The organism is Brachybacterium zhongshanense (genome assembly GCF_055385755.1).
In genome coordinates, this window is sequence record NZ_AP043790.1 from 620,589 (window position 1) to 735,931 (window position 115,343).

Annotated in this window: 92 protein-coding genes, 3 tRNA genes and 3 rRNA genes (2 of these 98 cut by a window edge); 76 read left to right on the forward strand and 22 right to left on the reverse strand. The window is 69.3% G+C overall.

Annotated elements, in window-relative coordinates; translation table 11 throughout:
• The 3 genes from ACZ5AJ_RS02835 to ACZ5AJ_RS02845 all read right to left on the reverse strand — a co-directional run.
• On the reverse strand, positions 1 to 66 hold the 5' end (the start) of the coding sequence (locus tag ACZ5AJ_RS02835) for a DUF808 domain-containing protein (RefSeq protein ID WP_464136898.1). 942 nt of this gene lie to the left of the window's left edge; only the first 66 of its 1,008 coding nucleotides appear in the window; it begins with the start codon at positions 64 to 66; its stop codon lies off the left edge, out of view.
• Between the two features lie 195 nt (positions 67 to 261).
• The gene (locus tag ACZ5AJ_RS02840) at positions 262 to 546 is read right to left on the reverse strand and encodes an acylphosphatase (RefSeq protein ID WP_464136900.1); all 285 of its coding nucleotides are present in this window, start codon (positions 544 to 546) and stop codon (positions 262 to 264) included.
• A gap of 33 nt (positions 547 to 579) precedes the next feature.
• Positions 580 to 3,060, reverse strand: coding sequence for a phosphoketolase family protein (locus ACZ5AJ_RS02845; RefSeq protein ID WP_464136901.1), 2,481 nt, complete (start codon positions 3,058 to 3,060; stop codon positions 580 to 582).
• 198 nt (positions 3,061 to 3,258) lie between these two features.
• On the opposite strand from ACZ5AJ_RS02845, the gene tpx reads away from it, so the two are divergent.
• The 4 genes from tpx to ACZ5AJ_RS02865 all read left to right on the forward strand — a co-directional run bounded on the left by tpx (position 3,259) and on the right by ACZ5AJ_RS02865 (position 6,768).
• Entirely contained in the window at positions 3,259 to 3,756 is a 498-nt protein-coding gene (gene tpx, locus ACZ5AJ_RS02850; RefSeq protein ID WP_464136903.1) for a thiol peroxidase, read from the forward strand.
• A gap of 125 nt (positions 3,757 to 3,881) precedes the next feature.
• Entirely contained in the window at positions 3,882 to 4,277 is a 396-nt protein-coding gene (locus tag ACZ5AJ_RS02855) for a DUF488 domain-containing protein (protein ID WP_464136905.1), read from the forward strand.
• Between the two features lie 175 nt (positions 4,278 to 4,452).
• Positions 4,453 to 5,751, forward strand: a complete 1,299-nt coding sequence (locus ACZ5AJ_RS02860; protein WP_464136906.1) for a globin domain-containing protein — start codon at positions 4,453 to 4,455, stop codon at positions 5,749 to 5,751.
• Between the two features lie 180 nt (positions 5,752 to 5,931).
• Positions 5,932 to 6,768 (forward strand): sulfite exporter TauE/SafE family protein, encoded by an 837-nt coding sequence (locus tag ACZ5AJ_RS02865; RefSeq protein WP_464136909.1) that lies wholly within the window; start codon positions 5,932 to 5,934, stop codon positions 6,766 to 6,768.
• A 65-nt stretch (positions 6,769 to 6,833) separates the two neighbouring features.
• Here the strand turns inward: ACZ5AJ_RS02865 and ACZ5AJ_RS02870 are convergent, their stop codons facing one another.
• Both ACZ5AJ_RS02870 and ACZ5AJ_RS02875 read right to left on the reverse strand, forming a co-directional pair.
• Positions 6,834 to 7,622: an alpha/beta fold hydrolase gene (locus ACZ5AJ_RS02870; RefSeq protein ID WP_464136911.1), complete on the reverse strand. Its 789-nt coding sequence runs from the start codon at positions 7,620 to 7,622 to the stop codon at positions 6,834 to 6,836.
• 125 nt (positions 7,623 to 7,747) lie between these two features.
• A complete protein-coding gene (locus ACZ5AJ_RS02875) occupies positions 7,748 to 9,976 on the reverse strand; it encodes an NADP-dependent isocitrate dehydrogenase (protein ID WP_464136912.1) in 2,229 nt (742 codons plus the stop codon).
• A gap of 129 nt (positions 9,977 to 10,105) precedes the next feature.
• Here ACZ5AJ_RS02875 and hisD point away from each other — a divergent pair, with 129 nt between their 5' ends.
• Complete coding sequence (hisD, locus tag ACZ5AJ_RS02880) at positions 10,106 to 11,443, forward strand: histidinol dehydrogenase (protein WP_464136914.1); 1,338 nt, start codon at positions 10,106 to 10,108, stop codon at positions 11,441 to 11,443.
• 43 nt (positions 11,444 to 11,486) lie between these two features.
• Here the strand turns inward: hisD and ACZ5AJ_RS02885 are convergent, their stop codons facing one another.
• On the reverse strand, positions 11,487 to 11,999 hold the full coding sequence (locus tag ACZ5AJ_RS02885) for a DUF3054 domain-containing protein (RefSeq protein ID WP_464136916.1): 513 nt from the start codon (positions 11,997 to 11,999) through the stop codon (positions 11,487 to 11,489).
• A gap of 153 nt (positions 12,000 to 12,152) precedes the next feature.
• Between ACZ5AJ_RS02885 and ACZ5AJ_RS02890 the strand changes: the two genes are divergently transcribed.
• The 7 genes from ACZ5AJ_RS02890 to ACZ5AJ_RS02920 all read left to right on the forward strand — a co-directional run bounded on the left by ACZ5AJ_RS02890 (position 12,153) and on the right by ACZ5AJ_RS02920 (position 17,041).
• Entirely contained in the window at positions 12,153 to 13,301 is a 1,149-nt protein-coding gene (locus tag ACZ5AJ_RS02890; protein WP_464136919.1) for a histidinol-phosphate transaminase, read from the forward strand.
• Positions 13,298 to 13,966, forward strand: a complete 669-nt coding sequence (gene hisB, locus ACZ5AJ_RS02895) for an imidazoleglycerol-phosphate dehydratase HisB (protein WP_464136921.1) — start codon at positions 13,298 to 13,300, stop codon at positions 13,964 to 13,966. Before ACZ5AJ_RS02890 ends, hisB begins: the two co-directional genes overlap by 4 nt.
• Positions 13,963 to 14,568: a hypothetical protein gene (locus ACZ5AJ_RS02900; RefSeq protein ID WP_464136923.1), complete on the forward strand. Its 606-nt coding sequence runs from the start codon at positions 13,963 to 13,965 to the stop codon at positions 14,566 to 14,568. Before hisB ends, ACZ5AJ_RS02900 begins: the two co-directional genes overlap by 4 nt.
• Complete coding sequence (gene hisH, locus ACZ5AJ_RS02905) at positions 14,565 to 15,242, forward strand: imidazole glycerol phosphate synthase subunit HisH (RefSeq protein ID WP_464136925.1); 678 nt, start codon at positions 14,565 to 14,567, stop codon at positions 15,240 to 15,242. Before ACZ5AJ_RS02900 ends, hisH begins: the two co-directional genes overlap by 4 nt.
• Positions 15,239 to 15,397, forward strand: a complete 159-nt coding sequence (locus ACZ5AJ_RS02910; RefSeq protein WP_464136926.1) for a hypothetical protein — start codon at positions 15,239 to 15,241, stop codon at positions 15,395 to 15,397. The genes hisH and ACZ5AJ_RS02910 overlap by 4 nt, the downstream gene beginning before the upstream one ends.
• A gap of 77 nt (positions 15,398 to 15,474) precedes the next feature.
• The gene (priA, locus tag ACZ5AJ_RS02915; protein ID WP_464136928.1) at positions 15,475 to 16,209 is read left to right on the forward strand and encodes a bifunctional 1-(5-phosphoribosyl)-5-((5-phosphoribosylamino)methylideneamino)imidazole-4-carboxamide isomerase/phosphoribosylanthranilate isomerase PriA; all 735 of its coding nucleotides are present in this window, start codon (positions 15,475 to 15,477) and stop codon (positions 16,207 to 16,209) included.
• 4 nt (positions 16,210 to 16,213) lie between these two features.
• Positions 16,214 to 17,041, forward strand: a complete 828-nt coding sequence (locus tag ACZ5AJ_RS02920; protein ID WP_464136929.1) for an SseB family protein — start codon at positions 16,214 to 16,216, stop codon at positions 17,039 to 17,041.
• 101 nt (positions 17,042 to 17,142) lie between these two features.
• On the opposite strand, the gene ACZ5AJ_RS02925 is transcribed toward ACZ5AJ_RS02920, so the two are convergent.
• On the reverse strand, positions 17,143 to 17,538 hold the full coding sequence (locus ACZ5AJ_RS02925; protein ID WP_464136931.1) for a DUF1844 domain-containing protein: 396 nt from the start codon (positions 17,536 to 17,538) through the stop codon (positions 17,143 to 17,145).
• 467 nt (positions 17,539 to 18,005) lie between these two features.
• Here ACZ5AJ_RS02925 and infC point away from each other — a divergent pair, with 467 nt between their 5' ends.
• From infC to ACZ5AJ_RS02955, 6 genes are all read left to right on the forward strand, one after another.
• Positions 18,006 to 18,611: a translation initiation factor IF-3 gene (infC, locus tag ACZ5AJ_RS02930; RefSeq protein WP_464138677.1), complete on the forward strand. Its 606-nt coding sequence runs from the start codon at positions 18,006 to 18,008 to the stop codon at positions 18,609 to 18,611.
• A 58-nt stretch (positions 18,612 to 18,669) separates the two neighbouring features.
• Positions 18,670 to 18,864 carry a 50S ribosomal protein L35 gene (gene rpmI / locus ACZ5AJ_RS02935; protein ID WP_464136933.1) on the forward strand — a complete coding sequence of 65 codons (195 nt, stop codon included), beginning with the start codon at positions 18,670 to 18,672 and terminating at the stop codon, positions 18,862 to 18,864.
• 61 nt (positions 18,865 to 18,925) lie between these two features.
• On the forward strand, positions 18,926 to 19,306 hold the full coding sequence (gene rplT, locus ACZ5AJ_RS02940; protein ID WP_464136935.1) for a 50S ribosomal protein L20: 381 nt from the start codon (positions 18,926 to 18,928) through the stop codon (positions 19,304 to 19,306).
• A gap of 16 nt (positions 19,307 to 19,322) precedes the next feature.
• Entirely contained in the window at positions 19,323 to 20,201 is an 879-nt protein-coding gene (locus ACZ5AJ_RS02945) for a TrmH family RNA methyltransferase (protein ID WP_464136936.1), read from the forward strand.
• Positions 20,198 to 22,252: a bifunctional copper resistance protein CopD/cytochrome c oxidase assembly protein gene (locus ACZ5AJ_RS02950; RefSeq protein ID WP_464136938.1), complete on the forward strand. Its 2,055-nt coding sequence runs from the start codon at positions 20,198 to 20,200 to the stop codon at positions 22,250 to 22,252. The genes ACZ5AJ_RS02945 and ACZ5AJ_RS02950 overlap by 4 nt, the downstream gene beginning before the upstream one ends.
• A gap of 26 nt (positions 22,253 to 22,278) precedes the next feature.
• Positions 22,279 to 22,782, forward strand: coding sequence for an N-acetyltransferase family protein (locus ACZ5AJ_RS02955; RefSeq protein ID WP_464136939.1), 504 nt, complete (start codon positions 22,279 to 22,281; stop codon positions 22,780 to 22,782).
• Positions 22,783 to 22,867: 85 nt separating this feature from the next.
• Here ACZ5AJ_RS02955 and ACZ5AJ_RS02960 read toward each other — a convergent pair whose 3' ends face one another.
• Both ACZ5AJ_RS02960 and ACZ5AJ_RS02965 read right to left on the reverse strand, forming a co-directional pair.
• Positions 22,868 to 23,488, reverse strand: a complete 621-nt coding sequence (locus tag ACZ5AJ_RS02960; RefSeq protein ID WP_464136940.1) for an MBL fold metallo-hydrolase — start codon at positions 23,486 to 23,488, stop codon at positions 22,868 to 22,870.
• The gene (locus tag ACZ5AJ_RS02965; RefSeq protein WP_464136942.1) at positions 23,485 to 24,585 is read right to left on the reverse strand and encodes an S-(hydroxymethyl)mycothiol dehydrogenase; all 1,101 of its coding nucleotides are present in this window, start codon (positions 24,583 to 24,585) and stop codon (positions 23,485 to 23,487) included. The genes ACZ5AJ_RS02960 and ACZ5AJ_RS02965 overlap by 4 nt, the downstream gene beginning before the upstream one ends.
• Before the next feature lie 173 nt (positions 24,586 to 24,758).
• Here ACZ5AJ_RS02965 and pheS point away from each other — a divergent pair, with 173 nt between their 5' ends.
• The 13 genes from pheS to ACZ5AJ_RS03030 all read left to right on the forward strand — a co-directional run bounded on the left by pheS (position 24,759) and on the right by ACZ5AJ_RS03030 (position 40,751).
• The gene (gene pheS, locus ACZ5AJ_RS02970; RefSeq protein ID WP_464136944.1) at positions 24,759 to 25,880 is read left to right on the forward strand and encodes a phenylalanine--tRNA ligase subunit alpha; all 1,122 of its coding nucleotides are present in this window, start codon (positions 24,759 to 24,761) and stop codon (positions 25,878 to 25,880) included.
• 1 nt (position 25,881) lies between these two features.
• The gene (gene pheT / locus ACZ5AJ_RS02975) at positions 25,882 to 28,473 is read left to right on the forward strand and encodes a phenylalanine--tRNA ligase subunit beta (protein ID WP_464136946.1); all 2,592 of its coding nucleotides are present in this window, start codon (positions 25,882 to 25,884) and stop codon (positions 28,471 to 28,473) included.
• Between the two features lie 418 nt (positions 28,474 to 28,891).
• The gene (locus ACZ5AJ_RS02980) at positions 28,892 to 29,062 is read left to right on the forward strand and encodes a hypothetical protein (protein ID WP_464136949.1); all 171 of its coding nucleotides are present in this window, start codon (positions 28,892 to 28,894) and stop codon (positions 29,060 to 29,062) included.
• Positions 29,063 to 29,345: 283 nt separating this feature from the next.
• Positions 29,346 to 30,508 (forward strand): IS3 family transposase gene (locus ACZ5AJ_RS02985; RefSeq protein WP_464136951.1). Its coding sequence is split into 2 segments (ribosomal slippage): positions 29,346 to 29,618 and positions 29,621 to 30,508, totalling 1,161 coding nucleotides; the frame shifts between segments, so codons are not numbered across the junction.
• Positions 30,509 to 30,753: 245 nt separating this feature from the next.
• Positions 30,754 to 30,897, forward strand: a complete 144-nt coding sequence (locus ACZ5AJ_RS02990) for a hypothetical protein (RefSeq protein WP_464136953.1) — start codon at positions 30,754 to 30,756, stop codon at positions 30,895 to 30,897.
• 1,305 nt (positions 30,898 to 32,202) lie between these two features.
• A complete protein-coding gene (locus ACZ5AJ_RS02995) occupies positions 32,203 to 32,997 on the forward strand; it encodes a hypothetical protein (protein ID WP_464136955.1) in 795 nt (264 codons plus the stop codon).
• An 8-nt stretch (positions 32,998 to 33,005) separates the two neighbouring features.
• The gene (locus ACZ5AJ_RS03000) at positions 33,006 to 33,815 is read left to right on the forward strand and encodes a lantibiotic dehydratase C-terminal domain-containing protein (RefSeq protein ID WP_464136957.1); all 810 of its coding nucleotides are present in this window, start codon (positions 33,006 to 33,008) and stop codon (positions 33,813 to 33,815) included.
• A gap of 3 nt (positions 33,816 to 33,818) precedes the next feature.
• Positions 33,819 to 34,607 carry a SagB family peptide dehydrogenase gene (locus ACZ5AJ_RS03005; protein ID WP_464136959.1) on the forward strand — a complete coding sequence of 263 codons (789 nt, stop codon included), beginning with the start codon at positions 33,819 to 33,821 and terminating at the stop codon, positions 34,605 to 34,607.
• Between the two features lie 500 nt (positions 34,608 to 35,107).
• Entirely contained in the window at positions 35,108 to 36,385 is a 1,278-nt protein-coding gene (locus ACZ5AJ_RS03010) for a YcaO-like family protein (protein ID WP_464138678.1), read from the forward strand.
• A 206-nt stretch (positions 36,386 to 36,591) separates the two neighbouring features.
• Positions 36,592 to 37,269 carry a 2OG-Fe(II) oxygenase family protein gene (locus tag ACZ5AJ_RS03015; protein WP_464136960.1) on the forward strand — a complete coding sequence of 226 codons (678 nt, stop codon included), beginning with the start codon at positions 36,592 to 36,594 and terminating at the stop codon, positions 37,267 to 37,269.
• 398 nt (positions 37,270 to 37,667) lie between these two features.
• On the forward strand, positions 37,668 to 38,711 hold the full coding sequence (locus ACZ5AJ_RS03020; RefSeq protein ID WP_464138679.1) for a phenylalanine--tRNA ligase subunit beta-related protein: 1,044 nt from the start codon (positions 37,668 to 37,670) through the stop codon (positions 38,709 to 38,711).
• 18 nt (positions 38,712 to 38,729) lie between these two features.
• Positions 38,730 to 39,812 (forward strand): family 20 glycosylhydrolase, encoded by a 1,083-nt coding sequence (locus ACZ5AJ_RS03025; protein ID WP_464136962.1) that lies wholly within the window; start codon positions 38,730 to 38,732, stop codon positions 39,810 to 39,812.
• Positions 39,813 to 39,899: 87 nt separating this feature from the next.
• The gene (locus ACZ5AJ_RS03030; RefSeq protein ID WP_464136964.1) at positions 39,900 to 40,751 is read left to right on the forward strand and encodes an EndoS/ChiA family endoglycosidase; all 852 of its coding nucleotides are present in this window, start codon (positions 39,900 to 39,902) and stop codon (positions 40,749 to 40,751) included.
• Positions 40,752 to 40,820: 69 nt separating this feature from the next.
• Here ACZ5AJ_RS03030 and ACZ5AJ_RS03035 read toward each other — a convergent pair whose 3' ends face one another.
• Genes ACZ5AJ_RS03035 through ACZ5AJ_RS03055 form a run of 5 tightly spaced genes read right to left on the reverse strand, consistent with a single transcriptional unit; the run spans position 40,821 to position 46,818 of the window.
• Entirely contained in the window at positions 40,821 to 42,542 is a 1,722-nt protein-coding gene (locus tag ACZ5AJ_RS03035; protein WP_464136965.1) for an ABC transporter substrate-binding protein, read from the reverse strand.
• The gene (locus tag ACZ5AJ_RS03040; RefSeq protein WP_464136967.1) at positions 42,539 to 43,627 is read right to left on the reverse strand and encodes an ABC transporter ATP-binding protein; all 1,089 of its coding nucleotides are present in this window, start codon (positions 43,625 to 43,627) and stop codon (positions 42,539 to 42,541) included. The genes ACZ5AJ_RS03035 and ACZ5AJ_RS03040 overlap by 4 nt, the downstream gene beginning before the upstream one ends.
• Entirely contained in the window at positions 43,624 to 44,781 is a 1,158-nt protein-coding gene (locus tag ACZ5AJ_RS03045; protein ID WP_464136968.1) for an ABC transporter ATP-binding protein, read from the reverse strand. Before ACZ5AJ_RS03045 ends, ACZ5AJ_RS03040 begins: the two co-directional genes overlap by 4 nt.
• A complete protein-coding gene (locus ACZ5AJ_RS03050; protein ID WP_464136970.1) occupies positions 44,778 to 45,710 on the reverse strand; it encodes an ABC transporter permease in 933 nt (310 codons plus the stop codon). The genes ACZ5AJ_RS03045 and ACZ5AJ_RS03050 overlap by 4 nt, the downstream gene beginning before the upstream one ends.
• Position 45,711: 1 nt before the next feature.
• Positions 45,712 to 46,818, reverse strand: coding sequence for an ABC transporter permease (locus ACZ5AJ_RS03055; RefSeq protein WP_464136971.1), 1,107 nt, complete (start codon positions 46,816 to 46,818; stop codon positions 45,712 to 45,714).
• A 249-nt stretch (positions 46,819 to 47,067) separates the two neighbouring features.
• Here ACZ5AJ_RS03055 and argC point away from each other — a divergent pair, with 249 nt between their 5' ends.
• The 27 genes from argC (at position 47,068) to ACZ5AJ_RS03190 (ending at position 90,647) form a co-directional block, all read left to right on the forward strand.
• Positions 47,068 to 48,180 carry an N-acetyl-gamma-glutamyl-phosphate reductase gene (gene argC, locus ACZ5AJ_RS03060; protein ID WP_464138681.1) on the forward strand — a complete coding sequence of 371 codons (1,113 nt, stop codon included), beginning with the start codon at positions 47,068 to 47,070 and terminating at the stop codon, positions 48,178 to 48,180.
• A 53-nt stretch (positions 48,181 to 48,233) separates the two neighbouring features.
• Positions 48,234 to 49,403, forward strand: a complete 1,170-nt coding sequence (gene argJ / locus ACZ5AJ_RS03065; RefSeq protein ID WP_464136973.1) for a bifunctional glutamate N-acetyltransferase/amino-acid acetyltransferase ArgJ — start codon at positions 48,234 to 48,236, stop codon at positions 49,401 to 49,403.
• The gene (argB, locus tag ACZ5AJ_RS03070) at positions 49,400 to 50,341 is read left to right on the forward strand and encodes an acetylglutamate kinase (RefSeq protein ID WP_464136975.1); all 942 of its coding nucleotides are present in this window, start codon (positions 49,400 to 49,402) and stop codon (positions 50,339 to 50,341) included. Before argJ ends, argB begins: the two co-directional genes overlap by 4 nt.
• Positions 50,334 to 51,764 carry an acetylornithine transaminase gene (locus ACZ5AJ_RS03075; protein ID WP_464136977.1) on the forward strand — a complete coding sequence of 477 codons (1,431 nt, stop codon included), beginning with the start codon at positions 50,334 to 50,336 and terminating at the stop codon, positions 51,762 to 51,764. The genes argB and ACZ5AJ_RS03075 overlap by 8 nt, the downstream gene beginning before the upstream one ends.
• A 1-nt stretch (position 51,765) precedes the next feature.
• Positions 51,766 to 52,770 carry an ornithine carbamoyltransferase gene (argF, locus tag ACZ5AJ_RS03080; RefSeq protein WP_464136979.1) on the forward strand — a complete coding sequence of 335 codons (1,005 nt, stop codon included), beginning with the start codon at positions 51,766 to 51,768 and terminating at the stop codon, positions 52,768 to 52,770.
• A complete protein-coding gene (locus ACZ5AJ_RS03085; protein WP_464136981.1) occupies positions 52,767 to 53,285 on the forward strand; it encodes an arginine repressor in 519 nt (172 codons plus the stop codon). Before argF ends, ACZ5AJ_RS03085 begins: the two co-directional genes overlap by 4 nt.
• Positions 53,286 to 53,403: 118 nt before the next feature.
• Positions 53,404 to 54,636, forward strand: a complete 1,233-nt coding sequence (locus ACZ5AJ_RS03090) for an argininosuccinate synthase (protein WP_464136983.1) — start codon at positions 53,404 to 53,406, stop codon at positions 54,634 to 54,636.
• Positions 54,633 to 56,072 (forward strand): argininosuccinate lyase, encoded by a 1,440-nt coding sequence (gene argH / locus ACZ5AJ_RS03095; RefSeq protein WP_464136985.1) that lies wholly within the window; start codon positions 54,633 to 54,635, stop codon positions 56,070 to 56,072. Before ACZ5AJ_RS03090 ends, argH begins: the two co-directional genes overlap by 4 nt.
• Before the next feature lie 264 nt (positions 56,073 to 56,336).
• The gene (tyrS, locus tag ACZ5AJ_RS03100) at positions 56,337 to 57,605 is read left to right on the forward strand and encodes a tyrosine--tRNA ligase (protein ID WP_464136987.1); all 1,269 of its coding nucleotides are present in this window, start codon (positions 56,337 to 56,339) and stop codon (positions 57,603 to 57,605) included.
• Positions 57,606 to 58,322: 717 nt separating this feature from the next.
• A 16S ribosomal RNA gene (locus ACZ5AJ_RS03105) occupies positions 58,323 to 59,841 on the forward strand.
• Between the two features lie 368 nt (positions 59,842 to 60,209).
• Positions 60,210 to 63,274 (forward strand): 23S ribosomal RNA (locus ACZ5AJ_RS03110).
• A 118-nt stretch (positions 63,275 to 63,392) separates the two neighbouring features.
• Positions 63,393 to 63,509: ribosomal RNA gene (rrf, locus tag ACZ5AJ_RS03115) — 5S ribosomal RNA — on the forward strand.
• The 16S, 23S and 5S rRNA genes sit together here, the layout of an rRNA operon.
• Positions 63,510 to 64,140: 631 nt before the next feature.
• Positions 64,141 to 65,148, forward strand: a complete 1,008-nt coding sequence (locus tag ACZ5AJ_RS03120; protein WP_464136989.1) for a polyprenyl synthetase family protein — start codon at positions 64,141 to 64,143, stop codon at positions 65,146 to 65,148.
• Between the two features lie 424 nt (positions 65,149 to 65,572).
• Positions 65,573 to 71,677, forward strand: a complete 6,105-nt coding sequence (locus ACZ5AJ_RS03125) for an Ig-like domain-containing protein (protein WP_464136991.1) — start codon at positions 65,573 to 65,575, stop codon at positions 71,675 to 71,677.
• A gap of 79 nt (positions 71,678 to 71,756) precedes the next feature.
• Positions 71,757 to 72,731, forward strand: a complete 975-nt coding sequence (locus ACZ5AJ_RS03130) for an AAA family ATPase (protein ID WP_464136993.1) — start codon at positions 71,757 to 71,759, stop codon at positions 72,729 to 72,731.
• Positions 72,728 to 74,116 carry a DUF58 domain-containing protein gene (locus tag ACZ5AJ_RS03135; protein WP_464136995.1) on the forward strand — a complete coding sequence of 463 codons (1,389 nt, stop codon included), beginning with the start codon at positions 72,728 to 72,730 and terminating at the stop codon, positions 74,114 to 74,116. The genes ACZ5AJ_RS03130 and ACZ5AJ_RS03135 overlap by 4 nt, the downstream gene beginning before the upstream one ends.
• On the forward strand, positions 74,113 to 76,632 hold the full coding sequence (locus tag ACZ5AJ_RS03140) for a transglutaminase-like domain-containing protein (protein ID WP_464136997.1): 2,520 nt from the start codon (positions 74,113 to 74,115) through the stop codon (positions 76,630 to 76,632). The genes ACZ5AJ_RS03135 and ACZ5AJ_RS03140 overlap by 4 nt, the downstream gene beginning before the upstream one ends.
• A gap of 3 nt (positions 76,633 to 76,635) precedes the next feature.
• Positions 76,636 to 78,462, forward strand: a complete 1,827-nt coding sequence (locus tag ACZ5AJ_RS03145) for an RDD family protein (protein WP_464136999.1) — start codon at positions 76,636 to 76,638, stop codon at positions 78,460 to 78,462.
• Positions 78,459 to 79,337 carry a PP2C family protein-serine/threonine phosphatase gene (locus ACZ5AJ_RS03150; protein ID WP_464137001.1) on the forward strand — a complete coding sequence of 293 codons (879 nt, stop codon included), beginning with the start codon at positions 78,459 to 78,461 and terminating at the stop codon, positions 79,335 to 79,337. The genes ACZ5AJ_RS03145 and ACZ5AJ_RS03150 overlap by 4 nt, the downstream gene beginning before the upstream one ends.
• A complete protein-coding gene (locus ACZ5AJ_RS03155) occupies positions 79,334 to 81,592 on the forward strand; it encodes an FHA domain-containing protein (protein ID WP_464137003.1) in 2,259 nt (752 codons plus the stop codon). The genes ACZ5AJ_RS03150 and ACZ5AJ_RS03155 overlap by 4 nt, the downstream gene beginning before the upstream one ends.
• Entirely contained in the window at positions 81,589 to 83,415 is a 1,827-nt protein-coding gene (locus ACZ5AJ_RS03160; RefSeq protein ID WP_464137004.1) for a serine/threonine-protein kinase, read from the forward strand. The genes ACZ5AJ_RS03155 and ACZ5AJ_RS03160 overlap by 4 nt, the downstream gene beginning before the upstream one ends.
• A gap of 2 nt (positions 83,416 to 83,417) precedes the next feature.
• Entirely contained in the window at positions 83,418 to 84,128 is a 711-nt protein-coding gene (locus ACZ5AJ_RS03165; protein ID WP_464137006.1) for an FHA domain-containing protein, read from the forward strand.
• 129 nt (positions 84,129 to 84,257) lie between these two features.
• Complete coding sequence (locus ACZ5AJ_RS03170; protein ID WP_464137008.1) at positions 84,258 to 88,724, forward strand: FtsK/SpoIIIE domain-containing protein; 4,467 nt, start codon at positions 84,258 to 84,260, stop codon at positions 88,722 to 88,724.
• 160 nt (positions 88,725 to 88,884) lie between these two features.
• Entirely contained in the window at positions 88,885 to 89,154 is a 270-nt protein-coding gene (locus ACZ5AJ_RS03175) for a WXG100 family type VII secretion target (RefSeq protein ID WP_464137009.1), read from the forward strand.
• Positions 89,155 to 89,235: 81 nt separating this feature from the next.
• Positions 89,236 to 89,718 (forward strand): hypothetical protein, encoded by a 483-nt coding sequence (locus tag ACZ5AJ_RS03180; RefSeq protein WP_464137011.1) that lies wholly within the window; start codon positions 89,236 to 89,238, stop codon positions 89,716 to 89,718.
• Positions 89,719 to 90,059: 341 nt separating this feature from the next.
• Entirely contained in the window at positions 90,060 to 90,320 is a 261-nt protein-coding gene (locus ACZ5AJ_RS03185; protein WP_464137013.1) for a WXG100 family type VII secretion target, read from the forward strand.
• A gap of 57 nt (positions 90,321 to 90,377) precedes the next feature.
• A complete protein-coding gene (locus ACZ5AJ_RS03190; protein WP_464137014.1) occupies positions 90,378 to 90,647 on the forward strand; it encodes a WXG100 family type VII secretion target in 270 nt (89 codons plus the stop codon).
• 105 nt (positions 90,648 to 90,752) lie between these two features.
• Here the strand turns inward: ACZ5AJ_RS03190 and ACZ5AJ_RS03195 are convergent, their stop codons facing one another.
• Positions 90,753 to 91,241, reverse strand: a complete 489-nt coding sequence (locus tag ACZ5AJ_RS03195) for a YajQ family cyclic di-GMP-binding protein (protein WP_464137016.1) — start codon at positions 91,239 to 91,241, stop codon at positions 90,753 to 90,755.
• A gap of 216 nt (positions 91,242 to 91,457) precedes the next feature.
• Between ACZ5AJ_RS03195 and ACZ5AJ_RS03200 the strand changes: the two genes are divergently transcribed.
• The 10 genes from ACZ5AJ_RS03200 to ACZ5AJ_RS03245 all read left to right on the forward strand — a co-directional run bounded on the left by ACZ5AJ_RS03200 (position 91,458) and on the right by ACZ5AJ_RS03245 (position 97,716).
• Positions 91,458 to 91,539 (forward strand) — tRNA-Tyr (locus ACZ5AJ_RS03200).
• Between the two features lie 83 nt (positions 91,540 to 91,622).
• Positions 91,623 to 91,695: transfer RNA gene (locus ACZ5AJ_RS03205), tRNA-Thr, on the forward strand.
• Positions 91,696 to 91,747: 52 nt separating this feature from the next.
• Positions 91,748 to 91,824, forward strand: a tRNA-Met gene (locus tag ACZ5AJ_RS03210).
• 95 nt (positions 91,825 to 91,919) lie between these two features.
• A complete protein-coding gene (gene rpmG, locus ACZ5AJ_RS03215) occupies positions 91,920 to 92,090 on the forward strand; it encodes a 50S ribosomal protein L33 (protein WP_017823818.1) in 171 nt (56 codons plus the stop codon).
• Between the two features lie 174 nt (positions 92,091 to 92,264).
• The gene (locus ACZ5AJ_RS03220; RefSeq protein WP_464137018.1) at positions 92,265 to 92,714 is read left to right on the forward strand and encodes an FAS1-like dehydratase domain-containing protein; all 450 of its coding nucleotides are present in this window, start codon (positions 92,265 to 92,267) and stop codon (positions 92,712 to 92,714) included.
• A gap of 141 nt (positions 92,715 to 92,855) precedes the next feature.
• Positions 92,856 to 93,317, forward strand: a complete 462-nt coding sequence (locus tag ACZ5AJ_RS03225) for a MaoC/PaaZ C-terminal domain-containing protein (protein ID WP_464137019.1) — start codon at positions 92,856 to 92,858, stop codon at positions 93,315 to 93,317.
• Positions 93,314 to 94,492 (forward strand): UDP-N-acetylmuramate dehydrogenase, encoded by a 1,179-nt coding sequence (locus tag ACZ5AJ_RS03230; protein ID WP_464137021.1) that lies wholly within the window; start codon positions 93,314 to 93,316, stop codon positions 94,490 to 94,492. Before ACZ5AJ_RS03225 ends, ACZ5AJ_RS03230 begins: the two co-directional genes overlap by 4 nt.
• Before the next feature lie 62 nt (positions 94,493 to 94,554).
• A complete protein-coding gene (gene glyA, locus ACZ5AJ_RS03235) occupies positions 94,555 to 95,823 on the forward strand; it encodes a serine hydroxymethyltransferase (protein WP_464137023.1) in 1,269 nt (422 codons plus the stop codon).
• Positions 95,824 to 95,896: 73 nt separating this feature from the next.
• Positions 95,897 to 96,796: a bifunctional methylenetetrahydrofolate dehydrogenase/methenyltetrahydrofolate cyclohydrolase gene (locus tag ACZ5AJ_RS03240; RefSeq protein ID WP_464137024.1), complete on the forward strand. Its 900-nt coding sequence runs from the start codon at positions 95,897 to 95,899 to the stop codon at positions 96,794 to 96,796.
• Positions 96,797 to 96,894: 98 nt separating this feature from the next.
• On the forward strand, positions 96,895 to 97,716 hold the full coding sequence (locus ACZ5AJ_RS03245; RefSeq protein WP_464137026.1) for an exodeoxyribonuclease III: 822 nt from the start codon (positions 96,895 to 96,897) through the stop codon (positions 97,714 to 97,716).
• Positions 97,717 to 97,828: 112 nt separating this feature from the next.
• On the opposite strand, the gene ACZ5AJ_RS03250 is transcribed toward ACZ5AJ_RS03245, so the two are convergent.
• The 4 genes from ACZ5AJ_RS03250 to sdhC form a co-directional block, all read right to left on the reverse strand.
• A complete protein-coding gene (locus ACZ5AJ_RS03250; RefSeq protein WP_464137028.1) occupies positions 97,829 to 98,593 on the reverse strand; it encodes a succinate dehydrogenase iron-sulfur subunit in 765 nt (254 codons plus the stop codon).
• Positions 98,593 to 100,368, reverse strand: coding sequence for a succinate dehydrogenase flavoprotein subunit (gene sdhA, locus ACZ5AJ_RS03255; RefSeq protein WP_464137029.1), 1,776 nt, complete (start codon positions 100,366 to 100,368; stop codon positions 98,593 to 98,595). The genes ACZ5AJ_RS03250 and sdhA overlap by 1 nt, the downstream gene beginning before the upstream one ends.
• A gap of 76 nt (positions 100,369 to 100,444) precedes the next feature.
• A complete protein-coding gene (locus ACZ5AJ_RS03260; RefSeq protein ID WP_464137031.1) occupies positions 100,445 to 100,909 on the reverse strand; it encodes a succinate dehydrogenase hydrophobic membrane anchor subunit in 465 nt (154 codons plus the stop codon).
• 2 nt (positions 100,910 to 100,911) lie between these two features.
• Positions 100,912 to 101,289 (reverse strand): succinate dehydrogenase, cytochrome b556 subunit, encoded by a 378-nt coding sequence (sdhC, locus tag ACZ5AJ_RS03265; protein WP_464137033.1) that lies wholly within the window; start codon positions 101,287 to 101,289, stop codon positions 100,912 to 100,914.
• A 338-nt stretch (positions 101,290 to 101,627) separates the two neighbouring features.
• Here sdhC and ACZ5AJ_RS03270 point away from each other — a divergent pair, with 338 nt between their 5' ends.
• The 8 genes from ACZ5AJ_RS03270 (at position 101,628) to ACZ5AJ_RS03305 (ending at position 111,819) form a co-directional block, all read left to right on the forward strand.
• On the forward strand, positions 101,628 to 102,782 hold the full coding sequence (locus ACZ5AJ_RS03270) for a mannose-1-phosphate guanylyltransferase (RefSeq protein ID WP_464137034.1): 1,155 nt from the start codon (positions 101,628 to 101,630) through the stop codon (positions 102,780 to 102,782).
• Positions 102,783 to 102,904: 122 nt separating this feature from the next.
• On the forward strand, positions 102,905 to 104,182 hold the full coding sequence (locus tag ACZ5AJ_RS03275) for a M20 family metallopeptidase (RefSeq protein WP_464137036.1): 1,278 nt from the start codon (positions 102,905 to 102,907) through the stop codon (positions 104,180 to 104,182).
• Between the two features lie 199 nt (positions 104,183 to 104,381).
• Positions 104,382 to 105,488, forward strand: coding sequence for a BMP family lipoprotein (locus ACZ5AJ_RS03280; protein ID WP_464137038.1), 1,107 nt, complete (start codon positions 104,382 to 104,384; stop codon positions 105,486 to 105,488).
• A gap of 98 nt (positions 105,489 to 105,586) precedes the next feature.
• Positions 105,587 to 107,158, forward strand: a complete 1,572-nt coding sequence (locus tag ACZ5AJ_RS03285) for an ABC transporter ATP-binding protein (protein WP_464137040.1) — start codon at positions 105,587 to 105,589, stop codon at positions 107,156 to 107,158.
• Positions 107,155 to 108,573, forward strand: coding sequence for an ABC transporter permease (locus ACZ5AJ_RS03290; protein ID WP_464137043.1), 1,419 nt, complete (start codon positions 107,155 to 107,157; stop codon positions 108,571 to 108,573). The genes ACZ5AJ_RS03285 and ACZ5AJ_RS03290 overlap by 4 nt, the downstream gene beginning before the upstream one ends.
• Entirely contained in the window at positions 108,570 to 109,922 is a 1,353-nt protein-coding gene (locus ACZ5AJ_RS03295; RefSeq protein WP_464137044.1) for an ABC transporter permease, read from the forward strand. Before ACZ5AJ_RS03290 ends, ACZ5AJ_RS03295 begins: the two co-directional genes overlap by 4 nt.
• Before the next feature lie 32 nt (positions 109,923 to 109,954).
• Positions 109,955 to 110,368, forward strand: coding sequence for a cytidine deaminase (locus ACZ5AJ_RS03300; RefSeq protein ID WP_464138682.1), 414 nt, complete (start codon positions 109,955 to 109,957; stop codon positions 110,366 to 110,368).
• A 119-nt stretch (positions 110,369 to 110,487) separates the two neighbouring features.
• Positions 110,488 to 111,819 (forward strand): thymidine phosphorylase, encoded by a 1,332-nt coding sequence (locus ACZ5AJ_RS03305; protein WP_464137046.1) that lies wholly within the window; start codon positions 110,488 to 110,490, stop codon positions 111,817 to 111,819.
• 208 nt (positions 111,820 to 112,027) lie between these two features.
• Here ACZ5AJ_RS03305 and ACZ5AJ_RS03310 read toward each other — a convergent pair whose 3' ends face one another.
• The 3 genes from ACZ5AJ_RS03310 to ACZ5AJ_RS03320 all read right to left on the reverse strand — a co-directional run.
• Positions 112,028 to 113,092 (reverse strand): NUDIX domain-containing protein, encoded by a 1,065-nt coding sequence (locus ACZ5AJ_RS03310; protein ID WP_464137047.1) that lies wholly within the window; start codon positions 113,090 to 113,092, stop codon positions 112,028 to 112,030.
• Between the two features lie 55 nt (positions 113,093 to 113,147).
• Complete coding sequence (locus ACZ5AJ_RS03315; protein ID WP_464137049.1) at positions 113,148 to 114,725, reverse strand: HNH endonuclease signature motif containing protein; 1,578 nt, start codon at positions 114,723 to 114,725, stop codon at positions 113,148 to 113,150.
• 277 nt (positions 114,726 to 115,002) lie between these two features.
• Positions 115,003 to 115,343 carry the 3' portion of an L-idonate 5-dehydrogenase gene (locus ACZ5AJ_RS03320; protein ID WP_464137052.1) on the reverse strand. The gene runs 691 nt beyond the window's last position, so 341 of the gene's 1,032 nt are visible here — the last part of the coding sequence; its start codon lies beyond the right edge, outside the window; its stop codon occupies positions 115,003 to 115,005.

Genomic DNA, 115,343 nt, shown 5'->3' on the forward strand with positions numbered 1-115,343 from the left:
GCTCGCGGCGGCCATGCGCGCTATCGCGGCCACATCATCGAGCAGTGCGGCAAGGCCTCCGGCCATGGGTCCCCCTCCGGGCGATGGAATCGTCGATCACCGAGCACGCTGAGTGCTGAGCACCACGCTGAGTGCCGAGCACACAGAGTACTGGTACGACAGGTCGTCGCCCGCACCTCGCCCGCACCGTGCTCGCACCGTGCCGGGAGAGGGGCAGCGGACACGGCTTCGCCTGTTCGCTCCGGGCCGGCCCGCCCTGGTTCAGAGGATGCGGAAGCCGCTGCGGCCGCGGGGGTCGGCCTCACGGACCTCGAGGTGATCGACGCGGGCGGTGCGCGGCCCCTCGCGGAGCCACGAGACCATCTCCTCGACCGCCGGGGCCGGACCCTCGACATCGGCTTCGACGGTCCCGTCCAGGAGGTTCCGCACGGTGCCCGAGAGTCCCAGCTCCAGAGCCCGTCGCTGCGCGGAGTAGCGGAAGCCGACGCCCTGCACCCGGCCGTGCACGCGCACGGTCCGTCGCAGGACGTCGGCTCCCGGGGTCATCGCGGTGATCTCACGCTCCTCGTCGGATGCTGCTCACACGTTGTCGCCGCCGGTGTCGGCGATCGCGGCGGCAGCCGCCGGATCGGGCTCGTCGCCGCCGTCGCCCCACTGCCAGCCGGCCACCTCGGGGATGTCCTCACCGTGCTGGTAGGCGTAGGCGCGGGCGCGGATCCGCTCGTCGGCCATGCGCTGCCGCAGGCCCGCATAGCGGGTGCCGAGCCCGCCGACCCGGTCGATCACGTCCATCACCAGGTGGAAGCGGTCGGTGTCGTTGCGCATCAGCATGTCGAAGGGCGTCGTGGTGGTGCCCTCCTCCTTGTAGCCGCGCACGTGGATCCGGGAGTTGCGGTCGTGGCGGTAGGCCAGGCGATGGATCAGCCAGGGGTAGCCGTGGTAGGCGAAAACCACCGGGATGTCCTCCCCGAAGATGCCGTCGAAGTCCTTCTCGGACAGGCCGTGGGGATGCTCGGTGTCGTCCTGCAGACGCATCAGGTCCACCACGTTGACCACTCGCACGCGCACGTCCGGGGCCTCGCTGCGCAGGATCTGCGCGGCCGCGAGCACCTCGATGGTGGGGATGTCGCCCGCGCAGGCGAGGACCACATCGGGCTCCTCGCCCTCGACCTCGGTGCCGGCCCAGTCCCAGATGCCGAGGCCGCGCGTGCAGTGGACGATCGCCTCGTCCATCGTCAGCCAGTTCGGGTTGGGCTGCTTGCCGGCGACCACCACATTGACGTACTGCCGCGAGCGCAGGCAGTGGTCGTACACCGACAGCAGGGTGTTGGCGTCCGGCGGCAGGTACACCCTGACGATCTGGGCCTTCTTGTTGACCATGTGGTCGATGAAGCCGGGGTCCTGGTGGCTGAAGCCGTTGTGGTCCTGGCGCCACACGTGCGAGCTGAGCAGGTAGTTCAGTGAGGCGATCGGTCGCCGCCATTCGATCTCGTTGGTGACCTTCAGCCACTTGGCGTGCTGGTTGACCATCGAGTCGACGATGTGGATGAACGCCTCGTAGGAGGAGAACATGCCATGTCGGCCGGTGAGCAGGTAGCCCTCGAGCCAGCCCTCGCACTGATGCTCGGAGAGCATCTCCATCACGCGCCCGGACCGTGCCAGGTGCTCGGTGCGATCGTGGTCCTCGAAGTCGGCGTTCCACTGCTTCGCGGTGACGTCGTACACGGCCTGCAGGCGGTTCGACGCCGTCTCGTCGGGGCCGAAGATCCGGAAGTTCTCGGGATTGTCGTCCACCACGTCCTTCAGCCATGTGCCCAGCACGCGGGTGGCCTCGGAGGCCGAGCCGCCGGGGAAGGGGACGTCGACCGCATAGTCGCGGAAGTCGGGCAGCTTCAGAGCCTTCAGCACCGCACCGCCGTTCGTCGACGGGTTCGCCGACATCCGCAGCTCGCCCTGCGGGGCGGCCGCGGCGATCTCCGGGCGGAGAGCGCCGTGCTCGTCGAACAGCTCCTCGGGACGGTAGGAGCGCAGCCAGGCATCGAGATCGGCGAGGTGCTCATCGGTGTCGCGGGCGCTCGCGAGGGGCACCTGATGCGAGCGCCAGGAGCCCTCGGTGACGTTGCCGTCGATGGTCTTCGGGCCGGTCCAGCCCTTCGGGGTGCGGAAGACGATCATCGGCCAGGCCGGACGCTCGGTCTCGCGGCCCGCCTCGGCGTCCTCGCGAGCCTGCGCCTTGATGTCCGCGATCATGTCGAGCGCCTCGTCGAGGACGCCCGCGAAGCGGCGGTGCGCCTCCATCGGGTCCTCGCCGTCGAAGCCGCCCGTGAAGAACAGCGGCGTGTGGCCGTAGCCGCGCATCAGCGCCGCCAGCTCCTCGTCGCCGATGCGGGCGAGGACGGTCGGGTTGGCGATCTTGTACCCGTTCAGGTGCAGGATCGGCAGCACGACGCCGTCGGTCAGCGGGTTGATGAACTTGTTGGAGTGCCACGAGGTCGCGAGCGGACCGGTCTCCGCCTCGCCGTCGCCCACGACGGTGAAGGCGATCTCGTCGGGCCGATCGAGCATCGCGCCATAGGCGTGCGAGAGCGCATAGCCCAGCTCGCCGCCCTCGTGGATCGACCCTGGGGTCTCCGGCGCGACGTGCGAGGGGATCCCGCCGGGGAACGAGAACTGGGTGAAGAGCTTCTTCAGACCGTCGTCGTCCTGGGTGATCGTCGGATACGTCTCCGTGTACGTGCCCTCGAGATAGCTCGCGGCGACCAGGCCGGGACCGCCGTGACCGGGACCGGTCACGTACATCGCCTTCAGTCCGCGCTGGGAGATCGCCCGGTTGGCGTGCGCATACAGGAACGTCAGACCCGGTGTGGTGCCCCAGTGCCCCAGCAGGCGCGGCTTGACATGGTCGCGCTGCAGGGGCTCGCGCAGCAGCGGGTTCGCCATGAGGTAGATCTGCCCGACGGAGAGGTAGTTCGCGGCGCGCCACCAGGCGTGGATCGCGGAGAGCTCGTCGTCCGTGAGCGAGTGGGAGGGACCGTGGGGCCAGACAGGTACAGAGGTCATGACGCCTTCCTGAAGGTCGACGACACCGGGTGTCGGTGTCACAGGCCACACCGTACGATGGTCCGTCCCTGTTCGGAAGGTCTTTCGGCCCTTCTGCCGTGATCGATCCGTGATCTGGAGGCGGCGGACGCACAGATGCTGGAATCGCGCCCGGCCTGCCGCCTTGTCCTCCGCGCTGGTGGGGGCCAGGATGGGGGCATGGCTTCGATCACCTTCCAGAGCAATCCCGTCACCACCGTCGGCGAGCTGCCCGCGACCGGCTCCTCGCTCCCCGCCTTCGACCTCGTGGGCGCGGACCTGGACCCCGTCACGAGCGGCGCCTTCGCCGGCAGGCGCGTGGTGCTGAACATCTTCCCCTCGCTCGACACGGGCACCTGCGCGATGAGCGTGCGGAAGTTCAACGAGCTGGCCGCCGGGCTCGAGAACACCGTCGTGGTCTGCGTCTCCAAGGACCTGCCCTTCGCCCAGGCCCGGTTCTGCGGTGCCGAGGGCATCGAGAACGTCGTCACCGGCTCCGCCTTCCGCTCCTCCTTCGGTGAGGACTTCGGCGTGACCATGGTCGACGGCCCGCTCCAGGGTCTGCTCTCGCGCGCCGTCGTGATCGCCGACGCCGACGGCACGATCATCCACACCCAGCAGGTCGGCGAGATCGCCGACGAGCCCGACTACGACGCCGCGCAGGCCGCCCTGGCCTGACCCGGCACAGGAGCGTCGGCCCGGGATCCGGCGTCCACCGCTCGCGGCCGGGACAGGCCTCGGCCGCGAGCGGACCGGGAGGATCCGAGCAGAGCCGATCCAGCAGAGCGGACGGGGGCAGAGGGATGAGCGACATCGAGATCACGCTCGAGCGCGTGCACGACGTGCTCGATGACGGCGGCTCGGACAGCACGGAGATGCGAGTGCTCGTGGATCGGCTGTGGCCGCGCGGAGTCAGGAAGGACCGCCTCGCGTACGACGAATGGGACAAGGAGGCGACGCCGTCCCCGGAGCTCCGCCGCGCCTACCACTCCGGCGAGCTGGACTTCGAGGAGTTCGCCGGTCGCTACCGTCGCGAGCTCGACGCCAGCGGCGCCGCCGGGGCGCTGCTCGAGCGGGCGCGGGACGCCGGTGTCTCGCGGATCACCCTCCTGTTCGCGACGAAGGACCTCCAGCAGAACCACGCGCAGGTGCTCCAGAAGGCACTGCAGGACGCCCAGGAGGGCACCGATCATCGCTGAAGGGCACTGACCAGCGTCGATGATGCGGTCCGTCGGGCGGCTCCCGAGCACTCCCGAGCAGCGATCCCTGGACGGGACCAAGGTCCACCGCCCGGGAGCTCGTCCTTCCTACCGTGGATATGTCACGGCGTCACCACGCCGCGGCCCCCCGGAAGAGATCAGGAAGGACCCACCCATGACCGTGGACGTCTCCGCAGCTCGGCCCACCCAGCTCCGACTCGACCCCGACAGCCGTCTGAGCCCCGAGCACGAGGAGATCGTCCGCGCGACGCTCCCCGCCGTGGGCGCGAACATCGGCGAGATCGCCGCGACCTTCTACCGCCGCATGTTCACCGCCCGACCCGAGCTCCTCGCTAACACCTTCAACCGCGGGAACCAGGCGCAGGGCGCGCAGCAGAAGGCGCTCGCGGCCTCGGTCGCGACCTATGCGACGATCCTCGTCGACCCCGACGGGCCGAGCCCGAAGGAGATGCTCGGCCGCATCGGGCACAAGCACGCCTCGCTGGGCATCGTCGAGGACCAGTACGGGATCGTCCATGAGCATCTGATGGCTGCGATCGGGGAGGTCCTCGGCGAAGCCGTCACCGAGCAGGTCGCCGAGGCCTGGTCGGCCGTCTACTGGCACATGGCCTCCACCCTCATCGCCTTCGAGAAGGAGCTGTACGCCGATGCCGGGGTCGAGCCCGGCGACGTCTTCCGCGAGGCCGTCGTCGCCCGACGGGTCGAGGAGAGCAGCGACGTCGTGAGCTTCGAGCTGATCGCGCCGTCGGGCGACGAGCAGCTGCCCGGCTTCGTGCCCGGGCAGTACATCACCGTCGGCGTGCGGCTCCCCGACGGTGCGCGCCAGCTGCGCCAGTACTCCCTCTCCGACGTCTCCGGCGGCGGCCGCTGGCGGATCTCGGTGCGCCGCGTCGACGCCGACGACGAGGACCCGCAGGGAGAGGTCTCCACCTGGCTGCACGAGAACGTCGGGGTCGGGGACCATATCCAGGTGACCCTTCCCTACGGCGACCTCGCCCTGGACACCGCCTCGGAGGCGCCCGTGGTCCTGGTCTCGGCCGGCATCGGCGCCACGCCGATGCTCGGCATGCTGCGCCACATCGCCGTCCACCAGAGCGGACGCCGCGCGGTCGTCCTTCATGCCGACGCCGACGCCCGCGATGCCGCTCTGGTCGATGAGCTCGCTGCGACCGTCGCCGGACTGCCCGCGCACACGAACTCGCAGCTCGACCTGTGGTTCCGCACGACCGATGATGAGCACCTGCCCGGCGGAGCCATCGACCCCCGCATCAGCGTCCACGAAGGGCGGATGGCCCTCGCGGGGATCCCGCTGCCCGATGACGCCGAGATCTACCTCTGCGGCGGCAACGGCTTCCTGCAGGACCTGCGCGACCAGCTTCGGGCGGCAGGAGCCGACGACGAGCACGTGCACTACGAGCTGTTCTCCCCGAACGACTGGCTCCTGCCCGCCTGAGCGCAGCCGTCCCCCAGGGTCACCGCTCGCGGCGCCCGTCCCGGCCCTCGGGGCGGGCGCCGCGACGCGACCGGCCCCCGTTAGTCTGGGCGGTCGGTCCGGGAGGGCCAGGAGCCGGAAGAGCCGGGAGATCCGGGAGATCCGGAAGAGCCGGGAGAGCAGAACGAGGAGGACGCGCGCGTGGAGCTGCATTCGCTGGTGGTGCTGCTGGTGATGGGCATCCTCGCAGGGGCCATCAATGCCGCTGTCGGCTCCGGATCCCTGCTGACCCTGCCCGTGCTGCTCGCGCTCGGAGTGCCTCCGGGCACGGCCGTGCGCACCAACACGATCGGGATCCTCTTCTCGACCATCGGCTCGGTGGTCGGGTACCGCCGCGAGATCGCGGCCGAGGGACGGGACCTGCGTCCGCTGGTGGTCACCACGGTGCTGTTCGCCATGCTCGGCTCGATCCTGCTGCTGCTCTCGCCCTCCGATGCGCTGGACGTCGTCGTCCCCGTGCTGATCGTGTTCGCGCTGGTCATGGTGATCTCGCAGAAGAAGGTCGTCGCGCTCCTTCGCGCTCGCCAGGAGCGCCGCGCCGCGCAGCGCGACGCCGGGCGCATCGAGCCTGACGCCGAGGAGCCCCGTGGTGCTTCGGAGGAGCGCAGCCCGTACCGCTCGCCCGCGCTCATCGGCGCGATGGGCGCGGCGTCTGTCTACGGGGGCTACTTCACCGCTGCCCAGGGGATCCTCTACCTCGGCGTGCTCGGCACCCTCACGGGGAAGCCGATGGGCAAGGTCAACCACGTCAAGAACCTCGCGAGCCTCGTCGTGAACGCGTCCGCGGCGCTCGTCTACCTGGTCGCGCACGTGGTCGTCGGGGCGCAGATCATCTGGGTCGCCACGGCCGCCATCGCCGTGGGCGCTCTCGTGGGCGGCTACTTCGGGGCGCATCTCGCCAAGCGGATGCCCGAATGGCTGCTGCGCGGCGTGATCGTGATCGTGGCGCTCTTCGCACTCGCCCGGCAGATCCTCTGACGAGGAGATCGAGCAGGGCGAGCGGGCCTCGAGGGCCGACCCCGGAGCGCTCCGACGACGGGGATCTACCGGAGGAACGGGAGGACGTGCCGGAGGACCTCGTCGGCCGGCCAGAGGGACCCGCCATGATCACGGCCCGGGAGCGGGACGAAGTCCGCATCGGGCATGAGGGAGGCGGCGCGGCGGGATTCTTCGAAGCGCGAGCCGTCCCGATCGCCGGCCATCCACAGGGAGGGCACCGTGCAGTCCGCGAGTGCGTCGTCATCGATGCCCGACGTGCGATCGGTCGCCTCCAGCAGAGCTGCGACAGCGAGCGGATCCGCGGCGAGGAACGCGGCGCGGGTGGCGCGGTCCCGCTGTGCGACCGCATCCGGTCCGAGGCCCTGGCCGGAGCAGAAGGCCTCCATCCCGCTCTTCCGCACGGTGCCGATCACCCCGGGGAAGAACACCTCGTCCACCGCCCCCTGCTGCGGGGAGGCGGAGCCGCCGATGCTCACCAGACGGCTCACCCGGCCCGGCTGATCGAGTGCGGCGCTCAGGGCGATCCGCGCGCCGAGCGAGTAGCCCATCAGGGCCGCGCGCCCGATCCCCAGCTCGTCGAGCACCGCGAAGAGATCCCTGACGAAGACCTCCTGGGTGTACGCCGCGGCGTCATGGGGCTTCCCGGAGCCGCCATGGCCGCGCAGATCGATGCGGATCACTGTGTGCTCAGCGGTGAGCGGGCCGAGGTATCCCAGGCCGCGCCAGATCGCGCGGGAGAGCACCGAGCCGTGCAGCAGGACGAGAGCGGACCCGCTGCCGGAGAGGTCGGCGCGCAGGGGGACGCCGTCGACGGGGGAGACGATGACAGGCATCGCGGGCATCTCCGAATCTCGCCGGGAGGAGCAGGGCGTCAGGACGATCGGACGGGAGCGAGGACGCCGGTCCGGTCCGTACGCGGACCGGACCGGCGTCCGGAGGAGAGAGGACGTCCTTGCGCTCAGAGCGCGGCGGAGATCTCCTCCAGGATGCGGTTGAAGGTCGCCGACGGGCGCATCACCGCGGCCGCCTTGGCCGGGTCGGGGCGGTAGTAGCCGCCGATGTCGGCAGGGGAGCCCTGCACCGCGAGCAGCTCGCCGGCGATCGTCTCCTCGCCCTCGGTGAGCTCCTTCGCGATCGGGCCGAATGCGGCCTGCAGCTCCGCGTCCTCGCTCTGCGCGGCGAGCTCCTGCGCCCAGTACAGGGCGAGGTAGAAGTGGCTTCCGCGGTTGTCGATGCTGCCGAGACGGCGCTGCGGGGACTTCCCGTTGCTCAGGAGCGTCTCCGTGGCGCGGTCCAGCGCGGCAGCGAGGACCGCGGCGCGCGCGTTGTCCGCCGTGCGGGCGAGGTGGCGCAGCGACTCGGCGAGCGCGAGGAACTCCCCGAGGCTGTCCCAGCGCAGGTAGTCCTCCTCGATGAGCTGCTGGACGTGCTTGGGGGCGGAGCCGCCGGCGCCCGTCTCGAACAGGCCGCCTCCGGCCATCAGCGGGACCACCGAGAGCATCTTGGCGCTCGTGCCCAGCTCCATGATCGGGAACAGGTCCGTCAGGTAGTCGCGCAGCACGTTGCCGGTCACCGAGATGGTGTCCTCGCCGCGGCGCACGCGCTCGAGGGTGTGCTTGGTCGCCTCGACCGGCGAGAGGATGCGCAGGTCGAGCCCCTCGGTGTCCTCCTCGGCGAGATAGGCGTTCACCTTCGCGATGAGGTTGCGGTCATGGGCCCGGGTCTCGTCGAGCCAGAACACGGCCGGCATGCCGGACTCGCGCGAGCGGCGCACGGCCAGCTGCACCCAGTCGCGGATCGGGGCGTCCTTCGCCTGGCAGGCGCGGAAGATGTCGCCGAGGGAGACGTCGTGGGACATGAGCACGGCGCCGGAGCTGTCACGGACCTCCACCCGACCGTCGGCCGGGATCTCGAAGGTCTTGTCGTGGGAGCCGTACTCCTCGGCCTTCTGCGCCATCAGGCCGACGTTCGGGACGGTGCCCATCGTCGTCGGATCGAAGGCGCCGTGGGCCTGGCAGTCCTCGATCGTGGCCTGGTAGACGCCCGCGTAGGACGAGTCCGGGATGACCGCGAGGGTGTCGCGCTCCTCACCGTCGGCGTCCCACATGTGGCCCGAGGTGCGGATCATCGCGGGCATGGAGGCGTCGACGATGACGTCGGAGGGCACGTGCAGGTTCGTGATCCCCTTGTCGGAGTTGACCATGGCGATCGCCGGGCCGTCGGCGAGGTCCTGCTCGACTGCCGCGCGGACGCCCTCGCGGACCGAGTCCTCGAGGTCCTCGACACCGGCGAGGATGCCGCCGAGACCGTTGTTCGGGGACAGGCCCGCTGCGGCCAGGACGTCGCCGAACTGCGTGAACAGGGTGGGGAAGAAGGCGCGCACCGCGTGGCCGAAGATGATCGGGTCGGAGACCTTCATCATGGTGGCCTTCAGATGCAGGGAGAACAGCACTCCCTGCTCCTTCGCCGCGGCGACCTGCGCGCGCAGGAACTCGTCCAGCGCGGCGGCGCGCATGACGGTGGAGTCCACGACCTCGCCCGCGAGCACCGGGATCGAGGCCTTCAGCACCGTCTCGGTGCCGTCGGTCCCCACATGCACGATCGAGAGGTCGTCGTCGGCTGCGAGGACGACGGACTGCTCGCTGGAGCGGAAGTCGTCGGCGCCCATGGTCGCCACGGAGGTCTTCGAGTCGGCGCTCCACTCGCCCATGCGGTGGGGGTGCGCCTTGGCGAAGTTCTTCACCGCGATCGGTGCGCGGCGGTCGGAGTTGCCCTCGCGCAGGACCGGGTTCACGGCGGAGCCCTTGACGGCGTCGTAGCGGGCGCGGACGTCCCGCTCCTCGTCGGTCTCCGGGTTCTCCGGGTAGTCCGGCAGAGCGATTCCGCTGTCCTGCAGCTCCTTGACCGCGGCCTTGAGCTGGGGGACGGAGGCGGAGATGTTGGGAAGCTTGATGATGTTCGCCTCGGGCGTCTTCGCGAGCTCGCCGAGCTCGGCGAGGGCGTCGGCCTCGCGCTGGTCCTCCGGGAGCAGATCGGAGAAGGCCGCGACGATGCGGCCGGCCAGCGAGATGTCGCGCGAGACGACCTCGATCCCGGCGGTGTTCGAGAACGCCTCCAGGATCGGCAGGAACGAGGCGGTGGCCAGCATCGGCGCCTCGTCGGTGTGGGTGTAGATGATGCGCGCCATGTTTCGCGGGGCTCCCTCGGGTCGGTGCGGCATTTGTCTTGACGTCAAGACTATCGGAGGTCGTCGACGACCCCCGGTCAGGTTCCGGACGTCACCACGGTACGGGACGGGCGCTCCTAGACTGGGGGCATGCCGGACACTGATCCCCACCTCGCCGTCATCGACCTGCGCGAGCGCACCCTCGGCCCCGCCGAGCTCGCCGCCGCCCTCCCTCGGGCGGAGATCGACGTGGAGGCCGCCGTCCATGCCGTGCGGCCCGTGGTCGAGGACGTCGCCGCCCGCGGGGCCGACGCCGTGCGCGACGCCTCCGAGCGCTTCGACGGGATCCGGCCCGAGCAGCTGCGCGTGCCCCGCGAGGCCCTGTCCCGCGCGCTCGCCGAGCTCGACCCGGCGATCCGCGGGGCCCTCGAGCAGGCGATCGCGCGCGTGCGCACCGTCGACACCGCCCAGCGCCGCGGCGACGACGCCGTGCAGGTCGTCCCCGGTGGCACCGTCACCCAGCGCTGGGTGCCCGTGCGCAGAGTGGGGCTGTACGTGCCCGGCGGTCGGGCCGTGCTGCCGAGCTCCGTGATCATGAACGTCGTGCCCGCGCAGGTCGCCGGCGTCGGCGAGATCGTCCTGGCGTCCCCGCCGCAGAAGGAGTTCGGCGGTCTGCCGCACCCGACCATCCTGGCCGCCTGCGAGCTGCTGGGGGTGACCGAGGTGGTGGCAGCAGGGGGAGCTCAGGCCATCGCCCTGCTCGCCCATGGTGCCGACGATCTCGGCGACGGGACGGGGCTGGAGCCCGTCGACCTGGTCACCGGGCCCGGCAACGTGTATGTCGTCGCCGCCAAGCGGCTCGTGCGCGGGAGGGTCGGCATCGATGCGGAGGCCGGTCCGACGGAGATCGCGGTGCTCGCCGACGCCACCGCGAACCCGGCCTACGTCGCCGCGGACCTCATCTCGCAGGCCGAGCACGACCCGATGGCCGCGAGCGTCCTGGTCACCGACTCGCCTGCGCTCCTGGACGCCGTCGAGGAGGAGCTGGCCCTCCAGGTGCCCGCCGCCCGCCATGCCGAGCGCATCGCCACCGCGCTGCGCGGCCCGCAGAGCGGCGTCGTGCTCGTGCGGGACCTCGAGCAGGGGCTCTCAGCGGTCGACGCCTACGGGGCCGAGCACCTCGAGATCCAGACGGTCGACGCCGCCGCCGTCGCCGCGCGGGTCACCAACGCGGGCGCCGTCTTCGTCGGCTCGTACGCGCCCGTCAGCCTCGGCGACTACGCAGCGGGCTCGAACCACGTGCTGCCCACGGGAGGGAACTCCCGATTCGACGGAGGTCTCGGCGTGCAGACCTTCCTGCGCGGGATCCACGTCATCGACTACGACCGGGATGCGCTGGAGACCGCCCGCGGCGCCGCGACCGTCCTCGCGGCCGCAGAGGACCTCCCCTCGCACGGTGCCGCGATCGATATCCGCTTCGAGCGCTGAGCTCACTCCGCTCGGTTCGCTCCGCTCGGCTCGGCCGCTCGGTTCACTCCGCGGTCGGGCCGCCGCCGTCGGCAGAGGATCCCGTCCCGACGCTCGACGCGACCCGGCCGGCGGCGGCGTTGCGGCGAGCCTCCTTGGCAGCAGCCCGCTCGGTGCGCTTGCGCGAGCGCGCCTCCCGCCGGGCGGCGACCTCCTCGCGCCGCTCGCCCCTCGTCACCCACAGCGCGACCGCGCGCCAGCCGATCATCAGCACCAGGGTCACCGATGCGGCGACGATCACGAAGGAGGCCTCCGTGCCGGCGCTGAACAGGGTGCGGATCGCCATCGAGGCGCACAGGGTGATGGCCCAGACGAACAGGCCGTGCGGCCAGATGCGGAAGGGGAAGCGCCAGGCTCGGATCGCCAGGTGCCCCAGCAGGACGCCGACGGCGAAGGGCCAGCCCACCAGCACGATGTTCTCGACGGTCAGCTCATAGCCGTGCTGGATGAGGCCGATCGCGACGAACAGCAGCACGGCGAGCAGATCGGCGACGAGTGCGCCCAGGTAGCGGAACATGCTCTCCAGGCTAGCCGGGGACGGCTGGGAGCAGCCGGCGTCGACGACGTGCTGTCCGACGTCACACGGGCCGACGCGCGGCTGCGGGCGAGGACGCTGTCCCGGGGGGCGGGCGCGCAGGCCGCCCCCAGTGCGGACCTCTACGATGGGGGCATGCCCGACCCCAGCATCCTCGCGACCGGAGCGGCACGCCGCGTCGGCCTGCCCGCGCGCCGTCCCGACCTGGTCGGCGTCGAGCCCTATGGCGCCCCGCAGATCGAGGTCCCGCATCTGCTGAACGTCAACGAGAACCCCTTCGGCCCGTCCGCGGCCCTCGCCGAGGACATCGGCCGAGCTGTCGCCGAGGCCGCATCCTCGCTGAACCGCTACCCGGACCGCGAGTTCACCGCCCTGCGCGCCGATCTCGCCGCATTCCTGGCGGAGGAGTCCGGTGTGGAGGCGCCGGCGGTGGAAGCCGTCTGGGCCGCCAACGGATCGAACGAGATCATGCACCAGCTGATGCTGGCGTACGGCGGCCTGGGGCGCACGGCACTCGGGTTCTCGCCGCACTACTCGATGTATCCCGAGTACGCGCGCGACACCTTCACGACCTGGGCCTCGGCCGACCGCGGACCCGCCCCCGAGTTCGCCCTCTCGAAGGACGACCTGCTCGCCGCCATCGCCGAGCACGCCCCCGACATCGTCGTGCTCACGAGCCCGAACAACCCCACCGGCACCGCCCTCGACCCGGCGCTCGTGCGCACCGCCGCCGAGGCGCTCGCGCCGACCGGCGGCATGCTCGTGGTCGACGAGGCCTACGGCGAGTTCCGTCGCGAGGGCGTGCCCAGCGCGCTCGAGCTGCTGGGGGAGTTCCCGAACCTCGTGGTCACCCGCACCATGTCCAAGGCGTTCGCCCTCGCCGGGGGGCGCATCGGGTACCTCGTGGCGGATCCCGAGATCGTCGATGGTCTGCGGGTGGTGCGTCTGCCCTATCATCTGTCGGCCGTCACCCAGGCTGTCGCGCGCACGGCCCTCGCCCATCGGGAGGAGCTGCTCGCGCAGGTCGCCGCGCTCCGCGACGAGCGCGACGCCCTCGTGGCCCATCTGTCCGCGCGCGGACACGTGGTCGCACCGTCGGACGCGAACTTCGTCTACTTCCAGCCGCTGGACACGACCGACCGCCATCGGATCTGGCAGGGGCTGCTCGACCGCGGGGTGCTCATCCGCGAGGTGGGCCCCGCACCGTGGCTGCGGGTGTCCATCGGCACCCCTGAGGACAACTCCGCCTTCCGCTCCGCCCTCCAGGAGGTCGACCCCCGATGACCGACAGCAGCATCGACGCCGCCCCGCCCGCCGACGCCGCCCCGTCCGCCGACGCCGCCGGCCGACGCCGGCGGACGGCGACCATCTCCCGCAGCACGCGGGAGTCCTCCGTCGAGGTCTCCCTCGACGTCGACGGCACCGGCCAGGTGGACGTCTCCACCTCGGTGCCCTTCTTCGACCACATGCTCACGGCACTGGGCACCCACGCCCGGTTCGACCTCACGGTCCGGGCGACCGGTGACATCGAGATCGATGCGCACCACACGGTCGAGGACACCGCCATCGTCCTCGGGCAGGCGCTGCGCGAAGCTCTCGGCGACAAGAAGGGCATCGCCCGCTTCGGAGACGCCCTGGTCCCGCTGGACGAGGCCCTCGCCCAGGCGGTCGTGGACCTGTCCGGCCGCCCCTACTGCGTGCACAGCGGCGAGAGCGAGGCGCAGATCCACCACCTGATCGGCGGCCACTTCACCGGCTCGCTGACGCGTCACGTCTTCGAGTCGATCGCCCATCACGCGGCGATCTGCCTGCACATCCGACTGATCGAGGGTCGCGACCCCCACCATGTGGTCGAGGCGCAGTTCAAGGCGCTCGCCCGCGCCCTGCGGGCCGCCTGCGCCTACGACGAGCGCGTCCTCGACGTCCCCTCCACGAAGGGAGCGCTGTGACCACCGCCGACCGACCCGGGGGCGAGGACCCCCGCGGCGACGACATCGACGCCGAGTTCGCACGCATGATGGAGGGCCTCGAGCTCTCCGACGCGCCGCTCACCGTCGACGACGTCCTGTCCGCCGCATCCGAGGAGGCCGACGGGGAACCGGCCGAGCCGGCCATCGCCGTCGTGGCCACGTCCGTCGACTCAGCCCAGTCGCTCGCCGGAGCGATCCGCCTGGGCGTCGAAGGGCGCACCGACGGTCTCGAGATCCCCTCCGGGACGAGGACCGTCGACACCGACATGGGGGCCATCGCCGTCGGCCCGCTCGCCGAGCAGCTCGCGCACGACCTCGCGGCCATCGCCTCGACCGCCCTCCAGCGCGCCGGCATCGTGCTGTTCTGGCGCCAGGGCGACCGCATGACCGCGACCCGGTACCGCAGCGGAGAGCGGGGAGAGGACGTCTCCCCGGCGATCGTGCTGGGCGCCGTCGACGAGGTCGTCGAGCGCCTGCTGCTCGGCGCGACGACCCTCGAGGAGATCGGCGAGGGATACGATCCGAGCGCGCTGAGCCGCGCCGACGCCCTCAAGTGGGTCTCCCGGAAGAGGAAGCGATGACAGAGAGCCGCGCCCCCTTCGTCGTGGTCCTGGATCACGGCTCCGGCAACGTCCGCTCCGTCGTCCGCGCCCTCGAGGCCGCCGGAGCTCGCGTCGAGCTCACCGCCGATCGCGAGCAGGCCCTCGCGGCCGACGGGCTCGTCGTGCCCGGCGTCGGAGCCTACGAGGCGACCATCCAGCAGGTCCTCGCCGTCGGCGGCGACCGCATCATCGAGCGCCGCCTCGCCGGCGGGCTGCCGGTGCTGGGCATCTGCGTCGGCCTGCAGATCATGTTCGATGCGGGCACCGAGCACGACGTGCGTTCGAAGGGACTGGCGCAATGGCCGGGCGAGGTCACCCGCCTGCAGGCCTCCGTCGTCCCGCACATGGGCTGGAACACCGTCGAGGCCCCTGAAGGGACCCGCCTGCTCGAGGGCATCGAGTCCGAGCGGTTCTACTTCGTGCACTCCTACGGTGCGCGCAGCTGGGAGATGGAGGCCATCGGTCCGATGACCCCGCCCCTGGTCACCTGGGCCGAGCACGGAGGGGACCGGTTCGTCGCCGCCGTGGAGAACGGCGCGCTGACCGCCACCCAGTTCCACCCGGAGAAGTCCGGGGAGGCAGGCGCGCACCTGCTGCGCAACTGGCTCGCCACGCTCCCGCGGCGCGGCGAGCACGGGGGAGACGCGCGATGATCCTCGCCTTCATCCTCCTGTTCGTCGGCTTCATGATGGTCGGGGGTGCCTGGTCGTTCTTCCGGCAGAAGAAGCCGTGGTGGTCGATCATCGCCCTCGCGCTCATCGGCCTCCTCTGCGTCGGCGTCTCGATCTGGCGCATCCAGACCGGCTGATCCGGCTCCCGCATCCTCCCCGCCCCCGACCCGCTGATCCCGCGCCGCACAGCGCGCAGACCACCTGGAGACCTCCCATGACCACCCCCATCCTCGAGCTCCTTCCCGCCGTCGACGTCCAGGGCGGCCAGGCCGTGCGACTCGTCCAGGGCGAGGCGGGCTCCGAGACCGCCTACGGCGCCCCGCTGGACGCCGCCCTCGGATTCCAGGAGGGCGGCGCGAGCTGGCTGCACCTGGTCGACCTCGACGCCGCCTTCGGCCGCGGCTCCAACTCCTCGCTGCTGGCCGAGGTCGTCGCAGCCGTCGACCTGAACGTCGAGCTCTCCGGCGGCATCCGCGACGACGAGTCCCTCGCCGCGGCGCTCGCCACCGGCTGCCGACGCGTCAACCTCGGGACCGCTGCGCTCGAGAACCCCGACTGGACCGCGGAGATCATCGCCGAGCACGGCGATCGCATCGCCGTGGGGCTCGATGTGCGCGGGACGACCCTCGCCGCCCGCGGGTGGACCCGAGACGGCGGGGACCTGTGGGAGACGCTCGAGCGCCTCGACGAGGCCGGCTGCCAGCGCTACGTCGTCACCGACGTGACCAAGGACGGAACGCTCCGCGGACCGAACGTGGACCTGCTGCGCCAGGTGTGCGAGAGGACCGACGCCAAGGTCGTCGCCTCCGGCGGCATCTCTTCCCTCGACGACCTCCGGGCCCTGCGCCAGCTGGTCGCCTCCGGTGTCGAGGGAGCGATCGTCGGCAAGGCCCTGTACGCGGGCGCCTTCACCCTGCCGGAGGCCCTGGACGTCGCCGGGCGGGCGTGACCTGATGAGCGAGGGATCCGCAGGAGGCCCGACGGACGGCTCACCGGAGCAGCCTGCCGCGCACCGGGAGCTGCCCGCGCACTTCCGCGAGAAGTCCCCGCTGACCGATACCGCCGGAGTGCCCTGGAAGGGCCGCGACTACACGGTGAGCCCCTTCCCCGACGACGACGGACAGGCACCGGCGGCTGTCGCCGAGGCCCTGCGGATCCACCGCGGAGGGGGCGACCCCTTCCGGCGCGGCCTGGTCGCCGCGCTCGCCGGATCCCGGCTCCTGGTGCCGATCATGGCGGTCGCGACCGAGACGGGCACGACCGCGCACGGACTCACCGGCGACAACGGCGCCGACATGGCCATGGTCTCGATCACGGGCCCTGACGGATCCCGCACCCTGCCCGTGTTCACCGCCGTCGGTGAGCTCTCCCGCTGGCAGCCCCGGGCGAGGCCCGTTCCCACCCCCGCCGCTCAGGCCGCTCAGGCGGCCGTGCAGGAGGGGATCACCCAGCTGGTGCTCGACCCCGCCTCGGAGGAGGGCGCGATCGTCCTGCAGCGCTCCGCCCTCTGGGCCCTCGCGCAGGGGCGCGACTGGATGCCCCCGCACGAGGACCCGGAGATCGCGGACGAGCTCCGATCGATCGCCGACGGCATCGGCCCCGTGCTCGAGCTCGTCGCCCGCCCGGGCCAGCGCACCGAGGTCGACCTGCTGGTGCGCCTCGCGGACGGACTCGACGCCGGCAGGGTCCAGCAGGTGGTCGGCGATCTGACCGCACGCCTCGGCGCCTCCGTGCTGGTCGCCGATCGCGTCAGCTCGCTGAAGCTCACCCTCGGACGCTGACGCTGACGCTGACGCTGACGCTGACGCTGACGCTGACGCTGACGCTGACGGCGAGCCGGACCAGGCCGGGGCGGGACCGGTTCCGGTGCGCGCGAGAGCCGTCAGCTGACGCGGCCCGTGTACTTCTCCCCGGGCGCCTCGCCGGGAGCATCCGGGAACGGGAGCGCCTCGGCGAAGGCGAGCTGCAGCGAGCGCAGGCCGTCGCGGAGGGAGCGCGCATGCTCATTGCCGATCTCCGGAGCGGCAGCTGACACCAGTCCCGCCAGGGCGGTGATCAGCTTCCGCGCCTCGGCGAGGTCCTGGTACTGCCCCTCGGCCTCGTCCTCGGCGAGTCCTGTCTTGACAGCGGCGGCGCTCATCAGGTGGACGCATGCGCTCGTGATGATCTCGACCGCGGACACGTCGGCGATATCGCGCAGCGCCTCGGATGCGCCCTCGTCGTGCTGATGATCGAGGTCGGCCTCATGCCGATGCTGGTCCTGGACGGAGTCGTTCATGATGGTCCTTCTCTCGTGGTGGGGCGGGGAGCGCAGGGCGCATGGGGTGCAGGATGATCGGCCGCCGCGACGCGCTCGAGGTCCGCAGCGCCGCCGCAGCTCGTGCCCACCCGCGCTCCTCGCAGGTCTCTGCTCGTCGGGGCGACGGAGATCACCTGGACCATCCCGTCGCTCCTGGTAGAGTAGTCGACCGGAACATGTCGAATCGTTCATCGATCCCTCGCCTCGGCTCCTGCCGGCGCAGGCGTCAACCGTTCCTCAAGTGGAGTCCCTCCCACCTCACGGCCCGCAGGCCGTCGGGTCAGTAGCGCAGCCGGACCTCAGGTCCGGGCGGCACCTCGGTGCCTCCTGCCTCAGGGCCTCCGCATGAGCGGGGGCCTTTCGTCATGTGCATGTCGACACCGAGGTGAGGAGCCACCATCAGCGAACAGCGCATCAACGGTCAGATCAGGGTCCCCAAGGTCCTCCTGGTCGGTCCCAACGGCGAGCAGGTCGGGATCGTCCGCGTCGAGGACGCCCTGCGGCTCGCTCAGGAGGCCGATCTCGATCTCGTCGAGGTCGCCCCGGGCGCGAATCCTCCCGTCTGCCGCCTCATGGACTATGGCAAGTACAAGTACGAAGCCAACATGAAGGCCCGTGAAGCGCGGAAGAACCAGGCCAACACCGTCCAGAAGGAAATCCGGATGGGCCTGAAGATCGACAAGCACGACTACGAGACCAAGCGCCGCAACGTCGAGAAGTTCCTCAACGGTGGCGACAAGGTCAAGGTCATCATCCGCTTCCGCGGCCGTGAGCAGTCCCGCCCCGAGATGGGCATCAAGCTGCTCGGCCGCATGGCGGAGGACGTGGCGGAGTTCGGCTTCGTCGAGTCCCACCCTCGCCAGGACGGCCGCAACATGGTGATGGTCCTCGGTCCCCACAAGAAGAAGGCCCAGGCCATGGCCGAGGCGCGCAAGCGTCGGTCGGACGCCGAGAAGGCCGCCTCGAAGTCGGACTCCGCCAAGGCCGCCGAAGCGACCGAGTCCGCTGAGAACGTCGAGACCCCGGCATCCGAGGGCGACCCCCAGTCCTGATCGCCCGTCGCGCCCGTCGCGACGGCCCACGATCCCACTCACGAAGGAGAACAGGCTCATGCCGAAGAACAAGACCCACTCGGGCACCAAGAAGCGCGTCCGGGTGACCGGCTCCGGCAAGCTCATGCGGGAGAAGGCGAACGCCCGCCACCTGCTCGAGCACAAGAGCTCGACCCGCAAGCGCCGCCTCGGCAACGACACCGGTGTGGCCAAGGCCGACACCAAGCGCGTCAAGAAGCTCCTGGGCCGCTGAGCCCCCTCGCGGGATGAGAGTTCCCGCATCACCGAACTCATAACCAGCGAAGGAGAATCACGTGGCACGCGTGAAGCGGGCGGTCAACGCCCAGAAGAAGCGTCGGGAGATCCTCGAGCAGGCCAGCGGCTACCGCGGGCAGCGCTCGCGCCTGTACCGCAAGGCCAAGGAGCAGGTGCTCCACTCGGCGACCTACAACTACCGCGACCGCAAGGTCCGCAAGAGCGACTTCCGTCGCCTGTGGATCCAGCGCATCAACGCCGCCGCTCGCGCCAACGGCATGACCTACAACCGCTTCATCCAGGGCCTCGGCCTCGCGGGTGTCGAGGTCGACCGTCGCATGCTCGCCGAGCTCGCCGTGAACGATGCCGCGGCCTTCGCCGCCCTCGTCGAGGTCGCGAAGAACGCCCTGCCCAAGGACGTCAACGCCCCGGCAGCCTGACATCGCGGCACCAGCGATGCACGAGCGCCCGGACCAGTCTCCGATCACCTCGCCCCGCTCCGAGCGGGTGCGTCGTATCGCCGCACTGTCCGGGCGCTCCGCACGTCGGAAGCAGGGCAGGTTCCGGATCGAGGGGCCGCAGCCTGTGCGCTCCCTCCTCGAACAGCGCGCAGACCTCGTCGATGAGCTGTTCCTGACCGAGCGCGCCGACGCCGACCACCCCGAGCTCGCGCAGCTGGGCGACGTCGCCGGTCTCCGCCCCCGCATGGTCGATGAGGCGATCCTGCGAGCGATGACCCGTGAGGGTGCAGCCGCGGACGGCGGGGAGGCCGTCACCCCGCAGGGAGCCGTCGCCGTCGCGAGGATCCCCCTCCTGGAGGACGACGCGCGGGCCTCTGCCGAAGCCGCGATCGCCCGGCTCGACGCGACGCGTCCGGTCTCGATCCTGGTCCTCCATGAAGTGCGGGACCCCGGGAACGTGGGAACCCTGATCCGCACGGCCGATGCCGCCGGAGCCGACCTCGTGATGCTGACCCGCACCAGCGCCGACCCGTACTCCCCGAAGGCGGTGCGCGCGAGCGCCGGAAGCCTGTTCCACCTCCCTCTCCTCACCGGAGTCGATGCTCCGGACCTCTTGGACGCCCTCGCCTCGCACGAGATCGTCGCGGCAGCCACCAGCGGCTACGCCGACACCGACCTGTTCGAGGCCGACCTGCCCGAGCGCATCGCCTGGATCATGGGCAACGAGGCGCACGGCCTCGATGCGGACACGCTCGCCGCATCACCGCTCGCGGTCCGGATCCCGCTCGCAGGCCGCGCCGAGTCGCTGAACGTGCACACGGCCGCGACAGTCTGCCTGTTCGAGACGATGCGCCGGCGAAGGAGCCCTGCGTGACCACCCGCCACATGGCGGCCCGGACGACTCTCCTCGTCGTCCCCGGGCTGCTGATCCTCAGCGCGCTCACCGCGCTGATCGGCCTCACCGCGAGCGGTGCCGCCGCCCCGAACGCCCTCGTGCCGGCCTCGCCCCTGGTCACCTGGGGCACGCCGGTGGTCCGGGCGCTGCATCACCTGGGCCTGCTCCTCGCCGTCGGCGGCGGAGGGACCGCGGTGCTCCTTCTGCCCGGCCCCTCGCGGCGTGAGGTCACCTCGCTGCAGGGCGGGCGCGGGCGGGCCGTGCGGACGGCTGCGGCCGGAGCCCTGCTGTGGTCGCTCGCCTCCCTCGCGCAGATCCCTCTGAGCGGGCTCGAGGCCACCGGTGCCGGATCCGCGCTGAACCCGTGGGATGTGGCCATGGGTACGGATCTCGGACGGCTCCAGCTGACGATCGCGGTCGTCGCCGCGCTCTCCGCCCTCCTCTCCGCGGTCGCCCGCAGCACCGTCGCCGCGGCCTGGGGCCTCGCCTTCGTGGGCCTCGGGACAGCGATGCTCGGCCTGGAGGGCCACGCCGGGGCGAGCCTCGACCACACCAATGCCGTCAACGCCCTCGCCCTGCACCTGATCGGCGTCACGGTCTGGGCCGGCGGTCTGCTCATGATCGCCCTGCTCGCGCCGCGCCTCTCGGACGACCAGCTGGCCGTGACCGTCCGGCGCTTCTCCCCATGGGCTCTCGCCGCAGTCATCGCCCTCGCTGCCAGCGGCCTGATCAGCGCATCCATCCGACTGTCCTCCTGGACGCAGCTGCTGAGCACCGGGTACGGACGGATCTTGCTGGTCAAGGCGGTCGGCCTCGTCGTCCTGGCTCTCATCGGCTGGTTCCAGCGCCGGCGCCTCGGGGACCGGATCCGCTTCCGCCACCTCGCAGCGACCGAGGGCGTGATCATGGCCGTGGTCATCGGCGCCTCCATCGCGCTCGCTCGAACCGCGCCGCCGGTCGACCAGGAGATCCCCGCCGTCGGCGATCAGAGGACCCTCTCCCTGGTCGGCTACCTCCCACCGGATCGTGCGTTCTCGCCGACCACCATGTTCACCGTCGTCCAGCCCGACTGGGTGGCCCTTCTGATCGCCCTCGCCATGGCCGGGTTCTACATCTCCGGAGTCGTGCGTCTGCGGCGACGCGGGGATGAGTGGCCGATTCTGCGCGCGGTGCTGTGGGTCGCCGGGTGCATCGCCTTCGCCTGGGTGATGAGCGGCGGCGCCGCCGCCTGGGGCAGGTTCCGCTTCGACGCCCACATGGTCCAGCACATGGCGATGATGATGATCGTCCCGCCGCTGTGGGTTCTGGGCGGACCGGTCACCCTGCTCTCGCGTGCCTGCACCCCCCGCACCGACGGTTCCCGGGGACTGCGCGAATGGGTGCTCGCCGCGCTCCACTCCGGATACGCGCGGGTGGTCTCGAGCCCGCCGCTGGCCGGGCTGCTGTTCGCCGGCTCCCTCGTGGTCTTCTACTTCACGCCGCTGTTCGAGCTGTCCATGCGCACCCACGTGGGGCACGTGGCGATGACCGTGCACTTCCTGCTCGCCGGCTACCTCTTCGCCTGGGTGCTCATCGGCGTGGACCCGTCGCAGAAGCCGATCAACCCGGTCCTCAAGCTCATCACCCTGCTCGTCACCCTCGCCTTCCACGCCTTCTTCGGCATCGCCCTGTACTCGGCGACCTGGCTCGTGGCGCAGGACTGGTACCTCGACCTGGGCCTGTACCCGGTGGATCGGCTCGTGCTGATCCAGGCGCGCGGCGCGTCGATCATGTGGGCGGTCTCGGAGATCCCCACCGTGCTCTACGCGGTCCTCATGGTGCTCATGTGGATCCGCTCCGAGGACCGCCGCGCCCGCCAGTACGACCGCAGGGCGGACCGCGACGGCGACGCGGAGCTCACCGCCTACAACGCGTACCTCGCGGGGCTGCGCGGGGAGAGCGGGACCACCGGCGGCGGCGACCCGGCGGGGCCGACGGACGGCTCCGGAACGGGTTCCTCCGATCCGTCCCCCACCCCCACCTCACGGTGAGCCGATCCGGCCGGTAGCGTCGGGACATGGCCTCTCCCTCGTCCGCCCCCGTCGTCCGGCCCGCCCGGATCTCCGACGCCGACGCGATCGGCGCCATGCATCTCGCGTCGTGGGTCGAGACGTACACCGGCCTGGCCGATGCCTCCTTCTGGGAGCGTGCGACCGTCGAGCGCTCCACCGCGAGCTGGCGACGGCTCCTCGACGCAGGACATGGGGCGATCCTCGCCGAGATCGACGGTCAGGTCGTCGGGATCGCCGCCGTCGACGAGTCCTCGGCGCGGGACGGGGTCCCGCCTCTCCGCCGGCGGGAGCTGACGAACCTCTACGTGCTGCAGGCGCTTCACGGCACGGGACTGGGGCAGTCGCTGCTGGACGCCGTCCTCCCGCATCGGGCCGCGGCCCAGCTGTGGGTGGCGCACGGGAATCCTCGTGCCCGGAGGTTCTACGAGCGCAACGGCTTCGCCGCCGACGGCGCGGAGAACGACGGGTCCGTATTCGGAGGCATCGCCGCCCTGCGCATGGTCCGCTGACCGTCGCACGTGCCCTCGCACGGACACGGGGCGGCCCCGGTCGGTCCGTGGGGACCGTCCGGGGCCGTCACCGGTGAAGGGGGGCTCAGAGCCAGTCGCCGCGGGCGCGCTCCTGCTCCTCGCCGATGCTCGTGTCGTCCCCGTGCCCGGTGTGGACCACCGTCGCGGGATCCATGACGAACAGCCGCTCGCGGATCGACTCCTCGATGGTCTCCCGCGAGGAGAAGGAGCGGCCGGTCGCACCCGGGCCGCCCTGGAACAGGGTGTCCCCGGTCATCACGGACTGCAGCTGGTCGAGGTGGTAGCAGGTCGAGCCGGGGGAGTGGCCGGGCGTGTGCACCGCCTCGATGTCCACGCCCGCGACGGTGAACATATCCCCGTCCTCGACGTCGGCGTCCCAGGGCAGGTCGCCGTGGGTGAGCTTCCAGACCTCCCCGTCGAGAGGGTTCAGGAGGATCGGCGCCTCGAGCGCCTCGGAGAGCTCCGGGGCGAAGCGCACGTGGTCGTCGTGCGCGTGGGTGAGCAGGATGCCCACGCACTCGCGCTCGCCCACGAGGCGCACGATCGCCTCGACGTCGTGCGGGGCGTCGAAGACGACGCACTGCTCGTCATCGCCCAGGACCCACACGTTGTTGTCGACGTCGAAGGTCTGCCCGTCGAGGGTGAAGGTGCCGGAGGTGACGGTCTTCTCGAGCCGCGCGGTCATCGGCCCACCACCGCCACGGTGCGCAGCGTGCCGCCCTCGTGGAGCGAGTCCAGCGCCCCGTCCACGCCCGCGAGATCGGTATGGCCGGTGACGAAGCGGTCCAGCGGCAGGCGGCCCTGCAGGAACAGATCGGTGAGGTAGGGGAAGTCCCGCTCGGGCAGGCAGTCGCCGTACCAGGAGGACTTCAGCGCGCCGCCGCGGCCGAACACGTCCAGCAGCGGGAGGGTGAGCTCCACGCCCGGGCGGGGCACACCCACGAGCACCACGCGGCCCGCGAGGTCGCGCGCGTAGAAGGCGGTCTCGTAGGTCTGGGGGATGCCGACGGCGTCGACGACCACGTCCGCGCCGAAGCCGCCGGTGAGCTCCTGGACCTTCTCGGCCACCTCCTGCGGGGAGAGGCCGCCGGTGGCGAGGGTGTGGGTGGCGCCGAGCTCCTCGGCCGCGGCGAGCTTCTTCTCGTCGACGTCGAGGCCGATGATCGTGGTGGCGCCTGCGAGCTTCGCGCCTGCGATCGCCGCGCAGCCCACTCCGCCGAGGCCGATCACGGCCACGGACTCGCCGCGCTGCACCTGGCCGGTGTTCATCGCGGCGCCGAGGCCCGCCATGACGCCGCAGCCCAGCAGGCCGGCGACCTCGGCGGGGGCGTCCTCGGAGACCTTCGTGCACTGGCCCTCGTGGACGAGGGTCTTCTCCGCGAAGGAGCCGATGCCCAGCGCGGCGGTGAGCTCGGTGCCGTCGGGGAGGGTCATCTTCTGCGAGGCGTTGTGGGTCGCGAAGCAGTACTGCGGCACGCCCTTCTTGCACGCGCGGCACTCGCCGCACACGGCGCGCCAGTTCAGCACCACGTAGTCGCCGACCTCGACGTGGGTGACGGCCTCGCCGACCACGGAGACGCGGCCCGCGGACTCGTGGCCCAGCAGGAAGGGGAACTCGTCGTTGATGCCGCCGTCGCGGTAGGCGAGGTCGGTGTGGCAGACGCCGGTGGCCTCCACGTCGACGATCACGTCGTGCGGGCCGGGATCGGGGATGACGATGTCGACGAGCTCGGCCGGCTGGTTCTCGGCGCGGGCGATGACACCCTTCACGGTGGTGGGCATGAGGTGCTCCTTCGTTCCTGAGGGGCGGACCGCACCAGGCTATCGGTGAGCGGGGACGGCCGGGACGGGCCCCGTTCCTTTATCCCCGACACCACGTCCACAACGTCATTACCCGCAACACCTAGAATGGTCCGCGGTGCCCGCCCCGCGGCCGGCGCCCCCTGAACCGACGGATGAGAGCGATACCCGTGTCCGAGACTTCTCCCGCGCCCGACGGGCCGGCGATCGACGAGCAGGCGATCACTGCCGCCGTGGACGCCGCGCTCGCCGCGATCGCCGCGGCCACCGACACCGCGACCCTCAAGCAGGTGCGCATCGACCACGTGGGCGACGCGAGCGTGCTCACCACCGCGAACCGTGCCATCAAGGACCTGCCCAAGGACCAGAAGGCCGCCGCGGGCAAGCTCGTGGGCCAGGGCAAGGGCCGCGTGCAGCAGGCGCTCGCCGCGCGCCAGGGCGAGCTCGCCGCCGCCGAGGAGGAGGCCGCGCTCGCCGCGGAGACCGTGGACATGACCCTGCCCACGGACCGTCGTCCCCGCGGCGCCGCGCACCCGCTGACCACGCTCACCGACCGCATCGAGGACTTCTTCGTCGGCCTCGGCTGGGAGATCGCGGAGGGCCCGGAGGCGGAGTCGTCCTGGCTGAACTTCGACGCCCTCAACGCGGACCCGGAGCACCCCTCGCGCTCGCTGCAGGACACCCTGTACCTCGCGCCCGAGGGCTCCGGCATGCTGCTGCGTACCCAGACCTCGCCGGTGCAGATCCGCGCCATGCTCGAGCGCGGCGCCCCGCTGTACGTCGCCTGTCCCGGCACCGTCTACCGGGCCGACGAGATCGACGCGACCCACTTGCCTGTGTTCCACCAGGTCGAGGGGCTCGCGATCGACAAGGGCCTGACCATGGCGAACCTCGTCGGCACCCTCGACGCGCTCGCCGCGCACCTGTTCGGCGGCGCCCCGGTCACCCGCCTGCGCCCCAACCACTTCCCCTTCACCGAGCCGAGCGCGGAGATGGACTTCCGCTGCTTCTCCTGCGACGCACGCCTCGGCCCGGACCACGACGCCGACCCGGAGTGCCGGGTCTGCGGCGGCACCGGCTGGATCGAGATGGGCGGCTGCGGCATGGTCCACCCGAACGTGCTCCGCGCCGCCGGCGTGGACCCCGAGCAGTACCAGGGCTTCGCCTTCGGCCTGGGCATCGAGCGCATCCTCATGTTGCGCAACAGCGTCGCGGACATGCGCGACATGGAGGAGGGCGACGTCCGCTTCTCCCAGCACTACGGGACGGAGATCTGACATGCCTCGCATTCCCCTGACCTGGCTCGCCGAGCACGTCGCCCTGCCCGCGGGCACCGGCGCCCAGCAGGTCGCCACCGACCTCTCCCGCGTGGGGCTCGAGGAGGAGGCGATCTTCGGCGCCCAGGTGACCGGGCCCCTCGTCGTCGGCCGCGTGCTCGAGCTCGTCAAGGAGCCGCAGAAGAACGGCAAGACCATCAACTGGGTGCGCGTGGACGTCGGCCCCGAGCACAACGAGGACCTCGACGACCCCAAGGACCCGCAGCCCGGCGAGGAGCGCCCCAGCCGCGGCATCATCTGCGGCGCGCATAACTTCGTCGAGGGTGACCTCGTCGTCGTGTCCCTGCCCGGCACCGTGCTGCCCGGCGACTTCGCGATCGCCGCGCGGAAGACCTACGGCCACACCTCCGACGGCATGATCTGCTCCGGCGACGAGCTGGGCCTGGGCCCGGACCCCGACGGCGAGGACGGCATCATCGTCCTCGGCCGCGGGCACGCGAAGGGCCTCACCGGTGAGCCCGGCGACGACGCGATCGCCCTGCTGGGCCTCGCCGACGAGGTCGTCGAGATCAACGTGACCCCGGACCGCGGCTACTGCTTCGCCATGCGCGGCGTGGCCCGCGAGTACTCGCACGCGACCGGCGCCGCCTACACGGACCCCGCGCTCACGGTCGAGGTCCCCGACCTGACCCCCGGCGGCGTGGCCGTCGAGCGGCGCGACGACGCCCCGGTCCGCGGCGAGCAGGGCTGCACCCGCTTCGTGGCCCTCGAGGTCACCGGCGTGGACCCCTCCGCGCAGACCCCGCGCTGGATGGCCCGCCGCCTCACCCTCGCCGGCATGCGCCCGATCTCCCTGATCGTCGACGTCACCAACTACGTGATGCTCGACCTCGGCCAGCCGCTGCACGCCTACGACGCCGCGCTCGTCCAGGCGCCGATCGTGGTGCGCCGCGCCCGGGCGGGGGAGACGCTCACGACGCTCGACGACGTGCAGCGCACCCTCGATCCCGAGGACCTGCTCATCACCGACGGCGAGGACGGCTCCCGCGTGCTCGGCCTCGCCGGCGTCATGGGCGGCGCGGACACCGAGGTCTCCGCGAGCACGACGGACATCGTCCTCGAGGCCGCGACCTTCGACCCCGTCACCGTGGCCCGCACCGCGCGCCGCCACCGCCTGCCCTCCGAGGCGTCCAAGCGCTTCGAGCGCGGCGTGGACCCCGAGCTGCCGCTCGTCGCGGCGACCCGGGCCGCCCAGCTGATCGTCGAGCACGGCGGCGGCACGATCGCCTCCGTCGTCACCGACGACGGCGCCGTCGCGCCCGCCGCGCCGATCCGCATCGCCGTCGACGCGGCCGAGCGGGTCGTGGGCATCCCCTACACCCCCACGCAGGTCCGCGACAGCCTCGAGCAGATCGGCTGCACCGTCGAGCCCGACGGCGAGGACCACCTCGTGGTGACCCCGCCCAGCTGGCGCGGCGACCTCGCCATCGCCGAGGACCTCGTCGAGGAGATCGCGCGCCTCGTCGGCTACGCGGAGATCCCCTCCCAGCTGCCCAGCGCCCCCGCCGGTCGCGGCCTCACCCGCGCCCAGCGCGCCCGCCGCGCCGCCGTCCGGGCGCTCGTCGAGGCCGGCCTCGTCGAGGTGAGCTCCGCGCCCTTCGTCGCCGAGGACGTGCACGACCGTCTCCGCTACGACGCGCAGGACGAGCGCCGTGCCGCGGTGCGGGTCCTGAACCCCCTCGCCGAGGACGAGCCGCTGCTGCGCACCGCGCTGCTGCAGAGCCTGCTGCCCGTCGCGCGCCGCAACCTCGGCCGCGGTGAGGAGTCCGTCGCGATCCTCCAGCGCGGCTCGGTGTTCCGTGCCGCGGCCGGCGGCGCCGCCCCGGTGCCCGCCCCCGCGGCCCGCCCCTCCGAGGCGGAGCTCGCGGCGATCGCCGGTGCGCTGCCCGCGCAGACCGCCGTGCTCGCCGCGGTCGTCGGCGGTGCGTCCGGTCCCGACTCCTGGCAGGGCGAGCCCGAGGCCTGGGGCTGGGCCGACGCCCTGGACCTCGCCCGTCGTGCCGCCGCCGCGGTGGGCGCCGAGCTCGAGGTGCGCCAGCGCGAGATCGCCCCGCTGCACCCCGGCCGCGGTGCGGAGCTGCGCGTGCTCACCGCCGAGGGCGAGAGCTCCGTGGTGGGTCTCGCCGGCGAGCTGCACCCCGCGGTGATCAAGGAGTTCGGCCTCCCTGCCCGGACCGCGGTGCTCGAGCTCGATCTCGAGGCGGTCATCGCCGCCGCCCCCGCCGTGGTCCTCGCCGCGCCGGTGCCGACCTTCCCGCCCGCCAAGGAGGACTTCGCCTTCGTGGTCAAGGAGTCCGTGCCCGCGAGCGCCGTGGAGGCCGCGATCCTGGTGGGCGCGGGCGACCTCGCCGAGCGGGTCCACCTCTTCGACGTCTTCACCGGCGAGCAGATCGGTGAGGGGAGCAAGTCCCTCGCCTTCGCGGTGCGGCTGCGCTCCGCGGAGGGCACCCTCTCGGCGAAGGAGATCGGCGCTGCGCGCGACCGGATCGTCGCGGCGGTCGCGAGCGCGGTGGGCGGTGAGCTGCGGGCCTAAGACAGAGCCGTTGACGACTCCCGCCCTGGAAATCGAGTCAGGTGCGCAGAAGATGAAGCGCGTGGGGCTTAGGTCCGATTCTGATACGAGGAGGATTGGGCGATGCCCGAGCAAGTACCGCCGTCGTTCCGCGAGCGTGCGATACGGATGGTCACCGACGGGATGGAGGCCGCTGACGGCCTGACGCAGTGTCAGGTGATCAAGGAGGTTACTCCGAAGCTGAACGTTTCAAAGGACTCGCTGCGGCATTGGGCCGAGGAAGCCGAGGTCGATGCCGGGACCCGACCTGGTCGCTCCAGCGACGCGGAAGCGGAGATCCGTAGTCTCAAGCGGGTGAGCACTGAGCTGCGCAGAGCCAACAAGATCCTCAAAACTGCCTCGACTTTTTTGCCGCGGAGTTCGATTGCCTCTCGACGAAATGATCGCCTACATCGATTTTTATCGAGATAAATTCGCGGTCGAGTTAATCTGCCGTACCCTCGCGGCGACCGAGGGCGGCTTCATCACCTCACGCGGCTACCGCGCCGGGAAGCCCCGTCCGGCCAGCGACCGCGACCTGCGCGATCAAGCCCAGATCCCAGAGATCTGACGCGTTCACGCCCAGAACTACGTGGTCTTCGGGGCGTGGAGAGTCTGGCACGCGATGTGCCGCGAGGGCTGGGAGACCGGCTGGGACCAGTGCGCCCGGCTCATGCGCCAAGCCTGACTGCACGGTGCGATCCGCGGACGGAAACCCCGGACCACGCGACCGACGGCGGCGCCGGATCACCGTCGGATCTGGTCGGGCAGAACTTCCACGCTCCGGGACTGCCGCATGGATAGGTGACATCTGATCTGGCTTGCCCGCTGGGCGGCCTGGAAGGATGTGCATCATGCCCGCTCTCTACCCCCAGGAGTTCCGCGAAGACGTCGTGCGTGTGGCCCGGTTCCGCGAGGACGGCGTCACTCTCGCGCAGATCGCGAAGGACTTCTGGGGCCACGAGATGACGCTCCATAAGTGGATCCGCCAAGCCGACATTGACGATGGCAACCGTCCCGGCAAGTCCCGGGAGGAGTCGACCGAGTTGCGTGAGGCTCGGAAGCAGATTCGGCTGCTGGAGCAGGAGAACGAGGTCCTTCGCCGGGCTGCTGCCTACCTGTCCCAGGCGAACTTGCCGGGAAATGGTGGTACCCGCTCGTGAGCGAGTTCGCCGCTGATGGGATCCCCGTCGCGGTGTCCCTGCGGGTCCTGAAGCTCTCCCGCCAGCCCTACTACCGCTGGCGGAAACAGCAGATCACCCAGGCCGAACTGATCCAGGCCTATCGCGCCAACGCCTTGCTGGACGCCCACCGCGACGATCCCGAGTACGGGTATCGCTTCCTGGTCGGCGAGGCCGCCGATGCCGGCGAGGTGATGTGCGAGCGGACGGCATGGAAGATCTGCCGCGACAACCAGTGGTGGTCTGCCTTCGGGAAGAAGGGTGGGAAGAACGAGAAGCGTCCGGGACCGCCGGTCCACGATGACCTGGTCCAGCGGGACTTCACCGCCGATGACGTGAACGAGCTGTGGCTGACCGACATCACCGAGCACTGGACCGACGAGGGCAAGCTCCACCTCTGCGCCATCAAGGACGTGTTCTCCGGACGGATCGTCGGCTACTCGATCAGCGACAGTATGAAGGCCCGCCTCGCGGTGAACGCGCTGGACAACGCGGCATCCCGGCGTCGCGACGCTGCCGTCTGCATCGTGCACTCGGACAGCGGATCCCAGTTCAGGTCACGGAAGCTCGTGCACACCCTGAACCGTCACCACCTCATCGGATCGATGGGTAAAGTCGGTGCCACCGGGGACAACGCCGCGATGGAATCGTTCTTCGCGCTGCTCCAGAAGAACGTCCTGGACCGCAAGCGGTGGCGGACCCGAGAAGAGCTCCGCATCGCGATCATCACCTGGATCGAGCGCACTTACCACCGCCGTCGCCGGCAGGCCCACCTGGGCCGATTGACCCCGATCGAGTACGAGACCATCATGAACCCGGTCGCTCACGCGGCCTGACACCCGAACTGTCACCTGAACGTGCGGCAGTCCCCGACGCCCCCACACCACCTGCGTCGATCAGCCTCCAGCCTCACACCTCCACGCCAGCGTCGACAACGTCATGACCATCTACACCTAAGGCGCAGGTCGTGAGGCACAGACGGTCGTGAGTGCGGAGGACCCTCCCAGGAAGCGAGCGCGGAAGCGTGACATCTGTTACGCTCGACGAGGACCGCACGAATCGCGAACAAAGGAGAATCAGCATGAACACCGCCACTCTTGAGCTCAGCGACGACCTCGCTTCTGACGACTTCGCTCTCGATGACGCACTGCTCGAGGGAGTGAACGCGGCCGCAGGGTTCCCCTGCTGCTCGATCGCCTGCGGCCAGGACCCGGACAAGAACTGACCTCATGCTTCGGGGCTGGCGCACACAAATGTGTGCGCCAGCCCTTTTTACTCGCCAAATCACTGAGACATCTAAGGGCATATGACACAAATCAGGGGCGCAAGCTATAGTCTTCTCGAATATTTTTGCATTAGCAAAGAGATTGTGCTTCAAGTGCGCACTTTAAGTGAATGCCGCGATGATATTACGATGCAGCGACTGCGGCTGCAATCCGACATATCCTCATTGATTGGCACACAAGGATATCCGTCAGCGACTCTGACAGCACTAGAGAAAGCCTTATCGAAAGAACGCCTAAAAGGTGGATCCCTCCATTTTTCCGGAGATACCGGCCTACCTGCAGAGATAGCTTCAGCCGTAAGCCACCTAGAAGCCTCCGTAAAAGCTCAGCAGCTCGTCGAGCGGCGCCTAGAAGTGGCCTTAGGCAATACACGTGCCGAGGAGAAGCGATCACTGAAGCGCCTGTTAAGCGACTACCATTCCCAGATCACTAACGAACTCGGGTCGATTCCTCAGAACTCGCCTCATCATCGGACACATGCAATCGTTACACGAATGCTACATAATCTTGAGCGCGAAAATGTAAAGCCATCGCGATACTTTTCGGCAGTAAAGACCGCTCTTCGAATTACGACTAAAACAAATGGTAGTCCAACAAGTGGGTGGAATGGCACTGCTATTGCATTAGCTCGAACACCAGTTGTGTCCGGCCGAGAACGTGGAATCCCCGTATCGCAACGTGTGCGTGAGCCGGATGGGCCGGTATACGAAGACGGTCATGGCCTGCAATCACGGAATACAGGCACTCCTACCAATCTCGAATTGCGGACAACGCCCTGGCCTGCAGAGAGAATCCTACGGGGCCACGAGAACGGAAAGAAACCTCTGACCTCCGAAAGGATGAGTAACGGATCGCGTGACGGTCAGATACAGATCCATTGTGTTTGGCGTGAGGCGAAGAATCCATATGGGCTTAGTGCCACAGAGCTCCCCGATGCCGCGACGCAAGCGCATCTGCGACGAGTTGCTGAAATTGTTCGGAACGCCGATACTCTAAGAGAGTTTCGATTCGTAGTTGCTCACATGTATAAACTTCTATGTCGCAACGAACGAACCCCCTATCTCGAATTCCTACTTGCCCTACAAAATTACGCAGCTATCAATGAGCGAACGCGCTGTACCCCGCTTGCTGCTCTCGTTAGAAGAGCTATTCGAAACCCATCGAATACCCCGATAGGCATCGGGTCCGAACTTTTCACCGACACCTCATCTGGAATGGATAAACCCGCAAGGATCCAATACAGGATGCGTATCCTCAAGGGGGGCGGGGGGCGCTGGGTGCTGAGCGGAGTTTCCGCAAAGCATCATCCTTCTGAAAGTACACACTGTCTTGCATATAGTATTAGTGCGGACTTCGGGTATCCACCAAACGCACGTCGCCCTGAACCTCAAAGGCGTATACTCTATCCGTACACTGAAGATATCTACTCAGAATCGCGAGACGCCGATCTAACACTACAGGACCTCTATCTGCACTACTCTCGAGGCAGCCTGATCCTCTCAGATCCATCTGGAACGCCAATTTTACTGCGCGAGCAGTTGCCTGTGGATTCGCGGATTATACCGTTTGCGGCACGCATTTTGGATGCGCTGTTCTCGCCTTCGGCTTACTATGAGCCTGCAATGCTAAACGGTTTCTCTCAGTGCGAGATTGGCGACGAGATGTCCGGCCTGCAAATCAAAGGTGTTCGCAAGGCAATACAAGAGGGGAATATTACCATCTTGCGAAAAGCTTGGCGACTTGCGGTCCATGGCATTGATAGTGAGGAAAGGTCGCCTCGATCGGTAATTGACGCGTTGGTCGGCTGGGAACGGCTAGGGCTACCGTCTAGCTTTTACTACCGACTCCGGCCGCTTTCGGGTGACGGCCAGATAGCTGACGGGCGGTCTCTGTTCGGTAGCGTAAAACTACTCAGCACGTTTGAGCTATTTTGGCGCCAGCTACAAGCCGATGTCGAAGTGGACATTGAAGCTGCGGATCCGGATCCCACAATGACGCACGACCCGTTGACTGAGATTACTGTAGATGTAGAGGAGTAGCAAAGCATATGACACTTTGGCCCGGCTCTCCCTGGAGAGAATATCACGTACACGACTATGGTCGCTACTATAAAGTCATTAATGAGGTAATTCACCCGTTCTTCGAATCTTGCCGCAGTCCTACGTTTTGGCATTACATCTATCATTGGGCAGGTGGGCCGCATCTCCGTATACGCATCGGCGATTCGCATGGTACCGGTGAAGAATTACTGGCGCGATTGAAAGAATTCACAGAGACATCTGACATTGATATGCCAACGCTTAGCCCAAGTGACTACGAGGAAAGAGCGAGAAAGCTTACCGCCGTTGAAGGGTTAAAGGCCGTGCCCCCTCAGGCGTCGAGGAGTGTCGTCGAGGTTCCCGACACGCACTATGAACCGCTTATCGAGCGCTTCAAGGATACGGCTGAAGGACTCCAGGCTTTCACCGCGTCGAGCCGTATTGCTTTACGACGATCCGCTGGTTGGGGGTCTCGTGTTCAGGTCCTAACCGAAACGCTACTTCTTACATCGGAACGATTCCGTATCTCGTCGGACGATATCGTTAAAAACTATGGGGAGCTAGCAAGTCGACTGAATTTAAAGCCCCGGGCTGACCGTACAGTAGAGCACATCGTGAACACCTACGCTGGCTCTTACACGTCCACCACATTTGCGCACGAGTATGGAGAGTGCCTCCCTCGAGACGGCGCGTTTCGGTCTGATGTGCGGAGGTCAGCCCTACGTTTTTGGCATTTACATTTGAATCGCCTAGGTTTCAGCGTAGATGAAGAGTGCCTTGTTGCACTTTCGGTCGCTGAATCAGTCAAAAGGAGATGATACATGCTGTATTCGCGCCGCGCAGTCGCGGATCTGGCCTTCGAGTATGCGATACTTACGCGACTCTCTAGAACGGCGACAGGGCCTCAAATTGGTAAAATCGTAGATGGCGATCTGGAGGCATCAACGCGACTGCGCGAGCACCTGCACCGCAATCGCTCGGAGGGCGGTATCAGCCGACGTGTAGAGATAATTGAGGACGTGCCGATTAGCCTACGAGATGCGCTCGAGCGGCGTCGCTCCAGGCGGGATATGGGTCGCAGGAATGTTTTGACGTGGGCCCAGCTCGCATCTTTGCTTGGCCTCGCGCTAAGCAAAAGCGAAAAGTCGTTAAACTTGCGGTCATATCCGGCCGCGAGTGGAATCTACGAGATTGAGACATGTGTAGTAGTTCGAGAATGCGAGGGACTCAAGTCTGGCCTTTGGCATTATGAAATCGACGATGGCAAGCTCTTTTTGCTGGATGCGGATCGTGCTTCACTGCGAGAGATCGCGCAGTTAGCGGCCTGGGCCATCGGAAGCGATAAGGTCCCGCCTGCATTAGTTTTATTCTATGCAGATCTCCACTTGATAGACTCTGTCTATTCGGCGCTTGGACTATCGCTTTCGCTAAAACACATTGGAGTGATGACCCAGAATATATATCTGGCATCAGAGGGGCTTGGGTTGGCGGCCTGCGCTCTCGGAACTGGAAGTAGAGATGCGGAGAATATGGCAATACAGGCACCGCTGCAATCTCGTTTCATATGTCTTGGCGGAGTGGCAATTGGCGGGCAAGAGGCAGCCTCATGATTATGGTTGACAACGTTGCGGTCGTCTCCGAAGAGGAATATTCGAGTGGTTCCTGGGCGACGGCACTGGATGCAGAATACGTGACGGTGATGTACCGATCTTCCGAAGGTTACGCATTGGGCCCCTTGGGCTCCCCCGGTTGCGAGAGGAACGAAAGGTGGGGGTGTCAAGCATGTTTTATTGCCAGGGTATCGGCGGCAAATGTGGTGATGGGGCGCGAACAAGAGTCGAGTCTTTCTTTGACTGCAATAGAGGGGGAATCGCTTCCCAAGCATATCCGCGAGCTGGTTGCGTGGCAGAGTCAAATTGAGCTGGAGTATCCAAAACTGTTGGGAGGTCTGGCAGCTACGGTTTGGTATGATGTGCGTGACGGGGTATCTACGTGTCGTCTACTTTTACGCATGTCGGACTGCGAGAAGTGTGGTCGGGTGTGGCTGACGAGCCAAGAGGCTGGCGAAGGCAGTTGCTCGGGTGTTCAAAGTTTTGGCACTCTAGATGAAATGCATGAAGAGCTAAACCGAATATATGTAGACCCCCGAGTCGGACTGATACCAAATCTGGTAGTCGCAAAGCAACATGGACTTCATGTCGCGCGTGCTGCGGTGCTGCTAGGAAGGCCGTCGACATCCGGAAGTACAGTTGTCCACTCTTGGGGGCGAGGAGTATCTCGCGAAGCGGCAGAGAGCTTGGCAGTGTTGGAGGCCCTAGAGCGGTGGTCTGGAGTTCCTCCGGAGCCCACTCGCCTTGGCGCAGAGGCGATACATTGTACGCAGGCGGAGCTTCCCGCTCGAGCGCTCACTCCGAAGGATTTGTGGGTCCATCGTGATGCGGTCTACAACAAGCCCGGAAGTCGGTTTGCTCAGTTGTATGCAGACGAACGTCTTTGGTGGCGGCGTGGCGAAGTGGTGTCATCTGAAGAGGTTGTCTATGTCCCTTTCAGTTCGGCCTACTTTGCCGTAGGGGCTGCGGAACGGGGGTTGAAGAGGTACGTGCAAGAGAATTCGAATGGCATGGCTGTCGGGCAGTCTTTAAGGCACGCAACACTCAATGGGCTGTTGGAGCTGATTGAACGTGATGCTTTCCTCGCAACTTGGTGGCGGCGTGGACCTGCGGCGTGCTGGTTCCAGATTGCACCGGGCTCGTTCCCGATGAGTATGGCTGCGGGTGTCGCTGCTATGAAAGTAACAGAAGCCGGGTTCGACATCTCTGTTGGCGTTGTGCCTTCGAAAGGGTCCACCGTGACAGCGATAGCGGTGGCTACGGGTAGTACCGCTGCTCTTCCCCGTCATGTTGTTGCTGCCGCATGCGGAACATCGAGAGGCGACGCTGTTCGTAAGGCGATAGAGGAAATTGCGTCGACTACCCGTCTGATAATGAGACTGCTTCCTCGCGTTCAACGTAGTGATGTACAGAAGCCGAGTGATGTATTGAACGCCATGCATCATTGGTTGCTGTATGCGCAGGCTGCTGGAGATGCGTTGTGGAATGACAGCGGATTTGTGGTACCCGAGGATATTCCAGTGTGGTCCTGGGACGCGGAACAGCGGAGTGATAGTACCATCGATGATGAGCTTGAGTGTCTGGTTAGCGCGCTTTCAGATGAAGAGCTGGAGCCAATTGTTGTGGATTTGACTCGACCGGAGTTGGCAGGCGTTGGCCTTTCGGCGGCGAAGGTGTTTATGCCGGGGACGCTTCCGCTCACGTTCGGATATGGCATGGAGCGGTTGGATCAGTTCGAGGATGGCGACGAAGGACTGCTTCCGCATCCACTGGGTTAGTGGCATCCATAGGTGAGCCGTGCAGCCAGAATGGAGGACATGACCGTTGGCCGAGAGTCGATGTGATAGGTTGTTGGGAGTGGCGTCTTGCGTTGCTAGGCGCGAGGGGCCTTCCAATGCGGTCTGTTGTAGCTACGCATATACTTTGATTGCAGTTCGGGCGACGAACGACGCGCGCGACGAAGCGCAGATTGGGAGATAGTTCCGTGGACAACCTCTACCCGCGTATCGGTCTTGATGTGGTGACGCAGTTGAACGAAGGGAGTTCATGGCCACCTGTGCCCACGCGACCAGTTCATGTTCGCGGATTCCTCGACCGCGAGTACGCAAAGGAGCTGGCCGAAGAGTTGTTGTCTCGTGACGACTGGGTGCAGTCAAGGTATTTAGTATTTGCGGAAGATGAGCTCGTGCGAAGTGTGAGTGATGCGGAGTATCGTACGGGCGCGGATGGTAAAAAGGTGTGGCGTCACGGCTCATTGGAGACCATCGGCGCCAAGTCGCTCCGTGAGTCTTCCCCGCTATATCAAAGGTTGCGTCGGGAGTTGCTGAAGTCGGAAGTTTTGGATTGCTTCAGTGAGATGATGGGAGTCCGGGTCAGGCCGGCAACGGATGTTAATGCGAGCATGTATGGAAAGGGTGATTTCCTAGCGTCGCATCAAGACACGTTTGAGGATTGGGTCTCCAGCTTTGTGATATATCTTACTGATACCAGCGATTGTGTTGGTGGTGAACTCGAGTTCTTCAATGGCGCAGAGCGACACCGAGTTTCTGTCGAGGCCGGGGATGGAGTGTTCATCCCTATTGATGATCGCTTCAGTCACCAGGTTCTTGCGATGGAGCATGGAAGGCGGTTGAGCCTAAACTACCATCTGAGGAGAGCTTGACGCGGAAGTTTAAACGTGCCGTTAAGTGCACTGTTGGAGAATTGGTTGAGCGCGGCACGCTTTGGTATTAGTCTCCCTTTGTCGGGTTCGGTCATCGGATCGCGTGGGTCGCATGTTGTTGACGTCAGAATTCTTCGCTGGGCTGTTTAGTTCCGTCCTCGAGTGTCGGTTGAGGCGTGCCGCGATCGCCAGTGTATTGCGGGTGACCTCGTATACGTAAAGGCAGAATGCCGTTTTCTAACCAGATGTTTCCGGTCCTCGTGCCTTGAATGTGGTCATCGTGGGTCTAGGTTTAGAGTTTGGCAAGGGTTGCGGTCGTCTAAGCGGACCTCGTCATCGCCGAGGACCTCGTCGAGGAGATCGCGCGCCTCGTCGGCTACGCGGAGATCCCCTCCCAGCTGCCCAGCGCCCCCGCCGGTCGCGGCCTCACCCGCGCCCAGCGCGCCCGCCGCGCCGCCGTCCGGGCGCTCGTCGAGGCCGGCCTCGTCGAGGTGAGCTCCGCGCCCTTCGTCGCCGAGGACGTGCACGACCGTCTCCGCTACGACGCGCAGGACGAGCGCCGTGCCGCGGTGCGGGTCCTGAACCCCCTCGCCGAGGACGAGCCGCTGCTGCGCACCGCGCTGCTGCAGAGCCTGCTGCCCGTCGCGCGCCGCAACCTCGGCCGCGGTGAGGAGTCCGTCGCGATCCTCCAGCGCGGCTCGGTGTTCCGTGCCGCGGCCGGCGGCGCCGCCCCGGTGCCCGCCCCCGCGGCCCGCCCCTCCGAGGCGGAGCTCGCGGCGATCGCCGGTGCGCTGCCCGCGCAGACCGCCGTGCTCGCCGCGGTCGTCGGCGGTGCGTCCGGTCCCGACTCCTGGCAGGGCGAGCCCGAGGCCTGGGGCTGGGCCGACGCCCTGGACCTCGCCCGTCGTGCCGCCGCCGCGGTGGGCGCCGAGCTCGAGGTGCGCCAGCGCGAGATCGCCCCGCTGCACCCCGGCCGCGGTGCGGAGCTGCGCGTGCTCACCGCCGAGGGCGAGAGCTCCGTGGTGGGTCTCGCCGGCGAGCTGCACCCCGCGGTGATCAAGGAGTTCGGCCTCCCTGCCCGGACCGCGGTGCTCGAGCTCGATCTCGAGGCGGTCATCGCCGCCGCCCCCGCCGTGGTCCTCGCCGCGCCGGTGCCGACCTTCCCGCCCGCCAAGGAGGACTTCGCCTTCGTGGTCAAGGAGTCCGTGCCCGCGAGCGCCGTGGAGGCCGCGATCCTGGTGGGCGCGGGCGACCTCGCCGAGCGGGTCCACCTCTTCGACGTCTTCACCGGCGAGCAGATCGGTGAGGGGAGCAAGTCCCTCGCCTTCGCGGTGCGGCTGCGCTCCGCGGAGGGCACCCTCTCGGCGAAGGAGATCGGCGCTGCGCGCGACCGGATCGTCGCGGCGGTCGCGAGCGCGGTGGGCGGTGAGCTGCGGGCCTGAGCGGGTAGCCTCGCGGTCATGACCGTGACGCCGGCTGCGGCCTTCGCCCGCCCCTACGTGGGGCTCAGCCTCGACGCGGCGCGCAGGGCCTTCCGACCGGAGAGCGTCGTGCACCTGATCGGGCGGCTCGGCGAGCTCGGGTTCACGGCCCTGCACCTCCACCTCACCGAGACCCATCGGGTGGGCGTGCGCCTGGCGGGCTTCGAGGAGCTCGCCGCGCCCGACGCCTGGGACGCGGCGGACGTCGCCGCGATCGTCCGCGCCGCGGCCGAGGCGGGTGTCGCGCTGATCCCCGAGATCGACCTGCCCTCCCACGCCGCCGCGCTGCTGCGCGGGCGCGAGCACCTCCGCCTCGTGGACCGTGAGGGCACCGTGCACGAGGACCGCCTCGACGTCACCCACCCCGGCGCCCTGCCCTTCGCCGCCGCGCTGCTCGAGGCGGTGTGCGCCCTGTTCCCGGGCGACGCCGTGCACCTGGGCGGGGACGAGTACCTCGCCGCACCGTGGGAGGACGCGGAGGCCCGGCGCCCGGACCGCTACCCCTCGCTCGTGGAGCACGCCCGCGCTCGTCTGGGCGAGGGGGCGACGGCCCTGGACAGCTTCGCGCTGTTCATGAACGCCCTCGCCGAGCGCGCCCTCGAGCTGGGCCGCACGCCCATGATGTGGAACGACCACGTCGTCCCCTCCCGCGAGCGGCCCCGGGTGCCGATCAGCACCGAGGTGGTGCTGGACGAGTGGATCCGCTGGCGGCGCTGGACGGCGTCGGTCACCGACCATCTCGAGGACGGGTACCGCGTGGTGAACTCCAACGGAGACCTGCTCTACCTGGTGCTCTCTGCGGACGACCCGCCGCAGCCCCACGGCCGCCGCCGCACCGGGCTGCTCGAGGACGTCTTCCGCCCCCGCCGCTTCCTCGGGGAGGCGGCACAGGCGGTGTGGATCGACGTGCCGCCCGCGCCGGCCGGCATGCCCGACCCGGTGCTCGGCGCCTCCCTCTCCCTGTGGTGCGACGCCCCGGACCTGCTCGGCGAGGAGGAGCTGCTCGCCCTGCTGGACACCTGGCTCGTGCCCTTCGCGCGGGTCATGTCCGCCCGCCCCTGACCGGGGCGGAGCGGCGCCTGGGCAGGAGCCCCGGGGCGTGGAAGGATGGCAGCTCAACCGCTTGAGCGACTGCTCCGAGGAGACACCGTGGTCACCAGCCCCCGCCATCGCACCGGACTCCAGATGGCCTACTTCCGCACCTGGCACGACCGGGTCGCGGACCCCACGAAGCCCAACCGCTTCGCCGACGTCCCCGCCGAGGTCGACGTCGTCTTCGTCTTCCCCGACTTCACCCCGCCGGAGAACCCCTTCTGGCGCACCCTACGCGAGGAGTACGTGCCCACACTGCACGAGCAGGACACGACCGTGGTCCGCACCGGCGACATCGGCCTGCTGCTGGACCCCGCCTTCCCCGACACCCCCGCCGGCCACCGGGGCCTCGCCGAGCACCTCGTGGAGGAGCTCGTGCTCGCCCACGACCTCGACGGCCTCGACATCGACATGGAGCGTCGGCTCGAGCCTGCCCTCGCCGCCCGGGCGAGCGCCGTGTTCCACGAGCTGTCGCGGCACCTCGGCCCGGTCTCCGGGACCGAGCGCCTGCTCATGTACGACACGAACCTCGGCGGGGACGAGCCCGTGTTCCGCGAGAGCGCGGAGGTGTTCGACCACGTGCTCGTGCAGTCCTACGGCCGGGACCCGGGCACGCTCCAGGGGACCTGGGAGACCTTCGCCGGGCAGATCGACCCCGCGCAGTACCTCGTGGGCTTCTCCTTCTACGAGGAATTCGACCTCAACCGCTGGGACGACACCTCCGAGCCCTTCGAGGACTCCCGCGCCGTGGCCTTCACGGACTGGCAGATGGAGGGCGGCACCAAGGGCGGCGTCTTCTCCTACGCCGTGGACCGCGACGGGGTGCCCTTCCTGGACGACACGATCACCGTCACGGACTACTCGTGGACCCGGCGGATCGGCGAGCGGCTGCGCTCCCAGCAGGGCTGACCGCTCCCGGACGGCCACGGGGCCGGTCCCCGGAGGGACCGGCCCCGTGGGGCGGAGGGACGTCGGCGATCAGGCGGGCTGGATCGCCATCAGCAGGTTGGTCAGGTTGCCCATGCCGTTCACCCGCGGGAAGTAGTCCACCGTCCCTGGCTCGGGGAAGCCGGTCCAGTTCATGGTGGAGTACATGATGCCGGTGCCGCCGCCCTGGAAGGGGGCGGTCGGGGCCTGCTCGAGGAAGGCCTGCTGGACGCCCTGGACGCCCTCGGCGATCTTGTCCTGGGTCTCGGGGGTGTTGAGGGTGGAGACGAGGATCGCCATCTTCTCCTCGGCCTCCGTGCCCCAGTCCCAGCGGCCCCAGTTGCCGTTGGTGGTCTTCTCGTCGATGGGGAGGATCGGCTGGTCGTACATCGTGTAGTTCGACCACGGCGACCCCGGGTAGCCGAGGCCGGTGCCCACCAGGTCGAAAGTGCCCTCGGACAGGATCGTGTCCATGACGTCCTTGGGCTTGGGGTCGAAGGTGACGGTCACGCCCAGGTTGTCCTTCCAGTTCGCCACGACGATCGGCATGGTCACCATGAAGGTCGCGTTGTCGTTCTGGATCTGGACGCTGAGCTTGTGCTCCTTCCCGTCCTTCCCGAGGTTCCCGGCGCTGTTGACGCTCCAGCCGGAGGCCTCGAGCGACGCCTTCGCCGCCGCGGCGTCCAGGGCGACGGGCTTGGTGAACTCGGGCTGCTCGAGCGACTCGTTGAGCACCGGGTCGACCCCGGCCACGTTGGGCAGCGTGTACCCGATGCCGGAGGCCTCCTTGACCGCCTCGACGTCGATCGCCGCACGGAAGGCCTTGCGCACGTCGACGTCGGCCATCGGCGACTCGGGGCGAGCGGTCATGAACGCGATGCCGGAGGAGGAGCCGTCGGCCACGTAGGCGTAGTTGTTGGTCTCCGCCTTCGTCGCGAAGCCGGTGACGACGCCCGGGGCGCCGCCCTCGGCGAGGTCGATCTCGCCCTGGGTGATCTGGGTCTCGATGTTGCCCGCCTGCCCCGACGGGACGAACTGGACCTCGCCGACCTTCGAGGAGCCGCCCCAGTAGTCCGAGCGCATCTCGTAGGTGACCAGCTGGGTGTCGAAGGACTTCAGGGTCGCCGGGCCGGTGCCGATCGGATCGTCCATGACGTCCTGGGGGAACTCGAGCGTGTCGCCGTCCTGGTACACGTGCGCGGGGACGATCGGGTAGTACAGCGCGAGGTTCACCTCCTGCTGCCGCTGGTCGTCGTTGTACTTGACGACGACGGTGTGGTCGTCCGGGGTCTCGATCGGTGCCGAGAGCCACACGAACTCGTCCTCGGCGGGCTTGGGGTTGGGCTTGCCGTAGATCGAGCCGAGCGTGAACAGCACGTCCTTCGCGGAGAAGGCCTCGCCGTCGGACCACGTCACGTCCTTGCGGAGGTGGTAGGTGACCTCCTTGCCGTCCTCGGAGTGGTCCGCGGACTCGGCGAGCATCGGGATCAGCTGGCCGCCGTCCTGGGAGGAGAGGCGGAACAGCGGCTCGTACACGAGGTCCAGGCCCGGGGCCGTGTCGCCGCCGCCGTAGCGGTTGAAGTTCTTCGCGAACTGGTTGGTGGCCGTGACCGCGGCGCCGATGACGAAGAGGCCGCCGGCGTCGCCGCCGCCGTCGTCGCTGCCGCCTGCGCCGCCGCCGGTGGTGCTCGAGCACGCGGCGGCCACGGCGCCGACGGAGCCGATGCCGAGGGCGCCGAGCACATGACGACGGGAGATGGAGGAGGTGATCATGATGGGTTTCCTTCTTCAGAAGCCGCCTCAGCAGCGGTGGTGGGGAGGGTGGAGAAGTCGGGTCGGTCCTGCGCCAGGACGCACAGCACCTGGCGGCCGTCGGGGGAGACGGAGCGGGGGATCGGGGCGGCGGTGCACTCCGGGCGCGCCATCGGGCACCGGTTCGCGAAGCGGCAGCCGACGACCTCGACGGTCGTGTCCACGGGCGGTGCGGTGGACGCCGCGACGGCGGGGGAGTGGCCGGAGCCCTTGTAGTGCGCCGGGTCCGGTGCCGCCTCGATGAGCAGGCGGGTGTACGGGTGCACCGGGTCGGAGACGATCTGCTCGGTGGGCCCCGACTCGATGATCCGGCCGCCGTACATGACGTCGATCCGGTCGGAGAGGTAGCGGGCGCTGGCGATGTCGTGCGTGATGTAGAGGACGGCGAGGCCCTCGCGGTCCCGCAGGTCGCCCAGCAGGTTGAGGACCTCGAGCCGGATCGACGCGTCGAGCATCGAGGTGGGCTCGTCGGCGAGCAGGACCTGCGGGCCCACCGCGAGCGACTTCGCGATCGCGACGCGCTGGCGCTGGCCGCCCGAGAGGTCCGTCGGATAGCGGTCCAGGTACCGGGTGGCGGGGCTGAGGTTGACCTTCTCGAGCAGCTCCCCTGCCTGCTGGCGTGAGGCGCGGCGCCCGCGGGCGATCCGGTGGATCTGCAGCGGCCGCTCGACGATGTGCCGGATCCGCTTGAGCGCGTTGAGCGAGGCGAAGGGGTCCTGGAAGATCAGCTGGATCTTGCGGTAGTAGGCGCGCTCGTCCTTGCGGGCCTTCGCGAGCGGCACCCCGTCGATCTCCACGTCCCCGCCGGTGGGGGCGTGGATGAGGGAGAAGACGCGGGCCAGGGTGGACTTCCCGGAGCCGGACTCGCCCACCACGGCGACGATCTCCCCCGGGGCGAGGGCGAAGTCCACGCCGTCGAGCGCGCGCACGGTCGCCTTGCCCTGCGGGGTGTCCACCCGGAAGTGGACCTCGAGGCCGCGCGTCGCGATGACCGGGGCGGCACCCTCGCGGGCCCGGCGTCGGGTGGTGGTCGGGGTGGTGCTCATCGGTCCTCCTCCGGGGCCGACGCGGGAGCGGCGACGGCCGGGGAGCCGTCCTCTCCCACGAGGTGGCAGGCGGCCACGCCGCCGGGGATCGACCGCAGCGCGGGCCGCTCCTCGTGGCAGCGGTCGATCGCGAGCGGGCAGCGCGGGGCGAAGGAGCATCCCGACGGCAGGTCCAGCAGATCGGGGGGCGTCCCCGGGATCCCCTCGAGCCGGCGCACGGGCTCGGACAGCGGCGGGAAGGCCGCGCGCAGGCCCCGGGTGTAGGGGTGGCGCGGGGCCGAGTACAGCTGCTCCGGCATGCCGATCTCGACGACGCGACCGGCGTACATGATCGCGATGCGGTCGGAGATCTCCAGCAGCAGCGAGAGGTCGTGCGTGACGAAGACGATCGCGAAGCCGAGCGCGGCCTGCAGCTGCAGGATCTGCGTGAGGATCTGGCGCTGCATGACCACGTCCACCGCGGTGGTCGGCTCGTCCATGAAGACGACCTCGGGGTTCGAGGCGAGGGAGAGGGCGATCAGCGCGCGCTGCTGCATGCCGCCGGAGAGCTGGTACGAGTAGGAGCGCAGGCGGGTCGCTGGGATGCCCACCATCTCCAGCAGCTCGCCGGCGCGCTCCCGCGCCGCGGACTTCGTCATCGACCGGTCGTGCTCCATGATCACGTCGATGAACTGCGTGTCCAGACGCATGACCGGGTTGAGCGAGGCCATGGCGGACTGCATGACGATGGAGAGCGAGTCCCACCGGTAGCGGCGCAGCTGATCCTCTCCGAGCGCGGTGAGGTCCACGACCTCGCCGTCCGCCCGGTGGAAGAGCACCTGCCCGGCGCTCGTGACGGCCGGCGGGCGCTGGAGCCGGGAGAGGGCGTTGAGCAGGGTGGACTTGCCGGAGGCGGACTCGCCGGCGACGCCGAGGATCTCGCCGCGGCGCAGCTCGAGGTCGACGTCGGCGCAGGCAGGCACCTCGCCGGCCTCGGTCACGTAGGTGACCTCGAGCCCGCGGGCCTCGAGCAGCAGCGGTGAGGACGCGAGGCGGCGGGCGATCTGCGCGGTCGTCTCGATCTCGACCTCGGCGGTGCCCGGCAGGTCGTTCGGGTCCAGGGTGCCGGGCGCGGTGTCCGCGCGGTGCTCGCGATCGGTGGCGGCGGGGCTCATGAGGCGGCTCCGGTGGTGGCGACGGGGGCGGTGACGGCGGCCTCGCGACGGCGGCGGGCGAGGAAGCGCCGCATGAGCGTCAGCCGCTTGGAGCTCAGGGTGGGGTTGGTGATCTCGTCGAGGCCGAAGTTCACCATCGTGGTGGCGAAGCCGAGCAGGGCGAGGCACAGGCCCGGCGGCACGAACCACCACCACATGCCGCGGAACAGGGCGTTCTGGCCGAAGGCGTAGTTGATGATCAGCCCCCAGCTCGGCTCCGCCGCGCTGCCCACGCCGAGCATGGCCATGGCGGCCTGCATGCCCACGCCGGCGGCGATGAGCGTGAGGAAGATCGGGGAGACGATGCCGAAGAGGTGGGGCATCACCTCGACGAACACGATCCGGGCCTTGGACTCGCCGATGGTCCGCAGCGCGGTGGTGAAGTCACGGCCGCGCAGGCTCAGCGCCTGGGCCCGGATGCGGCGGGCGCCCCCGGTCCACTCGAAGAGGCCGATGAGCACCGAGACGACGATCAGCGGCATCTCGCGCCAGAAGGTGGCGGCGATGATCAGCACGGGGAACGAGGGGATGTTCTGGAAGACGAGGATGACGCCGTTGAGCAGGCGGTCCACGGTGCCGCCGAGGAAGCCGGCCGCCGTGCCCATCGCGATCGCGATGACCGAGGCGATGATCGCGGAGGCGAAGCCGACGAACATGGAGTTGTAGGTGCCGTGCAACATCCAGGTCAGCACGTCCTGGCCGGAGACCGTGGTGCCCATGGGGTGGGCGAGGCTCGGGGCCTGCCCCATCGCGTCGGCGAAGATCGACTGGGGGGAGCGGCCCAGGACGTGGGTGGAGAAGGGGCGGCCCAGCAGTGCGACGAGCGTGAAGAAGCCGATGATGACCAGGCCGATGACGACCTTGGGGTGGGTGAGGAACCGTCGTGCCATGTCAGCTCCCCTCCCGGGTGCGCGGGTCCAGCAGCACGTAGACGCTGTCGGCGATGAAGTTGAAGACGAGGCTGAGGACGATGACGATCAGCAGCAGCGCCTGCATGAGCGGGTAGTCGCGCACGCCGGTGGCGGCGCCGATGAGCCCGCCGAGGCCGGGGTAGACGAACACGCTCTCGGCGAGGACCACGGACATGAGCACGCCGCCGATCGACATGGCGAGACCGGTGATGTTGGGGAGCATGGCGTTGCGCGCGGCGTAGGCGGTGCGCACCCGTTCGGGGGAGAGGCCCTTCGCCCGGGCGAGGTGGACGTAGTCCTCGTTGACCGTCGTGATCATCATGTTGCGCATGCTGAAGAGCCAGCCGGTGATGCCCACGACGACGAGGGTCGCCAGGGGCAGCGCCGCGTGGAAGAGGACGCTCAGGACCCACTCGGGGTTGCCGATGCCCGGCGGGCGCAGGCGCTGGTTGACCGAGCCCTGCGCGGGGAACCAGCCCTTGGTGTAGGAGAGGTACCAGACCGCCAGCAGGCCCAGCCAGAACGCGGGGATCGAGGCGAAGAACATGGCCGCGGGGGTGATGAGGGAGTCGAGCCGGCCGCCGGGGCGCCAGCCCAGCCGGGCGCCGAGGTAGGTGCCGATCACCCAGCCGATGAGGGTGGAGAGCAGACCGAGGAAGAGGGTCCAGGGCAGCGCCTGGGAGACGAGGTCCGTGACCTCCATCGGGTAGTACATGATCGAGCGGCCCAGGTCGAGGTGGACCAGCTGGACCAGGTAGTTCCAGAACTGCTCCCAGATCGGGGTGTCGGGGTCGCCGTACATGTTGTGGATGACGCGCATCTGGTACTCGGAGGGGCGCTGGCCCGTCTTCTCGTAGATGTCGCGGATCATCGACTGCGCGGGGTCGTTGGGCATGAGTCGGGGCAGCACGAAGTTCAGGACGACGGAGATGAACAGGACCGTCAGGTAGGTGCCGGCGCGCTGCGCGAGGTAGACGAGGTTCGGCGGGACCCGGCGGCGCCTGCGCGCGGCCGGGAGCGCCGTGCCGCGCGGGGAGCCCGGATCGGGCTCCGCCTCCGCGATCGACAGCGGTGTCGTCGTACTCATCGGGCTCTCCTGCCTGGTGACGAGGCTGCGGATGTCGTGTGACGTCGTGGGACGTGGTCCGGGGGCCGGGAGCGCCGCTGCCCCACTTAACCGGTGAATGTGATGAGCTTAACCGCTGAAGCGCGGTGGACGTCAAACCTTTGACGCCGTTGCCGATTCGTGATCGACGGGGGTCGTGTGTGGTGCACCGGACAGCCCGTGACCCGGATTGGCTGTTCATGCAGTGGGGTGTATAGACTTGCCTGCATGATGTCCGCGCCGCTCCCGTCCGTCGTCCCGACCGCCCCCGTCGCGGCGGGCCGACGCCTGCGCGCGGCCGTCGTCGGCGCCTCCGGCTACGCGGGCGGCGAGACCCTTCGGCTGCTCTCCCAGCACCCCGCGGTCGAGGTCGTCACCGTCACCGCCCACAGCAGCGCCGGGCGGCCGCTCGCGGAGCTCGCCCCGCACCTCGACCCCGGCCTCGACCTCGTGCTGCAGGAGACCACCGTGGAGGTCCTCCGCGGCCACGACGTGGTCGTGCTCGCCCTCCCGCACGGCCGCTCCGGGGAGATCAGCGCCGCGCTGCGCGCCGAGGACCCCGACGTGCTCGTGCTCGACCTCGGCGCCGACCACCGGCTCGAGGACCCGCAGGACTGGGCCGACTACTACGGCAGCGAGCACGCCGGCACGTGGACCTACGGCATGCCCGAGCTGCCGCTGGCCGCCGGCCCGAGTCAGCGCGAGCTGCTCGCCGGCGCCCGCGAGATCGCCGTGCCCGGCTGCAACGCGACCGCCGTGAGCCTCGCCCTCGCACCGCTGGTCCGCGCCGGGCTCGTGGACCCCTCCGCCCTGAACGCCGTGCTGCCCGTGGGCTACTCGGGAGCGGGCCGCGCGGCCAAGCAGCACCTGCTGCTCACCGAGGCCGGCGGCGGCGCCCGCCCTTACGGCGTCGGCGGCAGCCACCGGCACATCCCCGAGATCCTCCAGAACCTCCGCCGCGCGGCGGGGGAGGACCCCTCCCGGCGCCTCACCTTCACCCCCGTGCTCGTGCCCATGAGCCGCGGCATCCTCGCCGTGTGCACCGCGCCGCTCGCGGAGGGCGCCGGCACCGCGGACCTCCTCGGCGCCCTCGAGGCGGACTACGGCCAGGAGCACTTCGTGACCCTGCTGCCCGAGGGGCAGGTCCCCGCCACCCAGGAAGTCACCGGCGCGAACACCGTGCGGATCAGCGCCGTGGCGGACCGCCGCAGCGGCCAGGCCACCGTCATCGCCGCGATCGACAACCTCGTCAAGGGCACCGCCGGCGCCGCCGTGCAGTCGATGAACCTCGCCCTGGGCCTGCCCGAGACCACGGGTCTCACCCGCACCGCGCTCGCCCCCTGAGCCGCGCCGCGAGCGCCCCACCCCTCATCCGTCCCGTCCGCTGGAGGACCCCCATGTCGATCACCCGCCCCCAGGGCTTCCGGGCCGCCGGTCTCGCCGCCGGCATCAAGAGCACCGGCAAGCACGACCTCGCCCTCGTCGTCAACGACGGCCCCCGCGACACCGCCGCCGCCGTCTTCACCAGCAACCGCGTGCAGGCCGCGCCCGTGCTCTGGTCCCGCCAGGCCGTGGCCGACGGCCGCGCCCGCGCCGTGGTCCTCAACTCCGGCGGCGCCAACGCCTGCACCGGCCCCGAGGGCTTCGGCGACACGCACGCCACCGCCGAGCACCTCGCCGGCGTCCTCGAGGTCTCCGCCCAGGACGTGCTCGTGTGCTCGACCGGGCTCATCGGCGAGCGCCTGCCCCTGGAGCCGCTGCTCGCCGGCGCCACCGCCGCCGCGGGTGCCCTCGCCGCGGGGGAGCACGCCGATGCCGCCGCCGCCCAGGCGATCATGACCACCGACACCGTCCCCAAGACCGCCGAGGTCGTGCTGCCCTCCGGCGTCGTCGTCGGCGGGATGGCCAAGGGCGCGGGCATGCTCGCCCCGCAGCTGGCCACCATGCTCGTCGTCCTCACCACCGACGCGGACGTCGACGCCGCGACCGCGCAGCAGGCGCTCGCCGAGGCGACCCGCACCACCTTCGACCGCGTCGACTCCGACGCCTGCATGTCCACCAACGACACCGTGATCCTGCTGGCCTCCGGTGCGAGCGGCACCGCCGTGGAGGTCGAGGTGCTCACCGAGGCGGTGCGCGCGGTGAGCGCGGACCTCGCCCGCCAGCTCGTCGCCGACGCCGAGGGCGCGAGCCACGACGTGCACGTGGTGGTCCGCTCCGCGAGCACCGAGCAGGCCGCGCTCGCCGTCGCCCGCGAGATCGCCCGCTCGAACCTCGTCAAGGCCGCGATCTTCGGCAACGACCCCAACTGGGGCCGCATCGTCTCCGCGGCCGGCTGCGTGCCCGAGTCCGTCGCCCCCTTCGCGGTCACGGACCTCTCCGTGAGCGTCAACGGCGTCGAGGTGTGCCGCGCCGGCGGCGCCCACCGCGACCGCTCCGAGGTCGACATGACCCCGCGCGAGACCCTCATCGAGGTCGACCTCGGTGCCGGGAGCGCGAGCGCGGACATCTGGACCAACGACCTCACCCACGACTACGTCGAAGAGAACAGCGCGTACTCCTCATGAGCACCACCGGCAAGAACCCCCTCGCCGCGCTCACGCCCGCCCAGGCGGACGCCCGCGCCAAGTCCGAAATCCTCATCGAGGCGCTGCCCTGGATGCAGCGCTTCGCGGGGAAGATCGTCGTGGTGAAGTACGGCGGCAACGCCATGATCGACGACGAGCTGCGCCGCGCCTTCGCCGCGGACGTGGTCTTCATGCGCCAGGCCGGCATCCACGTCGTCGTCGTCCATGGAGGCGGGCCCCAGATCAGCGCGATGCTCCAGCGTGTGGGCCTGGACAGCGAGTTCCGCGGTGGCCTCCGGGTCACCGACGCCGAGACGATGGACATCGTGCGGATGGTGCTCGTCGGCCAGGTCGGGCGCGAGCTCGTCGGGCTCATCAACGAGCACGGGCCGTACGCGATCGGCATGTCCGGAGAGGACGCGCGGCTGTTCTCCGCGCGCCGCCGCGGCGCGACCGTCGACGGGGAGGAGGTCGACCTCGGCCATGTCGGCGCGGTGACGCAGGTGCGGCCGGAGTCGATCCAGGACCTGCTCGACGCCGGGCGCATACCGGTGGTCTCCTCGATCGCCCCGGAGATCGCGGAGGACGGCCAGCCCACGGGCGCCGTGCTGAACATCAACGCCGACCTCGCGGCGGCAGCGCTCGCCGCCGGCCTCGACGCGGAGAAGCTCGTGGTCCTCACCGACGTCGAGGGTCTGTACCGCGACTGGCCGGATCGCGACTCGCTGATCCCGGAGATCTCAGCCAGCGATCTGCGCGGCATGCTGCCGTCGCTGACCGCGGGGATGATCCCCAAGGCGGAGTCGCTGCTGGATGCGGTGGACTCCGGAGTGCGCACGGCCGCCATGATCGACGGAAGGATCGAGCATGCGGTGCTGCTCGAGGTGTTCACCGCCAAGGGCGTGGGCACCATGGTGAGGAGGGACGACTATGTCTGAGCGGACGACGCCTGCGACCCCCGCGCACTCTGCGCACCCCACGGCCCCGGCGGGCCCGGCGGGCCCGGATGCTCCGCCGACGGGCCCGTCGGTCGCCGACTCCGCCGCGCTCGCGCGCCGCTACGCCGGCTCGATGATCGGCGTGTTCGGCACTCCCCAGCGCGTCCTCGTGCGGGGCGAGGGGACCCGGGTGTGGGACGCCGACGGCAACGAGTACCTCGACCTGCTCGGCGGCATCGCCGTGAACGCGCTCGGTCATGCGCATCCCTCGCTCGTCGCGTCGATCGGCAAGCAGATGGAGACCCTCGGGCACGTCTCCAACTTCTTCGCGACACCGACGCAGATCGAGCTCGCCGAGAGGCTGCTCGAGCTCGCGAAGGCGCCCGAGGGCTCCGGGGTGTTCTTCACGAACTCCGGGACCGAGGCCAACGAGGCGGCCTTCAAGATCGCCCGCCGCACGGGCCGGCCGCGGATCATCGCCCTCGAGCAGTCCTTCCATGGCCGGACCATGGGGGCTCTGGCGCTCACGCACAAGGAGGCGTACCGTGCGCCCTTCGAACCGCTGCCGGGCGGTGTCGAGTTCCTCCCCGCGGAGGACGAGGCGGCTCTCGAGGCGGCCCTCGCCCCGGGCGATGTCGCCGCCGTGTGCGCCGAGCCCATCCAGGGCGAGGCCGGCGTCATCCCGCTGTCGGACGACTACCTGCGCGCTCTGCGGCGCCTCACCCGCGAGCACGGGACGCTGCTGGTCCTCGACGAGGTCCAGACAGGGATCGCGAGGACGGGGGAGTGGTTCGCCCACCAGCGCGTCGAGGGCGTCCTGCCCGACGTCATGACGCTGGCCAAGGGCCTCGGCGGCGGGTTCCCCATCGGTGCCGTGGTCGCGTTCGGCGAGGAGGTCCGCACGCTCCTGCAGCCGGGCCAGCACGGCACCACGTTCGGCGGCAATCCCGTCGGGGCCGCCGTCGCCCTGGCCGTCCTCGGCACCATCGCCGAGGAGGATCTGCTCGCGCACGTGCGCACCGTCGGCGCCGATCTCGCCGCTCGGGTCGCGGCGGTCGCGGAGTCGGATGCGCGGGTCGTCGGCATCCGGGGCGCAGGGCTCCTGCAGGGCATCGAGCTGTCCGCCCCGATCGCACCGCAGGTCGTCGCGGCGGCCCTCGACGCGGGCCTCATCATCAACGCCGCGAACCCGACCACCCTGCGGCTGGCTCCGCCGCTGATCGTCACCGAGGAGGAGCTGTCCGGCTTCGTCGACGCCCTGCCCGGGCTCCTCGATGCCGCCGACGGGTCCGCCGCATCCGACGGCGGATCCGCAGGCCGTACCGAGCATGATCCACGACTGACTGCTGAGCCCGGCCCCGAGCCCGCTCCGGAGCCCGGTCCCGAGCCCCGCCCTGTTCACCTTCCCGAGAAGAGGTCCTGAGATGCCCCGTCACTTCCTGCGCGACGACGATCTGTCCCCGGTCGAGCAGAAGGAGGTCCTTGCGCTCGCCCTCGCGATGACCGAGGACCGCTTCGCGCATCGGCCGTTCGAGGGCCCCCGCACGGTCGCCGTCCTGTTCGACAAGTCTTCCACGCGCACCCGGGTGTCCTTCGCCACCGGCATCGCCGAGCTCGGCGGCAGCCCGCTCGTGATCGAGGCCGGCTCCAGCCAGCTGGGTCGCGGCGAGTCCATCGCCGACACCACCAGGGTGCTCACCCGCATGGTCTCGACCATCGTGTGGCGCACCTTCGGCCAGGACCGGATCGAGGAGATGGCGCGGCACGCCACCGTCCCCGTCGTGAACGCCCTGACGGACGAGTTCCATCCCTGCCAGATCCTCGCGGACCTGCTCACGATCGCCCAGCACACCGGAGGCCTCGGCGGTGACGGCGAGGCCTCGCTGGCAGGCCGCTCCCTGGCGTATCTGGGAGACGGCGCGAACAACATGGCGCACTCCTACCTGCTCGGCGGGGTGACCGCGGGCATGGACGTGCGCATCGCCGCGCCGACCAGTCATCTGCCGACGTCGGCCGTGGTGCGTGCGGCGGAGGTCATCGCCGCGTCGACGGGCGGGTCCGTGACCGTGACCGATGACCCGCAGGCCGCGGTGACAGGCGCGGACGCCGTCGTGACCGACACCTGGGTGTCGATGGGCCAGGAGGGCGAGAAGGGAGCGCGCGGCACCGAGCTGTTCGGCCGCTTCGCCGTGACCGAGGAGCTCATGGAGCGCTCCGGGGGCATCTTCCTGCACTGCCTGCCCGCCTACCGGGGCAAGGAGGTCGCCGCCGAGGTGATCGACGGTCCGCGCTCGGTCGTCTGGGACGAGGCGGAGAACCGGCTGCATGCGCAGAAGGCCCTGATGACCTGGCTCATCGCCCACCCGGACGCGGAGACTGCCGCGCATGCGCTGGCTCTGCCGGCGCAGCGGCCGACGGGGCGCTCATGACCGAGCCCCGACGGGGCCTCGCGCAGACCAAGACGTCCCGTCAGCGCCGGATCGTCGAGCTCCTCGAGCAGCAGGAGGTGGGTTCGCAGTCCCAGCTCGCCCGCCTGCTCTCCGAAGAGGGGTTCGAGGTGACGCAGGCGACCCTGTCGCGGGATCTGGTCGAGCTGCAGGCCGAGAAGGTCCGCGGCGCCCAGGGGGGCCTCGTCTACCGCACGCCGCCGGAGGGGGCGCTGCAGCGGGGCGGGAGCGCCGCCGAGTCGGAGGTGCTCGAGGCCAGGCTCCCGCGCCTGGCCGAGGGTCTGCTGGTCTCCGCGGAGGCGAGCGGGAACCTCGTCGTGGTCCGCACGCCTCCGGGGGCGGCCCAGTACCTCGCCTCCGCGATCGACCGCTCTGTCCTGCCCGACGTCATCGGTACCATCGCGGGGGACGACACCGTGCTGCTGGTGGCCCGCGACGCCGACGGCGGGGACGCTCTCGCCGCGCGACTGCTCGACCTGGCCGACGGGCCCCGCTGACAGCCTCCCGGCACCTATGGGCCCTGCGACGGGTGCCATCTCGGCCGCCGGCTCGGCGCCATCTCCACCGACCCTCATATCGTCAGAACCAGAAGAAGAACCCACTAGGAGCTTTCCCGTGACCGAACGCATCGTCCTCGCCTACTCCGGCGGCCTCGACACCTCCGTCGCCATCGGCTGGATCCACGACGCCACCGGCGCCGACGTCATCGCCTGCGCGGTCGACGTGGGCCAGGGCGGCGAGGACCTCGAGGTCATCCGCCAGCGCGCCCTGGACTGCGGCGCCGTCGAGGCCTACGTCGCCGACGCGCGCGACGAGTTCGCCGACGAGTACTGCATGCCCGCCCTCAAGGCGAACGCGCTGTACATGGACGCCTACCCGGTCGTCTCCGCGATCTCGCGCCCGGTGATCACCAAGCATCTGGTCAAGGCCGCCAAGAAGTACGGCGCCACCACCGTCGCCCACGGCTGCACCGGCAAGGGCAACGACCAGGTCCGCTTCGAGGTCTCGATCACCTCCCTCGCGCCGGAGCTCAAGTGCATCGCCCCGGTGCGGGATCTGGCGCTGACCCGCGATCGCGCGATCGAGTACGCGGAGCGCAAGAACCTGCCGATCGCCACCACCAAGCACAATCCCTTCTCGATCGACCAGAACGTGTGGGGCCGCGCCATCGAGACCGGCTTCCTCGAGGACATCTGGAACGAGCCGACCAAGGACGTCTTCAACTACACCGACGATCCGGCCTTCCCGCCGGTGGCCGACGAGCTGGTCATCAGCTTCGAGCAGGGCGTCCCGGTCGCGATCGACGGCCGCGCCGTCACGCCCCTGCAGGCGATCCAGGAGCTGAACCGTCGGGCGGGCGCCCAGGGCGTCGGCCGCATCGACATCGTCGAGGACCGTCTGGTCGGCATCAAGTCCCGCGAGGTGTACGAGGCGCCCGGGGCGATGGCCCTCATCACCGCGCATCAGGAGCTCGAGCGCGTGACCCTCGAGCGCGAGCAGGCACGGTTCAAGCGCCAGGTCGGAGATCGCTGGACCGAGATGGTCTACGACGGCCAGTGGTTCTCCCCGCTGAAGAAGTCGCTGGACGCGTTCATCGAGGACACGCAGCGCTACGTCTCCGGAGACATCCGCATGGTCCTGCACGGCGGACGGGCGACCGTGACCGGACGTCGCACCGAGACCGGCCTGTACGACTTCAACCTCGCCACCTACGACGAGGGCGACGCCTTCGACCAGTCCCAGGCCCGCGGTTTCATCGAGATCTACGGCCTCGCCGCCAAGCAGGCCGCCGCCCGCGATGTGGCGCTGGGCAACGGTCAGGACCTGACCGTCGAGGACGACGCGTGAGCAGCGCGGCCGGGTCCCCGGCGGAGGGCGGCAGCGCGGCCCTGTGGGGCGGACGCTTCGGCTCCGGTCCCGCGGCGGCGCTCGCGGCGCTGTCGAAGTCGACGCACTTCGACTGGAGGCTCGCGCAGTACGACCTGCGCGGCTCGAAGGCCCATGCCAACGTGCTGCATGCTGCCGGTCTGCTCGACGACGACGAGCGGGACCGGATGCAGGACGCGCTGGACGCTCTCGCCGCCGACGTCGCCTCCGGCGACTTCATCGCCGCGGCCGACGACGAGGACGTGCACACCGCCCTCGAGCGCGGGCTCATGGAGCGAGCCGGCTCGGAGCTCGGCGGCAAGCTGCGCGCCGGACGTTCGCGCAACGACCAGATCGCGACGCTCATCCGCCTGTTCATCCGCGACCAGGCACGGGGGATCGGAGACCGCATCCTCGACCTGGTGCAGGTGCTGCTCGAGCGTGCTCGCGAGGTGCACGGCGTTCCGATGCCGGGCCGCACCCATCTGCAGCACGCCCAGCCGCTGCTGCTGAGCCACCACCTGCTCGCGCATGCCTGGCCGCTGCTGCGGGATGTGGAGCGTCTGCAGGATCTGGACCGTCGCACCGCTGTCTCGCCCTACGGCTCCGGGGCCCTCGCGGGATCGAGCCTCGGACTGGACCCGCAGCGCGTGGCCGCAGAGCTGGGCTTCGAGGACTCGGTGTGGAACTCGATCGACGGGACCGCATCCCGGGACCTGACGGCCGAGTTCGCCTTCGTGCTGGCGATGGTCGCGATCGACCTCTCCCGGCTCGCGGAGGAGGTCATCCTGTGGAACACGAAGGAGTTCTCCTTCATCACCCTGGACGACTCCTTCTCCACGGGGTCGTCGATCATGCCGCAGAAGAAGAACCCGGACATCGCCGAGCTCGCGCGCGGCAAGGCAGGGCGCGTCATCGGTGATCTGGTGGGGCTGCTCGCCACGCTGAAGGCCCTTCCGCTCGCGTACAACCGCGACCTGCAGGAGGACAAGGAGCCGGTCTTCGACCAGGTCGACTCGCTCGAGCTGGTGCTCCCGGCCTTCACCGGGATGATGGCGACCCTCACGTTCCATACCGACAGGATGGCCGCGCTCGCTCCTCAGGGCTTCTCCCTCGCGACGGACATCGCCGATCACCTCGTGCGTCGCGGGGTGCCCTTCCGTCAGGCCCATGAGATCTCGGGCGCCTGCGTGAAGCTCGCCGAGGAGCAGGACAAGGAGCTGTGGGACATCACGGACGAGGAGTTCGCGGGGATCTCGGAGAATCTCGATCCATCCGTGCGCGAGGTGCTGTCCGTGGAGGGCTCCATCGCCTCGCGGGATGCCAAGGGCGGCACGGCCCCGGTGCGTGTGGCAGAGCAGGAGGACGAGGTCGAGCGGAGGATCGCTGCTCTGCGCGGCTTCACTGCGGACCGCTGAGCAGAGAGCGTCCGTGATGAGAGCCGGTGTCCCCGGAGAGCATCCGCGTCAGCGGTGAGAGACGGCTTCCGCGACGAGCTCGAGCAGACGCAGGATCTGCGCACCTCGACCGGTGCTCGACGGGGCCGGCCCTTCGCAGAGGGCCGGCCCCGTCGAGCCGATATCGGATCGCGCTCCCTCCTCGTCTCTGGGAGAATGACCTCCGACCACCATGATCGGCGGATCGCGATGCGCGGAACCGCCCGAACGAGAGGAACCTGATCGATGCAGACCGTCCTGGACGAACTCGCCTGGCGAGGACTCGTCGTGCAGACCACCGGGCGCGAGGCGCTCGGCAGCGCTCTCGCGGACGGACCGATCAGCCTCTATTGCGGTTTCGACCCGACAGCCGCCTCCCTCCACGTCGGCCACCTGACCCAGGTGCTCACCATGCGCCGGTTCCAGCTCGCCGGCCATCGACCCTTCGCCCTGGTGGGCGGTGCGACGGGACTCATCGGCGACCCCCGCATGTCGGGGGAGCGCGTGCTGAACGACGAGGATGTGGTGGCCGGCTGGGTCTCCTCGCTCCGTGATCAGATCTCCCGCTTCCTGGATCTGGACGGCGAGTTCGGCGTGCAGATGGTCAACAACCTCGACTGGATCGGCGGGATGAGCGCCCTGCAGTTCCTGCGGGACATCGGGAAGCACTACCGCATGGGCACGATGCTCGCGAAGGAGACCGTCGCACGTCGGCTGGCGAGCGACGAGGGGATCAGCTACACGGAGTTCAGCTACCAGATCCTGCAGGGCCTGGACTTCCTCGAGCTGCATCGCCGCCATGGCGTCTCTCTGCAGTACGGCGGGAACGACCAGTGGGGGAACCTGCTCTCCGGCGTGGATCTGATCCGCAAGGTGGAGGGGCACGACGCGCATGCGATGACCACACCGCTGGTCACGAAGGCCGACGGCACCAAGTTCGGCAAGAGCGAGGGCGGTGCGGTGTGGCTGGACGCGGAGCTCACCAGCCCCTACGCCTTCCACCAGTTCTGGCTGAATGCGGCCGACGCCGATGTCGTGAACTACCTGCGGTACTTCACCTTCCGCTCCCAGGAGGAGATCGCGGAGCTCGAGACGGCGACGAAGGATGCATCGCATCAGAGGGCCGCGCAGAAGGCCCTCGCCGATGAGCTGACGACGCTCGTCCACGGCCAGCGGGCGACGGATCAGGCCAAGGCAGCCGCGGCCGTGCTGTTCGGCCGCGGGGACGTCCGCGAGCTGGATGAGCAGACGGTCGACGCCATCGCCGGCGAGCTGCCCGGCGCGACGCTGGCGCCGACGGACACGCTCGTCGACGCCTTCGTCGGCACCGGTATCGCGTCGTCGAAGGGAGCTGCACGGCGCGGCGCGGACGAAGGAGGACTGTCGGTCAACGGGGAGAAGATCTCCGCCGACGATCTCGCGGCGGAGCTCGGCACGCTGACGGCCCTGCCCGGTGGGCGGCTCCTGCTCCGGCGCGGCCGGAAGAGCGCTGCCATCGCGACCCTGCGCGGCTGAGCACCGCGCGGCGACCCCACGGGATCACCGCGCGATCGACGTGGAGCCCCGGACCGATGCGGTCCGGGGCTCCACGGCGTCCACGGCCCTTATCACCCGACATGCGTGCCGATGCAAGCCGGGGGAGGCCCCCGGTGACCCCACTCTCAAACGTGGGTCACATCGGGCTCCATTGCGCGGCCGCTAGCCGCAGAAAGTTGGGTTGACCTGCGTGTTCGGAGGTACGGAGGGGTTGCCGCAGGGTGAACGACCGGGTTTGACGGCCGTTGAGCCCGCCCCGTACTGTCTTCCTTGTCAGCACGGACGACGCGAGAGCGAAGACCCGGGACGTTCCACTCGATGGGACCCGGATCGGATGCAGGAGCGGACGATGTGCGGGCCCGGCCGTTCCAGGCCGAGGGCGAGGGCCGACTCACTGATCGCATCGCGATCAGGATGAGACCCGGAACACGTCAAGCAGAGTTGAATCGGACTCGAGGAACTGCTAAGGTAATGACTCGCGCCGGGACGACGAAGCGGAAGCTCGTCGGATGGAGTCTCCACCCGGCACTCGAGCCTCTACGACGGATCGCTGGGCGGTCCCGAGGGATGTGCGCGTGTTGCTTGATATCTCAATAGCGTGTCTGTTTGTTGATGCCAATATTTTTGATTGGCAAGATTTACGGATGATCAGCAGTAGCTGGTTGTTTGTTTCTTTTGCCGGGATTTTTTCATGTTTTCATGGAGAGTTTGATCCTGGCTCAGGACGAACGCTGGCGGCGTGCTTAACACATGCAAGTCGAACGATGACGGTGGTGCTTGCACTGCCTGATTAGTGGCGAACGGGTGAGTAACACGTGAGTAACCTGCCCCCCACTCTGGGATAACCTCGGGAAATCGGGGCTAATACCGGATATGAACTGTCACCGCATGGTGGTGGTTGGAAAGTTTTTCGGTGGGGGATGGGCTCGCGGCCTATCAGTTTGTTGGTGAGGTAGTGGCTCACCAAGGCGATGACGGGTAGCCGGCCTGAGAGGGCGACCGGCCACACTGGGACTGAGACACGGCCCAGACTCCTACGGGAGGCAGCAGTGGGGAATATTGCACAATGGGCGAAAGCCTGATGCAGCGACGCCGCGTGAGGGATGACGGCCTTCGGGTTGTAAACCTCTTTCAGTAGGGAAGAAGCGAAAGTGACGGTACCTGCAGAAGAAGCGCCGGCTAACTACGTGCCAGCAGCCGCGGTAATACGTAGGGCGCAAGCGTTGTCCGGAATTATTGGGCGTAAAGAGCTTGTAGGTGGCTTGTCGCGTCTGCCGTGAAAACCCGAGGCTCAACCTCGGGCGTGCGGTGGGTACGGGCAGGCTAGAGTGTGGTAGGGGAGACTGGAACTCCTGGTGTAGCGGTGAAATGCGCAGATATCAGGAAGAACACCGATGGCGAAGGCAGGTCTCTGGGCCATTACTGACACTGAGAAGCGAAAGCATGGGGAGCGAACAGGATTAGATACCCTGGTAGTCCATGCCGTAAACGTTGGGCACTAGGTGTGGGGAACATTCCACGTTTTCCGCGCCGTAGCTAACGCATTAAGTGCCCCGCCTGGGGAGTACGGCCGCAAGGCTAAAACTCAAAGGAATTGACGGGGGCCCGCACAAGCGGCGGAGCATGCGGATTAATTCGATGCAACGCGAAGAACCTTACCAAGGCTTGACATGCACCGGACGGTCGCAGAGATGTGGCTTCCTTTGGGCTGGTGCACAGGTGGTGCATGGTTGTCGTCAGCTCGTGTCGTGAGATGTTGGGTTAAGTCCCGCAACGAGCGCAACCCTCGTTCCATGTTGCCAGCGCGTTATGGCGGGGACTCATGGGAGACTGCCGGGGTCAACTCGGAGGAAGGTGGGGACGACGTCAAATCATCATGCCCCTTATGTCTTGGGCTTCACGCATGCTACAATGGCCGGTACAATGGGTTGCGATACTGTGAGGTGGAGCGAATCCCAAAAAGCCGGTCTCAGTTCGGATTGGGGTCTGCAACTCGACCCCATGAAGTCGGAGTCGCTAGTAATCGCAGATCAGCAACGCTGCGGTGAATACGTTCCCGGGCCTTGTACACACCGCCCGTCAAGTCACGAAAGTCGGTAACACCCGAAGCCAGTGGCCCATCCTCGTGAGGGAGCTGTCGAAGGTGGGATCGGTGATTGGGACTAAGTCGTAACAAGGTAGCCGTACCGGAAGGTGCGGCTGGATCACCTCCTTTCTAAGGAGCATCACCAAGTATGGTGGCCGTCTGCCTGCCCGCGTGTGGTGGGGATGGTTGCTCATGGGTGGAACATCAACGGATGGGCGCTTCGCTGGTTCGCAGTGATTGTTCTAGTACGCCTCCCTGGTGGGGTGGGAACGGATGGTCGTGGGCTGGTTCGAGGTGGAGACACGCTATTGGGTTGTGAGGCTGCACGCGGCCTGTTCTGGGGTTCTTCCTGTGGGGAGGGGCTCGGGGTGGGTGTGTGGCTGGTCCTCCCTTGCTGGGGCATCGCTGTGGTGGTGTGCTGGTGGGTGTGGGGTTGTTTCTTGAGAACTACATAGTGGACGCGAGCATCTTGTAAGCAATTTTTTGTCTTTGTGTGTTGCCAAGTCTTTAAGGGCGCACGGTGGATGCCTGGGCACAAGGAGCCGATGAAGGACGTGGGAGTCTGCGATAAGCCTCGGGGAGATGACAACCGATCTGTGATCCGAGGATGTCCGAATGGGGAAACCCACCGCAAGTCATGTTGCGGTACCCGCCATTGAATGTATAGGTGGCGTGGAGGGAACGCGGGGAAGTGAAACATCTCAGTACCCGCAGGAAGAGAAAACAAATAGTGATTCCGTGAGTAGTGGCGAGCGAAAGCGGAGGTGGCTAAACCTGGTCTGTGTGATACCCGGCAGGGGTTGCAGGCTGGGGGTTGTGGGGCAGTGCGTGACCTCTCTGCCGGGGGGTCGGCGTGGACGTGTGTTGGTAGTCGAAGTCGTGGTGAGTGCGACGGCGTAGAGGGTGTGACCCCCGTAGACGAAACTGACGTGCGGCGTTGTTGCTGTTCCCGAGTAGCACCGGGCCCGTGAAATCCGGTGTGAATCTGCCAGGACCACCTGGTAAGCCTGAATACTCCCTTGTGACCGATAGCGGACAAGTACCGTGAGGGAAAGGTGAAAAGTACCCCGGGAGGGGAGTGAAATAGTACCTGAAACCGTGTGCTTACAATCCGTCGGAGCCTTTTGGGGTGACGGCGTGCCTTTTGAAGAATGAGCCTGCGAGTTAGTGGTCGGTGGCGAGGTTAACCCGTGTGGGGTAGCCGTAGCGAAAGCGAGTCTGAACGGGGCGTTCAGTCGCCGGCTCTAGACCCGAAGCGAAGTGATCTATCCATGGGCAGTGTGAAGCGCGGGTAAGACCGCGTGGAGGCGCGAACCCACTTCAGTTGAAAATGGAGGGGATGACCTGTGGATAGGGGTGAAAGGCCAATCAAACTTCGTGATAGCTGGTTCTCCCCGAAATGCATTTAGGTGCAGCGTTGCGTGTTTCGTGCCGGAGGTAGAGCACTGGATAGGCGATGGGCCCCACCGGGTTACTGACCTTAGCCAAACTCCGAATGCCGGTACGTGAGAGCGCAGCAGTGAGACTGTGGGGGATAAGCTTCATAGTCGAGAGGGAAACAGCCCAGAACATCAGCTAAGGCCCCTAAGCGTGTGCTAAGTGGAAAAGGATGTGGAGTTGCTGAGACAACCAGGAGGTTGGCTTAGAAGCAGCCACCCTTGAAAGAGTGCGTAATAGCTCACTGGTCAAGTGATTCTGCGCCGACAATGTAGCGGGGCTCAAGTACACCGCCGAAGCTGTGTCATTCCGGTTTTGCCGGGATGGGTAGGGGAGCGTCGAGCAGCCAGCGAAGCCGCGGGGGAACCCAGTGGTGGAGGCTGTTCGAGTGAGAATGCAGGCATGAGTAGCGAAAGACGGGTGAGAAACCCGTCCGCCGATTGATCAAGGGTTCCAGGGCTAGGTTAATCCGCCCTGGGTTAGTCGGGACCTAAGGCGAGGCCGACAGGCGTAGTCGATGGACATCGGGTTGATATTCCCGAACCGATCGTAGGAGGACCCATACCGAGGCGTCTGATGCTAACCACCCGAGCTGCCTGCTCGCCCTTCGGGGTGGGTGTGGTGTGTGAGGCTGGGAACCAGGGATGTAGTAGGTCAGCGTGTGGGATGACGCAGAGAGGTAGCTTCCGCGGACTTAATGGAATAGTCCGTCTAAGCGTGCAGCCCGATCCCGGGTAATGCTGGGGTCGTGTGGGTGAGACGTGATGGGGATCCCGTATGGGCGTAGGTGAGTGATCCTGTACTGCCAAGAAAAGTTCCGGCGTGACGAATACGGTCGCCCGTACCCTAAACCGACTCAGGTGATCAGGTAGAGAATACCGAGGCGTTCGAGAGAATCGTGGTTAAGGAACTCGGCAAAATGCCCCCGTAACTTCGGGAGAAGGGGGGCCCGATCCGTGAGAGCGGGGAGGGCCGCAGAGACCAGGGAGAAGCGACTGTTTACTAAAAACACAGGTCCGTGCGAAGTCGTAAGACGCTGTATACGGACTGACGCCTGCCCGGTGCTGGAAGGTTAAGAGGACTGGTTAGCACTTCGGTGCGAAGCTGAGAATTTAAGCCCCAGTAAACGGCGGTGGTAACTATAACCATCCTAAGGTAGCGAAATTCCTTGTCGGGTAAGTTCCGACCTGCACGAATGGCGTAACGACTTCTCCACTGTCTCAACCGCGAACTCGGCGAAATTGCATTACGAGTAAAGATGCTCGTTACGCGCAGCAGGACGGAAAGACCCCGGGACCTTTACTATAGTTTGGTATTGGTGTTCGGAACGATTTGTGTAGGATAGGTGGGAGACTGGGAAGCGTTCACGCCAGTGGATGTGGAGTCGTTGTTGAAATACCACTCTGGTCGTTCTGGATTCCTAACCTCGGTCCGTGATCCGGATCAGGGACAGTGCCTGATGGGTAGTTTAACTGGGGCGGTTGCCTCCTAAAGAGTAACGGAGGCGCTCAAAGGTTCCCTCAGCCTGGTTGGCAATCAGGTGTTGAGTGTAAGTGCACAAGGGAGCTTGACTGCGAGACAGACATGTCGGGCAGGTGCGAAAGCAGGAACTAGTGATCCGGCACCTCATTGTGGAATGGGTGTCGCTCAACGGATAAAAGGTACCCCGGGGATAACAGGCTGATCTTGCCCAAGAGCTCATATCGACGGCATGGTTTGGCACCTCGATGTCGGCTCGTCGCATCCTGGGGCTGGAGTTGGTCCCAAGGGTTAGGCTGTTCGCCTATTAAAGCGGTACGCGAGCTGGGTTTAGAACGTCGTGAGACAGTTCGGTCCCTATCCGCTGCGCGCGTTGGATATTTGAGAAGACCTGTCCCTAGTACGAGAGGACCGGGATGGACTGACCTCTGGTGTGCCAGTTGTTCTGCCAAGGGCATGGCTGGTTGGCTACGTTGGGAAGGGATAACCGCTGAAAGCATCTAAGCGGGAAGCCTGCTTCAAGATGAGATATCCGTGCACGTTTACGTGTGAGAGGCCCCCAGTAGACCACTGGGTTGATAGGCCAGATGTGGAAGCGCAGTAATGTGTGGAGCTGACTGGTACTAATGGCTGATGACTTATCAACATACTTGTTGTTGTTTGCGTGTGTTCGCGTCCACTGTGTGGTTCTGGAGAAGCAATCCCTGGGGTTCTCCTGCTCGTGTGTCGGGTGGGTGGTCTTGGGGTCCAGGGTCTCGTCGTGTTACGGCGGTCATAGCGTCGGGGAAACGCCCGGTTCCATTCCGAACCCGGTAGCTAAGCTCGATCGCGCCGATGGTACTGCACTCGGGAGGGTGTGGGAGAGTAGGTCGCCGCCGGACATCTTCACCGAGAAGAGGGGTGGGGGAGTCGCTGAGAGGCATCGATCCATGGGGTCGATCGTTTCTCGCCTCCCTCACCCCTCTTTCTCGTGTTTCCCGCCCGCCTCTGCGACCCGCGTCTCCCGTCCGCGGGCCACGGGTTCAGTGCGCGTCCCCCCCCCGGGTTCGGGGGGAGTGTCCGTCTACCACCGTTGAGGGACCGTTCCAGCGACGACAGACGGACACTGCTCGCTCCCAGACCCTGGGACCCGCACCCAGCCCCTCACCCAGCCCCAGCGCTTGGCCCGGGCCCAACGCGGACCCGGACCTGGACCCGGTCTCGGAACCCGGGCTCGGAGGATCAACGCTGGTACCGAGTCGACTCTTAGAGCGTTGTCTCGGGGTCACGGGGCCAGCCAAGGTGAGCAGGCCGCCAGCTCGGTGCAATGTCCGGGCTGATGTCGGGTTCCACCCGTCACCTCGGCAGGCCGGGCCTGCAGGGGAGGGCTCCTGTCCGGGTAGACTCAGATGCCGCGGGCGCGGTGCTCCGAAGTACCTACAGCGCCCCTTGCGGCATCGGATCCCCGATGCCTCAACGCCACCCACACGGCCGCGCCCGATCCGGCTCGGCCCTGCACCTTCCAGGAGAGCCATGGCATCCACGCTGCCGGCCGTTCCCGACATCGACGAGGACCTCGCCGCCTCCGTGGCCGAGCGACTCGTCCTCGTGGAGAGCAAGCTGCGTGACTCCGTCGCCACGAGTGATGACATGGTCCGCTGGACCGGCCGCCATCTGATGGATGCCGGGGGCAAGCGAGTCCGTCCCATGCTCGTGCTGCTGGCCGCTTCTCTCGGAGACGTGGATCGGGATGCCGTGATGGACGCCGCTGTGCTGGTCGAGCTGACCCATCTCGCGAGCCTCTATCACGACGACGTCATGGACTCCGCTCCCACCCGGCGTGGCACTCGCAGCGCTCATTCCGTGTGGGGCAACAATGTCGCGATCCTGACCGGGGACTTCCTCTTCGCGCGGGCGAGCGCGCTGAGCGCGCAGATCGGCGCGGATGCCGTGCGCCTGCATTCCGAGACCTTCGAGCGACTCTGTCTCGGGCAGCTGCATGAGACGGTCGGCCCGAAGGCCGACGAGGACCCCTTCGAGCACTACGTCTCGGTGCTCTCCGACAAGACGGCCTCGCTGCTCGCGCTCGCAGGTCAGCTCGGCGCATCGCTCGGCGGCGCACCTGAGGGCGCGGATGACGTCCTGCGTCGGTACGGGGAGAAGATCGGCGTCGCCTTCCAGCTCGCTGACGATGTCCTCGATCTCGGCAGCGACGCCGCGACGAGCGGGAAGACGCCAGGAATAGACCTCCGTGAGAAGGTGCCCACGATGCCGACTCTGCTCGTCAGACGGCGTGCGTCGGAAGCACCGGATGCTCGCACCCTCGAGATCGTCGCTCGCCTCGATGGTGATCTGAGCTCCGATGAGGAGCTGAGCGCTCTGGTCGAGCTGCTGCGTGATGATCCTTCGCTCGAGGAGACCCGAGCTCTGGCACAGCGGACTGCCGACGAGGCTGTGGAGATCCTCGCGGAGCTCCCTGAGGGAGCCGTCCGCGATTCCCTCGTCACCTTCACGCGCACGCTCGTCGAACGAGGACGCTGACCCGCTCGTCTGCGCGTCTCCTGACATCTCTGCCCGTCCTGACATCTTTGCCCGGTCGTGACCGTCGCCGGATGGCGGTGACGGTGCCCGCCCAGTAGGCTGTCGGGCACGCGCAGCGAACGCCGTCGATGTGGGCCCTTCGGGGGAGGTGCCGTCCATCCGTCGATCGCCTTCCCAGCGCGGTGCATCAGTCCATCGGACGGCGCTCCCGGCGTCGGCCGCCTGAGGGGGAGCTTGCATGACGGATCGCGGGAGCGCGCGCGGAGCTGCTGGAGCAGCGGTTCCGCCGCGCGTGCGTCGCCGTCGTCGAGCTTCTGCGTCAGCTGCGGTCCTGGCCGTGGCATCGCTCGTGATCACGGGATTCGCTCTTCATCATCCGGGGCTGACGTCATCCCGGGTGACCGTCTCGGACGGCGGTGTCTGGGTGAGCAGCGAAGCGGACGGTCTGATGGGCCGGATCAACGTCGATGCCCGGGAGATCGATGGCAAGGTCGACATGATCGGCACCGACCTGGACATCCTCCAGTCGGGGTACGACGTCATCGAGGTCGGTCCCCATGGCTTCACCCCGATCAACACCACGAGCGAGAAGCGCAACGGCCTCGTGGAGCTCGATCAGGGCTTCGAGATCGCTCTCGGAGGGGACCGGGTCGCGATCGCCTACCCGGATGGTCGCGTCTGGGTGCTCAGCCCTGAAGAAGCTGCGGCGTTCACCCCGGAGGCGACTCCGACCGTCGCGGAGGCGCAGGGGAGGATGCCGACGATCGCCGTGACCGATGAGGGCACCCTTCTCGTCCTCGACGGAACGACCCTGACGACGTATCCGCGCAGCGACATCTCCCGGGAGACGCGTCCGCGCAGCAGCGTCGAGCTCGATGGCCTGACCACTGACGTGGAGCAGCGGGAGCTGACCGCTGTCGGCGAGGAGCCGGTGGTGCTGGACCGGGAGAACCGCACGCTGCGGACGGGAGAGGACGGCACTCCCGTCGATCTCGCTGAGCTGGGTGTCGCTGACGGATCCGACGTCGTGCTCCAGCAGACGGGCGAGGATTCCGACGTCGTCGTGCTCGCCACGAGCGACGCCCTCGTGGAGGTGCCGCTGTCGGGCGGGCCTGCTGAAGCGCATTCCGCCGGAGGCAGCGGGACGCCGGTCGCCCCCGCGCAGGTCGCCGGCTGCCTGTACGGCGCGTGGAACGAGTCCGACCAGTATCTGCGCTCGTGCGATGGTCAGGAGGATGAGACGTCCACGGTCCCCGATGTGGACAGCGACTCGGATCTCGTGCTGCGCGTCAATCAGGGACTCGTCGTGCTCAATGATCAGGAGCTCGGGAAGTCCTGGCTCATCTCCGATGAGATGCAGATCGTCGACAACTGGGTCGTCGAGGAGCCGCTGAAGTCGGAGACGGCGACGGAGGACCGGGAGACCCTCACGACCACCATCGAGAATGCGCAGGTCGACCGGACCGAGGAGAACCGCGCTCCGATCGCGGAGGACGACGTCTTCGGGGTGCGTCCCGGGCAGAGCGTCGTGCTGCCGATCACGCGCAATGACACCGATCTCGACGGAGACATCATCACCGCGGCGGTCAGCGGAGAGCAGCCGGGCATCGGCGCGGTGACCGCCATCGAGGACGGCACCCAGCTGCAGATCGATGTCGACGAGGACGCCAGCGGAACCGCATCCTTCACCTATGTCGCCGATGACGGCCGCGGCGGCGAGGACACCGCGACGGTGACGCTCGAGGTCAAGGGCGACGACGAGAACAGCGGTCCGGTCGCCGCCGAGGAGACGGCACTGAAGCTCACGGTGCGGTCCGGGCGCTCGACCACCATCAACGTCCTGCCCTACTGGCAGGATCCGGAGGGGGACAGCTTCTACCTCGCCAACGCGACGGTCCCGCCCGACGACCTGGTCACCTTCCGAGCGGACGGCACGGTCACGTACAACGACGCCGGGCTGGAGACGGGGCTCAAGCAGGTTCAGCTGACCTTCCGGGACGAGCATGGGACGGAGAGCGAGGGCACGCTCGAGGTCGACGTCGTCGACGAGTCCGACATCGCGCCCATCACCTCCGCGGACCATGTGCGCGTCGTCGTGGGGCGGACCGCCACCGTCAGACCCCTCGTCAACGATTTCAACCCCAACGGCGGGGAACTCGAGCTGACCCATGTCTCCAGCGTGGACGGCCTCGAGGTCGACGCCTCTCTCGAGGCGGGCACCCTCACCGTGTCCGGGGAGTCCGAGGGGGAGTTCTACCTGGAGTACACAACGGCCGCCGCGGGGTCCGGCTCCACGTCCACCGGCATCATCCGCGTGGACGTGGAGGAGCCGGGCTCCGAGGACCTCGTCCCCGTGGCCGTGGACGACATGGGGGCGGTCGTCGTCGGCGACAGCACCCTGGTCGATCCGCTCGAGAACGACGTCGACCCGGCCGGAGGGGTGCTCGTCCTCAACGGCATCGCGGTACCGGAGGACAGCGGGCTCGAGGCGACCGTCGTCGAGCACCACCTGGTGCGTCTGACCGCTTCCCCCGATGCGTCGGCCGACGGCGAGCCGGTGGAGGTCACCTATGAGGTCGCAGGCTCCTCCGGATCGGCCACCGGCACTCTGCGGGTGATGCTCGTCAGCTCGGATTCGCAGCTGGCCAATCCGGAGGGCGTCCCGGATGCGGCCACCGTCCGCGCCGGTGACATGACCACTGTCGACGTCCTCGTCAACGACGACTCCCCATCGGGTGCTGATCTCTCGCTCGGTCAGCTCTCCGGCACCGAGGCCGCGGAGGAGCTCGGCCATCTCGAGACGCACGCCGATCAGATCCGCTTCACCGCGGATCCCGATGCCTCCGGCGAGGTGACCGTGACGTATCAGGTCCTCGACGACACGGGCCGCGTCGGCTCATCGCAGCTGACCATCAGCATCGTCCCCGCATCGACGGCGAACACGCCTCCTCGCCCCGAGAACCTCACCGCGCGCACCGTCTCCGGCAGCACGGTGCGCATCCCGGTCCCCACCACCGGCATCGATCCCGAGGGTGACTCCGTCATACTGACCGGCATCACGAGTCCCACTCCGGAGCTCGGCGAGATCACTGCGATCGACGGGGAGTGGATCGAGTACACGCCCTATGAGGGCGCGACCGGAACCGATCGCTTCTCGTACCAGGTCATGGATCGCGCGGGAGCGATCGGCACCGCGGAGGTCCTGGTCGGCATCGCCGAGCCCTCCGACACCAACCAGTACCCCGACGCCGTCGACGATGTCGTCGACGTGCGCCCTGACCGCGAGCTGCAGGTCCAGGCGCTGTCCAACGACACCGACCCCGAGGGCTCCGTGCTCTCGATCGAGCGCACGGCCGTGGAGGCGATCAGCACCGGAGACGGAGTCGGCGTCGAGATCATCGACGGCGAGGGCTCCGCCCCCGGGGTCGTCACGTTCAGGACTCCTGAGCAGGAGGGCACGTACACCGTCGTCTACGGTGCGAGCGACGGGCAGCTGACGGACACGGCGACCATCACGGCTCGAGTGTCCGAGGACGCTCCCCAGCTGAATCCCGTCGCCTACGACGACTTCGTCTCCGCGGCCGACGTCCTCGACCCGGAGAAGGAGACCATCACCGTCGACGTCCTGATCAACGACATCGACCCCGACGGCAGCACCTCCGACCTCACGGTCACGCTCCCGGAGGCCGTCGAGGGAGCAGAGGTCATCGACGGCACCCGGATCGAGGTCACGCCCCAGGACGATCTGGAGAGGATCCGCTACCGCATCGAGGACCTCGACGGCCTCGAGTCGTTCGGATACATCTGGGTCCCCGGTCGGGCGAAGCAGGCACCGACGTGGGTGGGCGGGACGCTCCACGCCGACAGCGGGAAGGAGCTCGAGATCGACCTCTCGGACTCGGAGCTGGTGAGAGTGCGCCCGGGCGCGAAGCCGGCGACGGTGTCCGACCCGTCGACCGTCTCCGCTGCGCACTCGGACGGCTCCGAGCTGGTCGTCGACGCGAGCACGCTCGTGTACCGCTCCGCCGAGGGCTTCTCCGGCGACGACTCCGTGACCGTCGAGGTCACCGACGGCGACGGAGACGGAGACGACGACACCGCGGCGACGGCAGTGATCGTGATCCCGATCGAGGTCTCGGCGGTCGACGAGGAGAATCTTCCCCCGACTCTGCAGAGCACTCCGCTGAAGGCGGAGCAGGGCGGCGCCGCTGCGAGCGTCGACCTCGCCGCCGGGGCCTCCGACCCGGAAGGCGACGATCTCGTCTTCGCCATGGGCGAGTACGTCCGGGATCCGGCCGTCGAGATCTCCCTCGAGGGCTCCGTCCTGACCGCGACAGCATCCGCCGAGGCGTCGAAGGGGACCGTCATCGAGGTCCCTGTGACGGTCGACGACGGCACGAACGAGCCCGTCTCCGCGAGCGTCCAGGTCTCGGTCACGAGATCCGCGCGGCCCCTGATCACCGCCGTCCTCGACAGGGCCGACATCGACGCCGGCTCCAGCAGGACGGTGGATGTCCTCGCCAACGACTCCAACCCCTTCGAGGGCGGGAAGCGGACGATCAGCTCTGCTGAGGTGACGAGTGAGGGCGCTGGCAGCGCCGAGGTCGTCGACGATCAGGTGCTCATCACCGCTGACGAGGACTTCCATGGGGTCCTCCACGCCCGCTACACCGTGCTCGACGACACCGGTGACGTCGAGCGGAAGGCCACGGGGGAGATCGAGGTGACGGTCCGGGGCACCCCGGAAGCGCCGTCGGTCCCGCGCGTCGGCGAGATCGGCGACGGGTTCGTGACGCTCTCCATCACTGCGGGCGCCGACAACGGCGCGCCGATCACCGAGTACCGGATCACCTCACCGGAGCATCCGGCCATCGACACCGTCTGCAGCGCCACCACCTGCACGGTCGACGGGCTGACCAATGATGTCGAATACACCTTCCAGGCGGTCGCCGTGAACGAGGTGGGCCCCTCGGAGAAGTCCGGGGCCTCCGCCGTCGCGCGTCCCGATGTGCGGCCGGGCAGGCCCGCGACGCCGACCGTCGAGCGGGGCGACGGGCAGCTGACGATCAGCTGGAGCGCTCCGGAGAACCACGGCTCGCCGCTGCAGAAGTACGTGCTGCAGAAGCAGGACTCCGCGACCGGCGAGACCGAGAGCGTGGAGCTGGACGCCGGCACCACCACCTACGCGTGGTCGTCGCTGACCAATGGCACCAGCTATCGCTTCAGCGTCCGCGCCTACAACAGAGCGGACGCCCCGTCGGACGCCTCCTCCTGGTCCGCCGAGGAGCACCCTGCCGGTGTGCCCCGGAAGCCCTCCGGCACCATCACCGCGACCCGAGTGGACGATCCGCTCGGCGGGGGAGTGACGGTGTCCTTCCCGGCGATGACAGCCGCCGAGTCCAACGGGGAACCGATCCTGCGATACAGCGTCACCGCCTCCGACGGCAGCACGAGGACTGTCACGGCAGGCTCCGGCGCCAGCACGACGACGTTCCGGGGCCTGGATCCCGACGAGGAGTACACCTTCACCTACACCGGCGAGAACTCCGTCGGCGTCGGTGCCGTCTCCGACGCCTCGGCGGCGGTGACCCCCTTCGCCGAGCCGTCGGCACCGGCGTCGGTGACCGCGAGCCTCCCGGACACCGGCTCAGCCGACGGCCCGGACGGGAAGGCAGACGTCTCCTGGTCCGCAGCGGACGGCAACGGCACGGCCATCGACTCGTACGTCGTCAGCTGGTCCGGCGGTTCGACGACGGTGAAGGCGTCGGAGACCTCGACGCGGGTCACCGGTCTCACGAACGGCAAGGCGTACACGTTCACGGTCACGGCGACCAACCGCTTCGGCGAGGTGAGCAGCGGGACCAGCTCCTCCTCGGTCACGCCGTACACCAGACCCGGTGGCGCCCAGATCACCGCCTCGACGAGCTCCTGCACGAACTCGACGACCTGCCCGATCACCTTCTCGATCGCGGCGACGGGCGACGACGGCGGCGGAGGCGGCAGGACGCTGCGCTACTCCGTGGACGGCGGAGCGACGAAGTCCGTCTCCGGCACCTCGACGACGGTCGAGATCACCTCGGCATCCGGCGCGTCGCACAGCGTGGAGGCCTGGGTCGATAACGGCAAGGGCCTGACCAGCGAGCACACCACGAAGAAGCAGAAGGCGAAGACCTACACGGCACCCGCTCCCCAGGGCGACGTCGTGTTCAAGGGAAAGTCCACGAACGATGCGTGCCGGAACACGGACTTCTGCCGGCTCATCGACGTCCGGTACAGCGATCTCGAGCCGGGCAAGACCTACGAGGTGCGCCTGACCACCCTCGACAGCACCAGTCCCTACGGGTCCTCCGGCGGGGAATGGCCGATCAACGGCACGAAGATCACCGCCTCCTCCTCGGGGACCTGGAGCAGCATCGACGCCGGGTACACCTGGCATTACGGGTACAAGTACAACGACTTCGTGCTGTACATCCATGATCCGGACACCGGTACCACGACGAAGCTGGGCACCTACTCGCTGCCGACCTGACGCGTCGCCGATGCACGCCCGCCCGACACCCGAACCGACCGCACCTCATCGCACCGACGACGAAGGACTGACCGCACCCATGAGCATGACCCCCGAACAGGCGCGCTGGTTCGCCGAGAGCTTCGACAAGCTCGTCCAGAGCATCGGCCAGGCCGTCCTCGGCAAGAACGAGGTCGTCCGACTCGTGCTGATCGCCATGCTCTCGCCCGGGCATGTGCTGCTCGAGGACGCGCCGGGAACCGGCAAGACCTCCCTCGCGCGTGCGATCGCGGCGACGGTCCAGGGCCGCAGCAGCCGCATCCAGTTCACCCCGGACCTGCTGCCGACCGATGTCACCGGTGTGCAGATCTACGACCAGGCCAACGGCGCCTTCAGCTTCCACGAGGGTCCGATCTTCGCCAACATCGTCCTGGCCGACGAGATCAACCGCGCCTCCCCCAAGACGCAGTCGGCGCTGCTCGAGGTGATGGAGGAGGGGCGGGTCAGCGTCGACGGGGAGACTCGTGACGTCGGCACCCCGTTCATGGTCATCGCCACCCAGAACCCCATCGAACAGGCCGGGACCTACCGCCTGCCCGAGGCGCAGCTCGACCGGTTCCTCCTGAAGACTTCGCTGGGATATCCCGACCACGCCTCGACAGTCCAGATCCTGCAGGGGTCCGCTGTGCGGGATCGTGCGGCCGCGCTGACACCGCGGATCTCCCTCAGCGCGGTCGACGACATGAGCCGACTGGCCTCCACCGTGCATGTCGACCCCGCCGTGCTCGAGTACGTCTCGCGACTGATGGAGGAGACCCGTCTCGCACCCGAGGTGCGAGTGGGGGTCTCGATCCGCGGAGCGCTCGCGCTCATGCGCGCGGTGAAGGTGCGTGCAGCATCGCAGGGCCGCCACTATGTCATCCCTGACGACGTGAAGGCGCTGGTGGAGCCGGTGTGGCTCCACCGCTTCGTGCTCGATCCGGAGGCTGAGTTCGCCGGGACGACCGCCGGGACCGTCATGTCCCGGATCCTCAGCGAGGTGGCGCCACCGCAGGCACGTCAGCAGAGCGCATGAGCGTCGACGCCCCTGCACGACGCCGTCGAGCCCGCGGAGGCACGCCGACGGCATCGACCGATGAGCCGCGGAACGGCGGGGTCCCTCAGGACACCGCCGACGTCCGGGCGGCGCGGGCGGCCCGAGCCCGGGGATCGGCCCGAGCCGGGGACGGGGACTCGCCCGACGACGATCTGCCGCTGCTCCGTCGCCTCCGGCGCTCGGTGCGGGAGCTTCGGCGACGGCGGCTGGCACCGGCTCTCGCCGTCGTCACCCCGGTCGGGTGGACGGTGGCCGGAGCCGCGACGGTTTGCTGGGTCGTCGGCCTGTCCCTCCGCATCACCGAGCTGAACGTGCTGGCCCTCGCGCTGTCCGTGCCGCTGCTGCTCGCCGCGCTGTTCGTGCTGGGGAAGGCGAACTACCGGGTCCAGCTGGACCTGCGCGCTCATCGTGTCGTCGTCGGCACGCGCGCCGTCGGCAGGATCGAGGCCTCCAACCCGACCCAGCGGACGATCCTGCCCTCGCGCATCGAGCTGACGGTGGGGGCATCGACGGCGCAGTTCCTGGTTCCGCGGCTGGCGCCGGAGGCTTCGCACGAGGAGCTGTTCGCCGTGCCCACGAGACGCCGAGCGGTGCTCGTGGTGGGGCCCGTGCGATCGGTGCGCGACGACCCCCTGTCCCTCATGCGTCGGCAGGTGACCTGGGCGAGAGCGCAGGAGGTGTTCGTGCATCCGCGCACCGTGCGGCTGGACGAAGCCGCCACCGGCTTCCTGCGCGATCTCGAGGGCACGCCGTCGTCGGACCTCTCCAGCTCGGACATCGCCTTCCACGCCCTGCGGGAGTATGCGCCGGGCGACGATCGGCGCCATGTGCACTGGAAGTCCGTCGCGCGGACGGGGAAGCTGATGGTCCGCCAGTTCGAGGAGACCCGACGCTCCCATGTGGTCGTCGCCCTGGACACCGCGTCCGGCCGCTTCGCGGATGACGACGAGTTCGAGCTCGCCGTCTCCGCGGCCGCCTCGATCGCCGGTCAGACCTTCCGCGAGGAGAAGCAGCTGACCGCCTTCACCCTCGAGGAGCGCCAGCGCACCGGCACCTTCAGAGCGCTCATGGACGACTACACGGTCGTCGCTCCGACGAGGGCGCGCCGGTCCCTCCACGAGCTGGGCCAGAGGGCGGCCGACCTCGCGCCCGGGGCGTCGGCCGTCATGATGGCGGTCGGCTCCCTCACGACCGCGCGCGAGCTCAGCGCGGCGGCGAGCCAGCTGCCTCCGGGGGTGATGGCCGTCGCGATCCGCTGCGCGGAGGGAGCCGAGGCGAGACGCTCCGCGATCGGCAGTCTGCACGTGCTGACCATCGGCGATCTCGACCAGCTGGGCAGGGCGCTGAGGGGAGTGGGACGATGAGCGCGGGCGCCGGAGCGGGCGCGGACGGAGGCGCGGGAGGCATACGGTTCTTCGATCGCGTCAGCGCGACCCGGCGCGGCATCGACCTGGCCGTCCTGGGAGTGCTCCTGCTGCTGGCGATGCTCGGCTTCCAGCCCGTCTACGGCGGAGTGCAGCACATCGTCACCGGGGCGATGGCCATCCTGCTGGGATTCCTGGTCGCCCTGATCGGTGCCCGCTGGTCGTGGGGCCCTCTGCGCATGGCGCTGCTGACGATCGCCGTGCACATCGTGCTGGGTTCGGTGTTCGCCGCTCCATCGCATGCGCTGTGGGGCGTGGTCCCCACCCCTGCATCCCTGTGGGAGGTGCTGCGCGAGCCCATCAGCACCTGGAAGTCGGTCCTGACCGTGGCGCCTCCGGTCGGGACCGCGCAGGGCATGCTGGGAGTGGAGTGGATCAGCATGCTGCTGCTCTCCCTCGGTGCCGGGACCGTGGTGATGCGCACACGGCTGTTCCTCGTCGCCTGGCTGTTCCCGCTCGCGGCGATGGGTGTCACCGTCGTCTTCGGCACCTCTGAGGCGTTCTGGCCCGTTCTGCGCGCGGTCTCCTTCGCGGTGCTCTCGATCGCCTGGCTGACCTGGCGCTTCGAGAGCGACCGCCTGGCAGATGCGCGCTCGAGCATCATCTCGGACACCGTCGGGGCGGGGTCGTGGCGCAATCCGGTGCTGCGGCGGCGGGTCGTCGGCGGTGCCGCGGTCCTCGCCGTCGCCGCCGGGACAGCGGTGTCCGCGCAGGCGCTGCTGGATCCGCCCGAGGGGAGCGCCCGGTTCGCCCTGCGTGACACGATCACTCCGCCCTTCGACGCCGAGCAGTACGTCTCGCCGCTGGCGGACTACCGCGGCTACCGCAAGCACTCCAGGGAGACCGAGCTGTTCACCGTCAGCGGTGTCGCGCCGGGGGAGCTGATCCGACTGGCGACGCTGGATGACTATGACGGTCACGTGTACGAGGTGGCCAGCTCCTCCGACGAGGACTCCGCCTCGGGCGCCTTCCTGCGCACCGTCACCGGTGTCGACCTGCTCGAGGCGAGCGATGATGCGCGCACGGCGACCATCGCGGTCGAGGGCTACTCGGATGTCTGGGTCCCGACGATCGGCACCAGCACCGCCAGGATCGAGCTCGAGTCCGACGACGCCGGGCGCACCGGCGCGCTCGCGGAGAACCTGTATCTCAACCGGGCCTCTCAGACCGCGATCGCCTCCGGAGGGCTCGCCTCCGGAGACAGCATCACGCTGACCTACGAGCCCTACACCGCGCCGACCGAGCAGCAGCAGCGGGACGCGGTCTTCGCCGAGGACGAGCTGCCGCCGTACCTGCCGATGAGCGCGGACCTCGAGGCGTACGCCGAGGAATGGGCGGGAGACTCCGAGTCCGACTACGAGCGCATGCAGAGCCTCCTGCGCGGCATCACCTCCGAGGGGACGTTCTCCCATGGCATCGACGAGGACGAGGCGCCCTCGCTGTCCGGGCACGGTGCGCGCCGTCTGCTGGCGATGCTCGAGGAGACCGGGTACGACGAGCAGGACAGCGATGCGATCCAGCTGGGGATGATCGGGGACGAGGAGCAGTACGCAGCGCTCACGGCGGTGATGGCGCGCTCGCTCGGGATCCCCGCGCGCGTGGTGATGGGCTTCGAGGTGCCCACCGCCTCGAACGGCACCGCCGTGATCACCGGGGACGATGTCACCGCCTGGGTCGAGGTCGGGTTCGAGGACATCGGCTGGGTGCGCTTCGACGTGGTCCCCGAGGACGATGACGCACCGGTGGAGGAGACCCCCAAGGAGGTCGACCAGCCGATGCCGCAGGTCGCGCAGCCTCCGCCGCCGCCCGCTGAACCGCCGACGCAGCCGCCGGGTGCGCTCAGCGAGGACCTGCCCGAGGACCCGGACGATCCGGCCCAGGCTGCGACCTGGGTGCGCTGGGTGCTGGTCGCCTCCTCGCCGGTGCTGCTGCTGGTGCTCGCGCTGATGGGGATCGCGGCGACCAAGGCCCTCCGCCGACGTCGGCGGCGCCTGCGCGGGAGCCCGGTCGAGCGCATGGACGGGGGATGGCAGGAGATCCTCGATCTCCTGGCCGATCTCGGTCGGCGGGCGGATCCGGTGCTCACTCGGCTGGAGGTCGCCTCGCAGCTGGATGCCGACCTCCCGGACGCGCGGACGACTGCGCTCGCCGAGGCGGCCGACCGAGCCGTCTTCGGACCCGATGAGCCCCCGGAGCCGGTCGTCCAGGAGCATTGGCGCGGAGTCGAGGCCGCCCGGAGCGCCATGCTCATGGCGCAGCCGTGGCGGCGCCGGCTGAGAGGACTGCTCTCGCTGCGCTCGCTGCGTCGTCGGACGGCGGACCGGTCCCAGCAGAGAGGGCGCGAACGCCGGCGCACGCGCGACCGCGAGAAGGCGGGACGACGGACGGACGCGCTGCGGCGCCGACGACCGAGGGACGGATCAGGGCAGGCAGCTGCCCGGAGAAAGGGGATCTGAGCGATGACGACGAGATACTGCAGCACCTGCGGCGCACTGCTCTCCCCGGGAGCGGTGATCTGCGGCGAGTGCGGGGCGAGGTACCAGCAGTCGCCCTATGAGCGGCGGGCCACCGACGCGCCGGGCGCCTGGTCGCCGCCGCCGCGGCCGAGGCTGACCGAGGACGAGGCATCGGCCTCCGCCTCCGATCCGGAGGACCCGGGCATCGAACGCATCTCCCGCGACGCCCTGGAGCCGGCCGCGCCGGGGGCCACCACTCTGCGGCCCCCGGGACAGTACGATCGGATGATGGTCACTCAGCCAGGTCCCGGCCCGTCGGCGGACCCAGCCGGTCCCCACCCTCTGCCGCAGGAGTCGGTCGCGGCCGATGCCGTCCGCCTCGACCCGCCGCTCGACGACTGCGTGGCGGCTCCACCGCTGAAGCGCCTGCTCGCGGCGCTCGTCGACGGGATCATCCTCGCCATCCTCGATCTTCCGCTCCTGATCGTCGTGATCGTGCTCCTCGTGACTGAGGAGGCGACGCTGCTGGTGCAGGTCCTGGTGGGCGTCGGTGCGGCCCTCCCGCTCGCCTACCAGCTCGTGATGATCTGGCTGCAGGGGGCCAAGGGCTTCACCCTCGGCAAGCTCGCGCTGGGTCTGCGCACCGTGCGTGAGGGGCAGGGAGGACCGATCGGCGTCCTGCGATCCCTCGGGCGCACCGTGCTGCTGGGCATCTGCGTCCCGATCTTCGCGGCCACGATCTTCATCGATCCGAAGAGGCAGCTCCGCGGTGCCCATGACAGGGCTGTCGGGTCCGTGGTGGCCGATGCGCGCGTCGGCCGGAACCCGATGCAGCCTCGGCCCGATGACTTCGAGCGGGAGAGCGCCGAGCACTACCTGGGTGCCTCGTCGGTGGCGGTGAGCGCGCCCGAGAGCCTCATGGCCTCGCCCGGTGCCGCATGGTCCGCCCCGGAGGCTCCGAGCGCTCCGTCCGCCGCGGAATCGAGGTCCGAGGGACCCGCCGAGGCTGCTGCTGGCCACCCCTCGGCCCCGCCGGCTCCCGGCCCGCAGCCGGTCGCACCTCAGGCGCCTGGATCCGAGGCATCGGGCTGGGGGGCCGCCCCTCCTGCACCCGAAGCGCCCATCGAGTCCACCCCCTGGGCGGCTCCGCCGGCAGTGTCCCCGCCGCCGACAACGCCCCCGCCGCCGGCGGCTCCGGCACCGGAGCCTCCGCACGTTCCGGCATCCGACGCGGGATCCGCCCCGGATCCGATCGCGCAGTGGGCACCGCCGCCATCGCCTGCTCCCGCGCCTGCTTCCGCTCCCGCTCCCTCTCCTTCTGCGGAGCAGCAGAAGCAGTCCGTTCCCGAGCCGTGGGCGCCGCCGGCCCCTGGTGCCGGTGCTCAGGCCGTCTGGCCGGGGGACGACGTCGATGAGGCAACCCGGCTGACCGCTCACGGTCAGGAGCCTGAGGACCTCGAGGCGACCCGCGTGTCGGCGGCTGTGCCGCCCCGCCTGCGCAAGCTGCGGATCACGGCCGACGACGGCACCGCCCGCGTCGTCGAGCGCCCCGTTGTCGTCGGACGCAATCCCTCGGGGGCCGCCGATGAGCTGATGATCGTGCTCAAGGACGAGACGCGATCGGTCTCGAAGACCCATCTGCGCATCGACGGCACCGGCGAGGACCTCGTGCTCACCGACCTGGGATCGACCAACGGGTCGGCGATCGTCCATGCCGACGGCTCGCGCGACGAGCTCGCCGCGGACAGCCCGACGACCGTCCCCGGCCCCTCGGCCGGCATGACGATCGCCATCGGGGATCGGACGCTCACAGTGGAGAGGGAGCAGTGATCGACCGTTCCCTGTCCGATCCCGACGCTCAGGGCAGCATCCGCGCCAGGTGGACCGCGCTGAGCCATGTGGGGCATGTGCGCGCGACCAACGAGGACTCCCTCCTGGCCGATCCTCCGATCTTCATGGTCGCCGACGGCATGGGCGGGCACAACGCCGGCGAGGTCGCCAGCGCTGTCGCCGTCGAGGAGTTCGAGAAGCTCACCGTTCAGCGCAACGTCACCGTCGAGCAGCTCGGCGATCGTCTGCATGCCGCCGCGGAGCGGATCGCGGCGCTCGGCGGCGGTGAGCCGCTCGGAGCCGGCACGACCGTCGCCCTCGTGGCGACGACGGTCCTGGACGGCATCGGGTACTGGATCGTCATGAACCTCGGCGACTCCCGCGTCTACCGGCTCTCCGGAGAGATCTTCGAGCAGGTCAGCGTCGACCATTCGGTCGTGCAGGAGCTCATGGACCGCGGCGATCTGACTGCGGAGGAGGCGAAGGTCCATCCCTACCGGCACATGGTCACGCGAGCGCTCGGCGCGGGACCCGAGTCCGACCCCGACTACTGGCTCATCCCGGCTGAGGTCGGCGACCGCATGCTGGTCTGCTCCGACGGGCTGACCGGCGAGGTCGAGGACGCCGTCATCGAGAGGGTGCTGCGCCGCGAGGACGATGTGCGCTCCGTCGGACAGGACCTCGTCCAGCTCGCCCTCGACGGCGGGGGGCGGGACAACGTGAGCGTCGTGATCGTCGAGGCCGTCGAGGTCCTCGGACTCTCCAGCCCGTCGGAGACGACGGTCCAGTCCCCGCACTCGCCGGCGGAACTCGTGGAGATCGACGAGGACACCCTGCCTCGCTCGGTCGGCGGCGACGGGGACGAGACGCGATGAGCGGGACCGCGATGCTGCTGGGACAGGGCATCTGGGTCCGCAGCGGACCGGCGACCCTGGTGGTGCGCGAGAAGGGCTGGGCGGTGCTGGTTCCCGGCACCCGCAAGGAGGTCATCGAGGCGGCGTGGGATCTCCTCGCCGCGGATCCGGGTGAGGGCGGTTCGGACGGCCCGAGAGGTGAGGGGTTCGTCGAGGAGCTCGCCCGACGGGCGGGTCTGGACGGTGCGGCGGAGATCAGCGATCTGCTGTTCGCCCTCGTGGACGGCACGTCCGCGCGCATCGGCGTGAAGGGCAGCACGCCGCTGGCCGTGCACGGGGCCGACGGCGTCGAGCTGGTCGCCGGGACCGACGGCGAGCCGCTTGCGCTCAAGGATCTGCGGGACGTGCGGCGCATCGCGTTCGGCGATCTGCCGGCGGAGGACCCCCTGGGCGCTCTGCGCGTCGGCACGGGCATCGTGCGGGCCCGCGGATTCGTGCATGCTCTGGCGGATCCCCGGGCGCTGGGAGAGCAGGAGCGCACGGCGCTCGAGGAGGAGGTCGCGGCGCAGGGCCGCTCGATCGAGGATCCCTCGGCCCGCGAGCGCAGGACCGCCGCGCCGAAGCCCGGGAGGGTGACGGAGGGGCGTCCTGACGGTCGACAGGACAGCCGACAGGAGAGGCGACAGGAGAGCAGCCCTGTCCCCGATGCCGAGTCCTCGCTTGCGGGTGCCGCGCAGCCCGGTGCACCCCGGCGGACTGCGGCCGTCGCGACGCGACGGTCCGGCGAGATGCCCGCCGCCTCGAACCGGAGGACGCCGGCGGACGCCCCGGCCACCGTCGGACCGAGCATCTTCGATGGTCTCTTCGGGCCGTCCCCGGCCGACGAGCCCGCTGCCGAGGAACCGGTGCAGACCCCACCGCCGGCGCAACCGTCTTCGCTACCGGCGGCACGGCCGGCGGAGGATGCGTCGTCGGCTCCGGAAGAGCCACCGGAGACGGACAGTGCGCCGGCACCGACGCCGAGACGCCGGAGGCTCGTGAGCACCTCGCTGTTCGACCGTCCGCGACGGGCGCCGCAGGAGAGGCCGAGCACGGAAGGGGCTCCGGTCGCGTTCCTGCCGTCTGCGCCTGTGCCCGCACCTGCACCTGCACCTGTCGCCGAGCCGTCCTCCTCGGAGCGACCGGAGCCGACGGGGGCGCCGGTCCAGCCGATCTCCGAGGCTGCGCCCGAGGAGGCGGACTCATCACCTGTCACGCTGATCGAGCCGGTCGAGGAGTCGTCTGCGGACACGCTGATCGAGCCGCTGGAGGACCCGGCCGCAGCCATCGAGCCGCCCGCGGGAGGGAGCTCTCCCGGAACCGGATCGGCGGGCGCCCCCGGCACCTACGACGACCTCTTCGGCAGGACGATCCACCGCAGCATCGAGGATGCAGCGGTGCGTCGGAAGCCTGACGACGAGCCGTCCGATGCCCACGATCCGCCGGCGCATCCCGGATCCGCTGCGGAGGACGTCCGCCTCGGGCAGCCGGCCCAGCAGGGGCCCGCAGCATCGGGCCTCGCGAACGCGAGCTCCGCTGAGGCGGCCTCCTCGGCGATCGGCGAGGACTTCATCGACTGGGTCCCGGGCGTCGGCCGGACCGCACCGGAGATCGCCAGGAACGATGCGGTGCGCGTCCCCTCGGAGGCGCCCGCTGCTCCCGCTTCGCCCGTCCCATCCGCTCCACCCACCCTGTCCGCTGGTCCCTCTGCACCCGCGCACGGAGCGCCGGCGTCCCGGCATGCCCCCGTCGCCGCGCCGCGCAGCGCCTCTGACGGCGCCGTGCTGCTGCCGGGGCTGCTGTGCCCATCGGGCCATGCCGAGTCTCCCGAGCGCACCGTGTGCCGAGTGTGCCGAGGCCCTCTGCAGGGACCCTCGCGCTCCGTGGTGCGGCCCCCGCTCGGACGCATCGCCGTCTCCACGGGGGGCGGGTTCGTGCTGGATCGCACCGCGATCGTCGGCCGCCGCCCTCGTGCGTCCCGCGTCAGCGGGAACGACCTGCCGCAGCTGATCACGGTGCCGAGCCCCCAGCAGGACATCTCCCGATCGCATGTGGAGCTGAGGCTGGAGGGCTGGCATGTGGTCGCCATCGACCTCGGCACCACCAACGGGACCGCGCTGCTGCGTCCGGGAGCCGATGCCGTCCGTCTGCGACCGCGGGAGGGGACGGTGCTCGTCGACGGGGACCGGCTCGACCTCGGTGACGGGACGATCCTGCAGTATCGGGAGTCGGCATGAGCCGTCGTCCGCCGTCCGCCCCGCCGCGGCTGCCCGGCTACGAGTACGAGGAGCTGCTCGGCTCCGGCGGCTTCGCCGACGTCTTCCTCTATCGGCAGTTCCGCCCGCAGCGTCGGGTGGCGATCAAGGTGCTGCTCGCGGACGTCCTCGACGACAGCGTCCGTCGGCAGTTCGACGCCGAGGCCGATGTCATGGCCTCGATGTCCACGCATCCGTCGATCGTGTCGATCCACGCGGCCGACATCTCCGCCGACGATCGCCCCTACATCGTCATGGAGTACTGCTCGCGGCCGAACTACGGGGTGCGCTTCCGACGCGAGAGGATCACCGTGGCGGAGGCGCTGCGGGTGGGGGTGCAGATCGCCGGGGCCGTCGAGACCGCCCACCGCGCGGGGATCCTCCATCGCGACATCAAGCCTGCCAACATCCTGGTCACCGACTACAGCCGTCCGGCGCTGACCGACTTCGGCATCTCCATGGCGGCCGGGGCGGGAGATGAGCTGGATGATTCACAGGGCATGTCGATCCCCTGGTCGCCGCCGGAGTTCTTCGCGGACCCGCCCCGCGCGGACGTCCGCAGCGACGTCTTCTCCCTGGCGGCGACCGTCTACTCGCTGCTGGCCTCCCGGACTCCTTTCGAGCATCTGGGAGAGCGCAACAGCGCGGCCGACCTCATCCATCGGATCGAGACCGAGCCGCTGCGAGCGCTCGACCGTCCCGATGTCCCGTCGGAGCTGAACCGGGTGCTGTCGATCGCCATGGCGAAGGAGCCGGGCGGCCGCTACGAGACGGCGCTGGCCTTCGGCAGGGGGCTCCAGCAGGTCGAGATGTCGCTGTCCCTGCCCGTCACGCAGATGGACGTCCTCGACGACCGCGAAGGCTCCGACCCTCCGGAGGACGACGACGAGCTGGAGATGCACACGCGGATCCGCAAGGTCGCGACCGTCGACCCGGACGGTCCCGCGGCGTCGTCGCATGCGTCGGCTCCGCGCACGTCCCCTGCTCCGTACGCGCCGGTGACGCCGGAGAGGAGTGCCGGGGCCGACGACCGGGTCGCATCCGACGGACGAGCCGCTCGCGCAGGAGCGTCGGCGAGCGATCGCTTCGCCGGAATCGCCCCGGCGCTCGGCGACCCCGGTCCCGGACACGTCGCTGTGCCGCAGTCTCCCGAGGCAGCCGGTTCCGCCCGCTCCTTCCCCGGATCGCCGGCGGCGTCGGGCCCCGTGACCGAGGGGACCGAGGACAGGACGATGCTGCGTCCGGCATCGTGGAGCGGCACCGCGGACGGAGCGGGCTCCGGGCCGGACGGAGCGCGCGAGGCGCACGGCGCCGACAACGAGGATCGCCGGGGCACCCCGGCCTGGCCGTTCGTGACCCTGGCCGCGGCGATCGTCGTCGGTCTGGGTGCAGGGGCGACCGCGCTCGTGCGCCACGTGTTCGCCGAGCCCGAGCCGGTGATCGCCACCACGCAGGTCAATCCCGTGGATCCCGAGGCGCTCGTGCCGGGCGTCCCCGTCGACCCCGCGATGGCCGTCACCGTCCCGGAGGAGGATGGCGGAGGGTTCGCCTACGCGCGCGTGAGCTGGGATCCGCCCGACGACGCAGCCGCGGGCATCTTCTACCGCGTGCGCTGGACGGGCCTTCCCGAAGGCTACGACGAGTACGAGCAGATCGAGCAGGTGCGGGGGCGCAAGAGCGTCACTCTGAAGGTGCCGCCGGGCATCGAAGCCCCGTGCGCCGAGGTGCAGACGGTCACCGAGGATCCTGTCGCCGCGAGCGACTGGGTCGAGGTGTGCCTGGATGATGAGGAGAAGGTGGGCTGAGGATGGCGCCGACGGTTTCGGTCGAGTTCTGCGGGGAATGGTTCCGCGTCGAGGAGGGGCAGGAGCTCACGATCGGTCGCGACGCCGATCTCGACGTGGATGCGGACAACCCGTTCCTCCACAGGAGGTTCCTGCAGATCGTCCCGGTGGACGCGATGTGGTGGCTGGTCAACATCGGGTCGCGGCTGTCGGCGACGATCACCGACGGCAGCGGATCCATGCAGGCATGGCTGGCACCCGGGGCGAGGATCCCGCTGGTGTTCGACGAGACCAAGGTGGTGTTCACCGCAGGTCCCACCACGTACGACCTCTCGATCCACGCCGAGTCCCCGCAGTTCGAGCGCGCGGTCGGCCCGGACGATCCGGCGGGAGAGACCACCGTCGGCTCCGTGCAGCTGACCGTCAGCCAGAAGCTGCTGATCCTCGCGCTCGCCGAGCCGATGCTGGTCAGGGAGGGCAGCGGCATGAGCGCAGTCCCGACCTCCTCGGAGGCCGCGGCGCGTCTGGGCTGGCCGATCACGAAGTTCAACCGGAAGCTCGACAACGTCTGCGACAAGCTCGACCGCCTGGGGGTGCGGGGCCTGCGCGGCGGACCGGGGAAGCTCGCGAGCAACCGTCGGGCGCGCCTCGTGGAGCACTCGGTGCTCTCGCGCCTGGTCACCGCGCAGGACCTGCCGCTCCTGGACCGCAGCTTCGGCGACGAGGACGAGTAGCACCGCAGCAGATCAGCCGATCAGCCGATCTGCTGGCCGGCCAGCTGGCGCAGAACGGCGCAGTCCGGCGCCGGGCTGCATGGATCACACGGGGACGGGCGTTGATCGCCCGAGCAGGGGAGGACGACGATGCGCATCAGGCTCACGCTGCGCCGGCCCGAGGACCGTCTGACCGATCTCGAGGTCACGGCCGACGCGACGGCGACCGTCGCCGACGTCGCGAGCGCCCTCTATCTCGCGGATCCTCTCCGCAGCGAGGTCGTCCCGCCCGAGGGACTGACCCTGCAGGTGCAGGATCCCGGGGCCGGTCCCGGAGCCTCCGGAGTGCGATCGCTGGACCGGGCCGTCGATCTGATCCAGGCGGGACTGCGATCCGGGAGCGTGGTGTCCCTCGCCCGCTCCTCGACGGAGTACCGCACCCGATCGGAGTCCCGCGGGCCCGCGGTCGCCCTGCTCCGGGTGCTCTCCGGACCCGAGGCCGGACGGGAGTTCCCGCTGCCCAGCGGGTCCAGCACCATCGGTCGGGAGGGCGATCTGGACATCCGCATCGCCGATCCGATGCTCTCCAAGCGCCATGCCCGGATCAACGTCGGCGACAGCATCGAGATCGTCGACCTGCGGTCCTCCAACGGCGTCCTCATCGGCGGCGAACCGGTGGAGAGGTCTGTCATCGGCCCTGCCGACACGGTGCTGATCGGGCAGACGACCTTCGCGGTGGTGCTTCTGCACCGCCTCGGAGGAACAGCGCCCAACTCGCCGGTGGTCGAGTTCAACCGGTCCCCGCGCGTCGTCCCGCGCTTCCCCTACCGTCCCCTCAAGGCGCCGACGCCGCCCAAGGAGCCCTCGCCGCAGTTCTTCCCGATCTTCATGCTGTTCGCCCCGATCCTCATGGGCGGACTCATGTTCGCGGTCACCCACAGCCCCTTCTCGCTCATGTTCGTGCTGATGATGCCGCTCATGGCGACCGCCGGGTACCTCAACCGCAAGCTCCAGCAGAAGAAGATGCTCGAACGTCAGATCCGGCAGTTCGAGGACGGCTTGGCCGCGCTGAGGCGACGGGTCACCGCTGCCCAGGACCTCGAGAGGGCGGTGCGGCTGGTGGAGGCGCCGTCGGCGGCGGACACCGTCGACGCGGCCTTCCGACTGGGACGTCTGCTGTGGACACACCGACCTGAGCACACGGCCTTCGGCACCGTCCGTCTGGGCCTCGGCGTCGCGGAGTCGAGGGTCGGCATCGAGATGCCGGGGGAGAACGATGCGATCCCGCTCTACTACGACATGCTCGACGACATGCATCAGGAGTACCGCCTGATCGCCGGCGTGCCGATCATCGCGGATCTGCGGCAGGCCGGCAGCATCGGCGTCGCCGGCGGGGGAGCGGAGGCCGACGGCGTCGCCCGCGGCCTGGTCACCCAGCTGTTCGCCCTCCATTCCCCGGCGGAGATGGTGATCGCGGCGATCACCTCCCGTTCGAGCCGGAGCATGTGGGAATGGCTCAAGTGGCTGCCCCACACCTCCAGCCCCCATTCCCCCCTGCCCGGAGACCACCTCGCAGACACGCCCGGGCGCGGCAGCTCCCTGGTCTCCCGGATCGAGGAGCTCATCGAGCAGCGCAGCGGAGGCGCTCCCGCGCAGCCGCGCACCCGGCTGACCGTCGACCTCTCCGAGGAGCCCCCGGAGCCTCCGGAGCCGGTCGTGCCGAGTCTGCTGGTCATCATCGAGGACGACGCTCCTGTGGACCGCGCCCGGATGGTGCGGATCGCCGAGCAGGGGCCCGACGTCGGTGTGCACGTCCTGTGGTCCGCCTCCGACGTCGCCTCGCTCCCCGCGGCCTGCCGCACCTATGTCGCGGTCGATGAGTCCGTCGAGGGTGCGAGCGCCGGTCACGTCCGACTCGGGGAGCGCTTCAGCCCGGTCGCTGTGGAGACCGTGTCCGTCGAGGTCGCCACCGGGGTCGCCAGGCATCTCTCCCCGGTCGTCGACGCCGGCGTCCCGGTCGACGACGACTCCGACCTTCCCCGCTCGATCTCCTATCTGAAGCTGGGCGGGATGGCGCTCGCCGAGGACCCCGGGCACATCGTCGAGCGCTGGAAGGAGAACGGCTCGCTCACCCCGCGCGACGGCACGGCTCCGCAGCGCCGCAAGCATGATGCGAACCTCCGCGCCCTCATCGGCCACAGCGGACAGGATGCCTTCCACCTGGACCTGCGCACGAACGGCCCGCACGCGCTGGTCGGAGGCACGACGGGCGCGGGCAAGTCCGAGTTCCTGCAGGCGTGGGTGATGGGCATGGCCACCGCCCACAGCCCTGACCGTGTGACCTTCCTCTTCGTGGACTACAAGGGCGGGGCCGCCTTCGCCGACTGCGTGGACCTCCCGCACACGGTCGGTCTGGTCACCGACCTCTCCCAGCATCTGGTGCGCCGCGCGCTGACCTCCCTGCGCGCGGAGCTGCATCACCGCGAGCATCTGCTGAACAGGAAGAAGGCCAAGGACCTCGTCTCGCTCGAGCGCACCGGGGATCCGGAGGCACCGCCGAGCCTGATCATCATCGTCGACGAGTTCGCGGCGCTGGCCAAGGAGATCCCCGAGTTCGTCGACGGCGTCGTCGACGTCGCCGCCCGTGGGCGCTCGCTGGGCCTGCACCTCATCCTCGCGACCCAGCGACCCGCCGGCGTCATCAAGGACAACCTGCGCGCCAACACGAATCTGCGCATCGCCCTGCGCATGGCCGACGAAGCGGACTCCAAGGACATCCTGGGCGACGCGATGGCCGCCCATTTCGATCCCGGCATCCCCGGACGCGGAGCCGCCAAGACCGGGCCCGGACGCATCACCGCCTTCCAGTCCGGCTACGCCGGCGGCTGGACGACCGGCGAGCCCGAGCGCGCCCGCATCGACATCGTCGAGAAGGACTTCGGCACGGGCGAGCAGTGGGATGTGCCCGCGCCGCCGACCAAGGAGGTCACGGATCCCGGCCCGACGGACATCTCCCGCATGGTCTCCACGATCATCTCCGCCGCCGACCGGGCCGGCGTCCCCGCGCCCCGCAAGCCCTGGCTCTCCGAGCTCGCCGACGCCTACGATCTCTCGCGCCTGCCCACCCGCCGCACCGATGAGGAGCTGCTCCTGGGCGTCATGGACGTCCCCGAGGACCAGGCGCAGCCGACGGTCTCCTACGTCCCGGACCGTGACGGGAACATGGCGATCTACGGCACCGGCGGGTCGGGCAAGTCGACGACGCTGCGCACGCTGGCCATCTCCGCCGCCTCGACCGTCCGCGGCGGGCCCGTGCACGTGTACGGGCTGGACTTCGGAGCCTCGGGCCTCAACATGCTCGAGGAGCTGCCGCATGTGGGATCGATCATCGCCGGCGACGACGAGGAGCGGGTCATCCGGCTGCTGCGCACGCTGCGCCGGATCGTCGACGAGCGCGCGAGGGAGTTCGCCCGGGTGCGCGCCGGATCGGTCTCCGAGTACCGTGAGCTGGCTGACGCCTCCGGCACCCCGCGCATCCTGCTGCTGGTCGACGGCATGGCCGCCTTCCGCGAGGCCTACGACTACACCGGGCTGAGCCGGTGGTTCACCGCCTTCGTGCAGATCGCCACCGACGGCCGCCAGGTCGGCGTCCACGTGATCGTCACCGGTGATCGGCCCAGCGCGATCCCCACCTCGCTCGGCTCCTCCATCCAGCGCCGCCTCATCCATCGCATGGCCAGCGTCGAGGACTATGCGGGGTTCGGAGAGCCGAAGGACGTCCTGGACGCCGCCTCACCCCCGGGACGCGCGATCCTGGAGGGACATGAGGTGCAGGTCGCCGTGCACGGCGGCGACTCGAACGTCGCCATCCAGTCCCGCGAGGTCGCCGAGCTCGCGCGGGCCATGCGCCGCGCGGGCGTTCCGAAGGCTCCGCCGATCGAGCGCCTGCCCGAGCGCGTGGAGCTGTCCATGCTGCGTCCGCTGAAGGACGGTCGCCCGGTGCTCGGCGTCGCAGACGAGACGCTCGAGGAGATCGCTCTCGAGCCGCGGGGCGCGTTCATGGTCACCGGCCCGATGGGCTCCGGCCGCACCACCGCCATGCTCACCATCGCCACCGGACTCAGGTCCATGGAGGAGCCCATGCGCCTCGTGCGCTTCTCCGCGCGGCGGAGCCCGCTGACAGGTCTGGGCGTATGGGACGTGGAGGCCTCCGACCCCGACGCCGTCCAGGAGCTCGCCGGGCAGCTGCGCTCCGCCCTCGAGTCCGGGTCGGTGGGGGAGGGACGCCTCGCCCTGTTCATCGACGGGGTCGCGGACTTCACCGGCACCGGAGTCGAGAGCGACCTGGACAAGCTCATCCGCGCGGCGACGCGCGCAGGGCAGTTCGTCGTCGGCGAGAACGAGTCGGGGACCTGGTCCCAGGCCTACGTCCTGGCCCAGCCCTTCAAGGCCGGCCGACGAGGACTCCTCCTGCAGCCCGGCGAGAGCGACGGCGACACCCTGCTGGGGACGAGCCTGGGGCGCATCCGCCGGACGGACTTCCCCGCTGGACGAGGCTTCCTGATCCACAGCGGCCGCGCCATGAAGCTCCAGGTCGCCCAGGTCACCACTGGATGACACCACGGCAGCCCGGGTGATCGGAGGCGCGGGAGCACCGTCATCCACATGGGTACTCCTCCCCATGGTCGGACCGGCGTCGCACCCCTACAGTGAGCACGTCGTCGGCGCCTCGGGTGTCGATCAGGTGCCGAGCAGGATCGAGAGAAGAGGGGTATCCATGAACACCGCCGCCAAGGGCATGGACGTCGAGGAGGTCCGTCGGATGGCCTCCCAGCTGCGTGAGGCCGCCGAGGAGATCGCTCGGATCGAGCAGGAGCTGACCAGCGGCCTCGAGGAGGTCGACTGGACCGGTCCTGATGCCGACCGCTTCCGAGGACAGTGGACGGGCGAGATGGTGCCGGCGATCCAGCAGGTGAGCGCGGCGGTCGACGATCTCGGCGACACCGCCGATCGCAATGCCTCCGAGCAGGAGGCCATCTCCTCCTGAAGTCGGCAAACGGACAGCGGTCCCGCGTCGCCGCCCTGATATCTTGAGCGGCGTCATAGCCGGGACGGACGGAGCATTCACATGGCGAAGAGCATCTCCTACCCGAGTGCGGACTTCCCCGGACCGCCCCGGGTCCTCCTCGAGGTGCCTGATGAGTGGGAGCCGCTCGTGGTCCCCGGGGTGCAGCTGGCCGTGGCTCAGCCCCGTGAGGAAGGTCGGTTCCGGGCGAACGTCGTGGTCACGGTCCAGCGCTACGGTCCGGAGTTCACGCTCGAGTCGGCGAAGGCCGGGCTCGAGCAGCGGAAGGCCGCGCTCCCGGAGCTCGAGGAGATAGGCACCGGCGACGTCGAGCTGGAGGACCGCACCTGGATCGCGAGCGAGTACGGCTACACCCAGCCGGGGAGACCCACTGTCGTGCAGGCGGCACGCTACGCGGTGATCGCTCGCGGCGAGGTCGCCACCGACGTCATCGAGATCGTCGGCAGCTGCGGTGCCGAGGACGCCGACGCCGAGATCGAGGTGGTCCGTGCGATCCAGGACTCCGTCCGGGTCTACCTGGACTGAGCACCGATCCTCGAGCAGGACTCCTCCTCCGCATCCATCGCCCCGGCCCCCTTCCGAGGGGACCGGGGCGATCTCGTCGTGCCCGGCACGGGTGGGATGCGGATGCGCAGGGGGAGGTTGTCCACATCTTCCGACTCGACGGATATCGGTGGTGACCTGCACGGACAGGGGTCCCATGGGGTGTGGAGGAGTATGGGGAGTTGTCCCCATCGCCAGCGCGGCGATCGTTTCCTAGGGTTGAGCCATCACCTGGGGATCAGGGGTCGCGAGGGCGTCGGATCGGCGTCGGGGGCGGGCCTGTCGGGTGGCACCGGAGAAGACAACGACATGGAGGGAACACCATGAAGAAGGGCATGAACCCTGAGGCCGTCGACCAGATGGCGACGCAGATCGACGACGCGGGCTCGACCGTCCAGCAGCTCTACACCAAGCTTCAGTCGCAGGTGACGGACCTGGACTGGACCGGCGACGATCGCGATCGCTACGTCTCCGACTTCGATGACTCTGTGGGGCAGCTCGTCCAGCAGCTGCTGCAGCGTGCCTCCGATCTCGCCGAGCGGGCACGCTCGAATGCCACCGCGCAGCGCGGCGCGTCGGCCTGATCCCGACTCCGCCACCGACCACCAGCATCACTGAAGAACTGAACGAGGGGAACCACCATGGCTTTCAAGGGAATGAATCCGGATGAGGGGCGCGAGGTCGCCACGGCGCTCTCCGAGGGGGCACGGACCATCCTCGACACCATCGACGGTGTCACCGGCACCGTGAACAGCGTCGAATGGGTGGGTCCGGACTACGACGGCTACCAGCAGGACTGGAACGCGTTCGTCTCCGGTGCCGTGCAGAGCCTGTCGGACGCTCTGGACGCGAAGTCCACCGAACTCAACAACAACGCCGACGAGCAGGACTCCACCTCCGACGCCGGCTGAGTGCCGGGTGCCGGGTGCCGGGTGCCGAGATGCAGTGCACTCCGGAATCGCCGAGGCGCCCCGATCCCTCGAGGGATCGGGGCGCCTCGCCGTCGACCAGCAGCTTCAGCGGTAGTTGATGAACTGCAGCGCGACGTCGAGGTCCTTGCCCTTCAGCAGTGCGATGACGGACTGCAGGTCATCGCGGCTCTTCGAGGAGACCCGCAGCTCGTCGCCCTGGATCTGCGCCTTGACACCCTTGGGGCCCTCGTCACGGATGATCTTCGCGATCTTCTTGGCCTCGTCGGAGGCGATGCCCTCCTTCAGAGCTGCGGACAGGCGCACCTCCTTGCCTGACTGCTTGGGGTCTCCCACCTCGATGGCCTTCAGGGAGATGCCGCGGCGGATGAGCTTGCTCTGGAGCACGTCCAGCACGGCGAGCACACGCTCCTCCGCGTTGGCGGTCATGACGATCTCGTCCCCGCTGAGGGAGAGGGAAGCGCCGGTGTTGCGGAAGTCGTAGCGCTGGCTGACCTCCTTGACCGCCTGGTTGACGGCGTTGTCGACCTCCTGGCGGTCGAGCTTGCTGACGATGTCGAACGACGAATCTGCCATGGGGTTCCTTCCTCGCGATGTCCTCTGACCTAAGCATGATGCCCGCGGTTGACCAAGAATGGCCTGTGACCTGCTGTTTCGAGGCCTGTGGCCATGGTCACGCGGTGGATGGGCCGATCTGGTTCGCGCCATGGTCGAGAAGCACGTATGCTTGTCCAGGTCCGCTTCGGAGGGACGAAGACCGCAGGTCAGAGTCCAACCAGAGCGTTCCATCCCGGCAGGTTACCCGAGTGGCCAAAGGGGGCTGACTGTAAATCAGCTGGCATTGCCTACGGGGGTTCGAATCCCTCACCTGCCACCGCCGAGGATCCTCGTGATCTGAAGCACCGGGACCGCACAGGATTTGCCCGCTGGGCAGGGAATGTGTAAGGTTTACCGGGTGCCCTGATAGCTCAGTCGGCAGAGCATCTCCATGGTAAGGAGAAGGTCAAGGGTTCGATTCCCTTTCAGGGCTCTGATGGATGCCGGCCCGGCCTCGCGTGAGGTCGGGCCGTTGCATCGATCGCGCCGGGGTAGCTCAGACGGTCAGAGCGCACGACTCATAATCGTGAGGTCGCGGGTTCGATCCCCGCCCTCGGTACCACACCGGCGAGTCCGGAGTGCAGATCAGCTCCCCATGCGGGGACCCTCATGGCGTGCGGGTGAGCATGCCACTCGGAATGAAAGAGGCGGCGAGCCATGGCGAGCAAGAGCTCTGACGTGCGTCCCAAGATCACCATGGCCTGCACCGAGTGCAAGGCCCGCAACTACATCACGAAGAAGAACCGTCGCAACACCCCGGATCGGCTGGAGCTCTCGAAGTTCTGCCCGACCTGCGGCAAGCAGACGGCGCACCGCGAGACCCGCTGATCGGGCCGAGCGAAGACATCGAAGGCCACTCGGGTTCCGCCCGGGTGGCCTTCGTCGCATCCTGATGCCCCGTCCGGTCGAGCCGAGTCGGTCGAGCCGACACGGATCCCGCCGGAGGCACCGTCACCAGACCGCTCAACCGCCCGGCCTCCAGCCGGGCACTCGGGAGAAGACATGACCACGACCCCGGACCCCTCCTTCGCCGGCCGCACCTATCCGCCCGGCCCCCTGCACACGGTGTCCGCTGCGAAGATCATCGAGTTCGCCCGTGCGACCGGAGCGTCGTCGCCGCTGCACCACGACGCCGAGGCTGCGCGAGAGGCCGGTCACTCGGGCGTCGTGGCGCCGCCCACGTTCCTCGTCTCGCTCGCCCAGGCCACCGAGGCGCAGTACATCGAGGATCCTGCTGCGGGCGTGGACTTCTCCCGCGTCGTCCACGGCGAGGAGTCCTTCGTCCTCCAGCGCCCTGTGGTGGCAGGCGATCGTCTCGTGCCGACGCTCACCGTCGAGTCTGTCCGCGCGGCGGGCGGCCATGCGATGGTGACCACGCGCGTCGACATGGCCGATCCCGATGGGGAGCCGGTCGCCAGCGTGCGCAGCATGCTCGTCGTCCGCGGCGAGTGACCATCCGCATCGTCGCCGACCCCATCGTCGGCCGCCACGTCGGCCGCCACGTCGGCCGCCACGTCGGCCGCCCTGTCGGCCTCTGACCCATCGGAACCCGAGACGGCGGACCTCGCGCCTCGACACGCACCAGGAGCACATATGAGCATCGCCTCCTCCCTTCCCTTCCCTCTCGAGGCCGGCCAGGAGCTGGCGCGCAGGGAGCATCGGATCACCCGCGACACCCTCGTGCGCTACGCCGGGGCGTCCGGTGACTTCAACCCCATCCACTACAACGACGCCGTCGCCGCCGAGGCCGGGCTGCCGGGCGTGATCGCCCACGGCATGCTCACCATGGGCATCGCCGTGACGGGTCTGCTCGAGGAGATCGGGGACCCGACGCTGGTGCGCGAGTACTCGACCCGGTTCACGAACCCCATCCCGGTGCCGGCGACGGGCGAGGCCGTCCTCGAGACCGTCGCCGTGGTCGGGAAGGTCGACGAGGAGGCCGGGACCGCGCGCGTCGACATCACCGCCACCGTCGACGGCAGCAAGGTGCTCGGCCGCGCGCGCGCCGTCATCGCCCTCCCCGCCCTCCCCTCGCAGGCATCGGCGCAGGCGTGAGCGCTGTGGAGGACGGCAGCGCAGCGCTCCGTACGCACGGGACCGGCCCGCGTCTCGCGGATCTGACGACCCTGCGCATCGGCGGACGGATCGGGAAGCTCGTCGAGGCCCGCACGGAGCAGCAGGTGATCGAGGCGGTCTCCCGGGCCGACGAGGCCGGCGAGCAGCTCCTCGTGCTCGGGGGCGGCTCCAACATCGTCGCCGCCGACGATCCCTTCGAGGGCACCGTCGTGCTGCTCCAGGACCCCGAGGAGCCGCCGCGCCTCGACGCCACCTGCGAGATCGGTCCTTCCGGCGAGCCCGACGGGATCCCCGTCGACCCTGCCGAGCTCACGCCGCTGGATCCCACCTGCGGGGGAGCGATCGTCGAGCACTTCGCCGGCGTCCGCTGGGACCGGGCCGTGCGCTACGCGATCGCGCGCGAGATGATCGGCATCGAAGCACTCTCGGGCATCCCCGGCTCCGTCGGCGCGACCCCGATCCAGAACGTCGGCGCCTACGGGCAGGAGGTCGCCTCGACCATCTCCCGCGTGCGCACCTGGGATCGGGAGGAGCGCGCCGTGAGGACCTTCTTCGCCGCCGACTGCGGCTTCTCCTACCGTGACAGCATCTTCAAGCGCACCCGCTACGGGGGCCCCGTCCCGTCGGCGACGGGACGCTACGTCGTGCTGTCGGTGACCTTCCAGCACACGATCGGGCGGCTGTCCGCACCGATCCGGTACGCCCAGCTCGCCGACGCCCTCGGCGTCGAGGTCGGGCAGCGCGCCCCCATGACCGAGGTGCGTGACGCGGTGCTGCGCATCCGGGGCGCCAAGGGCATGGTGCTGGATCCTGCCGATCACGACACGTGGTCGGCCGGTTCCTTCTTCACCAATCCGATCGTCTCCGCCGAGCGGGCCGCCCTGCTTCCCGAGGACGCCCCGCGCTTCGACGTCGGCGACGGTCGGGTCAAGACCAGCGCCGCGTGGCTGATCAGCCACGCCGGGATCGAGCGCGGCCATGCCCTCGGGCCGACGGCGGCGGTCTCCTCGAAGCACTCCCTGGCGCTCACCAACCGCGGAGGCGCCACGAGCGACGACGTCGTCGAGCTCGCTCGGGACGTGCGCGACCGCGTCCATGATGCGTTCGGCATCACACTCGTCCCGGAACCCGTCCGACTCGGCGTCGATCTCTGATCCCCGCCTAGGATGGTCCGGCGGCCACGACCCCGCTCCACCCCGACTCCGCAGGAGGCCCTGTGAACGTCCTCGATCAGTCCATCGCCGATCTCGATCCCGACATCGCCGGCGTGCTCGATCGCGAGCTCGCGCGACAGCAGCGCACGCTCGAGATGATCGCCAGCGAGAACTTCGTCCCTCGCGCGGTCCTGCAGGCGCAGGGCTCCGTGCTGACGAACAAGTACGCGGAGGGCTACCCCGGTCGCCGCTACTACGGCGGCTGCGAAGAGGTCGACGTGGCCGAGGAGATCGCGATCGCCCGCGCCAAAGAGCTCTTCGGCGCCGAGCATGCGAACGTCCAGCCGCATTCCGGCGCCACCGCCAACGCTGCGGTGATGCATGCCCTGGCGCGCCCGGGGGACACCCTCATGGGTCTCTCGCTCGCGCACGGCGGCCACCTCACGCACGGCATGAAGATCAACTTCTCCGGGCGGCTCTACGACATCGTCGCCTATGAGACCGAGCCCGAGACGGGCCTGATCGACATGGACAAGGTGCGCGCCCTCGCGCTCGAGTCCCAGCCGAAGGTGATCGTCGCCGGCTGGTCGGCCTACACCCGTCATCTCGACTTCGCCCGCTTCCGGGAGATCGCCGACGAGGTCGGCGCCGCCCTCTGGGTCGACATGGCGCACTTCGCCGGACTCGTCGCCGCGGGCCTGCACCCGAGCCCCGTGCCCTACGCGGACGTCGTCTCCACCACGATCCACAAGACCATCGGAGGCCCCCGCTCCGGCATGATCCTGTGCAAGGAGAAGTGGGCGAAGAAGATCGACTCCGCCGTCTTCCCCGGTCAGCAGGGCGGCCCGCTCATGCACGTGGTCGCAGCCAAGGCCGTGGCGCTCAAGGTCGCCGCGTCCGAGGAGTTCAAGGACCGCCAGGCTCGCACCCTCGAGGGCGCGAAGATCATCGCCGAGCGTCTCCAGGCCGAGGACGCGAAGGCCGCAGGTGTGAAGGTCATCTCCGGCGGCACCGACGTCCATCTCGTGCTCGTGGACCTCGTGGACAGCGAGCTCGACGGCCAGCAGGCCGAGGACCTCCTCCACGAGGCCGGCATCACCGTGAACCGCAACGCCGTGCCCAACGACCCCCGTCCCCCGCGGGTCACCTCGGGCCTGCGCATCGGCACCCCGGCGCTCGCCACCCGCGGCTTCGGCAAGGAGGAGTTCACCGAGGTCGCCGAGGTCATCGCTCTGGCGCTGACCGGCGGCGCCGACGTCGAGTCCCTGCGGGCACGCACCGCGGTGCTCGCCGAGAAGAAGCCGCTCTACGCGGATCTCCAGCAGTACTGATCGACCCTGCGGGGCCCGGCGGATGCCGGGCCCCGCCCCTTTCCACCTCACCAGCTCTCCCGGAAGGAGCGCCATGACCGCTCAGATCCTCGACGGCAAGGCCACCGCGAAGGCCATCAAGGCGGAGCTCGCCGAGCGCGTCTCCGCGCTCGTCGACGCCGGCCATCCCCAGCCCGGTCTCGCCACCGTGCTGGTGGGGGAGGACCCCGGCAGTGCCGCCTACGTGCGCGGCAAGCATCGTGACAGCGCCCTCATCGGCCTGAACTCGATCCAGAAGCATCTTCCGGCGGAGACCACCCAGGAGCAGCTCGAGTCCGTCATCGACGAGCTCAACGCCGATCCCGCCTGCACCGGTTACATCGTGCAGCTGCCCCTCCCGGGCCACATCGACACCGACGCGATCCTCGAGCGCATCGACCCTGCCAAGGATGCCGACGGTCTGCACCCCACCAACCTGGGGCGCCTGGTGCTCAACGCCTACCGCCCGATCCTCACCCCTCTGCCCTGCACTCCTCGGGCCGTCATCGAGCTGCTGCTGCGCCACGACATCGACCTCAAGGGCAAGGACGTCGTCGTCGTCGGCCGCGGTGTCACGGTGGGCCGCTCCATCGGCGCACTGCTGACCCGTCGGGAGATCAACGCGACGGTGACCCTCACCCACACCGGCACCACGGACCTGTCCGACCACCTGCGCAGCGCCGATGTGATCGTCGCCGCCGCCGGGGTCGCGCAACTGGTGCGTCCCGAGGACGTGAAGCCGGGAGCGGTCGTGCTGGATGTGGGCGTCTCCCGGGTCGAGGACCCCGAGGGCGGGAAGGCCCAGCTGGTCGGCGATGTCGACCCGGCGGTCGCCGAGGTCGCCTCGTGGATCTCGCCGAACCCCGGTGGCGTCGGACCCATGACCCGTGCGCTGCTGGTGCAGAACGTGGTCGAGATGGCGGAGCACTCCGCGGGAATCGGTCCCGCCGCCTGATCGGCGGACGATCCTCCGACAGGGCCGCTCGGGGTCGCCCCGGGCGGCCCCGAGCGGCGGGCCCTGCGGAGTCAGGACCTCCTGGAATACTGGCGCCCATGACTCTCACCCTCGCCACCGTCAACGTCAACGGCCTGCGCGCCGCCGCCCGCAAGGGCATGGCCGACTGGCTCGCAGCCACCACCGCCGACGTCATCACCCTGCAGGAAGTCCGGGCGCCCGACGAGCTGCTGGCCGGCCTCGTGGGGGAGGGCTGGACCATCGTCGGCGAGGCCTCCGAGCTCAAGGGCCGGGCAGGCGTCGCGATCGCCGCCCGCACCTCCCTCGGGCGGATCGATCTCGAGGGCGTGCGACGCGGTCTGCCGGGCCTCACCGAGCCCGCCCACACCGGGCGCTGGCTAGAGGCGGACCTCGAGGACCCGCTGGGCGACGGCAGGGACCTCACCGTCATCTCCTGCTACATGCATTCGGGCAACCTCGACAAGCCGCAGACGATGGTCGACAAGTACGCCTTCCTGGACGTGGCCATGGAGCGGCTCGGAGCGCTGCGGGCCGACGGCCGGCACGTGGTGCTCACCGGGGATCTGAACATCGCTCACGGCAACAACGACATCAAGAACTGGAAGGGCAACCTGAAGTCCGCCGGCTTCCTCCCCGAGGAGCGCGCCTACCTGGACCGGCTGCTCGTCGAGGGCGACTGGGTGGACGTGCAGCGCCGCCTGGCCGGGGACGTCCCCGGGCCGTACACGTGGTGGTCGCAGCGCGGGAAGGCCTTCGACAACGACTCCGGCTGGCGCATCGACTACCAGCTGACCACCCCGGAGCTGGGGGAGCGAGCGATCTCCGCCCAGGTGGATCGTGCACCGAGCTACGACACCCGCTGGTCCGACCACGCGCCTCTCGTGGTCGCCTACTCCTGATCGGCTCCACGCGCGAACCGCCCGCCGGGAATCTCCCCGGCGGGCGGTTCATGTGCATGCCCGGCACGCTCGGCGCGTTCCCGCGGGAACGCGTCGGCCGTTGCCAGGAGGGTCAGACGCGGCCGCGGATCACGGCCTGCTTGACCTCGGCGATGGCCTTGGTCACCTGGATGCCGCGGGGGCATGCCTCGGTGCAGTTGAAGGTCGTGCGGCAGCGCCAGACGCCCTCCTTGGAGTTGAGGATCTCCAGGCGCTGCTCCCCGGCATCATCGCGCGAGTCGAAGATGAAGCGGTGCGCATTGACGATCGCGGCCGGTCCGAAGTACTGGCCGTCGGTCCAGAAGACCGGGCAGGAAGAGGTGCAGGCGGCGCAGAGGATGCACTTGGTGGTGTCGTCGAAGCGCTCGCGCTCCTCGGCGGACTGCAGGCGCTCCCGGCTCGGCTCCTGGCCGTGGGCGACCAGGAACGGCATGACCTCGCGGTAGGAGTCGAAGAACGGCTCCATGTCGACGATCAGGTCCTTCTCCACCGGCAGTCCCTTGATGGGCTCGACGGTGATGGGCTTGGAGATGTCCAGGTCCTTCAGGAGCGTCTTGCAGGCCAGCCTGTTGCGGCCGTTGATCCGCATCGCGTCGGATCCGCAGACGCCGTGCGCACAGGAGCGGCGGAAGGTCAGCGAGCCGTCCAGATGCCACTTGATCTCGTGCAGGGCGTCCAGCACGCGATCGGTGCCATGCATCGTGACGGTGAAGTCCTCCCAGCGCGGGCCCTGGTCCGATTCCGGATCGAAGCGGTTGATCCGCAGGGTGACCTGGAAGGAGCGGATCTCGCTGGCGGAGGCCTCGGGGGCCGGGCTCTTCTCGGCGACGGCAGTCATCAGAAGGTACGCTCCTTCGGCTCGTAGCGCGTGATCACGACGGGCTTCGCCCCGAGGCGGATCGTGGTGCCCTCGGTGCCCTCCTCACCCTCCAGGGTGCGGTAGTACATCGTGTGGTGGAGGAAGTTGACGTCGTCGCGCTTGTCGTAGTCCTCGCGGAAGTGGCCGCCGCGGGACTCCTTGCGGTAGAGGGCGCCCAGCGCCACGGTCTCCGCGAGATCCAGCAGGAAGCCGAGCTCCACGGCCTCGAGCAGATCGAGGTTGTAGCGCAGGCCCTTGTCCTGCACGGCGACCGTCTCATAGCGCTTCTTGAGCTCGACGATGTCCGCCAGGGCCTTGCGGCAGGTCTCCTCGGTGCGGAACACCTGGACGTTGGCGTCCATGGTCTCCTGCAGATCGCGACGGATGTCGGCGACGCGGTCCTCGGTGGCCGGACGGTCCCGCAGTCGCTGGAGCAGCTCGACGGTCGGTGCCTCGACGCCCTCGGGGAGCTCGGGCAGGTCGACGCCGGCGGCATGCTCGGCGGCGGCGATGCCGGCCCGTCGGCCGAAGACGTTGATGTCCAGCAGCGAGTTCGTGCCCAGCCGGTTGCCGCCGTGGACGGACACGCAGGCGGTCTCGCCGGCGGCGTAGAGGCCGGGGATGGTGTCGGTGGCGCTGCGGAAGACCTCGCCCTCGACATTGGTGGGGATCCCGCCCATCGCGTAGTGCGCGGTGGGGTAGACCGGCACCGGCTCCGTGTAGGGCTCGACTCCCAGGTAGGTGCGGGCGAACTCGGTGATGTCCGGGAGCTTGGCGTCGATGTGCGCGGGCTCGAGATGGGTGAGGTCCAGCAGCACGTAGTCCTTGTTCGGGCCGCAGCCTCGGCCCTCGCGCACCTCGTTGGCCATGGCGCGGGCGACCACGTCGCGCGGGGCGAGGTCCTTGAGCGTCGGCGCGTAGCGCTCCATGAAGCGCTCCATGCTCGAGTTGCGCAGGATCGCGCCCTCGCCGCGCGCGGCCTCCGACAGCAGGATCCCCAGGCCCGCGAGGCCCGTCGGATGGAACTGGAAGAACTCCATGTCCTCGAGCGGGATTCCGCGGCGCAGCGCCATCGCGGGGCCGTCGCCGGTGAGGGTGTGGGCGTTGGACGTGGTCTTGAAGACCTTGCCGAAGCCGCCCGAGGCGAAGACGACCGACTTCGCGCGGAACACGTGGATCTCACCGGTGGCGAGCTCGTAGGTGACCACGCCCGAGGCGCGCACCTCGTCATCGGTGCGCGGATCGCCCGTCATGAGGACGTCGAGCACGTAGTACTCGTTGAAGAACTCCACCTGCTGCTTCACGCAGTTCTGGTAGAGCGTCTGCAGGATCATGTGCCCGGTGCGGTCGGCGGCGTAGCAGGCGCGGCGCACCGGTGCCTCGCCGTGCTCACGGGTGTGCCCGCCGAAGCGGCGCTGATCGATGCGCCCCTCGGGGGTGCGGTTGAAGGGCAGTCCCATCTTCTCCAGGTCGAGCACCGCGTCGATGGCCTCCTTGGCCATGATCTCGGCGGCGTCCTGGTCGACCAGGTAGTCGCCGCCCTTGACGGTGTCATAGGTGTGCCACTCCCAGTTGTCCTCCTCGACGTTGGCGAGGGCGGCGCACATGCCGCCCTGCGCGGCGCCGGTGTGCGAGCGGGTGGGGTAGAGCTTGGTGACGACGGCGGTGCGGGCGCGCTTCGAGGATTCGAGGGCGGCGCGCATGCCGGCGCCGCCTGCTCCGACGATCACCACGTCGTAGGAATGGGTCTGCATATGAGGTCGATGCTCCGTTTCGGGGTGGCCGGGATGGAGAGGCGGGGGCACGGCGTGAGCCGGTGGGCTCGGACGCTCAGCCCGTGCAGATGGACGGCAGGAGGCTCGGCTCCGCGCCCGCAGGGCACGGATCGAAGGTGAAGATCACGAGCGTCCCGAGGACGATCGTGATGACCACGGCGAAGTACAGCAGCGCCTTCAGCGTCAGCCGCAGGCGCGGGCCGCGCGCGTAGTCGTTGATGATGGTGCGCACGCCGTTGCCGCCATGGATGAGGCCCAGCCAGAGCATCAGCAGGTCCCAGACCTGCCAGAAGGGGCTGGCCCACTTGCCGGCGACGAAGGCGAAGTCGATGCCCTTGACGCCCATGCCGAGCCACAGGTTCACGAAGAGGTGGCCGAAGACGAGGATCACCAGCAGGACGCCGGAGGCGCGCATGAACAGCCAGGACAGCATCTCGCTGTTGACTCCGCGCATGCCCGAGCGGCGATAGCGCGAGGTGGGCTCCGGGATGGTGGGGGAGGTCGAGGTCCGCGTGGTCATCATCAGGCTCCGAACATGTGCATGAGCTGGCGGGGCACGAATCCGATCATCAGGACGACCCATACCGCGACGACACCCCAGAAGAGCTTGCGCTGATGGGCGGTGCCCTTGGACCAGAAGTCCACGAGGATGATGCGCAGGCCGTTGAGCGCGTGGAAGCAGATCGCGCCGACCAGGCCGATCTCGCCCAGGCCGAAGACCACGGTCTTGTAGTGGCCGATGACCTCGTTGTACGCCTCGGGGGACACGCGCACGAGCGCGGTGTCCAGGACGTGGACGAGCAGGAACAGGAAGATGAGCATGCCTGAGATGCGGTGGGCGACCCAGGACCACATGCCCTCGCGACCGCGATACAGCGTCCCGGATTGGGCGGATGCCACGGAGTTCCTCCAGAAGCGACGGGATGGCGTCGGCGGGCGGATGAGCGGACGCCGACGCTCTGGCGGCCGGCACCGGGAGCCCGACGCGATCAGCCTCGGGGTCGCGGGTGGGAGGGCCCGCGACAAGGACCGGTTCACGACACGGCGACATCATCATCGCCCCCGACGGGGACCCGGCCAGCGTAGCACCATGACGTGCATGTTCTGTGCACCGCGCGGCGGCCGGCATCGTGCCCTCCAGCCGTGGAGGGCGGTTTCCGAGAGGTCCTCGGGGCAGGTGCTGTCCGCGGAGCGGAGGTCCCTCGGCGGCGTCGCCGGAGGTCGCTACGCTCGCTCGCATGAGCTCCGTGCCCTTCGTCCCCGTGGTTCCCGCCGGCGGCTCCGGCACGCGCCTGTGGCCGCTCTCACGCCGGGACCGGCCCAAGTTCCTCCTGGATCTTCTCGGCACCGGCTCATCGCTGCTCGAGGCGACCCTCGACAGGGTCGCGCCGCTCGCCGACGCCGCACCGATCGTCGTCACGGGAGCCGCTCATGCCCAGGCGGTCAGCTCGCAGGTCGGGGACCGGGCGCGGATCGTCGTCGAGCCGTCGCCGCGCAACTCCATGCCGGCGATCGCCCTCGCCGCGGCGCTCGTCGAGCGCGAGCATCCGGAAGCGGTGATCGGCTCCTTCGCCGCCGACCATCTCATCGCCGATGCGGGGGGCCTGCGCCGCGCCGTGCGGAGCGCGCGAGAAGCGGCCGAGCAGGGGTACCTGGTCACCATCGGCATCGAGCCCTCGCATCCGGCGACCGGCTTCGGATACATCGAGCGTGCGGAGGGCGGGGGCGCGCCCGACGGGTCCGTCGGCGCCCCGGCGGGCGGAGCCCTTCCTGTCGCACGCTTCGTCGAGAAGCCCGACCGTGAGCGCGCGGAGCAGTTCCTGGCCACGGGACGGTTCCTCTGGAACGCGGGGATGTTCGTCGTCCGTGCGCAGGGTCTGCTCGATGCCCTCGGCGAGCAGATCCCGAGCCTCGCGGCAGGGGTGAGGGAGATCGCCGCCGCCGCCGGGACGGCCGAGGAGCAGGCGGTGCTCGAGCGGGTGTGGCCGCATCTGACAGCCATCGCGATCGACCATGCGCTGGCGGAGCCGCTCGCGGCGCAGGGCCGGGTGGCCGTCGTGCCGTCCTCCTTCGACTGGGACGACGTCGGAGACTTCGGCGCTCTCGCCCGCCAGCTGCGCTCCGATGCGGCGGGCGAGCTGGCCGGGCGGGCGACGGCGGTCGGCGACGCTCCCGGGGACGTCCGAGTGCTGGGATCCGCATCGGTCGATGCCGTCGGGGCCCGGGCCACGGTGTACGGTGCGGCTGATCGCCGCATCGCCCTGGTGGGGGTGGAGGGGATCAGCGTGGTGGACACGCCCGAGGTGCTGCTGGTGCTCGCCGACGACGCCGCCCAGGACCTCTCGACCCTCGTCGCATCGCTCGACGAGCGGGGGCTCGGGAACCTTCGCTGATCCCGTCGTCGTCCCCTGCAGCATCTCGCCTCGCGGCGCTCCGCGCGTCGGACCGGCCGACGCGCACGGCAGGGACGGCATCGCGCCCCGCGCGCGAACGGACGCAGGACGGAAGTGGACAGGTGGACCAGGCCCAGCAGGCGACGGTCGGGACGAGGGCGGGCGCGCCGGCAGGCGCCGCACCCCCGGAGGCAGCCGCGGCGGCCGCGATGCTGGGACCCGAGGGACTGATCGTCCGGACCGTGCGCGAGCGTGCCGATGCGCTGCGCGATGTGCGCCGCCATCTCCATCGTCACCCCGAGCTCTCCCACGAGGAGCACAAGACCACCGACTTCATCGCCGATCAGCTCCAGCGCCTGGGACTGACCCCGACGCTCATGCCTCGCACCGGGCTGATCTGCGACATCCCCGGCTCGGATCCGTCGCTCGAGCCCGTGGCCCTGCGTGCGGACATGGATGCGCTGGGGATCCCCGAGCTGACCGCGGTGTCCTTCCGCTCGGCCGTCGAGGGCGTCTCCCATTCGTGCGGGCACGACGTCCACATGAGCACCGTCGTCGGCGCTGCGACCGCGCTCGTGCGGGTCGCCGACGAGGGGGCGCTGCGCCGAGGCGTCCGCCTGGTCTTCCAGCCCTCCGAGGAGCGCCACCCGTGCGGCGCCCTCGAGCTCATCGGGGAGGGGGTGGTCGACGGAGTGGACTCGATCTTCGCCCTCCACTGCGATCCCGGGGTGGACGTCGGGCACGTGGGGCTGAAGGTCGGACCGATCACCTCGGCCACCGATCCCGTGAAGATCCAGGTCCGCGGTGCCGGAGGGCACACCTCGCGCCCGCACCTCTCCCAGGATCTCGTCTATGCCCTGGGCTCCATCGTCACCCAGCTCCCCGCCGCGCTGACCCGGCGCATGGATCCGCGCTCGGGAGTGAACCTCACCTGGGGGAGCATCCATGCCGGCTCCGCCTTCAACGCGATCCCCAGCTCGGGAACGCTCGAGGGGACCCTGCGCTGCCTCGACCACGACGCCTGGGACCAGGCGGAGGAGCTCCTGGAGAGCGTCCTGGCGGACCTCGTGCGGCCCTGGGGCGTCGAGGCCAGGGTGACCCATGAGCGCGGGGTGCCGCCGGTGTCGAACGCGGCGGTCTCGGTCGGCGTCCTGGACGCCGCGGCCTCGAGCGTGCTCGGACGGGAGAACGTCGACCCCACCGCCCAGTCCCTCGGCGGAGAGGACTTCGCCTGGTACCTCGAGAAGGTCCCGGGAGCTCTCGCGCGGCTGGGCACCCGCACGCCCGGTGGTCGCACATACGACCTGCACATGGGCGATCTCATGATCGACGAGCGCGCCATCGGCATCGGTGCGGCGGTGCTCGCCTCCGCATGCCTGCAGCGGGACCTGGTGGCCTGATCCGCAGCCCTCCGGATGCGCCGGACGCCTCGCCGGCGATGCCGCGACGACGGATGTTTCTTCCGAGTTCATAACAGTTCATGAACACCGGTGCCCTGGGTGCTGTCGGGGCCCGCGCGCGGGGCTACAGTCCGATGGACCGCGACCTGTCGGCCCCCGCGATCCGGGGGAGCGCGGTCCCATCGATCCGGAGGAACCCATGAAGAGCATCACGCGTGCCGCCGCCCTCGCCGGCGTCGGCGTCCTCGCCCTCGCCGCCTGCGGCACCGCCCCCGAGGAGGCATCCTCGGGCAGCGACGCCGGCGGCGCCACCTCGGACTTCAAGGCCTGCATGGTCTCGGACTCCGGCGGCTTCGACGACCGATCCTTCAACCAGTCGGGCCATGAGGGACTCGTCGCCGCTCAGGAGGAGCTGGGCATCAAGACGGCGACCGCGCAGTCGACCGACAACTCGGAGTTCATCACCAACATCGACAACCTGGTCTCCCAGGACTGCAACCTGATCTTCACCGTCGGCTTCCTGCTGGCGCCCGCCACCGGGTCCCAGGCCCAGGCCAACCCCGACGTCGAGTTCGCGATCATCGACTCGACCGCGCAGGACGAGGACGGCAACGCCATCGAGGTCGACAACGTCAAGCCGCTGTCCTTCGACACCGCGCAGGCCGCCTACCTCGCCGGGTACCTCGCCGCAGGAACCTCCGAGACCGGCAAGGTCGCCACCTACGGCGGCATCCAGATCCCGACCGTCACCATCTTCATGGACGGCTTCGCCGACGGCGTCGCCGCCTACAACGAGGCGCATGACGCCGACGTCGAGCTGCTCGGCTGGGACAAGGAGGCCCAGACCGGGTCCTTCACCGGTGACTTCGAGGACCAGTCCAAGGGCAAGGCCCTCTCGGACACCTTCTACTCGCAGGGCGCGGACATCGTGATGCCCGTCGCCGGCCCCGTCGGCTCCGGCACCCTCGCCTCCGCCAAGGAGGCCGACGGCCGCTACGTCATCTGGGTCGACTCCGACGGCTACGAGTCGGTCGACGACGACGATGCCACCGGCCTGATCCTCACCTCGGTGATGAAGGGCATCGGCCCGGCCGTCCAGGAGGTGACGACCGCCGCGAACTCCGGAGAGTTCGAGAACGAGCCGTACATCGGCACCCTCGAGAACGGCGGCGTGGATCTCGCGCCGTACCATGATCTCGAGTCGATGGTCTCGGACGACCTGCAGGCCGAGATCGACCAGCTGCGGGCGGACATCATCTCCGGCGACCTGGTCGTCGAGTCCGACGCCTCGCCGCAGAACCTCTGAGATCGGGCGGCCGAGCCGGGCGGGGGAGCATGCCTCCCTCGCCCGGCCGGTTCCGCCACCCGACTGAGATCCATGACCCGACGTAGAGAAGAGCGCGCGTGAAGCTCGAGCTCCGAGGGATCACGAAGGTGTTCGGCACCTTCGTGGCCAACGATGCGATCGACCTGGTGGTCGAGCCCGGAGAGATCCATTCGCTCCTCGGCGAGAACGGTGCCGGGAAGTCCACCCTCATGAACGTGCTGTACGGCCTCTACCGGCCGGACGGCGGCGAGATCCTCCTGGACGACCGGCCGGTGCGGTTCGCCGGTCCCGGTGAAGCCATGCGGGCCGGCATCGGCATGGTCCACCAGCACTTCATGCTGGTGCCGCCCTTCACCGTCGCCGAGAACGTGATGCTCGGCCACGAGCCCAGCAGCTTCGGGTTCCTGGACCTCGGCGCCGCCCGTCGGACCGTGCGGGAGATCTCCGAGCGGTTCGGCTTCGAGCTGGATCCCGACGCCGTCGTCGAGGACCTCCCGGTCGGCGCCCAGCAGCGTGTGGAGATCATCAAGGCGCTCTCCCGCCGAGCCGAGATCCTCGTGCTCGACGAGCCCACCGCCGTGCTCACCCCGCACGAGACCGATGAGCTCATGGAGATCATGCGGCAGCTGCGCGACGAGGGCACCTCCATCGTCTTCATCACCCATAAGCTGCGCGAGGTCAAGGCCGTCGCCGACCGCATCACCGTGATCCGCCGAGGCAGGGTCGTCGGCACGGCGGATCCGACGGCCGATCAGACGGAGCTCGCCTCCCTGATGGTCGGCCGCGCCGTTGCCCTCGACCTGGAGAAGGAGGCCTCCGCACCGGGCGACGTCGCCCTGCAGGTCACGGATCTCAGCGTCGCCGACGACGCCGGGACCGTGCTGCTGGACGGCATCGACCTCGAGGTCCGCCGGGGCGAGGTGCTCGGCGTCGCCGGGGTCCAGGGCAACGGCCAGACCGAGCTCACCGAGGCGCTCCTCGGTCTGCAGGGCGGAGTGAAGGGCTCGATCCGCCTCGAGGGCGAGGAGCTGGTGGGGCGCAGCACGCGTCAGATCCTCGACGCCGGGGTCGGCTTCGTGCCCGAGGACCGCACCCATGACGCGCTGATCCCCGACTTCACCGTCGCCGAGAACCTCGTGCTGGATCAGCATCATCGTCCGCCCTTCGGCTCGGGGATCTCCCTGCATCCCGGCGCGATCCGCCGACGCGCGGAGCAGGACGTCGCCGAGTACGACGTGCGCACCGGGTCGATCGACGATCCCGTCTCCACGCTGTCCGGCGGAAACCAGCAGAAGGTCGTCATGGCGCGAGCCCTCGGCCGCGACCTCTCGCTGCTGATCGCCTCGCAGCCCACCCGCGGGGTCGACGTCGGCTCCATCGAGTTCCTCCATCGCCGGATCATCGCCGAGCGGGACAAGGGGACCCCCGTGGTCATCGTCTCCACCGAGCTCGACGAGGTCGTCCAGCTCTCCGACCGGATCGCGGTGATGTACCGCGGCGCGATCCTCGGGATCGTGCCCGCCGACGAGGACCGCGATGTGCTGGGCCTGATGATGGCCGGATACACCGTCGAGGCGGCCCGGGAGGCCGTCGCCGCCGGTGCCCGCACCACCGACTCCCAGCTCGCCGACGAAGGAGAGATCGTATGAGCGAGACGTCCGACGGAGCGGCGCGCGCCGTCGCCCCCGGCACCGCCGTCCAGCCCGGCGATCCGGGCACAGAGGGCGCTCCGGAGGGCGGTGGCCGCTCACTGGCCGAGCGCATCGCCAGGGGCAATCTCCTGGTCGTGGTCATGGCGTTCGTCTTCGCCTTCATCATCGGCTCGGTGCTGATCCTGGTCTCCGACGCCGAGCTGCGCGCCGCGGCCGGGTACTTCTTCGCCCGGCCCTCCGACACCTTCTCCGCCGGCTACCGCGCGATCGTCGACTCCTATGCGGCGATGTTCCGCGGAGCGATCTTCGACTATCGGGCGGCGGGTTCGGTCGCCGAGGGCGTCCGGGAGCGCGGCGGATCGGGCCTGTACGTCCTCGGTCCGGCGATCGCCCGCGGGATCAAGCCGCTGCTGGAGACTCTGACCGTCGCGACGCCGCTGATCATCGCCTCGGCCGGCATGGCGGTGTCCTTCCGGTCGGGCCTGTTCAACATCGGCGGCGCGGGTCAGCTGATCGTCGGCGCCTCGGTCGCCGGCTACCTGGGCTTCACCCTCGACCTCCCCTACGGGATCCACCTGCTGGTCTGCCTGCTCGGCGCGATCCTCGCCGGCGGCATCTACGGCGGCATCGCCGGCTTCCTCAAGGCGCGCTTCGGGGCCAACGAGGTGATCTCCACGATCATGCTCAACTGGATCGCCACCTACGGCCTGGCCTTCGCCCTGACGACGACGGCGTTCACGGGGGCCAACCAGGCTCAGCCGACCTCTCCCGCGGTCGCTGCGACCGCTCGTCTGCCGCTGCTCGCGGGATCGGGCTACCGCCTGCATGCGGGACTGATCCTGGCGATCGCCTCGGTCGTGTTCCTGTGGTGGCTGATGAACCGCTCCACCCTCGGCTTCCGGTTCCGCGCCGTGGGCTCGAACCCGCGCGCCTCGGAGGTCGCGGGCATCGACCTCGGGCGCAGCACCATCGGCGTCATGTTCGTCGCGGGCGCGCTCGTCGGTCTCGCCGGCGCTGCGCACGTCCTCGGCACCGAGCACCGTCTGACCGGCTCGATCGCCGGATCCATCGGCTTCGACGCGATCACGGTCGCCCTGCTGGGCCGATCCGGACCCATCGGCATCCTCCTGGCGGGCGTGCTCTTCGCGGGCCTGTCCACGGGCGGACGCTTCATGGAGTCCTCTCAGGGCGTGCCCATCGATCTGGTCCAGGTCATCCAGGCTCTCGTGGTGCTGTTCATCGCCGCTCCGCCGCTCGTGCGCACACTGATCGGACTGCGCAGGGTCGACCATCCCGGCGGTCGGGTGCGTCGGACCAAGGCGGCGCAGGCAGGACGGACGGAGCCGACGAGCACGACGGAGCCGAGCGGCCCCTCAGAACGATCCGACGCCGGGAAGGGAACGGGCGCATGAGCACCTCTGTCCAGGAGAACCAGGAGAGGCCTGCCGCCCCGACGCCTGCGGGCAGCGCCTCCGCCCGCACGACCGAGCGGGCTCCCGGCTGGTGGCGGCTGCCCACAGGCCTCGGCGCCCTCGCAGTGCTCGCCCTCGTCGCCTTCGGTCTGCTCGGGCCCAGCGGCACGGACACGACCTTCCGCTTCGCCGAGGACGGCGACCTGAACCCGGGCGGCATCGTCCCCGGGGATGTGCCCGTGCCGTCGGCCGGCACGTCCCTCGTGCTCGCCGTGCTCGCCCTGCTGATCGCCGTCGCGCTGGCGGTCGTCGGGGGACTCGGCATCGCGATCGGCAGGCGCCTGCGCATCACGCTGATCGTCGTGTTCGGCCTGGTGTGGGTGGTCTCCTTCCTGTCCTGGGCCTTCAACGGTGCGGTCATCGACCTCGGGTCCCTGCTGCAGACGATGATGGTGCTCGCCGTCCCGCTCGCCTTCGGCGCTCTCTCCGGCGTGCTCTCCGAGCGAGCAGGCGTCATCAACATCGCGATCGAGGGGCAGCTGCTGTTCGGCGCCTTCGGTGCCGTGCTCGTCGGCTCGATGGTCGGCAGCGCCTGGGCGGGGCTGCTCGCCGCGCCGATCGTGGCGCTCGTCGTCGGCGCACTGCTGGCGCTGTTCGCCATCACCTACCAGGTGCAGCAGATCATCGTCGGCGTCGTGCTGAACGTCTTCGTGATCGGTCTGACCAGCTTCTTCTTCGGCTCCGTGATGAAGCAGAACCCGGACCTGTTCAACCGGCCCCTGCGTCTGCCGACGATCCGCATCCCCGTGCTCGCGGACCTGCCCGTGATCGGCCAGGTGCTGTTCGAGCAGACGGTGCTCGTCTACCTCATGTGGATCATCGTCATCGCGCTGACCATCGCGATGTTCCGCACCCGCTGGGGGCTGCGCGTCCGCGCCGTCGGCGAGCATCCCCGCGCCGCCGACACCGTCGGCATCGACGTCAACCGCACCCGCTGGTCCAACGTGCTGCTGGGTTCCGCCGTCGCGGGCCTCGGCGGGGCGACGCTGACCATCGGCACCGGCGTCGCCTTCGGCGAGGAGATGAGCGCCGGCAAGGGGTACATCGCCCTCGCCGCGATGATCCTCGGGCGCTACCACCCCGTCGGCGCCCTGCTGGCCGCGCTGCTGTTCGCCTTCGCCGACGCGCTCCAGCTGCGGATGGGCACGCTCCCTTCCGGGTCCGGCGCCGACGTCCCGAGCCAGTTCCTGCTGATGCTGCCGTACATCGTCACCCTGTTCGCCGTCGCCGGAGTGGTGGGGCGTGTGCGCGTGCCCGCCGCCGACGGCGTCCCCTACGTGAAGCAGTGAACGGGGGAGAAGCGGTGAGCGGAGGAGGGATGATGGAGGACCACGGGTTCGACGAGCTCCTCGCTGTCGCTCGGGAGGTCGCCGAGCGCGCCTACGCCCCGTACTCGCACTACCTCGTGGGGGCGGCCGGCCTCGTCGACGACGGGCGCATCGTGCGCGGCTGCAATGTCGAGAACGCCGGATACGGTGTCACCCTGTGCGCCGAATGCGGCATGGTCGGCGAGCTCATCGCCGGAGGGGGCGGAAGGCTCCGGCGCTTCGTGTGCGTCGGCGGGGAGGAGTCCCTCGGACGGGGCGAGCGGGACGTCTGCATGCCCTGCGGACGCTGCCGGCAGCTGCTGTCCGAGCACGCCGCCGACGATCTCGTCGTCCTCACCCCCGAGGGACCGCGGACCATGGACCAGGTGCTTCCCCAGGCCTTCGGGCCCGCATCCCTCGGCCTCTGACCGCACGCCGGATCGCCGCCCGATCCGCTCCCCCCCGACCCGCCCCGATCCACACAGACCCGCTCAGACCCGCCCCGACGCCGCTCCCGCGCCCGAGCCCAGGCCCCAGGAGGCCCACGATGAACGCACAGCCCATCCAGGGAACCTCTCCCGCCGTGGAGCCGTTCGACGCCGTCGACGTCATCCGCGCCAAGCGCGACGGCGCGCCGCTGACCGACGACCAGATCGACTGGGTCGTCGACGCCTACACCCGGGGCGTCGTCGCGGAGGAGCAGATGGCCGCGCTCGCCATGGCCATCCTCCTCAACGGCATGGAGCGCCGTGAGATCGCCCGGTGGACCGCCGCGATGATCGCGAGCGGCGAGCGCATGGACTTCGCGGCGCTCACCAGGCCCACCACCGACAAGCATTCCACCGGCGGCGTCGGCGACAAGATCACCCTCCCGCTCGCTCCGCTGGTGGCGAGCTTCGGGGTGGCTGTTCCCCAGCTCTCCGGCCGCGGGCTGGGCCACACCGGAGGCACGCTCGACAAGCTCGAGTCCATACCGGGCTGGCGGGCGTCCCTCACCAATGACCAGATGATGCGGCAGCTCGAGGAGGTCGGTGCCGTGATCTGCGCGGCGGGATCCGGCCTCGCCCCCGCCGACAAGAAGCTCTATGCCCTCCGCGACGTCACCGGGACCGTCGAGGCGATCCCGCTGATCGCCTCCTCGATCATGTCGAAGAAGATCGCCGAGGGCACCGCTGCGCTCACGCTCGACGTGAAGACCGGTGCGGGGGCGTTCATGACCGACGAGGCCGATGCCCGCGAGCTCGCTCGCACCATGGTCGACCTCGGCACCGACGCGGGCGTGCGCACGGTCGCTCTGCTCACGGACATGTCCGCCCCGCTGGGACGGACCGTCGGCAATGCCCTCGAGGTCCGGGAGAGCCTCGAGGTGCTCGCCGGCGGAGGGCCCGACGACGTCGTCGAGCTGACGGTCGCCCTCGCCCGCGAGATGCTCGCGGCGGCCGGCAGGCCCGACGCCGACGTCGAGGCGGCGCTCGCCGACGGACGTGCCATGGACGCCTGGACACGGATGATCGCCGCGCAGGGCGGGGACCCCTCTGCACCGCTGCCGACTGCCCTGCACACCGAGCAGGTGGTGGCGGCCGAGGACGGTGTGGTCACGGGGCTGGACGCGATGAAGGTGGGCGTCGCCGGATGGCGGCTCGGCGCTGGCCGCTCACGTCCCGGTGAGGCCGTGCAGGCCGCTGCCGGCGTCGAGCTGCACAGGGTGATCGGCGACCGGGTGCACCGAGGGGATGTCCTCGCGACCCTGCACACGGACACGCCCGAGCGCTTCGAGCGCTCCCTCGCCGCCATCGACGGAGCCTGGATCCTCGGCGCGGCCGAGATGGACTCCGCACAGGCAGGGCCGCGGCGGATCGTCCTGGACCGCATCGCCTGACGTTCCCGCGGGAACGCCCTCCGAGACGGCAGCCTTGTCCCGTCGGCTGCTCTGTCCCGTCGGCCGCACTGCCGGCCGCACTGCCCGATCAGATGTCCTGCAGTGCGGGCATGATGTGCTCGACCATCAGCGGTGCGAGACGACGACCGGTCCTGCTCTCGGATCGGGTGCTCCCGCTCTCGGCGAGGCCCTCGGGGGCGAGCGGCACTCAGCAGTGGTCGGCGAGCTCCGCGAGGACCTCGAGAGGCTCCGGCAGCTGGCGCCGGGTGCGGAACACGGTCGAGCGGACGATCGTGCCGGGCTCGTTCGCGGCGGCCGCCTCGAAGTCGCCGACGGGGGAGAGGTCCTCCGGCGCCAGGCGGACACCGAGCTCCTCCTCCACCTCCCGGATCGCCGCCTGGAGCGGGGACTCGCCGGGCTCGAGCTTGCCTCCGACCTGCATGTACGAACCTGTGCCGCGCTTGCGCACCGCGAGCAGCTCGGGACCCTCCCGGCCGTCGCGCAGGAAGCACACGGCAGCGATCCTGAGGATGCTGGCGGGGGCTCCGACGGGCCGGACCGCGGCGTCGGCGACGGCATGGGTCGAGAGCGATCGCAGTTCCCGGATACCAGCCCGGAGACCGACGGCCCGCATGCCCGCACGGCACCAGCGGTCGGCGTCGGCGCGCTGATCCCCGGCGAGTCCCAGACCGCGCCGGATCAGAGTCAGCGGCGGCTTGCGACCTTCGCGCAGGTCACGGGCGAGTCGCAGGGAGAACACGAGCGGGACGGGACGCTGCAGGACGATCGCGTCGGCGAGCAGGCCGGCCGCGCGCAGCGGAGCGATCAGCTCGGCGGCGAAGATCCCCTCGGCGATGATCAGCGGAGCCTCTCGAGCGTCGAGCACCGTCGTTCCGATGCGCTGCGACCGGGGTATCGAATAGACGGGAACGTCCGCGACGCCGTCGTGTGCGAGGGCGGTGAGCGACTCGAGCGCGGCTCCGATGTTCCACGATGCAGGATCGTCCCAGTCGATGATCCCGAACCGACGCGGCAGACCGGGATCGTCCTGGTCGCGGTAGAACTCGTCGAGCGCGACGGTGGGCAGACCGGCGCGTCGGCAGAGCTCGCCCTTCCCGCTGCCGGAGGGGCCGGCCAGGAGCACGATGCGTCGCGGCGGGTCGGCCGGACGACCGGTTGCCGAGGCGCGGACGGGCAGGGGGCCGACTCCAGAGCGGGCTGCGGGGGCGGCTTCAGAGCCGGCTGCAGGGGCGGCAGAACGGTCGAGGATCACGGGGATCGATTCTAGATCCGCGCTCGACGTCGCCGATGCCGCTGTGCACCGCGCCTCATGCGGCCTGCGGCACGTCCACGGACTCCTCGATGCCTCCATCGCTGTCGGGCCCGGGAGGATCGGCGAGCGTCAGGGTCGACAGCAGCGCGTCCGCGCAGTCGGCGAGGCGGAAGCCCGGACCCGGCAGGGGCAGCGTCAGGGGCGGAGTCAGAGGCGGAGCCAGGGGCAGAGACGGCTGAGGATCCGGGTGGGCTGCCCTCTGACGGGCGGCTGATCCGTCCGAGGGGCGGATCTCCGGGTCCTCGAGCATGGAGGGCCAGCGCACCCGCACGCTGCAGCCGTTCTCGTCGACGACGTCGAAGCGAGGCAGGTGCGGACGGGCGCCTGCGGACGCCTCGGGCCGATCGATGCGACACAGATGCAGTCCGCCCTCATGGACGATCACGTGATGGCGTCGGCACAGCAGAGCGAGGCCCTCGATATCGGTGGGGCCTCCTTCCGACCAGGGCACGGTGTGGTGCGCATCCAGGTGCCGGGTCTGAGGGCAGCCCGGGAACACGCAGGTGCGGTCGCGCAGCCGCAGCGCCCTGCGCTGGGCACGGGAGGCCAGACGGCGCGCGCGTCCCAGATGCAGCACCTCGCCGTCGTCGGAGCGCACGACCAGGGCGATCCTCCCCGTGCAGGCGAGGCGCTCGGCCGTGCGCGGCTCGACGGGCCCGAGACCGACGATCCCGGCGAGGGGTGGCGTTCCCGCGGGAACGTCCGCGGTGCCCTCGAGAGCTGCGCGGTCGACCTGGACCAGCACGAGATGCCGATCCTCTCCGGTGCGGTCATCCGGCTCGGACTGCAGGTAGCCGCGGGCGACGTCGGCCAGTGCGTCGGCCCGGCGCTGCTCGGGCGTGGGGTCCGTCGTGATCCTCGCGTCCCGCGCGTCGGCGCTCTCCTCCGTCGGCGTGCTGTCGGTCGGTCGGCTGCCCGGCGGCGCCTCGGAGCCGTCCCGGGAGAGAGCCAGCTCGAGAGCGGAGACGATCTCGGCACCGGATTCCGCAGGGAGCAGGGCATGCAGCTCGATCATCCCGTCCTCCCTGACCGACCAGGACGCGCGACGGGATGCATCATGGCTCAACCGAGTCCCGTCGGCGGCCCTGACCGCGGAGACGGTGCGCGCGAGCTGGGCAGCGGTCATCTCCCGGGCCATCTCGACCAGGACGTCCTCGTCGACCTGATCCGCGACTCGGGTCATCTCCCGCACCTTCGAGTACGACAGGCGTCCGGCACCGAACTCCTCGAGCGTCCGCGGCATCGTCTGCAGCGCGCGAGCGACCCGGACGTGCTCCCGCGCCGTCCCGGGAGACATGGAGCATGACCATGCCAGCCAGTGCGCGGTGGACTTCATGCCGACGAAGCGTTCGACCGCCCGTCGCTCATCGAACTCGGAGATCGCGACCAGCAGGGCGCAGGTGGCTTCGGCGATCTGCGACGCCTGCGCGCGGATGCGCTCGCCGAGGCGCTCCGCTTCGTCGCGGTCAGCCCGAGGCGGCGCCCCCTCATCAGGACGCTCCTCACCTGAGGGCTGCGCGTCTCGCTCGTCGGACGACCCATCGCCCTGTGCACCGCTGCCCTTCTCCACCATCGCCCGCTCCGCTCTGCTCGATCCCGGTCCGCTGCCCGTCCACTGTCCTGCCACCGTCGTGCCACCACTGTGCCGCGGCCTGTCACGGCCATGCCCACTGCCCACGTTCACCTCCCAGCCCACCAGCCGCCGGCCACGGAGGGAAGCGACGGCGCCGGACCGTGGACGGCGGTGCGCTGTGGAGGAGTGCTTCGGACCCGGACCCGGACCCGGACCGGTCCGGGGATCGGGACCCTCCCGGTGGATCGCACCCCTGGATCGCACCCGCGGATCGCGCTCACCCGATCTTCAGGACCACCTTGGAGCTGCTGCGGTCCTCGGCGGCGGTCGCGAAGGCGGAGTCGGCGTCGGCCAAGGGGAGGACATGGCTGATCACGGCGTCAGCGGCCTCGGCACGGGACAGCAGATCGACCGCATCGCGGATCTCGGAGACGAAGCGATAGGTGCCCCGGTAGTCGATCTCCTTGGAGACCAGCGGGCCCAGCGCGACGAGGACCGGCCCGATCGGCAGATTCCCGACCTGCACGACCGTCGACGCAGGGCCGACGGCGGCGAGGACTGCGGTGAGTGAGGCGGGCACTCCCGAGGCCTCGAAGGCGACGGTGACGCCCGCGCCCG

What these genes read in the sequence shown, in the direction of transcription:
- argJ (WP_464136973.1), top strand. Translation starts at nt 48,234, where the DNA reads ATGTCGATCACCCGCCCCCAGGGCTTCCGGGCCGCCGGTCTCGCCGCC.
- pheS (WP_464136944.1), top strand. Translation starts at nt 24,759, where the DNA reads ATGAGAGCGATACCCGTGTCCGAGACTTCTCCCGCGCCCGACGGGCCG.
- ACZ5AJ_RS03140 (WP_464136997.1), top strand. Translation starts at nt 74,113, where the DNA reads ATGAGCGCGGGCGCCGGAGCGGGCGCGGACGGAGGCGCGGGAGGCATA.
- ACZ5AJ_RS03010 (WP_464138678.1), top strand. Translation starts at nt 35,108, where the DNA reads ATGCATGAAGAGCTAAACCGAATATATGTAGACCCCCGAGTCGGACTG.
- ACZ5AJ_RS03250 (WP_464137028.1), bottom strand. Translation starts at nt 98,593, where the DNA reads ATGACTGCCGTCGCCGAGAAGAGCCCGGCCCCCGAGGCCTCCGCCAGC.
- ACZ5AJ_RS03075 (WP_464136977.1), top strand. Translation starts at nt 50,334, where the DNA reads ATGTCTGAGCGGACGACGCCTGCGACCCCCGCGCACTCTGCGCACCCC.
- ACZ5AJ_RS02910 (WP_464136926.1), top strand. Translation starts at nt 15,239, where the DNA reads ATGATCCTCGCCTTCATCCTCCTGTTCGTCGGCTTCATGATGGTCGGG.
- argF (WP_464136979.1), top strand. Translation starts at nt 51,766, where the DNA reads ATGCCCCGTCACTTCCTGCGCGACGACGATCTGTCCCCGGTCGAGCAG.
- tpx (WP_464136903.1), top strand. Translation starts at nt 3,259, where the DNA reads ATGGCTTCGATCACCTTCCAGAGCAATCCCGTCACCACCGTCGGCGAG.
- ACZ5AJ_RS03130 (WP_464136993.1), top strand. Translation starts at nt 71,757, where the DNA reads ATGAGCATGACCCCCGAACAGGCGCGCTGGTTCGCCGAGAGCTTCGAC.
- tyrS (WP_464136987.1), top strand. Translation starts at nt 56,337, where the DNA reads ATGCAGACCGTCCTGGACGAACTCGCCTGGCGAGGACTCGTCGTGCAG.
- ACZ5AJ_RS02855 (WP_464136905.1), top strand. Translation starts at nt 3,882, where the DNA reads ATGAGCGACATCGAGATCACGCTCGAGCGCGTGCACGACGTGCTCGAT.
- ACZ5AJ_RS03280 (WP_464137038.1), top strand. Translation starts at nt 104,382, where the DNA reads ATGAAGAGCATCACGCGTGCCGCCGCCCTCGCCGGCGTCGGCGTCCTC.
- ACZ5AJ_RS03025 (WP_464136962.1), top strand. Translation starts at nt 38,730, where the DNA reads ATGACCGTGACGCCGGCTGCGGCCTTCGCCCGCCCCTACGTGGGGCTC.
- ACZ5AJ_RS03000 (WP_464136957.1), top strand. Translation starts at nt 33,006, where the DNA reads ATGACACTTTGGCCCGGCTCTCCCTGGAGAGAATATCACGTACACGAC.
- ACZ5AJ_RS02875 (WP_464136912.1), bottom strand. Translation starts at nt 9,976, where the DNA reads ATGGCGCGCATCATCTACACCCACACCGACGAGGCGCCGATGCTGGCC.
- ACZ5AJ_RS03085 (WP_464136981.1), top strand. Translation starts at nt 52,767, where the DNA reads ATGACCGAGCCCCGACGGGGCCTCGCGCAGACCAAGACGTCCCGTCAG.
- ACZ5AJ_RS02995 (WP_464136955.1), top strand. Translation starts at nt 32,203, where the DNA reads ATGCGTATCCTCAAGGGGGGCGGGGGGCGCTGGGTGCTGAGCGGAGTT.
- ACZ5AJ_RS03220 (WP_464137018.1), top strand. Translation starts at nt 92,265, where the DNA reads ATGACCACGACCCCGGACCCCTCCTTCGCCGGCCGCACCTATCCGCCC.
- ACZ5AJ_RS02925 (WP_464136931.1), bottom strand. Translation starts at nt 17,538, where the DNA reads ATGAACGACTCCGTCCAGGACCAGCATCGGCATGAGGCCGACCTCGAT.
- rpmI (WP_464136933.1), top strand. Translation starts at nt 18,670, where the DNA reads ATGCCGAAGAACAAGACCCACTCGGGCACCAAGAAGCGCGTCCGGGTG.
- ACZ5AJ_RS02890 (WP_464136919.1), top strand. Translation starts at nt 12,153, where the DNA reads ATGCCCGACCCCAGCATCCTCGCGACCGGAGCGGCACGCCGCGTCGGC.
- ACZ5AJ_RS02840 (WP_464136900.1), bottom strand. Translation starts at nt 546, where the DNA reads ATGACCCCGGGAGCCGACGTCCTGCGACGGACCGTGCGCGTGCACGGC.
- rpmG (WP_017823818.1), top strand. Translation starts at nt 91,920, where the DNA reads ATGGCGAGCAAGAGCTCTGACGTGCGTCCCAAGATCACCATGGCCTGC.
- pheT (WP_464136946.1), top strand. Translation starts at nt 25,882, where the DNA reads ATGCCTCGCATTCCCCTGACCTGGCTCGCCGAGCACGTCGCCCTGCCC.
- ACZ5AJ_RS03260 (WP_464137031.1), bottom strand. Translation starts at nt 100,909, where the DNA reads ATGACCACGCGGACCTCGACCTCCCCCACCATCCCGGAGCCCACCTCG.
- ACZ5AJ_RS03005 (WP_464136959.1), top strand. Translation starts at nt 33,819, where the DNA reads ATGCTGTATTCGCGCCGCGCAGTCGCGGATCTGGCCTTCGAGTATGCG.
- hisH (WP_464136925.1), top strand. Translation starts at nt 14,565, where the DNA reads ATGACAGAGAGCCGCGCCCCCTTCGTCGTGGTCCTGGATCACGGCTCC.
- ACZ5AJ_RS03175 (WP_464137009.1), top strand. Translation starts at nt 88,885, where the DNA reads ATGAACACCGCCGCCAAGGGCATGGACGTCGAGGAGGTCCGTCGGATG.
- ACZ5AJ_RS02920 (WP_464136929.1), top strand. Translation starts at nt 16,214, where the DNA reads ATGAGCGAGGGATCCGCAGGAGGCCCGACGGACGGCTCACCGGAGCAG.
- ACZ5AJ_RS03305 (WP_464137046.1), top strand. Translation starts at nt 110,488, where the DNA reads ATGAACGCACAGCCCATCCAGGGAACCTCTCCCGCCGTGGAGCCGTTC.
- ACZ5AJ_RS03300 (WP_464138682.1), top strand. Translation starts at nt 109,955, where the DNA reads ATGGAGGACCACGGGTTCGACGAGCTCCTCGCTGTCGCTCGGGAGGTC.
- ACZ5AJ_RS03185 (WP_464137013.1), top strand. Translation starts at nt 90,060, where the DNA reads ATGAAGAAGGGCATGAACCCTGAGGCCGTCGACCAGATGGCGACGCAG.
- ACZ5AJ_RS03190 (WP_464137014.1), top strand. Translation starts at nt 90,378, where the DNA reads ATGGCTTTCAAGGGAATGAATCCGGATGAGGGGCGCGAGGTCGCCACG.
- ACZ5AJ_RS03155 (WP_464137003.1), top strand. Translation starts at nt 79,334, where the DNA reads ATGAGCGGGACCGCGATGCTGCTGGGACAGGGCATCTGGGTCCGCAGC.
- ACZ5AJ_RS02860 (WP_464136906.1), top strand. Translation starts at nt 4,453, where the DNA reads ATGACCGTGGACGTCTCCGCAGCTCGGCCCACCCAGCTCCGACTCGAC.
- ACZ5AJ_RS03145 (WP_464136999.1), top strand. Translation starts at nt 76,636, where the DNA reads ATGACGACGAGATACTGCAGCACCTGCGGCGCACTGCTCTCCCCGGGA.
- ACZ5AJ_RS03240 (WP_464137024.1), top strand. Translation starts at nt 95,897, where the DNA reads ATGACCGCTCAGATCCTCGACGGCAAGGCCACCGCGAAGGCCATCAAG.
- ACZ5AJ_RS02960 (WP_464136940.1), bottom strand. Translation starts at nt 23,488, where the DNA reads ATGACCGCGCGGCTCGAGAAGACCGTCACCTCCGGCACCTTCACCCTC.
- ACZ5AJ_RS03120 (WP_464136989.1), top strand. Translation starts at nt 64,141, where the DNA reads ATGGCATCCACGCTGCCGGCCGTTCCCGACATCGACGAGGACCTCGCC.
- ACZ5AJ_RS03295 (WP_464137044.1), top strand. Translation starts at nt 108,570, where the DNA reads ATGAGCACCTCTGTCCAGGAGAACCAGGAGAGGCCTGCCGCCCCGACG.
- hisB (WP_464136921.1), top strand. Translation starts at nt 13,298, where the DNA reads ATGACCGACAGCAGCATCGACGCCGCCCCGCCCGCCGACGCCGCCCCG.
- ACZ5AJ_RS02965 (WP_464136942.1), bottom strand. Translation starts at nt 24,585, where the DNA reads ATGCCCACCACCGTGAAGGGTGTCATCGCCCGCGCCGAGAACCAGCCG.
- ACZ5AJ_RS03165 (WP_464137006.1), top strand. Translation starts at nt 83,418, where the DNA reads ATGGCGCCGACGGTTTCGGTCGAGTTCTGCGGGGAATGGTTCCGCGTC.
- ACZ5AJ_RS03290 (WP_464137043.1), top strand. Translation starts at nt 107,155, where the DNA reads ATGAGCGAGACGTCCGACGGAGCGGCGCGCGCCGTCGCCCCCGGCACC.
- ACZ5AJ_RS03045 (WP_464136968.1), bottom strand. Translation starts at nt 44,781, where the DNA reads ATGAGCCCCGCCGCCACCGATCGCGAGCACCGCGCGGACACCGCGCCC.
- ACZ5AJ_RS02980 (WP_464136949.1), top strand. Translation starts at nt 28,892, where the DNA reads ATGATCGCCTACATCGATTTTTATCGAGATAAATTCGCGGTCGAGTTA.
- ACZ5AJ_RS02945 (WP_464136936.1), top strand. Translation starts at nt 19,323, where the DNA reads ATGCACGAGCGCCCGGACCAGTCTCCGATCACCTCGCCCCGCTCCGAG.
- ACZ5AJ_RS03035 (WP_464136965.1), bottom strand. Translation starts at nt 42,542, where the DNA reads ATGATCACCTCCTCCATCTCCCGTCGTCATGTGCTCGGCGCCCTCGGC.
- ACZ5AJ_RS03245 (WP_464137026.1), top strand. Translation starts at nt 96,895, where the DNA reads ATGACTCTCACCCTCGCCACCGTCAACGTCAACGGCCTGCGCGCCGCC.
- ACZ5AJ_RS03055 (WP_464136971.1), bottom strand. Translation starts at nt 46,818, where the DNA reads ATGAGTACGACGACACCGCTGTCGATCGCGGAGGCGGAGCCCGATCCG.
- ACZ5AJ_RS03160 (WP_464137004.1), top strand. Translation starts at nt 81,589, where the DNA reads ATGAGCCGTCGTCCGCCGTCCGCCCCGCCGCGGCTGCCCGGCTACGAG.
- ACZ5AJ_RS02885 (WP_464136916.1), bottom strand. Translation starts at nt 11,999, where the DNA reads ATGTTCCGCTACCTGGGCGCACTCGTCGCCGATCTGCTCGCCGTGCTG.
- ACZ5AJ_RS03170 (WP_464137008.1), top strand. Translation starts at nt 84,258, where the DNA reads ATGCGCATCAGGCTCACGCTGCGCCGGCCCGAGGACCGTCTGACCGAT.
- hisD (WP_464136914.1), top strand. Translation starts at nt 10,106, where the DNA reads ATGCCGGACACTGATCCCCACCTCGCCGTCATCGACCTGCGCGAGCGC.
- ACZ5AJ_RS02955 (WP_464136939.1), top strand. Translation starts at nt 22,279, where the DNA reads ATGGCCTCTCCCTCGTCCGCCCCCGTCGTCCGGCCCGCCCGGATCTCC.
- ACZ5AJ_RS03040 (WP_464136967.1), bottom strand. Translation starts at nt 43,627, where the DNA reads ATGAGCACCACCCCGACCACCACCCGACGCCGGGCCCGCGAGGGTGCC.
- ACZ5AJ_RS02990 (WP_464136953.1), top strand. Translation starts at nt 30,754, where the DNA reads ATGAACACCGCCACTCTTGAGCTCAGCGACGACCTCGCTTCTGACGAC.
- ACZ5AJ_RS02870 (WP_464136911.1), bottom strand. Translation starts at nt 7,622, where the DNA reads ATGCCTGTCATCGTCTCCCCCGTCGACGGCGTCCCCCTGCGCGCCGAC.
- ACZ5AJ_RS02845 (WP_464136901.1), bottom strand. Translation starts at nt 3,060, where the DNA reads ATGACCTCTGTACCTGTCTGGCCCCACGGTCCCTCCCACTCGCTCACG.
- ACZ5AJ_RS03225 (WP_464137019.1), top strand. Translation starts at nt 92,856, where the DNA reads ATGAGCATCGCCTCCTCCCTTCCCTTCCCTCTCGAGGCCGGCCAGGAG.
- ACZ5AJ_RS03050 (WP_464136970.1), bottom strand. Translation starts at nt 45,710, where the DNA reads ATGGCACGACGGTTCCTCACCCACCCCAAGGTCGTCATCGGCCTGGTC.
- ACZ5AJ_RS03135 (WP_464136995.1), top strand. Translation starts at nt 72,728, where the DNA reads ATGAGCGTCGACGCCCCTGCACGACGCCGTCGAGCCCGCGGAGGCACG.
- argC (WP_464138681.1), top strand. Translation starts at nt 47,068, where the DNA reads ATGTCCGCGCCGCTCCCGTCCGTCGTCCCGACCGCCCCCGTCGCGGCG.
- argB (WP_464136975.1), top strand. Translation starts at nt 49,400, where the DNA reads ATGAGCACCACCGGCAAGAACCCCCTCGCCGCGCTCACGCCCGCCCAG.
- sdhA (WP_464137029.1), bottom strand. Translation starts at nt 100,368, where the DNA reads ATGCAGACCCATTCCTACGACGTGGTGATCGTCGGAGCAGGCGGCGCC.
- ACZ5AJ_RS03180 (WP_464137011.1), top strand. Translation starts at nt 89,236, where the DNA reads ATGGCGAAGAGCATCTCCTACCCGAGTGCGGACTTCCCCGGACCGCCC.
- ACZ5AJ_RS03270 (WP_464137034.1), top strand. Translation starts at nt 101,628, where the DNA reads ATGAGCTCCGTGCCCTTCGTCCCCGTGGTTCCCGCCGGCGGCTCCGGC.
- ACZ5AJ_RS03315 (WP_464137049.1), bottom strand. Translation starts at nt 114,725, where the DNA reads ATGGTGGAGAAGGGCAGCGGTGCACAGGGCGATGGGTCGTCCGACGAG.
- ACZ5AJ_RS03195 (WP_464137016.1), bottom strand. Translation starts at nt 91,241, where the DNA reads ATGGCAGATTCGTCGTTCGACATCGTCAGCAAGCTCGACCGCCAGGAG.
- priA (WP_464136928.1), top strand. Translation starts at nt 15,475, where the DNA reads ATGACCACCCCCATCCTCGAGCTCCTTCCCGCCGTCGACGTCCAGGGC.